The sequence below is a fragment of the Micromonospora sp. NPDC048170 genome, assembly GCF_040652795.1.
Classification (GTDB): Bacteria; Actinomycetota; Actinomycetes; order Mycobacteriales; family Micromonosporaceae; genus Micromonospora.
Genome location: NZ_JBEZMR010000019.1, coordinates 1 through 115,343 on the forward strand (window position 1 = coordinate 1; position 115,343 = coordinate 115,343).

General features: G+C 74.5%; 46 protein-coding genes (1 of these 46 running past the window's edge). 30 read left to right on the top strand and 16 right to left on the bottom strand.

Annotation, left to right across the window (positions count from 1 at the left end):
• The first annotated feature begins 9 nt into the window (after nt 1-9).
• The 10 genes from AB0D32_RS21910 (at nt 10) to AB0D32_RS21955 (ending at nt 70,508) form a co-directional block, all read left to right on the top strand.
• A complete protein-coding gene (locus AB0D32_RS21910) occupies nt 10-9,921 on the top strand; it encodes a type I polyketide synthase (protein ID WP_357093201.1) in 9,912 nt (3,303 codons plus the stop codon).
• A 42-nt stretch (nt 9,922-9,963) separates the two neighbouring features.
• On the top strand, nt 9,964-21,147 hold the full coding sequence (locus AB0D32_RS21915) for a type I polyketide synthase (protein WP_357093035.1): 11,184 nt from the start codon (nt 9,964-9,966) through the stop codon (nt 21,145-21,147).
• A 46-nt stretch (nt 21,148-21,193) separates the two neighbouring features.
• Entirely contained in the window at nt 21,194-35,317 is a 14,124-nt protein-coding gene (locus AB0D32_RS21920) for a type I polyketide synthase (protein WP_357093040.1), read from the top strand.
• Nucleotides 35,318-35,364: 47 nt separating this feature from the next.
• Nucleotides 35,365-46,320, top strand: coding sequence for a type I polyketide synthase (locus tag AB0D32_RS21925; protein ID WP_357093043.1), 10,956 nt, complete (start codon nt 35,365-35,367; stop codon nt 46,318-46,320).
• Between the two features lie 36 nt (nt 46,321-46,356).
• Nucleotides 46,357-51,348, top strand: coding sequence for a type I polyketide synthase (locus AB0D32_RS21930; RefSeq protein ID WP_357093046.1), 4,992 nt, complete (start codon nt 46,357-46,359; stop codon nt 51,346-51,348).
• Between the two features lie 50 nt (nt 51,349-51,398).
• Nucleotides 51,399-60,905 carry a type I polyketide synthase gene (locus AB0D32_RS21935; RefSeq protein ID WP_357093049.1) on the top strand — a complete coding sequence of 3,169 codons (9,507 nt, stop codon included), beginning with the start codon at nt 51,399-51,401 and terminating at the stop codon, nt 60,903-60,905.
• 25 nt (nt 60,906-60,930) lie between these two features.
• Nucleotides 60,931-66,420 (top strand): type I polyketide synthase, encoded by a 5,490-nt coding sequence (locus AB0D32_RS21940; RefSeq protein ID WP_357093051.1) that lies wholly within the window; start codon nt 60,931-60,933, stop codon nt 66,418-66,420.
• 87 nt (nt 66,421-66,507) lie between these two features.
• Nucleotides 66,508-67,560, top strand: a complete 1,053-nt coding sequence (locus AB0D32_RS21945) for an ABC transporter ATP-binding protein (RefSeq protein ID WP_357093054.1) — start codon at nt 66,508-66,510, stop codon at nt 67,558-67,560.
• On the top strand, nt 67,557-68,396 hold the full coding sequence (locus AB0D32_RS21950; RefSeq protein ID WP_357093057.1) for an ABC transporter permease: 840 nt from the start codon (nt 67,557-67,559) through the stop codon (nt 68,394-68,396). Before AB0D32_RS21945 ends, AB0D32_RS21950 begins: the two co-directional genes overlap by 4 nt.
• A gap of 705 nt (nt 68,397-69,101) precedes the next feature.
• The gene (locus tag AB0D32_RS21955; RefSeq protein ID WP_357093060.1) at nt 69,102-70,508 is read left to right on the top strand and encodes a glycosyltransferase; all 1,407 of its coding nucleotides are present in this window, start codon (nt 69,102-69,104) and stop codon (nt 70,506-70,508) included.
• A gap of 64 nt (nt 70,509-70,572) precedes the next feature.
• Here the strand turns inward: AB0D32_RS21955 and AB0D32_RS21960 are convergent, their stop codons facing one another.
• Nucleotides 70,573-73,458, bottom strand: a complete 2,886-nt coding sequence (locus tag AB0D32_RS21960) for an AAA family ATPase (protein ID WP_357093063.1) — start codon at nt 73,456-73,458, stop codon at nt 70,573-70,575.
• A gap of 639 nt (nt 73,459-74,097) precedes the next feature.
• The gene (locus tag AB0D32_RS21965; RefSeq protein WP_357093066.1) at nt 74,098-76,959 is read right to left on the bottom strand and encodes an AAA family ATPase; all 2,862 of its coding nucleotides are present in this window, start codon (nt 76,957-76,959) and stop codon (nt 74,098-74,100) included.
• 1,243 nt (nt 76,960-78,202) lie between these two features.
• Here AB0D32_RS21965 and AB0D32_RS21970 point away from each other — a divergent pair.
• The gene (locus AB0D32_RS21970; RefSeq protein ID WP_357093069.1) at nt 78,203-79,579 is read left to right on the top strand and encodes an AMP-binding protein; all 1,377 of its coding nucleotides are present in this window, start codon (nt 78,203-78,205) and stop codon (nt 79,577-79,579) included.
• Nucleotides 79,580-79,621: 42 nt separating this feature from the next.
• On the opposite strand, the gene AB0D32_RS21975 is transcribed toward AB0D32_RS21970, so the two are convergent.
• Nucleotides 79,622-80,098: a cold shock domain-containing protein gene (locus tag AB0D32_RS21975; protein ID WP_357093072.1), complete on the bottom strand. Its 477-nt coding sequence runs from the start codon at nt 80,096-80,098 to the stop codon at nt 79,622-79,624.
• Nucleotides 80,099-80,268: 170 nt separating this feature from the next.
• Between AB0D32_RS21975 and AB0D32_RS21980 the strand changes: the two genes are divergently transcribed.
• Nucleotides 80,269-80,931, top strand: coding sequence for a 4'-phosphopantetheinyl transferase superfamily protein (locus AB0D32_RS21980; protein ID WP_357093075.1), 663 nt, complete (start codon nt 80,269-80,271; stop codon nt 80,929-80,931).
• Between the two features lie 60 nt (nt 80,932-80,991).
• Here AB0D32_RS21980 and AB0D32_RS21985 read toward each other — a convergent pair whose 3' ends face one another.
• Nucleotides 80,992-82,401, bottom strand: coding sequence for an acyl-CoA synthetase (locus tag AB0D32_RS21985; protein ID WP_357093078.1), 1,410 nt, complete (start codon nt 82,399-82,401; stop codon nt 80,992-80,994).
• A gap of 231 nt (nt 82,402-82,632) precedes the next feature.
• On the opposite strand from AB0D32_RS21985, the gene AB0D32_RS21990 reads away from it, so the two are divergent.
• The 5 genes from AB0D32_RS21990 to AB0D32_RS22010 all read left to right on the top strand — a co-directional run bounded on the left by AB0D32_RS21990 (nt 82,633) and on the right by AB0D32_RS22010 (nt 86,170).
• A complete protein-coding gene (locus AB0D32_RS21990) occupies nt 82,633-83,307 on the top strand; it encodes an HAD-IA family hydrolase (RefSeq protein ID WP_357093081.1) in 675 nt (224 codons plus the stop codon).
• Between the two features lie 277 nt (nt 83,308-83,584).
• Nucleotides 83,585-84,526 carry an ABC transporter ATP-binding protein gene (locus tag AB0D32_RS21995; protein ID WP_357093084.1) on the top strand — a complete coding sequence of 314 codons (942 nt, stop codon included), beginning with the start codon at nt 83,585-83,587 and terminating at the stop codon, nt 84,524-84,526.
• A complete protein-coding gene (locus tag AB0D32_RS22000; protein ID WP_357093086.1) occupies nt 84,523-85,260 on the top strand; it encodes an ABC transporter permease in 738 nt (245 codons plus the stop codon). Before AB0D32_RS21995 ends, AB0D32_RS22000 begins: the two co-directional genes overlap by 4 nt.
• Nucleotides 85,261-85,519: 259 nt before the next feature.
• On the top strand, nt 85,520-85,765 hold the full coding sequence (locus AB0D32_RS22005) for a DUF5988 family protein (RefSeq protein ID WP_357093089.1): 246 nt from the start codon (nt 85,520-85,522) through the stop codon (nt 85,763-85,765).
• A 21-nt stretch (nt 85,766-85,786) separates the two neighbouring features.
• Nucleotides 85,787-86,170: a VOC family protein gene (locus AB0D32_RS22010; RefSeq protein ID WP_357093092.1), complete on the top strand. Its 384-nt coding sequence runs from the start codon at nt 85,787-85,789 to the stop codon at nt 86,168-86,170.
• A gap of 396 nt (nt 86,171-86,566) precedes the next feature.
• Here AB0D32_RS22010 and AB0D32_RS22015 read toward each other — a convergent pair whose 3' ends face one another.
• Nucleotides 86,567-87,805: a helix-turn-helix domain-containing protein gene (locus tag AB0D32_RS22015; protein WP_357093095.1), complete on the bottom strand. Its 1,239-nt coding sequence runs from the start codon at nt 87,803-87,805 to the stop codon at nt 86,567-86,569.
• A gap of 84 nt (nt 87,806-87,889) precedes the next feature.
• On the opposite strand from AB0D32_RS22015, the gene AB0D32_RS22020 reads away from it, so the two are divergent.
• From AB0D32_RS22020 to AB0D32_RS22030, 3 genes are all read left to right on the top strand, one after another.
• Nucleotides 87,890-88,981, top strand: coding sequence for a ferredoxin reductase (locus AB0D32_RS22020; RefSeq protein ID WP_357093098.1), 1,092 nt, complete (start codon nt 87,890-87,892; stop codon nt 88,979-88,981).
• Between the two features lie 14 nt (nt 88,982-88,995).
• Nucleotides 88,996-90,138: an acyl-CoA desaturase gene (locus AB0D32_RS22025; RefSeq protein WP_357093101.1), complete on the top strand. Its 1,143-nt coding sequence runs from the start codon at nt 88,996-88,998 to the stop codon at nt 90,136-90,138.
• A 256-nt stretch (nt 90,139-90,394) separates the two neighbouring features.
• Entirely contained in the window at nt 90,395-91,567 is a 1,173-nt protein-coding gene (locus AB0D32_RS22030) for an alanine--tRNA ligase-related protein (protein WP_357093104.1), read from the top strand.
• 123 nt (nt 91,568-91,690) lie between these two features.
• On the opposite strand, the gene AB0D32_RS22035 is transcribed toward AB0D32_RS22030, so the two are convergent.
• The 3 genes from AB0D32_RS22035 to AB0D32_RS22045 all read right to left on the bottom strand — a co-directional run bounded on the left by AB0D32_RS22035 (nt 91,691) and on the right by AB0D32_RS22045 (nt 96,276).
• A complete protein-coding gene (locus AB0D32_RS22035) occupies nt 91,691-93,241 on the bottom strand; it encodes a pectate lyase (RefSeq protein WP_357093107.1) in 1,551 nt (516 codons plus the stop codon).
• 391 nt (nt 93,242-93,632) lie between these two features.
• Nucleotides 93,633-95,324 carry a long-chain-fatty-acid--CoA ligase gene (locus tag AB0D32_RS22040; protein WP_357093110.1) on the bottom strand — a complete coding sequence of 564 codons (1,692 nt, stop codon included), beginning with the start codon at nt 95,322-95,324 and terminating at the stop codon, nt 93,633-93,635.
• Between the two features lie 238 nt (nt 95,325-95,562).
• The gene (locus tag AB0D32_RS22045) at nt 95,563-96,276 is read right to left on the bottom strand and encodes a spermidine synthase (protein ID WP_357093113.1); all 714 of its coding nucleotides are present in this window, start codon (nt 96,274-96,276) and stop codon (nt 95,563-95,565) included.
• Nucleotides 96,277-96,406: 130 nt separating this feature from the next.
• Between AB0D32_RS22045 and AB0D32_RS22050 the strand changes: the two genes are divergently transcribed.
• Complete coding sequence (locus AB0D32_RS22050; protein ID WP_357093204.1) at nt 96,407-97,411, top strand: zinc-binding dehydrogenase; 1,005 nt, start codon at nt 96,407-96,409, stop codon at nt 97,409-97,411.
• A gap of 34 nt (nt 97,412-97,445) precedes the next feature.
• Here the strand turns inward: AB0D32_RS22050 and AB0D32_RS22055 are convergent, their stop codons facing one another.
• Nucleotides 97,446-98,849, bottom strand: a complete 1,404-nt coding sequence (locus AB0D32_RS22055) for an MBL fold metallo-hydrolase (RefSeq protein WP_357093116.1) — start codon at nt 98,847-98,849, stop codon at nt 97,446-97,448.
• Nucleotides 98,850-99,094: 245 nt separating this feature from the next.
• Between AB0D32_RS22055 and eccB the strand changes: the two genes are divergently transcribed.
• The gene (gene eccB, locus AB0D32_RS22060) at nt 99,095-100,483 is read left to right on the top strand and encodes a type VII secretion protein EccB (protein WP_357093119.1); all 1,389 of its coding nucleotides are present in this window, start codon (nt 99,095-99,097) and stop codon (nt 100,481-100,483) included.
• Nucleotides 100,484-100,586: 103 nt separating this feature from the next.
• Here eccB and AB0D32_RS22065 read toward each other — a convergent pair whose 3' ends face one another.
• The 5 genes from AB0D32_RS22065 to AB0D32_RS22085 form a co-directional block, all read right to left on the bottom strand.
• Complete coding sequence (locus AB0D32_RS22065) at nt 100,587-101,192, bottom strand: class I SAM-dependent methyltransferase (RefSeq protein ID WP_357093122.1); 606 nt, start codon at nt 101,190-101,192, stop codon at nt 100,587-100,589.
• A 97-nt stretch (nt 101,193-101,289) separates the two neighbouring features.
• Nucleotides 101,290-101,883, bottom strand: coding sequence for a GNAT family N-acetyltransferase (locus AB0D32_RS22070; RefSeq protein ID WP_357093125.1), 594 nt, complete (start codon nt 101,881-101,883; stop codon nt 101,290-101,292).
• Between the two features lie 47 nt (nt 101,884-101,930).
• Nucleotides 101,931-102,797 carry a carbohydrate ABC transporter permease gene (locus AB0D32_RS22075; RefSeq protein ID WP_357093128.1) on the bottom strand — a complete coding sequence of 289 codons (867 nt, stop codon included), beginning with the start codon at nt 102,795-102,797 and terminating at the stop codon, nt 101,931-101,933.
• Nucleotides 102,797-103,759, bottom strand: coding sequence for a sugar ABC transporter permease (locus AB0D32_RS22080; RefSeq protein ID WP_357093131.1), 963 nt, complete (start codon nt 103,757-103,759; stop codon nt 102,797-102,799). Before AB0D32_RS22080 ends, AB0D32_RS22075 begins: the two co-directional genes overlap by 1 nt.
• Nucleotides 103,756-105,150, bottom strand: a complete 1,395-nt coding sequence (locus tag AB0D32_RS22085) for an extracellular solute-binding protein (protein WP_357093134.1) — start codon at nt 105,148-105,150, stop codon at nt 103,756-103,758. The genes AB0D32_RS22080 and AB0D32_RS22085 overlap by 4 nt, the downstream gene beginning before the upstream one ends.
• A gap of 116 nt (nt 105,151-105,266) precedes the next feature.
• On the opposite strand from AB0D32_RS22085, the gene AB0D32_RS22090 reads away from it, so the two are divergent.
• From AB0D32_RS22090 to AB0D32_RS22115, 6 genes are all read left to right on the top strand, one after another.
• On the top strand, nt 105,267-106,304 hold the full coding sequence (locus AB0D32_RS22090; RefSeq protein ID WP_357093137.1) for a zinc-binding dehydrogenase: 1,038 nt from the start codon (nt 105,267-105,269) through the stop codon (nt 106,302-106,304).
• Nucleotides 106,304-107,122 carry a sugar phosphate isomerase/epimerase family protein gene (locus AB0D32_RS22095; RefSeq protein ID WP_357093140.1) on the top strand — a complete coding sequence of 273 codons (819 nt, stop codon included), beginning with the start codon at nt 106,304-106,306 and terminating at the stop codon, nt 107,120-107,122. The genes AB0D32_RS22090 and AB0D32_RS22095 overlap by 1 nt, the downstream gene beginning before the upstream one ends.
• Nucleotides 107,119-108,489 carry a hypothetical protein gene (locus AB0D32_RS22100; protein WP_357093143.1) on the top strand — a complete coding sequence of 457 codons (1,371 nt, stop codon included), beginning with the start codon at nt 107,119-107,121 and terminating at the stop codon, nt 108,487-108,489. Before AB0D32_RS22095 ends, AB0D32_RS22100 begins: the two co-directional genes overlap by 4 nt.
• 63 nt (nt 108,490-108,552) lie before the next feature.
• Nucleotides 108,553-108,954 carry a DUF2267 domain-containing protein gene (locus tag AB0D32_RS22105; RefSeq protein ID WP_357093146.1) on the top strand — a complete coding sequence of 134 codons (402 nt, stop codon included), beginning with the start codon at nt 108,553-108,555 and terminating at the stop codon, nt 108,952-108,954.
• Nucleotides 108,955-109,214: 260 nt separating this feature from the next.
• Complete coding sequence (locus AB0D32_RS22110) at nt 109,215-109,973, top strand: alpha/beta fold hydrolase (protein WP_357093149.1); 759 nt, start codon at nt 109,215-109,217, stop codon at nt 109,971-109,973.
• 76 nt (nt 109,974-110,049) lie between these two features.
• Nucleotides 110,050-110,985, top strand: coding sequence for a TauD/TfdA family dioxygenase (locus AB0D32_RS22115; RefSeq protein WP_357093152.1), 936 nt, complete (start codon nt 110,050-110,052; stop codon nt 110,983-110,985).
• A gap of 19 nt (nt 110,986-111,004) precedes the next feature.
• On the opposite strand, the gene AB0D32_RS22120 is transcribed toward AB0D32_RS22115, so the two are convergent.
• Nucleotides 111,005-112,264 carry a hypothetical protein gene (locus AB0D32_RS22120; protein WP_357093155.1) on the bottom strand — a complete coding sequence of 420 codons (1,260 nt, stop codon included), beginning with the start codon at nt 112,262-112,264 and terminating at the stop codon, nt 111,005-111,007.
• 358 nt (nt 112,265-112,622) lie between these two features.
• Between AB0D32_RS22120 and AB0D32_RS22125 the strand changes: the two genes are divergently transcribed.
• Nucleotides 112,623-114,260: a BCCT family transporter gene (locus AB0D32_RS22125; RefSeq protein WP_357093158.1), complete on the top strand. Its 1,638-nt coding sequence runs from the start codon at nt 112,623-112,625 to the stop codon at nt 114,258-114,260.
• Between the two features lie 134 nt (nt 114,261-114,394).
• Nucleotides 114,395-114,973: an AAA family ATPase gene (locus AB0D32_RS22130; RefSeq protein ID WP_357093161.1), complete on the top strand. Its 579-nt coding sequence runs from the start codon at nt 114,395-114,397 to the stop codon at nt 114,971-114,973.
• Nucleotides 114,974-115,010: 37 nt separating this feature from the next.
• On the opposite strand, the gene AB0D32_RS22135 is transcribed toward AB0D32_RS22130, so the two are convergent.
• Nucleotides 115,011-115,343 carry the end of an alpha/beta hydrolase gene (locus AB0D32_RS22135; protein ID WP_357093164.1) on the bottom strand. The gene runs 543 nt beyond the window's last position, so 333 of the gene's 876 nt are visible here — the last part of the coding sequence; the start codon falls outside the window, past its right edge; it ends in the stop codon at nt 115,011-115,013.

Genomic DNA, 115,343 nt, shown 5'->3' on the forward strand with positions numbered 1-115,343 from the left:
GACCTGGACCTGTTCGTGGTGTTCTCGTCGGTGGCGGGGGTGTTGGGTTCGCCGGGTCAGTCGGCGTACGCGGCGGGCAACGCGTTCCTGGACGGTCTGGCGGTGTACCGGCGGCAGCGTGGTCTGCCGGCGGTGAGCCTGTCGTGGGGTATGTGGGACACCCCCGGGATGGCCGCGTCGATCGACGAGGCCGACCGGGCGCGGTCGACCCGGGGCGGCGTCACCGCGATGAGCGCCGAGACCGGGCTGCGGCTGTTCGACGCGGCGCTGACCGCCGACCGCGCGGTCCTGGTGCCGGCCGTGATCGACCTGGCCGCCCTGCGGGCCGCGGCCGGCGCCGGCCTGGTGCCGCCGATGCTCCGCGCCCTGCTCGGCACCACCACGACCCGCCGCCAGGCGGGACAGGGCGTCACCTGGGCGACCCGCATCAGCGGGCTGGACCCCGCCGAGGCGCGGACCCAGATCGACGTGCTGGTCAGGGGTCTCGTCTCGCAGGTGCTGGGGCACGGCGGCGCGGAGGCCGTGCCCGCCGACCGGGCGTTCCGCGAGTTGGGCTTCGACTCGCTGACCGCCGTGGACCTGCGCAACCGGATCAACGCGGCCACCGGCCTCCGGCTGCCCTCGACGCTGGTGTTCGACTACCCGACGCCCCAGGCCCTCGCCGCCCACGTGCACGCGGAACTGGCCGGCACGGCCGCCGGCACCGTCGCGTCCGGCGCGCGGACCACGACCGGGTTCGACGAGCCGATCGCCATCGTCGGCATGGCGTGCCGCTATCCCGGTGGAGTCGAGACGCCCGACCAGCTGTGGGAGTTGCTGGCCGCCGGTGGGGAGGGGATCGGGGAGTTCCCGGCCGACCGCGGCTGGGACCTGGAGAGCCTCTTCGACCCCGACCCGGACCACCCCGGTACGTCGTACACCCGGCACGGCGGATTCCTGTACGACGCCGGCGAGTTCGACCCGGCGTTCTTCGGCATCTCGCCACGCGAGGCCCTCGCCATGGATCCGCAGCAGCGGTTGCTGCTGGAGGCGTCGTGGGAGACGTTCGAGTCGGCCGGCGTCGACCCGCAGCGCCTTCGCGGCAGCCGCACCGGTGTGTTCGCCGGGGTGATGTACCACGACTACGCCTCGCGCCTGATGGAACTGGCCGACGAGGTCGAGGGCTACGTCGGCACCGGCAACTCGGGCAGCGTGCTGTCGGGTCGGGTCGCGTACACCTTCGGCCTGGAGGGGCCGGCGGTCACTGTCGACACCGCCTGCTCGTCGAGCCTGGTGGCGTTGCACCTGGCCGCGCAGGCGTTGCGGTCGGGCGAGTGCGACCTCGCCTTGGCCGGTGGTGTGACGGTGATGGCGACACCCGGCACGTTCATCGAGTTCTCGCGTCAGCGGGGTCTGTCGCAGGACGGTCGGTGCAAGTCGTTCGCCGCGTCGGCTGATGGCACCGGTTGGTCCGAGGGTGTCGGGGTGCTGCTCGTGCAGCGGCTCTCGGACGCACAGCGGGACGGCCGGCGGATCCACGCCGTGCTACGCGGCACGGCGGTGAACCAGGACGGTGCGTCCAACGGCCTGACCGCGCCGAACGGCCCCTCCCAGCAGCGGGTGATCCGTCAGGCCCTCGCCAGCGCCCGGCTGACCCCGGCGGACGTGGACGCCGTCGAGGCGCACGGCACCGGCACCACCCTCGGCGACCCGATCGAGGCGCAGGCGCTCATCGCCACGTACGGCCAGGACCGGCCGGCCGACCGGCCGCTCTGGCTCGGCTCGGTGAAGTCGAACATCGGCCACACCCAGGCCGCCGCCGGCGTCGCCGGTGTGATCAAGATGATCATGGCGATGCGGCATGGTCTTGTTCCGCCGACGTTGCATGTGGACGAGACGTCGCCGCACATCGACTGGACGGCCGGTGCGGTGGCGTTGGCTACCGAGGCGATGCCGTGGCCCGAGGTGGGTCGGCCGCGTCGGGCGGCGGTGTCGTCGTTCGGGATCTCCGGCACCAACGCGCACGTGATCATCGAGCAGCCGCCGACCCCGGTGGTCGACAGCCAGGCCATCGAACGGCCGCGTGCCGCAGTCGTACCCCTGGTGCTCTCCGCCGCGGACGCCCCGGCGCTGCGCGAGCAGGCCGCCCGGCTGGGCGCGCACCTCGCGGCGCACCCGGAACTCGAACCCGCCGACGTCGCGCACGCCCTGGTCACCACGCGGGCCGAGTTCCCGCACCGCGCCGTGATCCTCGGCCGCGACACCGTCGGCCTGACCCGGGCCCTGGAGTCGTTCCGCCTCGGCGAGGCCACCTCCGCCACGGTCACCGGCACCGCGTCGCGCGGCGGCGACCCGGTCCTCGTCTTCCCCGGCCACGGCGACCCGTGGCCGGCCACGGCGGTCGAACTGCTGGACCGTTCACCGGAATTCGCCGCCTCGATCGCCGAGTGCGACGCGGCCCTCGCGCCCTGGATGGACTGGTCGCTCACCGCCGTACTGCGCGGCACGGACGACGCCCCGCACCCGACGGATCCCAGGGTCGCGCACCCCGTCCGGTGGGCCGTGACGGTCTCGCTGGCCCGCTGGTGGCGTTCGCTCGGCGTACGGCCCGCCGCCGTCGTCGGACACTCCCACGGCGAGGTCGCGGCCGCCTGCGTGGCCGGGGCCCTGTCGCTGGCGGACGCGGCGAAGACGATCGCCGCCGGCAGCCGGGTCGAGGCCGACCCGGACGCGACGCACCGCCTGGCCACCGACCTGGCCGGGATCACCCTCCGGGCGGCCGAGGTGCCGCTGCACTCCGCGGCGACCGGCGGACAGGTCGACACCGACGGCCTCGACGCCGCCCGGTGGTACCGGGGACTGGCCGACGGCGCCGACGCCGACCCGGTCGTACGCGCCCTGCTCGACGACGGCCACCAGGTCTTCGTCGAGGCCGCCCCCGAACCCGTGCTCACCGCCGGACTGCGGGAGACCGCCGGCGACGACGCGATCGTGGTGGCCGCCGACGCCGACGCCGGCGGCTGGCCCCGGATGCTGACGCTTCTCGCCGGGCTGCACGTGCACGGCGTGCCCGTGAACTGGACGGGGATCCTCGGCGCCCGCACCGGCGCGCCGGTGGAACTGCCGACGTACGCCTTCCAGCGCCAGCGGTACTGGCCGCAGGCTCCCATCCCGACCGGCCCGGCCGTCGCCGGCCAGGACGAGGCGGACCGGCACTTCTGGGAGGCCGTGGAACGGGCCGACCCGCAGGCGTTGGCCGCCGCGATGCGGATCGACGAGACGGCGGCCCGGTCCCTCGACCCGGCGCTGCCGCTGCTCTCCTCGTGGCGCCGACGCCGCCGCGACGAGTCCACGGCGGACTCGTGGCGGTACCGGGTGACCTGGAAGCCGGTGGCCACCACGGCGGAGGAAACCCTGTCCGGCACCTGGCTGCTGCTGGCGCCGGCGCACGGCGCGGAACAGCCCCTGGTCGACGGCGTCGCCCAGGCCCTCACCGAGGGTGGCGCCGAGGTCGTCCGGGTCGACGCGACGGACCGGCAGGCGCTCACCGAGCGGCTCGGGCACACCGGCGTCGCCCCCGGAGCGGTCGCGGGCGTGTTCTCCCTGCTCGCCCTCGACGACACCCCGCACCCGGCGCAGCCGGTGGTACCTGCCGGCCTCGCCGGCACGTACGCCCTGGTCCAGGCCCTCGGCGACGCCGGCGTCACCGCCCCGCTGTGGTGCGCCACCACCGGCGCGGTCTCCACCGGCCGGGCCGACCCGCTCGACCGTCCCCGACAGGCGATGCTCTGGGGGCTCGGCCGGGTCGTCGCACTGGAACACCCGGACCGCTGGGGCGGCCTGGTCGACCTGCCCACCCAACTGGACCCGCGGGACCGGGCCCGGCTGGTGGCCGTGCTGGCCGGCATCGACGCGGAGGACCAGCTCGCGCTGCGACCCTCCGGGGTGTTCACCCGGCGACTGGTCCGGGCCCGCACCGACCGGACGACGCCCGGTGGCTGGCGTCCCGCAGACGGCGCCGTCCTGGTGACCGGCGGCCTCGGCTCGATCGGGGCCCAGGTGGCGCGCTGGCTGGCCCGGGAAGGCGTCGGTGAGCTGGTGCTGACCGGCCGCCAGGGCCCCACCACGCCCGGCGCCGACGAACTGGCGACCGAACTGCGCGCCGCCGGCGCCAAGGTCACCGTGGCCGCCTGCGACGTCGCCGACCGGGACGCCCTGGCGGCCCTCGTCGAGCGGCTGGCCGGGCAGGGCACCCGCATCGGTGCCGTGTTCCACACCGCCGGGGTGGCCCACGCCGGACCGGTCGCGGCCACCGGCCTGACCGAACTCGCGGACTCACTGCGGGCCAAGGTGGCCGGCGCGGTGAACCTCGACGAGGTGTGCGGCGACGACCTGTCGGCGTTCGTGCTCTTCTCCTCCGGCGCGGGTGTCTGGGGCGGCGGGCACCAGGGCGGCTACGCCGCGGCCAACGCCTTCCTCGACGCGTTCGCCGAGGACCGGCGACGGCGCGGCCGGGCGGCCACCGCTGTCGCCTGGGGCGCCTGGGACGGCGGAGGCATGGTCGACGCCGAGGGCGCCGCCGACCAGATGTTCCGGTCGGGCGTGCGGGCCATGCGCCCCGACCTGGCGGTGTCCGTGCTGGCCGAGGCGCTCGACCACGGCGACACCACGCTCACCGTGGCGGACATCGCCTGGGACCGGTTCCTGCAGACCTACACGCTGGCCCGCCCCCGGCCGCTGATCGCCGACATCCCGGAGGTGGCCCGGCTGCTCGCCGCCGGGCAGCGCGACGGCGACGCGCCCGACGCGGCCTCGCCGCTGCGCGGCCGGCTGGCCGGACTCGCGGCACCGGAACGGCGCCGGGTCCTGCTCGACCTCGTAAGGGTCCACGCGGCGGCGGTGCTGCGGCTGTCCTCGCCGCAGGCGTTGGCGGCCGACCGGTCGTTCCGGGAGATCGGCTTCGACTCGCTCAGCGCCGTCGAGATGCGTAACCGGCTCGCCGAGGCGGTCGGGCTGACCCTGCCCGCGACCCTGGTGTTCGACCGTCCGACGCCCGCCGCCCTCGCCGACCACCTGGCCACCCGGTTCACCGGCGACGACACCCCGGCGACCGCGCCCGTGCAGGCCGCCACCGCGCTGGACGAGCCCATCGCCGTCGTGTCGATGAGCTGCCGGTTCCCCGGCGGCGTCGCCGGCCCCGAGGACCTGTGGCGACTGGTCAGCGAGGGGCGCGACGGGATCGCGGAGTTCCCGGCCGACCGGGGCTGGGACCTGGCGGCGATCTACGACCCCGACCCCGACCGACCCGGCACCTCGTACGTGCGGGAGGGCGGCTTCCTCACCGACGCCGCCGGCTTCGACGCCGCCCTGTTCGGCATCTCCCCGCGCGAGGCGATGGTGATGGACCCGCAGCAGCGGGTGCTGCTGGAGAGCGCCTGGGAGCTGTTCGAGCGGGCCGGCACCGCGCCGGCCGACATGCGGGAGACCAACACCGGCGTCTTCGTCGGCACCAACGGCCAGGACTACGCGACGCTGCTGATGGCCGCGCGGGTCGAGACCGAGGGCTACCAGGCCACCGGCAACGTCGCCGCCGTCATCAGCGGGCGGCTGGCGTACCACTTCGGATTGCAGGGCCCCGCGGTCAGCGTCGACACCGCCTGCTCGTCGTCGCTGGTCGCGCTGCACCTGGCCTGCCAGTCCCTGCGGCAGGGCGAGTGCGACGTCGCGGTGGCCGGCGGCGTGACGGTCATGGCCACCCCCGGACCGTTCCTGGAGTTCGCCCGGCAGCGTGGGCTCGCCCTCGACGGCCGGTGCAAGTCGTTCGCCGGGGCCGCCGACGGCACCGGTTGGGGTGAGGGCGTCGGCCTGGTGCTGCTGCAACGGCTCTCCGACGCCCAGCGCGACGGCCGGCGCATCCTGGCCGTCGTACGCGGCTCGGCGATGAACCAGGACGGCGCCAGCAACGGCCTGACCGCGCCGAACGGGCCCGCCCAGGAGCGGGTGATCAGCCAGGCGCTGGCCAACGCGCGGCTCTCCGCCGCCGACGTGGACGCCGTCGACGGGCACGGCACCGGCACCCGGCTCGGCGACCCCATCGAGGCGCAGGCGCTGCTGGCCACGTACGGGCGGGACCGGCCCGTCGACCGGCCGCTGTGGCTCGGCTCGGTCAAGTCGAACATCGGCCACACCCAGGCCGCCGCGGGTGTCTCCGGCGTGATCAAGATGGTGATGGCGCTCCAGCACGACCTGCTGCCGCCCACCCTGCACGTGGACGAGCCCTCGCCGCACGTGGACTGGTCGGCGGGCGCGGTCGCGCTGCTGACCGAAGCGCAGCCGTGGCCCGAGGTGGACCGGCCGCGCCGGGCCGGCGTGTCGTCGTTCGGGGTCAGCGGCACCAACGTGCACGTCATCCTCGAGCAGGCACCCGCCGGCACGGGACCGTCCCGCCCGGCCGACGCACCGGCCGCCGGGCTGCCGGTGCTGCCCTGGATCGTCTCGGCCGACGGCGCGGACGGCCTGCGGGCCCAGGCGGCGCGGCTGGCCGACTGGCTGCCGCAGCACCCGGCCCCCGCCGCCGACGTCGCCCGAGGCCTGGCCACCGGACGGTCCCCGCTGCGGCACCGCGCGGTGCTGCTCGCCGGCGACGCCGACGCCGCCCTCGCCGGGCTGCGGGCACTCTCCGCCGGGCAGGACCACCCCGGACTCACCAGCGGCGTCGCCGAGCCCGGTGGCGCGCTGGCGGTGCTCTTCTCCGGCCAGGGCGCCCAGCACGCCGGCATGGGCCGCCGCCTGTACGAGACGTTCCCCGTCTTCGCCGAGACCCTCGACGAGGCGTGCCAGCACCTCGACGCGTACCTGCCCCGACCGCTGCGCCCGGTGCTGTTCGCCGAGCCCGGCACCGCCGACGCCGACCTGCTGGACCAGACGGTCTTCACCCAGGCGGGCCTCTTCGCGGTCGAGGTGGCGCTGTTCCGGTTGCTCGCGCACTGGGGGATCCGGCCCGACTTCGTGGCCGGCCACTCGGTGGGGGAGATCAGCGCCGCCCACGTGGCCGGGGTGCTCTCCCTGCCCGACGCCTGCACGCTCGTCGGCAACCGGGGCCGGCTGATGCAGGCCCTGCCGGCCGGCGGCGGGATGCTCGCCGTCGCCGCGCCCGAGGTCGACGTGGTCCGGGCGTTGACCGGCACCGGCGGGCAGGTCGCCGTCGCCGCGGTGAACGGGCCGGCGGCCGTCGTCGTCGCCGGGGCCCAGGACGCGCTGACCGACCTGGCCGCCCACTTCACCGGTCTCGGGGTGCGGACGAAGCGGCTGCGGGTCAGCCACGCCTTCCACAGCCCGCTGATGGAGCCGATGCTCGCCGACTTCGCCGCCGTGGCGGCGACCCTGGAGTACGCCCCGCCGACGGTGCCGCTGGTGTCCAACCTGACCGGTACGGTCGTCGACGCCGACCAGCTCTGCACCCCGGAGTACTGGGTCCGGCACGTGCGCGAGGCGGTCCGCTTCGCCGACACCGTCACCGAGCTGCACGCCAACGGGGTGACCCGGTTCCTGGAGATCGGGCCGGACACGGTGCTGACCGCGCTGACCGCCGACGCGCTGCCGGCGGACGCCCCGGTCCTCGTGACTGGCGTGCAGCGGCCCGGCCAGGACGAGGTGACCGCTCTGCTCGGCGCGGTGGCCCGACTGCACTGCCAGGGCGTGGCCGTCCGCTGGTCGCGGCTGCTGCCCGGCGCCGGGCAGGTGGACCTGCCCACGTACGCGTTCACCCACCAGCGCTTCTGGCCGACCCTCGACGCGGCGGCGGGCACCCCCGTCGCCACGCACGACGACGTCGACTCGGCGTTCTGGCGGGCCGTGGCGTCGGGCGACGGCGACGTGCTCGCCGGCCGGCTCGGCCTCGACCCGGACCGCCCGCTGCGGGACCTGCTGCCGGACCTGGCGCAGTGGCGACGCCAGCAGCAGGAGGACACCCTCGCCGGCGGCTGGCGGTACCGGATCACCTGGCGTCCGGGGGCGCCCGCCGCGGGCGTCACCGACGGCACGTGGACGCTGGTCCACACCGGCACGGACCAGCCCGTCGTCGACCGGCTCGCCGAACTCGTCACCGCGCGGGGCGGCACCGTGCGGCTGCTCACCGTCGACCCGGCCACCACAGACCGCACGGCGCTCGCCGAGCGGCTCGCCGGCGACCCGCCGACCCGGATCGTGTCGCTGCTCGCCCTCGACGAGCGACCGCACCCCGAGCAGCCCGCCGTGCCCGTGGGCCTGACCGCGAACCTCGCCCTGGTGCAGGCGGTCACCGACACCCTGCCCCCGGTGCCGCTGTGGCTGCTCACCCGGCAGGCCGTCAGCACCGGAGCAGACGACCCCGTCGTGCACCCCGCTCAGGCCACCACGTGGGGCCTCGGACTGGTGACCGCGCTGGAACACCCCCGGCACTGGGGCGGCCTGCTGGACCTGCCCGCCACCCTGGACACCGCCACCGCCGAGCACGTCCTGGCGGCGCTGACCGCCGCCGGGCACGAGGACCAGCTCGCGGTGCGCGACGCCGGGACGTACCTGCGGCGGCTGGCCCGCACGCCCCGGGTCGAGGCCCAGGGCGACTGGCAGCCGCCGGACACCGTCCTGGTCACCGGCGGCACCGGCGCCGTCGGCCGGTACGCCGCCGCCTGGCTCGCCCGGCACGGCGCGCGGCGGCTGCTGCTGGTCAGCCGGCGCGGCGCGGCGGCCCCCGGGGCCGACGAGGCGGTGGCGGAACTGGCCGCCCTCGGCGCCGAGGCCCGGGTCCTGGCCTGCGACCTGGCCGACCGGGACGCGGTCGCGGACCTCGTCCGCGGCCTGCGCGCCGACGGCGAGACCGTACGCGCGGTGGTGCACGCGGCCGGGGTGGGACGGCTCAACCCCGTCGCCGCGGTGACCGAGGCGGAACTCGCCGACGTCGTGTCCGGCAAGATCGCCGGAGCCCGGCACCTGGACGAGTTCCTCGACCCGGAACCGCTCGAACTGGTCGTGCACTTCTCCTCCATCGCCGCCGTCTGGGGCGTCGGCGACCACGGGGCGTACGCCGCCGGAAACGCCTTCCTGGACGCCTGGGCGCAGTCGCGGCCGGCGGGGCACACCCGGGTCCTCTCGGTCAACTGGGGGCCGTGGGCCGGCGGTGGCATGGTGACCGACGCGCACGCGGCGGCGATGAGCCGGCGCGGGGTGTCCCTGCTCGACCGGGAACCGGCGATGGCCGCCCTGCGCGCCGGCCTCGAGGGCGACGACACCGCGCTCACCGTCGCCGACATCGACTGGGATCGCTTCGCACCGGTGTTCGCCTCCGCCCGCCCCCGGCCGCTGATCAGCGAGATCGCCGAGGTGGCCGCCCAGGCCGCGGCGGCTCGGGCGGAGGCCGAGGACGGCGACCAGGTCGCCGTCGAGCTGCGCAAGCGGCTCGGCGAGCTGTCGCAGGCCGAACAGTCCCGGGTGCTGGTGGACCTGATCCGCACCGCGGCGGGCGAGGTGATCGGGCACGACAGCCCGTACGCCGTGGAGGCCGGCCGACCCTTCCGGGACCTGGGCTTCGACTCGCTGACCGCGGTGGAGCTGCGGGGCCGGCTGACCCGGTCGACCGGGCTGAGCCTGCCCAGCTCGGTGGTCTTCGACTACCCGACCCCCCTGGCCCTGGCCGAACACCTGCGGGCCGAACTGCTCAGCGAGGCGTCGGTGGAGGCGCTGCCGACCCTGGCGGAGCTGGACCAGTTGGAGAGCGCCCTCGCGCTGCGCGACCCGGACGACATCGGCCGGGTGCGGATCACGATGCGGTTGCACAGCCTGCTCGAACGACTCGGCGCCGTCGAGGAACGCCGGGAGGAGGCCGCCGAGGTGGCGGACCGGCTGCGGGTGGCCAGCAACCAGGAGCTGTTCGACCTCATCGACCAGGACCTCGGGCTCTCCTGAGCCGTCCGCGGGACCTGTGGTGTCACGAGAAAGCGAGATGTCATGGCGGACGAAGAGCGGCTGCGCGAATACCTGACGCGGGTCGTCGCCGAGCTGCACCAGACCCGCCAACGGCTGCGCGAGGTCACCGCCGAGGAGTCCGAGCCGGTGGCGATCGTGGCGATGAGCTGCCGCTACCCGGGCGGCATCAACTCGCCCGAGGAGCTCTGGCAGTTCGTCTCGTCCGGCGGGGACGCCATCGGCGACTTTCCCACCGACCGGGGCTGGGACCTGGAACGGCTCTACCACGCCGACCCGGACAACGCCGGCACCTCGTACACCACCTCGGGTGGGTTCCTGCACGACGCGGGGCGGTTCGACGCCGCGCTGTTCGGCATCTCGCCGCGCGAGGCGGTCGCCATGGACCCGCAGCAGCGGCTGCTGCTGGAGGTCACCTGGGAGCTGTTCGAGCGCGCCGGCATCGCCCCGCTGTCGCTGGCCGGCAGCCGCTCCGGTGTCTTCGTCGGCACCTCCGGCCAGGACTACGCCGCCGTGCTGCACCGGGCGCCCGGCGTCGAGGGGTACGTGCTGACGGGCACCGCCGCCAGCGTGGTCTCCGGCCGGTTGGCGTACACGTTCGGGCTGGAGGGACCCACGGTCACCGTGGACACGGCCTGCTCGTCGGCGTCGGTCGCCATCCACCTCGCCTGCCAGGCGCTGCGCCAGCGGGAGTGCGGCCTAGCCCTGGCCGGCGGTGCGACCGTGCTGGCCACCCCCGGCCCGTTCGTCGAGTTCTCCCGGCAGCGCGGCCTCGCCGCCGACGGCCGCTGCAAGTCGTTCGCCGCGTCCGCCGACGGCACCGGCTGGTCCGAGGGCGTCGGGATGCTGCTGCTGGAACGGCTCAGCGACGCCCGCCGCAACGGCCACCCCGTGCTCGGGATCATCCGCAGCTCTGCGGTCAACTCCGACGGCGCGTCCAACGGGCTCACCGCCCCGAACGGCCCGTCCCAGCAGCGGGTCATCCGGCAGGCCCTGGCCGGCGCGCGGCTCACCCCCGACCTGGTCGACGTGGTGGAGGCGCACGGCACCGGCACCACCCTCGGCGACCCGATCGAGGCCCAGGCCCTGCTCGCGACCTACGGCCAGGAGCGGGGCGACGCCGCGCCGCTGCTGCTCGGCTCGATCAAGTCGAACATCGGCCACACCCAGGCCGCCGCCGGCATCGCCGCGGTGATCAAGATGGTGCAGGCGATGCGGCACGGGATCGTGCCGGCGACCCTGCACGTCGACGAGCCCACCCCGCACGTGGACTGGGCGGCCGGAGCGGTCACCCTGGTGACCGAGGCCACGCCGTGGCCGGCCGTGGACCGGCCGCGCCGCGCCGCCGTGTCCTCGTTCGGGATGAGCGGCACCAACACGCACCTCATCCTCGAACAGCCCGAGCCGGCCGCCGCCGAGGCCGACCGGCCGGAACTCCCCGCGCCCGTGCCCGTGCTGCTCACCGGCCGCACCCGCGCCGCGCTGCGCGGCCAGGCCGAGCGCTGGTCGCGGTACGTCGCCGACGACGCCGACCTGCGACCGGCCGACGTCGGCTGGACCTCGGTGGTCTCCCGCTCGCCCCTGGAACACCGGGCGGTCGTCCTCGCCGACGACTCCGACGGCCTGCTCGCCGCCCTCAACGCCCTCGCCGACGACCGGCCCGCACCCGGCCTGGTCACCGGCGCCGCCGCCGAACGTGGCGGGGTGGCGTTCCTCTTCTCCGGGCAGGGCGCCCAGCGCGCCGGCGCGGGCCGGGAGCTGTACGAGACGTACCCGGCCTTCGCGGAGGCGCTCGACGAGGTCTGCGCCCACCTGGACCACCGGCTGCCCCGGCCGTTGAAGCCGCTGCTGTTCGCCGAGCCCGGCACCGACGAGGCGGCCCTGCTCGACCAGACCGTCTTCACCCAGGCCGGCCTGTTCGCCGTCGAGGTGGCGCTGCACCGGCTGCTCGGCTCCTGGGGGCTGACCCCCGACCTCGTCGCCGGGCACTCCATCGGCGAACTGACCGCCGCCCACGTGGCCGGCGTGTTCACCCTCGACGACGCCTGCGCCCTCGTCGCCGCGCGAGGCCGGCTCATGCAGGCCCTGCCCGCCGGCGGGGCGATGCTCGCCGTCGCCGCCGACGAGGCCCGGGTCGCCGAGTCGATCGCGGAACTGACCGACCGGGTCGCCGTCGCGGCCGTCAACGGCCCCGCCGCCGTCGTCGTCTCCGGCGACGGCGCGGCCATCGAGGAACTCGCCGAACTCTGGACCGCCCGGGGGGTGCGGGTGCGGCGGCTGCGGGTCAGCCACGCCTTCCACAGCCCGCTGATGGAGCCGATGCTCGCCGAGTTCGCCGCCGTCGCCGCCGGCCTCGACCTGCGGGCACCCACCCTGCCGGTGGTGTCCAACCTGACCGGCGAACTGGCCGACCCGGCGCAGCTCACCGACCCCGGATACTGGGTGCGGCACGTCCGGGAGGCGGTCCGCTTCGCCGACGGCGTACGCACCCTGCGCGCCCACGGCGTCGGCACCTTCGTCGAGGTCGGCCCCGACGCCGTCCTCACCGCCAGCGCCCAGGAGACCCTCGCCGGGATCGACGCCGCCGACGCCGCCCTCACCGTCGTCGTGCCGGTGCTGCGCCGGGACCGTCCGGACCGTCGCACCCTGCTCGCCGCCCTCGCCCAGCTCCACGTCGCCGGCACGCCGGTGCGCTGGGCGGACCTCTTCGCCGACCGGCCCGGCCGGCTCGTCGCCCTGCCCACCTACCCGTTCGAGCGGCAGCACTACTGGGTGCCGGCCGAGGCGCCCGCCGACGAGGCCACCGTCACCGGGGCCGGCACGCTCGACCGGCGGTTCTGGGAGGCGGTCGAACGGGCCGACCTCGACGCGCTGCGCGACACCCTCGCCGTCGCCGACGAGACCGCCGCCGAGTCGCTGCGTACCCTGCTGCCCGTCCTCGCCGACTGGCGGCGGCAGCGGCAGGAACACTCCGTGCTCGACGGCTGGCGGTACCGGGCCGACTGGCAGGTGGCCCCCGAACCCACCCCGGCCCGGCTGACCGGCACCTGGCTGCTGGCGCTGCCCGCCGGCGGAGCCGACGACCCGGCCGCGGAGACCGTCCGGGCCGCGCTGACCGGCGCCGGCGCCGACCTGCTGCCACTGAGCGTCGACCCCGACGCCGACCGGGCCGCCCTCGCGGAGTCCCTCGCCGGCACCGAACTCGCCGGCGTCGTCTCCCTGCTCGGCGGGGAACCGGCCGTCGCCGGCGGCACCGTCCTGCCCGGCCTGGCCGCCACCCTCGCGCTCGTGCAGGCGCTCGGCGACGCCGGCCTGGCCGCGCCGCTGTGGCTGGTCACCCGGGGCGCGGTCGCCGCCGCCTCGTACGACCGCCGCACCGACCCGGCGCAGGCCGCGATCTGGGGTCTCGGCCGGGTGGTCGGCGTCGAGGCCCCGCACCGCTGGGGCGGCCTGGTCGACCTGCCGTCCCGGGCCGACAACCGGACCGCCACCCGGCTCGCCGCGATCCTCACCGGATCGACCGGCGAGGACCAGCTCGCGGTACGCGGCCCCGGCGTCTTCGTCCGCCGCCTGGTCCGCGCCGCCGTCGGCGACCACCCCCCGGCGCGCCGGTTCACGCCCACCGGCACCGCGCTGATCACCGGCGGCACCGGTGGGCTCGGCGCCCGGGCCGCCCGCTGGCTCGCCGGCGCCGGAGCCGAACACGTCGTGCTGGTCAGCCGGCGCGGACCGGACGCGCCCGGCGCCGCCGAGCTGGAAGCCGAGCTGACCGGTCTCGGCGCCCGGGTCACCGTCGCCGCCTGCGACATCGCCGACCGGGCCGCCGTCGCCGCCCTGCTCGACCGGGTCGAGGCCGACGGCCCGCCGGTGCGTACCGTCGTGCACGCCGCCGGCATCGCGCAGGCCACCCCGCTGGCGGACGTCACCCCGGCCGAGCTGGCCGAGGTGACCGCCGGCAAGACCGTCGGCGCCACCCACCTCGCGGACCTCCTCGCCGACCGGGAACTCGACGCCTTCGTCGTCTACTCGTCCATCGCCGCCACCTGGGGCAGCGGCGGTCAGGTCGGCTACGCGGCCGGCAACGCCTACCTGGACGCGCTCGTGCAGCAGCGGCGGGCCGACGGCCGGGCCGGCACCGCCGTCGCCTGGGGTCCGTGGTCCGACGGCGGGATGCACGCGGCCGACGCCGAGCAGAACCTGCGCCGTCGGGGCCTGCCCGCCATGGACCCCACCGTGGCCATGGGCGCGTTGCAGCAGGCCCTCGACCACGACGACGTCACCGTGACCGTGGCCGACGTCGACTGGGCCCGGTTCGCCCCCGCGTACGCCTCCGCCCGGCGCCGGCCGCTGCTGGAGGGCGTACCGGAGGCTCGGGCGGCCCTCGACGGCGGCGCCCCGGTCGACGGCGGCGACGACGGTCCGGCGGCGGGCCTGCGCCGGCGTCTCGTCGGGCTGACCGCCGCCCGGCGGGAGGAGACCGTCGCCGACCTGGTGCGGGAACTCGCCGCCGACGTGCTCGGCCACGACGGCGGGGCCGCCGCCGTCGGAGCGACCACCGCGTTCCGTGACCTCGGCTTCGACTCGCTGACCGCGGTGGAGTTGCGTAACCGGCTCGTCACCGCCACCGGGCAGGCGCTGCCCACCACCCTGGTCTTCGACCACCCGACCCCGGTCGCGCTGGCCCGGTTCCTGCTCGCCGGGCTCTTCGGCGCCGACGCCGGGCCGGCTCCCGTCGCGGCCCCGGCCGCGGTGGACGACGACGAGCCGGTGGCCATCGTCGCCATGGCCTGCCGCTACCCCGGCGGCGTGGACGCCCCCGAGCAACTGTGGCGCCTCGTCGCCGACGGCGCCGACGCCATCGGCGGCTTCCCGACCGATCGGGGCTGGGACCTCGACCGGCTCTACGACCCCGACCCCGCGAACCCCGGCACCAGCTACACCGACCAGGGCGGATTCCTGTACGGAGCCGCGGAGTTCGACGCGGGCTTCTTCGGCATCTCGCCGCGTGAGGCGTCGGCGATGGACCCGCAGCAGCGGTTGCTGTTGGAGGTCTCGTGGGAGGCGGTGGAGCGGGCAGGGGTTGCGCGGGCGTTGCGGGGTTCACGAACAGGGGTGTTCGTGGGCACGAATGGTCAGGACTATGGGGCCCTGTTGGCGGTGGCTGGGGACGAGGCGGAGGGATTCGCGGCGACGGGGAACGCCGCGAGTGTGGTGTCGGGTCGGGTGGCGTACGCGTTGGGGTTGGAGGGGCCGGCGGTGTCGGTGGACACGGCGTGTTCGTCGTCGTTGGTGGCGTTGCACCTGGCGGTGCAGTCGCTGCGGCGCGGCGAGTGCGACCTCGCCCTCGCGGGCGGCGTCACGGTCATGGCCACCCCGGGCACCTTCTTCGAGTTCTCCCGGCAGCGGGGTCTGGCCGCCGACGGTCGGTGCAAGGCGTTCGCGGCGGGCGCGGACGGTACGGGTTGGGGTGAGGGTGTCGGGGTGCTGCTGGTGGAGCGGCTGTCGGACGCGCGGCGTAACGGTCATGAGGTTCTGGCGGTGGTGCGTGGGTCGGCGGTCAACCAGGATGGTGCGTCGAACGGTCTGACGGCGCCGAACGGTCCGTCGCAGCAGCGGGTGATCCGGCAGGCGTTGGCGTCGGCGCGGCTGTCGACGGCCGACGTGGACGTGGTGGAGGCGCACGGCACCGGCACGACGCTCGGCGACCCGATCGAGGCGCAGGCGCTGCTCGCCACCTACGGTCAGGAACGGGGCGACGCCGCACCGCTGCTGCTCGGCTCGATCAAGTCGAACATCGGCCACACCCAGGCGGCCTCGGGCGTGGCGGGTGTGATCAAGATGGTGCAGGCGATGCGACACGGGGTCGTGCCGGCGACGTTGCACGTGGACGAGCCGTCCCCGCACATCGACTGGACGTCCGGCGCGGTCGAGTTGGCGACGGAGTCGCGCCCGTGGCCGGCCGTGGAGCGGGCGCGCCGGGCGGCGGTGTCGTCGTTCGGCATGTCCGGCACGAACGCCCACGTGATCATCGAGCAGGCCGACGAGCCGGTGGAGGTCGCCGAGCCGGCCGTGCCGGCTTCTGGTCTGGTGGCGTCGGACGTCGTGGTGTGGCCGCTGTCGGGGCGGTCGAAGGGCGCCCTCGCCGGTCAGGCGGCCCGCCTGGCGGAGTTCGTGCGTGAGCGCGGCGAGGTGGATCCGGCGGCGGTGGGTTGGTCCCTCGCCACCACCCGGTCGGTGTTCGACCAGCGGGCCGCCGTGGTCGGTGCCGATGTCGGTGAGTTGCTGGCGGGGTTGGATGCTCTGGCGTCCGGTGCGCCGGCGGGCAACGTCGTGGTCGGCATGGCGTCGTCGCATGGTGCGGGTGCGGTGTTCGTGTTCCCGGGTCAGGGTGCGCAGTCGGCGGGGATGGCGGCCGGTCTGGTGGGTCGTACGCCGGTGTTCGACGCGAAGTTGGCGGAGTGTCAGCGGGCTCTCGCGCCGTATCTGGATGTGGATCTGGTGTCGGTGTTGACCGGCGAGGATGAGTCGTGGTTGGCGCGGGTGGAGGTCGTGCAGCCGGTGCTGTGGGCCGTGGGCATCGCCCTGGCGGCCGTGTGGCAGCACGCGGGGGTGATCCCGGCGGTGGTGATCGGTCATTCGCAGGGTGAGATCGGTGCCGCCTGTGTGGCGGGGATCCTTTCGCTGGAGGACGCGGCGAAGGCGGTGGCGTTGCGGTCGCGGGCGCTGACCGTGCTGCGGGGCACGGGGACGATGGCGTCGGTCGACCTGTCCGCCGAGGCGGTCACCGAGCGGCTGGGTGGTTTCCCGGGCGTGGGTGTCGCTGCCGTGAACGGGCCTTCCATCGTGGTGGTGTCGGGTCCGCCGCAGCCGGTGGCGGACCTGGTGGAGTCCTGCCAGGCCGAGGGGATCCGGGCGCGGTTGATTCCGGTGGACTACGCGTCGCACTCGGCGGCGGTGCAGGACGTCGCGGAACAACTCCGCGCGGATCTGGCCGACATCACCCCACAGCAGGGCCACATCCGTCTGGTGTCGACGCTGACCGGTGACTGGGTCGACCCGGCGTCGATGACCGCGGACTACTGGTTCGACAACCTGCGGCAGACGGTGCTGTTCGATCCGGCGGTGCGGGTGGCGGTCGCTGCCGGGCACCACACGTTCGTGGAGCTCAGTCCGCATCCGGTGTTGACGATGCCGGTCACGGCGGTCCTCGACGACACCGGCGTCACCGGCCACACGCTGGGTAGTCTGCGTCGGGGCGATGACGACCCGACGCGGTTGCTGACGAACCTGGCCACCGCGTACGCCATCGGCCTGCCCGTCGACCTGACGACTGTCCTTGCCGGGGCCGGCACCGTCGACCTGCCCACCTACGCCTTCGACCGGGGACGCTTCTGGCTGGAGGCGTCCGCCCACCGGGTGCGGGACGTCAGTTCCGCCGGCCTCCAGGACGCCGGACACCCGCTGCTCAGCGCGGCCGTACCGGTCGCCGACGACCGGACCGTGGTGCTGACCGGGCGGCTGTCGGTGCGTACCCACCCGTGGCTGGCCGACCACGCCGTCGGCGGGGCGGTGATCGTCCCGGGCACCGGCGTCGTCGACATGGTGGTCCGGGCCGGCGACGAGGTCGACGCCGGCCAGGTGGGCGACCTGACCCTGATCAGTCCGCTGGTGCTCCCGGCGGCCGGCGCGGTACAGGTGCAGGTGCGCGTCGGCCCGCCGAGCGACACCGGGGAGCGGACCGTCACCGTGCACTCCCGCCCCGAGTCCGACGGCGACGCCGAGTGGACCCGGCACGCCGAGGGCCTGCTGCTGCCGCACCTTCCCGCCCCGACGGTCGTACCGGGCCAGTGGCCGCCGGCCGACGCCGTGGAGGTCGACGCCGACCTGGACGCCTGGTACGCCCAGATGGCCGAGGGCGGCCTGGGGTACGGCCCCGCCTTCCGGGGCCTGCGTCAGGTGTGGCGCGGCGACGACGAGGTCTACGCCGAGGTGGCCCTCCCCGACGAGGCGACGACCGACGCGTCCCGCTTCGGGCTGCACCCGGCCCTGTTCGACGCGGCTCTTCAGGCCAGCGGCATCACCGCGCTGCTCGGCGACGCGGCGGACACCTCCGGTACGGGCTGGATGCCGTTCGCCTTCCGCACGGTCGCCCTGCACGCCCACGGCGCCACCCGGCTGCGGGTGCGGCTGCGGTCGCTCGGCCCGGACACCGTCGCGGTCACCCTCACCGACACCGCCGGCCAACCGGTCGCCACCGTCGAGTCGCTGACCTTCCGTCCGGTCTCCGCCGGCCGGCCCGACGAGGCCGCCGCGCTGCGCCGCACCTCGGTGTTCCACCTGGACTGGACGCCGCTGCCGGCCACCGACGCCGTGCCGGGGGACACCCGCTGGGCGCTGCTCGGCGACGACACCCTCGGCCTCGCCGGGACGCTGGCCACCGCCGGGCACCCGGTCCGGGGCCACGCGGACCTGACGACGCTGGTGGCCGCGATCGAGGAGTCCGGGGACGTACCCGATGTGGTGGTGGACCTGCGCTCCGGCGCGGACACGGACCCGGAGCGGGCCGACGAGGCCGCGCACGACGCGGCCCGGGAGGCGCTCGCGTTGGTGCAGGGCTGGCTCGGCGAGCCCCGGCTGGAGCAGGCCCGGCTGGTCCTGCACACCCGAGGCGCGGTCGGCGCCGCCCCCGGCGAGGCCCCCCGCGACCTGGCCCGGGCCACCCTGTGGGGGCTGGTCCGCTCGGCGCAGTCCGAGCACCCCGGCCGGTTCACGCTGATCGACACCGACGACGCCACCACCTCCCTCGCGGCGGTCCCGGCGGCCGTCGCCTCCGGCGAGCCGCAGCTCGCGGTCCGCGACGGCGTGCCGCTGGTGCCCCGGCTGGCCCGGGCGCGGGACGCCGGAGCGCTGCCGCTGCCCGCCGACGAGGTGCCCTGGCGGCTGGACGTCACCGAGAAGGGCACGCTGGCGAACCTGGCCGTGCTGCCCGCCCCCGAGGTGACCGGGGAACTGCCGGCGGGCCACGTCCTGGTCGGGATGCGCGCCTCCGGGCTGAACTTCCGGGACGTGGTGCTGGCCCTCGGCATGGTCCCCGACCAGGAGGTGCTGGGCAACGAGGGCGCCGGCGTGGTGCTCGGCGTGGGGTCGGGGGTCACCGACCTCGCGCCCGGCGACCGGGTGATGGGCATCTTCTCCGGCTCGTTCTCGTCGGCCGCGGTCACCGACCGCAGGCTGCTCACCCGCATCCCCGACGGCTGGTCGTACACGGACGCCGCCGTGGTGCCCGTGGTCTTCCTGACCGCCTGGTACGGCCTGGTGGAGCTGGCCCGGCTGCGCGCCGGGGAGTCCGTGCTCATCCACGCGGCGGCCGGCGGAGTCGGTATGGCCGCCGTGCAGATCGCCCGCCACCTCGGCGCGGAGGTCTACGGCACGGCCAGCCCCGGCAAGTGGCCGGCGCTGCGCGCCACCGGTTTCGACGAGACGCACCTCGCCTCCTCCCGCAGCCTCGACTTCGTCGACGAGTTCTCCGACCGCACCGGCGGGCGGGGTGTCGACGTGGTGCTCAACGCGCTCAGCGGCGAGTTCGTGGACGCGTCGCTGCGGCTGCTCGCCGAGGGCGGCCGGTTCGTCGAGATGGGCAAGACCGACAAGCGGGACCCGGGGCGCGTCGCTGCCGAGCACCCGGGCGTGACCTACCAGGTCTTCGACCTCATCGAGGCCGGCGAGGACCGGATCGCCGCGATGCTGGGCGAGCTGATGACGCTCTTCGCCCGCGGCGTGCTGCGACCGTTGCCCCGGCGCACCTGGGACGTCCGGCGCGCCCCCGAGGCGTTCCGCTTCCTCAGCCAGGCCCGGCACGTCGGCAAGCTCGCCCTGAGCATCCCGCAGGCACCCCGCCTCGACGGCACGGTCCTGGTCTCCGGGGCGACCGGCACCCTCGGCACGCTGCTCTGCCGGCACCTGGTCACCGCACACGGTGCCCGGCAGCTGCTCCTGGTCAGCCGACGCGGCCCGGACGCCGAGGGCGCCGACGAACTGCTCGCCGACCTCAAGTCGTTCGGCGCGGACGTGTCGATCGTCGCCGCCGACCTGGCCGACCCGGACGCCGTCGCGGACGTGCTGTCGATGGTGGACCGGCGGCATCCGCTGCGCGCGGTCGTGCACGCCGCCGGCGTGCTCGACGACGCCACCGTCGAGTCGCTCACCCCGGAGCGTCTCGACGCGGTGCTGCGGCCCAAGGTCGACGTGGCCTGGAACCTGCACCGGGCCACCCTCGCCCACGAGCTGACCGCGTTCGTGCTCTTCTCCGCCGCCGCCGGCGTGTTCGGCGGCCCGGGCCAGGGCAACTACGCCGCCGGCAACGCCTTCCTCGACGCCCTCGCCGAGCACCGGCGGGCCCTCGGACTGCCGGCGGTCGCGCTGGCCTGGGGCCGCTGGGCCCAGGCCAGCGGGATGACCGGGCACCTCGACGCGGCCGACATCCGCCGGCTCGACCGGGGCGGCATGGCCGCCCTGGCCAACGACGAGGCCCTGGCCCTGTTCGACACGGTCTGGCGCTCCGAGCGGGCGGCGCTGATGCCCGCGAAGATCATCACCGGGGTGTCGGCGCCCGGGGCTCCCGTCCACCCGCTGCTGGCGAACCTGGTGCGCCCCGCAGGCCGCCGGGCCGCGGCCGGCGAGGTCGCCGACGGGCAGGCGTACGCCGAGACGCTGCGCGCCCTGCCCGACGACAAGCGGGCGCGTGTCCTGCGCGACCTGGTGCTGTCGCACGTGGCGGTCGTCCTCGGCCACGGCGACCCGGCCGGCATCGAGCCGACCCGGGCGTTCCGGGAGCTCGGCTTCGACTCGCTCACCGCGGTCGAGCTGCGCAACCGCCTCGGCGCGGCCACCGGGCTGCGGCTGCCGGCGACGCTGGTCTTCGACAACCCGACACCGACGGCGCTCGCCGACCAGCTGGCCGGGCAGTTCGCCCCGACGGCCACGGCCGCGGACCGGTCGGTGGGCCGGCAACTCGACCGGCTGGAGGCGGCGCTCGTCGGGCTCGACCCCACGGACGACGAGTTCCGCCGGATCACCGACCGGCTGCACGGCCTGCTGGGCCGGCTGACCGAGCGGCAGGCGGACGCGGACGGCGACGAGGACGACCTGGAGTCGGCCACCGCAGAGAACATCTTCGACCTGATCGACCGCGAGCTGGAGACGTCGTGACCCCCAGCCGCAACGACATCGGCATGCCGAGTGAGGTAGGTCCACGGTGAGCAACGAGGACGAGAAGTACGTCGAGTACCTGAAGCGTACGACCTCGGAGCTGCGGCGTACCCGGCGGCGGCTGCGCGAGCTGGAGGCCCGGGACTCCGAGCCCATCGCCATCGTGGCGATGAGCTGCCGCTACCCGGGCGGGGTCGACAGCCCCGAGGCGCTGTGGCAGCTCGTCCGCGACGGCGGCGACGGGATCGGGCCGTTCCCCGCCGACCGGGGCTGGGACCTGGACCGCCTCTTCCACCCCGACCCCGACCACCCGGGCACCAGCTACGTGACCGAGGGCGGCTTCGTCTACGCCGCCGCCGACTTCGACGCCGACCTGTTCGGCATCTCGCCCCGCGAGGCCGTCGCCATGGACCCGCAGCAGCGGCTGCTGCTGGAGACCTCCTGGGAGGCGTTCGAGCGGGCCGGGCTGCCGCTGCCGGCGGTACGGGGCAGCCGTACCGGCGTCTTCGTCGGCGCGTCGTCGCACGGCTACGACGGCATGATGGCGCAGGCCGAGAACGGCGAGGGGCACCTGCTCACCGGCAACGCCACCAGCGTCATCTCCGGCCGTGTCGCGTACACCCTCGGGCTGGAGGGGCCGGCGGTCACCGTCGACACCGCCTGCTCGTCCTCGCTGGTCGCCATCCACCTGGCCGCGCAGGCACTGCGCAACGGCGACTGCGAACTGGCCCTCGCCGGCGGCGTGACGGTGATGCCCACCCCGGCGGTCTTCGTCGGGTTCAGCCGGCAGCGTGGCCTCGCTGCCGACGGCCGGTGCAAGGCGTTCGCCGCCGGCGCGGACGGCACCTCCTGGTCCGAGGGCATCGGCATGCTGCTGCTCACCCGCCTCTCCGACGCCGAGCGCCACGGCTACCCTGTGCTCGCCGTGGTGCGGGGCAGCGCGGTGAACCAGGACGGCGCGTCCAACGGCCTCAGCGCCCCGCACGGCCCCTCCCAGATCCGGGTCATCCGCCAGGCCCTGGACAATGCCCGGCTCACCCCCGAGCAGGTGGACGTGGTGGAGGCGCACGGCACCGGCACCCGGCTCGGTGACCCGATCGAGGCGCAGGCGTTGCTGGCGACGTACGGGCAGGACCGGGACGAGCCGCTGCTGTTGGGGTCGGTGAAGTCGAACATCGGTCACACGCAGGCTGCTGCCGGGGTGGCTGGTGTGATCAAGATGGTGATGGCGATGCGGCACGGTGTCGTGCCGCCGACCCTGCACGTCGACGCGCCGTCCCCGCACATCGACTGGGCCGCCGGGGCGGTCACCCTCGCCACCGCCCCCACCCCGTGGCCCACGGTGGACCGCCCGCGCCGGGCCGCGGTGTCGTCGTTCGGGGTGTCCGGCACCAACGCGCACACCATCATCGAGCAGGCCCCGGCGCCGGCCGAAGCCGAAGCCGAGCCGACCGTGCCGGCGGACCGCACGGTGACCCCGGTGCTGCTCTCCGCCCGGTCGGACGCCGCGCTCGCCGCGCAGGCCGGCCGCTGGGCGGCCTGGCTCGCCGCCGACGAGAGCCTGCGCCCGCTGGACGTGGCCTTCTCGTCGGTCACCTCCCGGTCCGCCCTGGAGCACCGGGCCGTGGTGTCGGCCACCGGCCGCGACGACCTGCTGGCCGGGCTGCGCGCCCTCGCCACCGGGGAACCGACCGGCAACGTGCTCGCCGGTGCCGGGTCGCCGCGCGGGCAGCTCGCGGTGCTCTTCTCGGGTCAGGGTGCGCAGCGCGCCGGCATGGGCCGGGAGTTGTACGCGGAGTTCCCCGTCTTCGCCGCCGCGCTCGACGCGGTGTGTGGGTACCTGGATCGGGCCCTGCCGCGTCCGCTGCGGGAGGTGTTGTTCGCCGTCGAGGGTTCGCCCGAGGCCGGGTTGCTGGATCAGACGGTGTTCACGCAGGCTGGTCTGTTCGCGGTCGAGGTGGCGTTGTTCCGTCTCGTAGAGTCGTTCGGGGTGATGCCGGAGTTCGTGGGTGGTCACTCGATCGGTGAGGTCACGGCTGCGCATGTGGCGGGGGTGTTGTCCCTGGAGCATGCCTGTGCGTTGGTGGCGGCGCGGGGCCGGTTGATGCAGGCGTTGCCGGCTGGTGGCGGGATGCTGGCCGTGGCGGCTGCCGAGGCGGACGTGCTGGCCACGCTGGACGGTCTGGCGGACCGGGTGGGGATCGCGGCGGTGAACGGCCCGACCTCGGTGGTCGTCTCTGGTGACGTGGCGGCGCTGGACGAGGTCGAGCGGATCTGGCGGGAGCGGGGTGCGCGGATCCGCCGGCTTACGGTCAGCCACGCGTTCCACAGCCCGCTGATGGAGCCCATGCTCGGCAGGTTCCGTGCGGTGCTCGACCGGCTCACGTTCGCCGCGCCGTCGCTGCCGGTGGTGTCGAACGTGACCGGGGCGTTCGCCGACGCCGACGAGATCCGTACCGCCGACTACTGGGTGCGGCACGTCCGCGAGGCGGTCCGTTTCGCGGATGGGGTCACCGCGCTGAAGGCCGCCGGGGCGGACACGTTCCTGGAGGTCGGGCCGCGCAGCGTACTGACCGCGATGACCGGGGACATCCTGCCCGACTCCGGGCGGGTCCTCGCCGTCGCCGCGCAGCGCGGGGACCGACCCGAGCCGCAGGCACTGCTGGGCGCGTTGGCCGAGCTGCACGTGCACGGGGTGCCGGTGACCTGGCAGTCGTGGTTCGCCGACACCGGCGCCGGGCGGGTCGACCTGCCCACGTACGCGTTCCAGCACCAGCGTTACTGGCCCGAGCTCGGCGGCACCGCCGTACCGGCCGCGCCGACCGACGTTGCCGAGGGGGACTTCTGGGCGGCGGTGGAGCGCGGCGACCTGACCGAGGTCGCCTCCCACCTGGCCGTGCAGGACGACCCGGCGGCGGTCGAGGCCCTCGCCCCGGCCGTGCCGGTGCTGTCGTCGTGGCGGCGGGCCCGGCAACGCGACGCCGTGGTGGACGGCTGGTCCTACCGGGTCGACTGGGAGCCCGTACGCCCCGCCGCCGCGTCGGCGCTGACCGGCCGCTGGCTGGTCGTCACCACCGACACCGACGCCGGGGTGGCCGGGACGCTGGCCGGCGCGGGCGCCCACGTCGACACCGTCACCGTCGCCCCCGGCGTCGGCCGCGCGGAGCTGACCGAGCTGCTGCGCCGACAGGGCGACCAGGGCTGGACCGGAGTGCTCTGCGTGCTGCCCGAGGGCGACCGGGCGTTGCCGGACGCCCCGGCCGTCTCCGTCGGCGCCGCGCTGCTGCTCACCCTCACCCAGGCGCTCGCCGACGCCGGCCTGCCCGGCCGGCTATGGTGCCTCACCCGCGGCGCCGTCTCCGTGGGCGGCGGCGAGACCGTCGCCGACCCGTGGCCCGCCCTGGCCTGGGGACTGGGCCGGGTCGTCGCCCTCGAACAGCCGGACCGCTGGGGCGGCCTGGTCGACCTGCCCGCCCGCGTCGACCGGAACACCGGGGACGCGCTGCTCGCCGTCCTCGCCGACACCGGTCACGACCAGGTGGCGATCCGCCCGCAGGGGATCCTCGGCCGGCGGCTCGTGCCGTCCTCGGCGCCCGCCGGTTCGGGTTGGCGGCCGTCCGGCACGGTGCTGGTGACCGGCGGTACGGGTGCGTTGGGTCGGCACGTGGCCCGGTGGTTGTTGGGCAACGGAGCCGAGCAGGTGGTGCTCGCCTCGCGGCGGGGCCCCGATGCGCCGGGTGCGGCGGAGCTGGTGGACGAGTTGGGTGCGGTGCGGGTGGTGGCCTGTGACGTCACCGACCGGGAGGCGGTCACCGGCCTCGTCGCCGAACTGCCCGGGCTGACCGCCGTCGTGCACACCGCCGGGGTGGTCGACGACGGTGTCCTCGACGGCCTCGACCTGACCCGGATGCAGACCGTCCTCGACGGCAAGGTCCGCGCCGCCCGGGTGCTGCACGACGCCACCGCCGGCCGCGACCTTGACGCGTTCGTGCTCTTCTCCTCCCTCGCCGGGGTCATCGGCAGCGCCGGGCAGGGCAACTACGCGGCGGCCAACGCGTACCTCGACGCCTTCGCGGCCTGGCGACGCGGCCAGGGCCTCCCCAGCACCGCCATCGCCTGGGGCGCGTGGGCCGAGGACGGCATGGCCGCGGCGACGGCCGCGCTGACCGCCCGGCTCGCCCGGGGCGGGATCAACCCGCTCCCCGTCGCCGAGGCGGTCACCGCCCTGGGCCGGCTGGTCAACGCCACCGAACCGGCGGTCACCGTCGCCGACGTCGACTGGGGACGCCTCGCCGCCTCCTGGGGTCGGCCGACCCCGCTGATCGCCGCCCTGCCCGGGGTGCCCGCCGTGCCGACCGGCCCCGTCCGCGCCGTGGTGGTCGGCCGGTCCCTGCCGCAGCTCGCCGACCTCGTCCGCACCCAGGCCGCAGTGGTGCTCGGCTACCCGGCCGGCCAGCCGCTGCCCGAGCGCACCTTCCGCGACCTCGGCTTCGACTCGCTCACCGCCGTCGAGCTGCGCAACCGGCTGACCGCCGAGACCGGCATGACCCTGCCCGCCACGCTGGCCTTCGACCACCCCACGGTCGCCGAGCTCGCCGCCCACCTGCACGGGCTCACCGCCGGCCACGCCACCAGCGAGGTGGTCGCCGACGGCACGGGCCGCGACCGGGAGCCGATCGCCATCGTCGCGATGAGCTGCCGGTTCCCCGGCGGGGTCGCCTCACCGGAGCAACTGTGGGACCTCGTCGCCACCGGCACCGACGCCATGAGCCTGATGCCCGGAGAGCGCGGCTGGAACCTCGCCGAGCTGTACCACCCCGACCCCGAGCACCTCGGCACCAGCTACGTACGCGAGGGCGGCTTCGTCGCCGGGGCCGGCGAGTTCGATCCCGCCTTCTTCGGCATCAGCCCCCGCGAAGCCCTCGCCATGGACCCCCAGCAGCGGCTGCTGCTGGAAACCACCTGGGAGGCGTTCGAGCGGGCCCGGATCGACCCGACCGCGCTGCGCGGCAGCCGCACCGGCGTGTACGTCGGCACCAACGGCCAGGACTACGGTTCGCTGCTGATGGCCGCCGGCGACGTCGACGAGAACTACCTCGCCACCGGCACCTCCGCCAGCGTCATCTCCGGTCGGCTGGCGTACACCTTCGGGCTGCACGGCCCGGCCGTCACCGTCGACACCGCCTGCTCCTCCTCGCTGGTCGCGATGCACCTTGCCGCGCAGGCCCTCCAGGCGGGGGAGTGCGACCTCGCCCTGGCCGGCGGCGCCACCGTGATGGCCACCCCCGGGATCTTCGTCGGCTTCTCCCGGCAGCGTGGCCTCGCCGCCGACGGCCGGTGCAAGCCGTTCGCCGGGGCCGCCGACGGCACCGGTTGGGGCGAGGGCGTCGGCCTGCTGGTGCTCCAGCGGCTCTCCGACGCGCGCCGCGACGGCAACCCCGTCCTCGCCGTTCTACGTGGCAGCGCCGTCAACCAGGACGGCGCCTCCAACGGCCTCACCGCACCCAACGGCCCCGCCCAGCAGCGGGTGATCCGGCAGGCCCTGGCCAACGCGGGGCTCACCGCCGAGCAGGTGGACGTGGTGGAGGCGCACGGCACGGGCACCACACTGGGCGATCCGATCGAGGCGCAGGCGCTGCTGGCGACGTACGGGAAGGACCGTCCGGCCGACCGGCCGCTGTGGCTGGGGTCGATCAAGTCGAACATCGGTCACACGCAGGCCGCCGCTGGTGTGGCCGGGGTGATGAAGATGGTTCTCGCGATGCGGCACGGGGTGCTGCCGCCGACCCTGCACGTGGACGAGCCCACCCCGCACGTCGACTGGGGCACCGGCAACGTCGAACTGCTCACCTCGGCACACCCCTGGGAACCGGCCGACGGCATCCGCCGCGCCGCGGTGTCCTCGTTCGGGATCAGCGGCACCAACGTGCACACCATCCTCGAACAGGCCCCCGCCGACGAGCCCGAGCCGGCAGCCACCACCGGGCCCACCGGGGAACTGCCCTGGGTGCTGTCCGGGCGTACCGTCGACGCCCTCACCGCCCGCACCCACGACCTGCGCGCCCACCTCGACACCGCCGCCGACGAGGAACTCGCCGACGTCAGCTGGTCGCTGGCCGCCACCCGCGCCTCCCACGACCACCGGGCCGTCGTCTTCGCCACCGGCCGGGACGACCTGGCCGCCGCTCTCGACGCGCTCGCCGCCGGCCGGCCCACCCCGCAGACCGTCACCCGGGTTCCCGGCACACCGGGCGAGGTGGCCTTCGTCTTCCCCGGCCAGGGATCGCAGTGGATCGGCATGGCCGCCGAACTCCTCGACACCGCACCGGTCTTCGCCGCGAAGTTCGCCACCTGCCACGAGGCGCTGCGCCCGTACGTCGACTGGTCGCTGACCGACGTCGTACGCGGCGCCCCCGACGCCCCGTCACTGGAACGGGTCGACGTCGTCCAGCCCACCCTGTTCGCGGTCAGCGTCTCGCTCGCCGCCCTCTGGGAGTCGTACGGGGTCCGCCCGTCCGCCGTCGTCGGCCACTCCCAGGGCGAGATCGCCGCCGCACACGTCGCCGGGGGCCTCACCCTGGACGACGCGGCGGCCGTGGTCGCGCTGCGCAGCCGGATCATCGCCGGCATCGCCGGGGACGGCGGCATGGTCTCGGTCGCCACCACCGCCGACGAGGTCACCGGGACGATCACCCGCTGGGCCGGCCGGATCGCCCTGGCCGCCGTCAACGGACCCACCTCGGTCGTGGTCTCCGGCGACGGCGCGGCCCTCGACGAGCTGGTCGCCCACTACGAGTCCCGCGAGGTGCGGGTGCGCCGCATCCCGGTGGACTACGCCTCCCACTCCGCCCACGTCGAGCAGCTGCGCGAGCAACTCCTGGAGCTGCTCGCCGGGCTGCGGCCCCGCACCGGCGAGGTCCGGTTCCGCTCCACGGTGGAGGGGGACTGGCTCGACACCGCCGCCCTCGACGCCGACTACTGGTACCGCAACCTGCGGCAGACCGTCCGCTTCGACGACGCGGTGCGTAGCCTCGTCGCCGCCGGCTACCGGACATTCGTCGAGGTCAGCGCCCACCCGGTGCTGACCATGGCCGTGCAGGAGAGCGTCGAACTGGCCGCCGCCGACCCGGACGGGGTCACCGTCACCGGCAGCCTCCGCCGCGGCGAGGGCGGCCTCGGCCGCTTCCTGCGCGCCCTGGCCGAGGTCTACGCCGGGGGTACGCCGGTGGACTGGCGGCCCGCGTTCGCCGGCCTCGCCGGGCGTCGCCGGGACCTGCCCACCTACCCGTTCCAGCGGCAGCTCTACTGGCCGCAGCCGTCCGCCACGCCCGCCCCGGCCGCCGGCACCGCCCAACCGGTGGAGGACGACGAGGTCGACGCCCGCTTCTGGGCGGCCGTGGAGGCGGAGGACCTGGCCGCGCTGACCGCCGAACTTGCCGGCACGACCGAGTCGGAGCCCGTGCCGGACACGGCCTTCGCCGACGTGCTGCCGGTGCTCGCCGCCTGGCGTCGCCGGCACCGCGACCAGGCCACCGTGGACTCCTGGCGTTACCGGGACAGCTGGACGCCGATCGCCGTCGACGGCCCCGCCGTCACCGGCACCTGGTGGCTGGTCACCGGCCCCGACGGCACCGCCGCGGCCGAGGTCGCCTTCTGCCGGGAGACGCTGGAACGGCACGGCGCCGCCGTCGTACCGCTGGTGCTGGACGCCGAGCGCACGGACCGCGAGGCGCTCGGCGCCCGGCTGCGCGAGCTGGCCGGCGGCACCCCGGTCGCCGGGATCGTGTCGCTGCTGCCGCTCGACGAGACGCCGGCCCCGGCGTACCCGTCGGTGCCGGTCGGCTTCGCCGGCACCGTGACCCTGGTGCAGGCGCTCGGCGACACCGGCGTCCGCGCCCCGCTGTGGTGCCTCACCCGGGGCGCCGTCGCCACCGGCCCGGCCGACCCGCTGCCGCACCCGTTGCAGCAGCTCACCTGGGGCTTCGGCCGGGTCGCCGCACTGGAGCACCCGGACCGCTGGGGCGGCCTGGTCGACCTCCCCGACGAGCTGGACGACGCGGCCGGCCGCCGGCTGGTCGGCGTCCTCACCGGCGTCGACGGGGAGGACCAGGTCGCGCTGCGGTGGGCGGGCGCGTTCGGCCGACGCCTGCTGCACGCCCCGCTCGGTGCCGTGCCCGCCGCCCGTTCCTGGCGGCCCTCCGGCACCGCCCTGGTCACCGGTGGTACCGGCGCGCTCGGCGGGCACATGGCCCGCTGGCTCGCCGCCAACGGCGCCGCGCACCTGGTGCTGATCAGCCGGCGCGGCCGGCAGGCCGAGGGCATCGCCGACCTCGAGGCCGAGCTGGTCGGGCTGGGCGCCCGGGTGACCGTCGCCGCCTGCGACGCCGCCGACCGGTCGGCGCTCGCCGCCGTCCTCGCCGACCTGCCGTCCGAGCATCCGTTGACCACCGTGGTGCACACCGCCGCCGTGCTCGACGACTCGGTGATCAACTCGTTGAGCCTGGAGCAGGTCGACTACGCGCTCGGCGCGAAGGTCACGGCCGCGCTGAACCTGCACGAGCTGACCCGCGAGGCGGACCTCGACGCGTTCATCCTGTTCTCGTCGATGGCCGGCACCGTCGGCAGCTCGGGCGTGGGCAACTACGCCCCCGGCAACGCGTTCCTCAACGCCCTCGCCGAGCACCGGCGGGCCCTCGGCCTGCCCGCCACCTCGATCGGCTGGGGCGCCTGGGGCGGCGGCGGCATGGCCGACGGCGAGTTCGGCCAGATGCTGCACCGCCACGGCGCGCCCGAGATGCCCCCGCGGCTGGCCGTCGCGGCCCTGCACCAGGCCGTCGAGCACGACGAGACGTTCCTGACCATCTCGAACATCGCCTGGGACCGGTTCTTCGTCGCGTTCACCGCCACCCGGCCCGGGCCGCTGATCTCCGAGATCCCGCAGGCACAGCGGTTGCAGGCCACCAAGGGCCTCGTCGAGGCGAAGGAGGCCGACGAGGCCGGCCCGGCGGCGGCGTTCACCCGGATGAGCGCCGTCGAGCGCCAGCAGTCGCTGCTCGACCTGGTCCGCGACCAGGCGGCCACGGTCCTCAAGTACGCCGACGGCCAGGCGGTGGACCCGAACCACGCGTTCCGGGACCTCGGCTTCGACTCGGTGACCGCGGTGGAGCTGCGTAACCGGCTCGCCACCGCCACCGGGCTGCGGCTGCCCGTGACCCTGGTCTTCGACTACCCGTCGTCGACCGCGCTCGCCCGGCACCTGCACGAGGAGTTGGGCGGCGGGGCCACCGCGGCGGTGGAGACCGCCCCGGTGACGCTCAGTGACGACGAGCCGGTGGCCATCGTCGCCATGTCCTGCCGCTTCCCCGGCGGGGCGAACGACCCCGAGCGGTTCTGGCAGATGCTGCACGCCGGCCGCGACGCGGTGTCCGACCTACCCGGCGATCGGGGTTGGGACGTCGAGCGGCTCTACGACCCCGACCCCTATTCCACCGGCACCTCCTACGTCCGCAGCGGCGCCTTCCTCTACGAGGCGGCGGAGTTTGATGCCGGTTTCTTCGGTATTTCGCCGCGTGAGGCTCTGGCGATGGATCCCCAGCAGCGGTTGTTGCTGGAGGTTTCGTGGGAGGCGTTGGAGCGGGCAGGGGTTGATCCGGGGGTCTTGCGGGGTTCGCGAACAGGGGTGTTCGTGGGCACGAATGGTCAGGACTATGGGGCCCTGTTGATGGTGGCTGGGGACGAGGTGGAGGGGTTCGCGGGGACGGGGAACGCCGCGAGTGTGGTGTCGGGTCGGGTGGCGTACGCGTTGGGGTTGGAGGGGCCGGCGGTGTCGGTGGACACGGCGTGTTCGTCGTCGTTGGTGGCGTTGCACCTGGCGGTGCAGTCGCTGCGGCGCGGCGAGTGCGACCTGGCCTTCGCCGGTGGTGTGACGGTGATGGCGACGCCGGGCTTGTTCGTGGAGTTCTCCCGGCAGCGTGGTCTGGCCGCCGACGGTCGGTGCAAGGCGTTCGCGGCGGGGGCGGACGGTACGGGTTGGGGTGAGGGTGTCGGGGTGCTGCTGGTGGAGCGGCTGTCGGACGCGCGGCGTAATGGTCATGAGGTTCTGGCGGTGGTGCGGGGTAGTGCGGTCAACCAGGATGGTGCGTCGAACGGTCTGACGGCGCCGAACGGTCCGTCGCAGCAGCGGGTGATCCGGCAGGCGTTGGCGTCGGCGCGGCTGTCCACGGCCGACGTGGACGTGGTGGAGGCGCACGGCACCGGCACGACGCTCGGCGACCCGATCGAGGCGCAGGCGCTGCTCGCGACGTACGGGCAGGACCGGGACGAGCCGCTGCTGCTGGGGTCGGTGAAGTCGAACATCGGGCACACCCAGGCCGCCGCCGGTGTCGCCGGTGTGATCAAGATGGTGCTGGCGATGCGCGAGGGCGTGGTCCCCGCGACGCTGCACGTGGACGAGCCGTCCCCGCACATCGACTGGACGTCCGGCGCGGTGGAGTTGGCGACGGAGTCGCGCCCGTGGCCGGCCGTCGATCGGCCCCGCCGGGCCGCCGTGTCGTCGTTCGGCATCAGCGGGACCAACGCCCACGTCATCATCGAGCTGGCCGGGGACCCGTCCGCCGAGAGCGCGGAGCCCGACGCCGAGGCCGGTGCCGACCGTGGTCCGGGGCTCGTGGGCGCGGATGCCGTGCTCTGGCCCCTGTCCGCGCGGTCCCGGGCGGCCCTCGCCGGTCAGGCCGCCCGACTGGCCCGTCACGTCCGTCAGCAGCAGGAGGATCTGGACCCGGCCGCCGTGGCCTGGTCCCTCGCCACCACCCGGTCGGTGTTCGACCAGCGGGCCGCCGTGGTCGGTGCCGATGTCGGTGAGTTGCTGGCGGGGTTGGATGCTCTGGTGGCCGGTTCGCCGGCGGGCAACGTTGTCACGGGCGTGGTGTCCGGTCATGGTGCGGGTCCGGTGTTCGTGTTCCCGGGTCAGGGTGCGCAGTCGGCGGGGATGGCGGCTGGTCTGGTGGGTCGTACGCCGGTGTTTGACGCGAAGCTGGCCGAGTGCCAGCGGGCTCTCGCGCCGTACCTGGATGTGGATCTGGTGTCGGTGTTGACCGGCGATGACGAGTCGTGGTTGGCGCGGGTGGAGGTCGTGCAGCCGGTGCTGTGGGCCGTGGGCATTGCCCTGGCGGCCGTGTGGCAGCACGCCGGAGTGAACCCGGCGGCGGTGATCGGTCACTCGCAGGGTGAGATCGGTGCCGCCTGTGTCGCCGGGATCCTGTCCCTGGAGGACGCGGCGAAGGCGGTGGCATTGCGGTCGCGGGCGCTGACCGTGCTACGGGGCACGGGGACGATGGCGTCGGTCGACCTGTCCGCTGACGCGGTGACGCAGCGGCTCGCCGCGTTCCCGGGTGTCGGGGTGGCGGCGGTGAACGGTCCGTCGACGGTGGTGGTGTCGGGTCCGCCGCAGCCAGTGACTGATTTGGTGGAGTCCTGCCAGGCCGACGGAATTCGGGCGCGGTTGATTCCGGTGGACTACGCCTCCCATTCGGCGGCCGTCGAGCAGGTGGCCGAGCAGTTGCGTTCGGACCTGGCCGACGTGACCCCGCGGGCCGGTCACACCCGCCTCGTCTCCACCCTGACCGGGGACTGGGTCGACCCGGCCTCGATGACCGCGGACTACTGGTACGACAACCTGCGCCGGACCGTGCGGTTCGACGCCGCCGTCCGGGTGGCGGTCGCCGCCGGGCACACCACGTTCGTGGAGATCTCTCCGCATCCGGTGTTGACGATGCCGGTGACGGCGATCCTCGACGACACCGGGGTCACCGGCCACACGTTGAACAGCCTGCGTCGGGGTGACGACGACCCGACCCGGTTGCTGACGAACCTGGCCACCGCGCACACCATCGGGCTGCCCGTCGACCTGACCACGGTTTTCGCCGGGACCGACACCGTCGGCCTGCCCACCTACGCCTTCGACCGGGACCGGTTCTGGCCGACCGCGGCGGCCGGGCAGGGCGGTGCCGAGGAGACCCCGAGCGGCGTCGACTCCGCGTTCTGGGCGGCCGTCGAACGGGAGGACCTGGCCGCGCTCGCGGAACTCACCGAACAGGACGCGACGGAGTCGCTGGAACGGCTGGGCGCGGCCCTACCGGTGCTCGCCTCCTGGCGGCGACAGCAGCGGCAGCGGTCCACCCAGGACGACCTGGCCTACCGCAGCGTGTGGCAGCCGTACACCGGGACACCGGTCAGCTTCCTGCCCGGCGCCTGGTGGGTCGTCGCCGATGAGCGGCACCCGGAGGAGGGCGAGGCCGCGGTCGTCGAGCTGACCCGCCGGGGCGCCGACGTCCGACTGGTGCTGCTGCCCGAGAACCTGACCGACCGGGCCACCCTCGCCGAGCACCTGACCGGCGCCACCCACACCGCCGACGGCGGGCGGGCCCCGGTGAACGGGGTGCTGTCACTGCTCGCCCTCGCCGACGGCGCGGTCGACGACACCCAGCCGGTGCCGCCCTTCCTCGCCCGGTCGCTCGCGCTGATCCAGGCGCTCGGCGACCTCGACGTCGCCGCGCCGCTGTGGTGCGTCACCCGGGGGGCCGCCGGCACCACCCGGGACGCGACGCCCGGTCGACCGGAGCAGTCGCTGCTCTGGGGACTCGGCCGGGTCGTGGCCCTGGAACACCCCGAGCGGTGGGGCGGCCTGGTCGACGTTCCGGCCACCCTGGACGACCACGGCTGGGATCTGCTCTGCGCCGCGCTCGCCGGCCTCGACGGCGAGGACCAGCTCGCGGTCGACGGCGCCACCATCCTGGTACGCCGACTGGTGCGCGCACCCGGCGGTGACGCGGCCACCGACGAGGCCGGCTACCCGGGCACGACGCTGGTGACCGGCGGCACCGGCGCGCTCGGCGCGGAGGTGGCCCGCTGGCTGGCCGCCCGGGGCGCCGAGCACCTGATGCTGGTCAGCCGGCGCGGCGCGGACGCCCCCGGCGCCACCGAGCTGGTCCGGGAGCTGACCGGGGCGGGCAGCCGGGTGACCGTCGCGGCCTGCGACGTGGCCGACCGGGCGGCGCTGGCCAAGCTGCTCGACGAGGTACCCGCCGACGCGCCGCTGACCAGCGTGGTGCACGCGGCCGGCGTGCTGGAGGACGGCGTGCTCGACGGGCTCACCGCCGACCGGCTCGCCACCGTCCTGCGACCCAAGGTGCTCGGTGCCCTGCACCTGCACGAGCTGACCATCGGGCGGGAACTGCGCGCGTTCGTGCTGTTCTCCGCGATGGCCGGCCAGCTCGGTGCCGCCGGGCAGGGCAGCTACGCCGCCGCCAACGCCTACCTCGACGCGCTTGCCGAGCAGCGGCACCGGCAGGGCCAGCCGGCCACCTCGATCGCCTGGGGCCCCTGGGCGGCCGGCGGGATGGCCGCCACCGACCAGGCCGTGGAGGAGCGCCGCCGCCGCACCGGCGTGGCCCGCCTCGACACGGAGCCCGCGCTCACGGCGCTCGCCCGGTGCGTGGCGGGCGGCGAGCCGGCGACGATGGTGGCCGGCATCGACTGGTCCCGGTACGTGCCCGGGTTCGTCGCCGTCCGGCCCAGCCCGCTCATCGCGGGCGTGGCCGAGGCGCGGCGGGCCGCCGCCGAGCGGGCCGAGGACGCCGGCGTGTCCGCGGAGTCGCTGGCCGCCCTGCTCGCCGGGCAGACCGACGCCGAACGGCGACGGACCCTGCTGGAGCTGGTACGCGCACAGGCCGCCGCCGTGCTCGGACACGCCTCGATGGACGCCGTGGAGCCGGACCGGGCGTTCCGGGAACTCGGCTTCGACTCGCTGACCGCCGTGGAACTGCGCAACCGGCTCACCGCGGCGACCGGCGTCCGGCTGCCCGCCACGGTGGTCTTCGACTACCCGACCGCCGCCGGGCTGGCCGAGTACGTACGGGCCGCGATCGTCGACGGCGGGGTGGTCGGGGTCGCACCGGTCTTCGGCGAGCTGGACAGGTTGGAAGCGGCGCTCTCCGGCTCGGCACCGGACCGGAGCGCCCGAATTCGGATCACCGAGCGGCTGCGGACGCTGCTGGCCTCCCTCAACGAGGCCGACGCGCCGGCGGACGGCGACACCGTCGCCGAGAAGCTCCAGGACGCGACGCCGGATGAGGTCTTCGACTTCATCGACCGCGAGCTGGGGATGTCCTGACGTGATCGCTGCTGCGACGACGGGTCAACACAAGGAGTGCGCGGTCCATGGCTGACGAGGCGAAGCTTCTCGACTACCTCAAGCGGGTCACCGCTGACCTGCACCAGGTGCGGCAGCGCCTGCGCGAGGTGGAGGCCGGTGAACAGGAACCGGTCGCCATCGTCTCCATGAGCTGCCGCTTCCCCGGCGGCGTGCGGTCGCCGGAGGACCTGTGGGAGGTGGTCGCGTCCGGTCGGGACGTGGTCTCCGACTTCCCCGAGGACCGCGGCTGGGACCTCGGGTCGCTCTACGACAGCGACCCGGAGCAGTCCGGCACGTCGTACACGCGGCAGGGTGGCTTCGTCCACGAGCTGGCCGACTTCGACCCGGGCTTCTTCGCGATATCCCCCCGCGAGGCGCTGGCGATGGACCCGCAGCAGCGCTGGCTGCTGGAGACCTCGTGGGAGGCCATCGAGCGGGCCGGCATCGACCCGCACTCGCTGCGCGGCAGCCGCACCGGCGTCTTCGCCGGCAGCACCGGGCAGGACTACGGCACCGTGCTGATGGGTGCCGCGCAGGGCCTGGAAGGGCACCTGATGACCGGCAACGCCGGCAGCGTCGTCTCCGGCCGGATCGCCTACACCTTCGGGCTGGAGGGGCCGGCGGTCACCATCGACACCGCCTGCTCGTCGTCCCTGGTCGCCCTGCACCTCGCGGGGCAGGCGCTGCGGCAGCGGGAGTGCACGCTGGCCATCGTCGCCGGGGTCACCGCCATGTGCACCCCGGCCGCCTTCGTCGAGTTCTCCCGGCAGCGCGGCCTGGCCGCCGACGGCCGGTGCAAGGCGTTCGCCGCCGCCGCCGACGGGACCGGCTGGTCCGAGGGCGTCGGCGTTCTGCTGCTGGAACGGCTGTCGGACGCGCAGCGCAACGGCCACCCGATCCTCGCCGTGGTGCGGGGCAGCGCGGTGAACCAGGACGGCGCGTCCAACGGCCTGAGCGCCCCGAACGGGCCGTCGCAGCAGCGGGTGATCCAGCAGGCCCTGGCCAACGCCGGCCTCGCCGCCGGTGGCGTGGACGTGGTGGAGGCGCACGGCACCGGCACCCGGCTCGGTGACCCGATCGAGGCGCAGGCGCTGCTGGCGACGTACGGGCAGGATCGGGGCGGGTCGGCGCCGTTGCTGTTGGGGTCGGTGAAGTCGAACATCGGTCACGCCCAGGCTGCCGCCGGGGTGGCTGGTGTGATCAAGATGGTGATGGCGATGCGGCACGGTGTCGTGCCGCCGACCCTGCACGTCGACGAACCGACCCCCGAGGTCGACTGGTCGGCCGGCGACGTCTCGCTGGTGACGGAGGCGACGCCGTGGCCGGCGGCGGGCAGGCCGCGCCGCTCGGCGGTCTCCTCGTTCGGAGTGTCCGGCACCAACGCGCACACCATCCTGGAGCAGGCCCCGGCGCCGCAGCAGTCCCCGTCGGCCGCCGCGCCGGTGGTCGAGCGGCCGGTCGTGCCGGTGCCGGTGTCGGCCCGCGACGCCGCCGGTCTCGCCGCGCAGGCGGGTCGCTGGGCGGCCCGGCTGGTCGCCGACGAGAGCCTGCGCCCGCTGGACGTGGCCTTCTCGTCGGTCACCTCCCGGTCCGCTCTCGACCACCGGGCCGTGGTGTCGGCCACCGGCCGCGACGACCTGCTGGCCGGGCTGCGGGCACTGGCCGCCGGGGAACCGTCGGGCGCGGTCGTCGCCGGCCAGGCCGGCGGCCGGGGATCGCTGGCGGTGCTCTTCTCCGGTCAGGGCGCGCAGCGCGCCGGCATGGGCCGGGAGTTGTACGGGGAATTCCCCGTCTTCGCCGCCGCCCTCGACGACGTGTGCGCGCAGCTCGATCCGCTGCTGCCGCGCCCGCTGCGGGAGGTGCTGTTCGCCGAGCCGGGCACGGTCGAGGCCGGGTTGCTGGATCAGACGGTGTTCACGCAGGCGGGGCTGTTCGCGGTCGAGGTGGCGTTGTTCCGTCTCGTCGAGTCGTTCGGGGTGATGCCGGAGTTCGTGGGTGGTCACTCGATCGGTGAGGTCACGGCTGCGCACGTGGCGGGGGTGTTGTCCCTGGGCGACGCGGCGGCGTTGGTGGCGGCGCGGGGCCGGTTGATGCAGGCGTTGCCGGCTGGTGGTGGGATGCTGGCTGTGGCGGCTGCCGAGGCGGACGTGCTGGCCACGCTGGAGCCTCTGGCGGGCCGGGTGGGGATCGCGGCGGTGAACGGGCCGACCTCGGTGGTCGTCTCCGGTACCGCTGACGCCCTGGACGAGGTCGAGCGGATCTGGCGGGAGCGGGGTGCGCGGACCCGCCGGCTCACGGTCAGCCACGCGTTCCACAGCCCGCTGATGGAGCCCATGCTCGACGAGTTCCGGGCCGTCCTGGACGGGTTGGCGTACTCCGCGCCGTCGCTGCCGATCGTGTCGAACGTGACCGGGACGCTGGCCGACGGCGACGAGATCCGTACCGCCGACTACTGGGTGCGGCATGTCCGCGAGGCGGTCCGCTTCGCGGATGGGATCGCCGCGCTGAAGGCCGCCGGGGCGGACACGTTCCTGGAGGTCGGGCCGCGAAGCGTACTGACCGCGATGACCGGGGACATCCTGCCCGACTCCGGGCGGGTCCTCGCCGTCGCCGCGCAGCGCGGGGACCGACCCGAGCCGCAGGCACTGCTGGGCGCGTTGGCCGAGCTGCACGTGCACGGGGTGCCGGTGACCTGGCAGTTGTGGTTCGCCGACACCGGCGCCGGGCGGGTCGACCTGCCCACGTACGCGTTCCAGCACCAGCGCTACTGGCCCGAGGCGGGGGCCGGGTGGACCGGCGACGTCACCGCGGTCGGCCTGCGGCCCGCGCGACACCCCCTGCTCGGGGCCGCCGTCGGCGTCGCGCACGCCGAGGGCTTCCTGTTCACCGGCCGGCTGGCCCGGCGTACCCATCCGTGGATCTCCGACCACGTCGTCTTCGACACCGTGCTGCTGCCCGGCACGGGCTTCGTCGAACTCGCCCTCCAGGCCGGCGCGCACGTCGGCGCGGACCACGTCCGCGAACTCACCCTCGAATCGCCGCTGATCCTGCCGGAGACCGGGGGAGTGGACATCCAGCTCTGGATCGGCCCGGCGGACGAAACCGGCTGCCGGTCCGTGTCGCTGCACTCCGCCGAGGACGGCGAGCCGGCCGAGGGCGCCGGCGAGCGGGCCTGGACCCGCAACGCCAGCGGTGTGCTGGCCAGCGGCCCCGCCGAGCCGGGCAGCCCCACCGGCTGGTCCGAGCTGACCGCCTGGCCGCCGCCGGGCGCGACCGAGGTCGGCACCGACGACCTGTACCTGAACCTCGCCGCGCAGGGCTACGACTACGGGCCGTCGTTCATCGCGCTGCGCTCCGCCTGGCGGCGCGGCGACGACCTTTTCGCCGAGCTGGCGCTGCCGGAGGCCCCCGCCGCCGAGGCAAGCGGGTACGGCCTGCACCCGGCCCTGCTCGACGCGGCGCTGCACACCCTCGGCCTGGCCACGCCCGCCGGGGAGCCGTCCGGGGCGGACATGCCCCCCGGGTACGGTCGGCTGCCGTTCTCCTGGAACGACGTCACCCTGCACGGCGCCGGGGCTGCGGCAGCCCGGGTCAGGGTCTCGCACACCGGCACCGACAGCATCTCGCTGCTGCTCGCCGACGTCACCGGCGCGCCGATCATCTCCGTCGGCTCCCTCGTCCTGCGGCCGGTCTCGGCCGACCAGCTCAGGACCGCCGGGGGCGGCGGCACCGAGTCGCTGTTCCGGGTCGAGTGGGCCCCGCTCGCCCTGCCCGCCGGCCCGTCGACCGTCGACTGGGCCGTGCTCGGCGACGCGGCGGCACTCACCGACGCGGTCGCCGCCACCGGTACGGCCGTGGCCGCGTACGCCGACCTGACCGCCCTGGCCGCCGCGACGGACGAGGGAACGGACGCGCCCGGCGTGCTGGTCGTGCCGTTGCTCGACCCGCCCGGGTCGGCGGACGTGCCGCGTGCCGTCGCCGAGGCGACCCACCGGGCGCTCGCCGTGCTCCAGCAGTTCCTCGCCGACGACCGGTACGCGGCCTCCCGGCTGGTCGTGCTGACCCGGGGTGCGGTCGTCACCGACCGGGACACCGACCTGACCGACCTGGCCGGTGCCGCCGTGATCGGCCTGCTCCGCTCCGCCCAGTCGGAGAACCCCGACCGGTTCGTGCTGGTCGACGTCGACGACGTGGCCGGCTGCGCCGCCGCGCTCGTCCCGGCCCTGGCGACCGACGAGCCACAGGTGGTGATCCGCGCGGGCGTCGCCGCCGGCGCCCGGCTCACCCGGGTCCCCGCCGTGGCCGATCCGCCGGCCGCCCCGTTCGACGGGGAAGGGACCGTCCTGATCACCGGCGCCACCGGCACCCTCGGCCAGCTGATGAGCCGGCACCTCGTGACCACGTACGGCGTGCGGCACCTCATCCTCACCAGCCGGCGCGGCCGGGCGGCCGGGGGCGTCGCCGAACTCTGCACCGACCTGGAGGCGCTCGGCGCGACCGTCACCGTCGCCGCCTGCGACGTCGCCGACCGGGCCGCCGTGGCCGAACTGCTGGCAGCCATCCCGGCGGAGCACCCGCTCACCGCCGTCATCCACGCCGCCGGCGTCCGCGACGACGGGGTCATCTCCTCGCTCACCCCCGAGCGGATGGACGGCGTGCTCCGGCCCAAGGTCGACGCCGCCTGGAACCTGCACGAGCTGACCGCCGACCTGGACCTGAAGGCGTTCGTCTCGTACTCCTCGCTCGCCGCCACCGCGGGCGGCCCGGGCCAGGGCAACTACGCCGCCGCCAACGCGTTCCTCGACGGCCTGGCCCAGCACCGCAGGGCGCGTGGCCTCGCCGCGCTCACCCTCGCCTGGGGCCTCTGGGCCGACCGCAGCGGCATGACCACCGAGCTGGACGACGTCCACCTCAACCGGATCTCCCGCTCCGGCGTCGCCGCCATGGAGGCCGAGGAGGGGCTCGCCCTCTTCGACGCGGCCTGCCGCACCACCGACGCCGCGCTCGTCCCGGCCCGGCTGGACCTCGCCGCGATGAAGGTGCAGTTCGCCGGCGGCACCATCCCGCCGCTGTACCGGGCGCTGATCCGCATGCCCGCCCGCGCCGCCGCAGCCACCACCGGCGCGTCCCTGGTCCAGCAGCTCGCCGCGCTCGGCGATACCGACCGGGTCGCCGCGCTGGTCGAGATCGTCCGGGGCCAGGCAGCCGCCGTGCTCGGCTACCCCGACCCGACAGCCATCGAACCGCGCCGGGCGTTCAGCGAGTTCGGCTTCGACTCGCTCACCGCCGTCGAGATGCGCAACCGGCTCAACAACGCCTTCGGGATGCGGCTGCCGGCCACCCTCGTCTTCGACTACCCGACCCCGCACGACCTGGCCGCCTTCCTGGGTACGGAGATCGCCGGCACCCCGGTTCCCGTGCGGCCCACGACCACCACCGTGCCGGTCGGCGACGACGAGCCCCTCGCCATCATCGGCATGGCCTGCCGGCTGCCCGGCGGCGTGTGGTCGCCCGACGACCTGTGGCGGCTGGTGGTCGACGGCGTCGACGCCATCACCGACCTGCCCACCGACCGGGGCTGGGACCTCGACTCCCTCTACAGCCCCGACCCCGACGCCCCCGGCACCTTCTACGCCCGGGGCGGCGGCTTCCTCACCGGCGTCGACCGGTTCGACCCCGGCTTCTTCGGCATCTCGCCCCGCGAGGCCCTGGCCATGGACCCGCAGCAGCGGCTCCTGCTGGAGACCACCTGGGAGTCCTTCGAGTCTGCCGGCATCGACCCGACCGCCGTACGGGGCAGCAGCACCGGCGTGTTCGTCGGCACCAGCGGCCAGGACTACGGCTCGCTGCTCGCGTACTCGCCGGAGGCCGCCGAGGGCTACATGCTGACCGGGATGACCAGCAGCGTCATCTCCGGGCGGGTGGCGTACACGTTCGGGCTGGAGGGGCCGGCGGTGTCGCTCGACACGGCCTGCTCGTCGTCCCTCGTGGCGCTGCACTGGGCCGGCCAGGCGCTGCGGCGCGGCGAGTGCGACATGGCTCTCGCGGGCGGCGTGATGGTGATGGCCACCCCGACGGCGTTCGTCGAGTTCTCCCGGCAGCGCGGCCTCGCCGCCGACGGCCGGTGCAAGTCGTTCGCCGCGTCCGCCGACGGCACCGGCTGGTCCGAGGGCGTCGGCATGCTGCTCGTGCAGCGGCTCTCCGACGCCCGACGGCAGGGCCGCACCGTCTACGCGGTGGTGCGCGGCTCGGCGATCAACCAGGACGGGGCCTCGAACGGGCTGACCGCCCCGAACGGCCCGTCGCAGCAGCGGGTGATCCGGCAGGCCCTCGCCTCGGCGCGACTCTCCACCGCCGACGTGGACGTGGTCGAGGCGCACGGCACGGGCACCACCCTCGGCGACCCGATCGAGGCGCAGGCCCTGCTCGCCACGTACGGGCGGGAGCGGCCGGCCGACCGGCCCCTGCTGCTCGGCTCGATCAAGTCGAACATCGGCCACGCGCAGGCCGCCGCCGGCGTCGCCGGTGTGATCAAGATGGTGCAGGCCATCCGGCACGGCGTGGTCCCGGCGACGCTGCACGTGGACGAGCCGTCCCCGCACATCGACTGGACCGCCGGTGCGGTCGAACTGGCGACGCGGTCGCGGCCCTGGCCGGCCGTGGACCGGCCCCGCCGGGCCGCCGTGTCGTCGTTCGGCATCTCCGGCACCAACGCCCACGTGATCATCGAGCAGGCCGACGAGCCGGTGGAGGTCGTCGCGCCGGCCGTGCCGGCCCCTGGTGTGGTGGTCTCGGACGTCGCGGTCTGGTCGCTGTCGGGGCGGTCGAAGGGCGCCCTCGCCGGTCAGGCGGCCCGCCTGGCGGAGTACGTGCGCGAGCGCGGCGAGGTCGACGCGGCGGCGGTGGGCTGGTCCCTCGCCGCCACCCGGTCGACGTTCGACCAGCGGGCAGCGGTGGTCGGGTCGAGCGCGGAAGAGTTGGTTGCGGGGTTGGATGCCCTGGCGGCGGGGGCGCCTGCCGGCAACGTCGTCGCCGGCACGGCCACGCCCCACGGCGCGGGCCCGTTGTTCGTGTTCCCGGGCCAGGGTGCGCAGTCGGCGCGGATGGCCGCCGGTCTGGTGGGTCGTACGCCGGTGTTCGACGCGAAGCTGGCGGAGTGCCAGCGGGCTCTCGCGCCGTACCTGGACGTGGACCTGGTGTCGGTGCTCACCGGTGACGACGAGTCGTGGCTGGAGCGGGTCGAGGTCGTGCAGCCGGTGCTGTGGGCCGTCGGCATGGCGCTGGCGGCCGTGTGGCAGCACACCGGCGTCACCCCGGCCGCCGTGGTCGGTCACTCGCAGGGCGAGATCGGCGCCGCGTGCGTGGCCGGGATCCTCAGTATCGAGGACGCGGCGAAGACTGTCGCGTTGCGGTCGCGGGCGCTGACGGTGCTGCGGGGCACCGGCACGATGGCGTCGATCGACCTGTCGGCCGAGGCGGTCGCCGAGCGTCTGCCGGCGTTCCCGGGTGTCGGGGTGGCTGCGGTCAACGGCCCGTCCACGGTGGTGGTGTCGGGTCCGCCGCAGCCGGTCGCCGACCTGGTCGAGGCGTGTCAGGTCGACGGGGTACGGGCCCGGTTGATCCCGGTGGACTACGCGTCGCACTCAGCGGCCGTTCAGGACGTCGCCGAGCAGCTCCGTGCGGACCTGGCCGATGTGAAGCCGCAGCCTGGTCACACCCGGCTGGTTTCCACGCTGACCGGTGACTGGGTCGACCCGACGTCGATGGACGCCGGCTACTGGTACGACAACCTGCGGCAGACGGTGCGGTTCGACCCGGCCGTGCGGGTGGCGGTGGCGGCCGGTCACACGACGTTCGTGGAGATCAGTCCGCACCCGGTGTTGACGATGCCGGTGACGGCGATCCTCGACGACGCCGGGGCCACGGGCCACACCCTGGGTAGCCTGCGTCGTGGCGACGACGACGCGACGCGGCTGCTGGCGAACCTCGCCACCGCCCACGCGATCGGCCTGCCCGTCGACCTGACGGCCGTACTGACCCACACCGACGCCGTCGCGCTGCCCACCTACGCCTTCGACCACCAGCGGTACTGGGTCGAGCCCCCGCTGCACCGGGCGCAGGACGTCAGTTCCGCCGGCCTCCAGGACGCCGGGCACCCGCTGCTCAGCGCCACGCTGACCTTCCCCGACAGCGAGCGGATGGTCTTCACCGGGCGGCTGTCGGTGCGTACGCACCCGTGGCTCGGCGAGCACCGGGTGATGGACAACATCCTGCTGCCCGGCACCGCCTTCGTGGAACTTGCCACGTACGCCGGTGAGCAGGCCGGCTGCCCGACGGTGGAGGAGCTGACCCTGCTCGCCCCGCTCGTCCTGCCCGAGCTCGGCGCCCTCCAGGTGCAGCTGCTGGTCGGCGACCGGGACGACGACGGCCGGCGCACCGTGCAGCTGTACTCCCGGCCCTACCGGGACGGCTCGGACGAGATCCTGGCCGACGTGGCCTGGACCTGCCACGCCACGGGCCTGCTCGGCCCGGAACCGGCCGGCCGCCCCGCGCCCGCCTTCGACCTGGGAGTGTGGCCGCCGCCCGGCGCGACGCGCGTCGAGGCCGACGACTTCTACTCGGGCATCGAGGCGACCGTCTTCGGGTACGGCCCGGCGTTCCGTGGCCTGCGCGCCGCGTGGACCCGCGACGACGAGGTCTTCGCCGAGGTCGAACTGCCCGCCGACCACCACGCCGAGGCCGGCCGCTTCGGGGTGCACCCGGCGCTGCTGGACGGCGCGTTGCAGGCCATGTCGATCGGCGGCTTCCTCGGCCGGATGGGTGACGGCGCCGACGCCACCGTGCCCCGTCTGCCGTTCGCCTGGACCGGGGTCTCGCTGCTCGCCGCCGGGGCCACCGCCCTGCGCGTGCGCGTCGCCGCGGCCGGCGAGGTCGGCGTCTCCTTCCAGGTCGCCGACGCCACCGGCGCCCCGGTGCTGCACGTCGACTCGCTGATCATGCGCCGGGTCGCCGGCGACTCGCTCGGCGCGGCCCGCTCCGGCCGGCACGAGTCGCTGTTCCAGGTGGACTGGCCGGTGCTGCCGGTGCCCACCGGCCCCGTGCCGGCGGCCACCCGCTGGGTGACGCTCGGCGACGACCTGGCCCTCAGCGCCGCCTGCGAGGCGGCCGGCGCCCGGGTGCGTACCGACGTCGACCTCGACTCGCTGGGCGACCTGCTCGCCGGGGGCGAGTCGACGCCCGAGGCGGTGATCGTCCCGGTCGGCGGTGTCGAGGACCCCACGGACCCGGCACTGGCCGGGCAGGCGCGGGCCACCGCGCACCGTACCCTCGCCGCGTTGCGGACCTGGCTCGCCGACGACCGGTTCGCCGACTCCCGGCTCGTGCTGGTGACCCGCGACGCGGTCGCGGCGGGGGAGCAGCAGGTGGTCGACCTGCGGCAGGCCCCGGTCTGGGGCCTGCTGCGCACGGCGCAGCTCGAACACCCTGGCCGGTGCCAGCTCGTCGACCTCGACGACGACCCGGACAGCGCCGCCACGCTGGCCGCCGCGATCGCCTCCGGCGAACCGCAGCTCGCCGTGCGGGCCGGACAGGTCCGCACCCCACGGCTCGGCCGGGTCCCGGCCGGGGTGGAGCCGCTGCCCGGCGGGATCGACCCCGACGGCACCGTGCTGATCACCGGCGGGACCGGCGTGCTGGGCCGCATCCTGGCCCGCCACCTCGCCACCACCCACGGCGTGCGGCACCTGCTGCTGGCCGGGCGGCGCGGCGCGGCGGCCGAGGGGATCGAGGACCTGGTCACCGAACTCGCCGGCACCGGTACGGAGGTGACCGTCGCGGCCTGCGACGCCGCCGACCCCGACGCGTTGTCGGCACTGCTGGCCGGGGTGCCCGCCGAGCACCCACTCACCGCCGTGGTGCACGCCGCCGGCGTCCTCGACGACGGTGTGCTGGAGTCGATGACCCCCGAACGGGTGGACGCGGTCGCCGTGCCGAAGATCGACGCCGCGTGGCACCTGCACCGCCTCACGGCCGACGCGGACCTCGCGGCCTTCGTCCTCTTCTCCTCGGCGGCGGCCACCCTCGGCAGCGCCGGCCAGTCCAACTACGCGGCGTCGAACGCCTTCCTCGACGCCCTCGCCGCGCACCGGCGGGCACGCGGACTCGCCGGCATCTCGCTCGCGTGGGGCCTGTGGGAACAGGCCAGCGGCATGACGGGCCACCTCGGCGACGACGACGTGCGGCGGATGGCCGAGCAGGGCGCTGCCGGGCTGGCCACCGAGCAGGCGTTGAACCTCTTCGACGCCGCGTGGCGGCTCGACGCGGCGGCCGTGGTGCCGATGCGCCTGGACGTCTCGACGCTGCGGGCGCAGGCGGAGGCCGGCACCCTCGCGCCGATGCTCCGGGCCCTGGTCCGGGCACCGCGGCGCTCGGTCGACGCCGCCGGCGCCCGCGCCGGTGGGGTGCAGCTCAGCCAGCGGCTCGCCGGCCTGGCCGGTCCGGAGCGGCTCAAGGTGGTGCTCGACGTGGTGCGGGCGAACATCGCCGCCGTCCTCGGCCACGCCGGCGGCGAGGCCGTCGACCCGAACCGGCTCTTCACCGACCTGGGCTTCGACTCGCTCACCGCGGTCGACCTGCGTAACCGGCTCAACGGCCTGTCCGGGCTGCGGCTGCCGGCGACGCTGGTCTTCGACTACCCGACGCCGACCGCGCTCGCCGAGAAGCTGACCAGCGAGATCGCCGCCGACGCGGCACCCTCCACGCAACCCATCTTCCAGGGCATCGACACGGTGGAGAGCCTGCTCACCGCCATCCCGCTCGACCCGGCGGCCCGGGCCCGGTTCACGGCCCGGGTGCAGGAGCTGCTCGCCAAGGCGTCCGACCTGGCGGCCGGGCCCGCCGCCGAGCCGGACCGGCCCGATCTCGACTCGGCCAGCGACGACGAGATCTTCGACTTCATCAGCAAAGAGTTTGGAATCTCCTGAGATGACCGACTTCCGAATCGAGGCAGGTGCCACCCGATGAGCGATGACAAGCTGCGCTACTTCCTCAAGCGGGTGACCGCCGACCTGCACGACACCAAGCGCAAGCTGCAGACCGTCGAGGCGCGCGACCAGGAGCCCCTGGCCATCGTCTCGATGAGCTGCCGCTTCCCCGGTGGCGTCCGGTCGCCGGAAGCCCTGTGGGAGTTGGTCGCCGACGGCCGGGACGCCCTCACCGAGTTCCCCGACGACCGGGGCTGGGACCTGGAGGCGCTCTACGACCCCGACCCGAACAAGCCGGGCAAGAGCTACACCCGGGTCGGCGGCTTCCTCGACGGCGCCGGTGACTTCGACCCGACCCTGTTCGGCATCTCGCCGCGGGAGGCCCTCGCCATGGACCCGCAGCAGCGGCTGCTGCTGGAGACGTCCTGGGAGGCCGTCGAGCGGGCCGGGATCGACCCGCTGTCGCTGCGCGGCAGCTCCACCGGCGTCTTCGTCGGGCTGAGCACCTCCAACTACGGCATCGGCCTGCCGTACGTGCCCGAGGGCGTCGACATGTACCTCGGCACCGGCAACACCACCAGTGTCGCGTCCGGCCGGATCTCGTTCACCCTCGGCCTCAACGGCCCGGCCGTCACCGTGGACACCGCCTGCTCCTCCTCGCTGGTGGCCCTGCACCTCGCCGTGAACGCGCTGCGCCGCGGTGAGTGCGACCTCGCCATCGCCGGCGGCGTCACCGTGATGGCCACCCCGGGCGTCTTCGTCGTCTTCTCCCGGCAGCGCGGCATGTCCGTCGACGGCCGGTGCAAGGCGTTCGCGAACGGCGCGGACGGCACCGGCTGGGGCGAGGGCGGCGGCGTACTCGTCGTGGAGCGGCTCGCCGACGCCGAGCGCAACGGCCACCCGGTCCTCGCCGTGATCCGGGGCAGCGCCCTCAACCAGGACGGCGCGTCCAACGGGCTGACCGCCCCGAACGGACCCTCCCAGCAGCGGGTCATCCGGCAGGCCCTCGCGAACGCCCGGCTCGGCACCGCCGACGTCGACATGGTCGAGGCGCACGGCACCGGCACCACCCTCGGCGACCCGATCGAGGCGCAGGCGCTCATCGCCACGTACGGGCAGGACCGGCCGGCCGACCGGCCGCTGTGGCTCGGCTCGGTGAAGTCGAACATCGGCCACACCCAGAGCGCCGCCGGCGTCGCCGGGCTGGTCAAGATGGTGATGGCGCTGCGCAACGGCGTCATGCCGGAGACCCTGCACGTCGACGAGCCGTCCGGGCACGTGGACTGGACGGCCGGCGCGGTGTCCCTGCTCACCGAGTCCAAGCCGTGGCCGGAGCTGGGTCGGCCCCGCCGCGGCGGCGTCTCCTCGTTCGGCGTGAGCGGCACCAACGCCCACGTGATCCTGGAGGAGTACCGGCCGCGCGTCGCCGACCCGGAGGCCGTCGACGGTGAGCAGACCGTCGAGGCCGCCGCCGTCGAGCCCGCGCGGTCCGGCCTGACCGCCTCGGACGTGACGCTCTGGCCGGTGTCGGCCCGGTCGAAGGCCGCTCTCGCCGGCCAGGCCGCCCGGCTCGCGCAGCGCGTGCGCGCGCACGGCGACCTCGCCCCGGCGGCCGTCGGCTGGTCCCTCGCCACCACCCGGTCGACGTTCGACCACCGCGCCGCCGTGGTCGGCGTCAGCGCCGAGGAACTGCTCGCCGGGCTGGACGCCCTGGCCGCCGGCGACCCGGCCGGCAACCTCGTCACCGGCACGGTCACCGGCTCCGGTGGCGGCCCCGTCTTCGTGTTCCCCGGCCAGGGCGCCCAGTCGGCGCGGATGGCCGCCGGCCTGGTGGGTCGTACGCCGGTGTTCGACGCGAAGCTGGCCGAGTGCCAGCGGGCCCTGGCCCCGTACCTGGACGTGGACCTGGTGTCGGTGCTGACCGGCGACGACGAGTCGTGGCTGGACCGGGTGGAGGTCGTGCAGCCGGTCCTGTGGGCCGTCGGCATCGCCCTCGCGGCCGTGTGGCGGGCGGCGGGCGTCGTACCGGACGCGGTCGTCGGCCACTCGCAGGGCGAGATCGGCGCGGCGTGCGTGGCGGGCATCCTGAGCCTGGACGACGCCGCGAAGACCGTGGCCCTGCGGTCGCGCGCCCTGGCCGTGCTGCGCGGCACCGGCACGATGGCGTCGGTGGACCTCTCCGCCGACGCGGTCGCCGAACGCCTGCCGGGCTTCCCCGGCGTCGGGGTGGCGGCCGTCAACGGCCCGTCCACCGTCGTGGTGTCCGGCCCGCCGCAGCCTGTCGCCGACCTGGTGGAGGCGTGTCAGGCCGACGGGATCCGGGCCCGGCTCATCCCGGTGGACTACGCCTCCCACTCGGCGGCCGTCGAGCAGGTGGCCGAGCAGCTCCGCTCGGACCTGGCCGACGTCACCCCGCAGGCCGGTCACACCCGCCTCGTCTCCACCCTCACCGGCGACTGGGTCGACCCGGCCTCGATGACCGCGGACTACTGGTACGACAACCTGCGCCGGACCGTGCGGTTCGACGCCGCCGTCCGGGTGGCGGTCGCCGCCGGGCACACCACGTTCGTGGAGATCAGCCCCCACCCCGTGCTGACGATGCCGGTGGCGGCGATCCTCGACGAGGCCGGCGTCACCGGCCACACCCTCGGCAGCCTGCGCCGCGGCGACGACGACCCGACCCGGCTGCTGACGAACCTGGCCACCGCGCACGCCATCGGCCTGCCGGTCGACCTGGCGAACGTCCTCGCCGAGACCGAGCTGGCGTCGCTGCCCACGTACGCGTTCGACCACCAGCGGTTCTGGCTGGACGGCAGCGGCGGCCCCGACCTGGAGAGCCTGCTCCAGGGGGCGGCCGACCCGAGCGACGCGAGCTTCTGGGCCGCCGTGGAACGCGGGGACGTCACCGCCCTCGCCGAGACCATCGCCACCGAGGACACCCCGGCGGACCAGGTCCTCGACGCGCTGCTCCCGGCCCTGCCGGTGCTCACCTCCTGGCGCCGGCAGCGGCGCCGGCAGTCCGACATCGACAGCTGGCGCTACCAGGACACCTGGAAGCCCCTGACCGGCGTCGCCAACCGGGGCATGACCGGCACCTGGGTCGTCGTCATGCCGACCGGGGACATCATCGAACCGTGGCAGGACGCCTGCGTCTCGGCGATCGCCGCGGCCGGCGCGACGATCGTCGCCGTTCCCGTCTCGACCCCCGACGTCGACCGTGACCTGCTCGGCAAGCTGCTGCGGGAGGCGCTCGTCGCCGCGCCGGGCGGGGACGACCGGGCCGTCGAGGTGACCGGCGTGGTCTCGCTGCTCGCCTTCGACGAGCTGGTCCACCCGCTGCACCCGTCCGTGCCCGGCGGCTTCGCCGCCACCGTCGCGCTCTTCCAGGCCCTCGGCGACATCGGCCTGCGCGCCCCGATGTGGAGCGTCACCTCGGGCGCCGCGTCCGTCGGCCGGGCCGACCTGCTGCGCTCCCCGGTGCAGTCGCTGGTCTGGGGCTTCGGCCGGGTCGCCGCGCTGGAGCACCCGCAGCGCTGGGGCGGTCTCGTGGACCTGCCCGAGGCCGTCGACGAGCGCTGCGCCGACCTGCTGGTCGCGGCCCTCACCACCGCCGGGGAGGAGGACCAGATCGCGGTACGCCCCGGCGGCCTGCTCGCCCGCCGGCTCACCCGGGTCCCGCTCGGCGAGAGCCAGCCCGCGAACCCGTGGCAGCCGTACGGCACGGCCCTGGTCACCGGCGGCACCGGCGCGCTCGGTGGGCACGCCGCCCGCTGGCTGGCCCGCAGCGGGGTGGAGAACATCGTCGTCGTCAGCCGGCGGGGCATGGCCGCGCCGGGCGCGCGGCAGCTCGTCGACGACCTCACCGAGCTGGGCGCCCAGGCCACCGTCGTCCAGTGCGACGCCGCCGACCGGGACGCGCTGGCCGGCCTGATCGACGCGATCCCCGCCGAGTACCCGCTCACCACGGTCGTGCACGCCTCCGCCGTGCTGGACGACGCCATGATCAACGACATCCGGCTGGAACAGATCGAGCGGGTGCTCCAGGCCAAGGTCGACGTCGCGTACAACCTGCACGAGCTGACCCTCGACCTCGACCTGTCCGCGTTCGTCATGTTCTCGTCCTTCGCCGGCAGCGTGGCCAGCTCCGGCGTCGGCAACTACGCCCCGAGCAACGCGTTCCTCGACGCGCTCGCCCAGCACCGGCGCGGGCTCGGCCTGACCGCCACCTCCATCGCCTGGGGCGCGTGGGCCGGCGGCGGCATGGCCGACGGGCCGCTCGGCGAGCTGCTGCACCGGCACGGCGTACCCGAGATGACCCCCGACGCGGCCATCGCCGCGCTGCACCAGGCCGTGGACCACGGCGAGGCGTTCCTCACCATCGCCGACATCGCCTGGGAACGCTTCTCCGTCGCCTTCACGGCCACCCGACCGGGCCCGCTGATCAGCGACCTGCCGGACGTGCGCCGGCTCTCCACCGCCGAGAAGGTGGCCAGCGTGGAGGCCGGCGACGGTCCGGACTCGGTGCAGGAGCGGCTCGCCGGGCTGCCCGCCGCCGAACGGCAGGCCGTGCTGCTCGGCCTGGTCCGCAGCCAGGTCGCCGCCGTGCTCAACTACCCGTCCGCCGAGTCGGTGGACGAGCACCGGGCGTTCCGGGAGCTGGGCTTCGACTCCGTCACCGCCGTCGAGCTGCGCAACCGGCTCGGCTCGGCCACCGGCGTGGCCCTCCCGGTCACCCTGGTCTTCGACTACCCGACCCCGACGACCCTGGCGGAGTACCTCTTCGCCGAGGTCGCCCACGACGACGTGGTCACCCCGACCGCTCTCCTCGACGATCTCGACCGGATCGCCGACAGCCTCGACGTGGTGGCGCGGGACGAGGCGGCCCGGGTGCGGGCCACCGTACGTCTCCAGGCGATGCTCTCCCGGCTCGGCCAGGACGGCGGTGGCGCCGCCATCGGCCGGCATCTCGACGACGCCACCGACGACGAGCTGTTCGCGATGGTGGACAAGGACCTCGGCATCTCCTGACCCCCCGGCTCCAGTTCTCTCCCCGTCCCTTGCGAGGAAGCGGCACTCCGATGGCCAATGAAGACAAGCTCCGCGATTACCTCAAGCGGGTCATGGCTGATCTCCACGACACCCGCCGCCGGCTCTGTGAGGCACAGTCCCAGGAACTGGAGCCGGTGGCGATCGTGTCGATGAGCTGCCGGTTGCCCGGCGGGGTGCGCAACCCCGACGACCTGTGGGAGCTGTTGCGGGACGGCCGGGACGCCGTCGCCCCCTTCCCCGACGACCGGGGCTGGGACCTGGAGCGGCTCTACCACCCCGACCCCGACCACCCGGGCACCTCGTACGCCCGGGAGGGCGGGTTCGTCGACGGGGCCGGGGAGTTCGACTCCGCCTTCTTCGGCATCTCGCCCCGCGAGGCGCTGACCATGGACCCCCAGCAGCGGTTGCTGCTGGAGACGTCCTGGGAGGCGATCGAGGCCGCCGGGATCGACCCGGCCTCGCTGCGCGGCAGCCGCACCGGGGTGTTCGTCGGCACCAACGGGCAGGACTACGGCACCCTGCTGATGATGTCGCCGGACGGCGACGAGGGGCACTCGATGACCGGGGGCGCGGCGGCCGTCGCGTCGGGCCGGGTGTCGTACACCCTCGGGCTGGAGGGGCCCGCCGTCTCCATCGACACGGCCTGCTCCTCGTCGCTGGTGGCGCTGCACCTCGCGGTGCAGGCGCTGCGGGCGGGGGAGTGCGACCTGGCCCTGGCCGGCGGGGTGACCGTGATGGCCACCCCGGGTCTCTACATCGGATCCAGCCGGCAGCGCGCCCTCTCCACGGACGGGCGGTGCAGGTCGTTCGCCGCCGCCGCCGACGGCGCGGGGTTCTCCGAGGGCGTCGGCTGGCTGCTGGTCGAGCGGTTGTCGGACGCCCGCCGCAACGGTCACCGCGTCCTCGCGGTGGTCCGCGGCTCCGCCGTCAACCAGGACGGCGCGTCGAACGGACTGACCGCGCCGAACGGGCCGGCACAGCAGCGGGTGATCAGCCAGGCGCTCGCCTCGGCCCGGCTGTCCACGGCCGACGTCGACGTGCTGGAGGCACACGGCACCGGCACCAAACTGGGCGACCCGATCGAGGCGCAGGCGCTCATCGCCACGTACGGGCAGGACCGTGGAGAGGCCCCGCCGCTGCTGCTCGGCTCGGTGAAGTCGAACATCGGCCACGCCCAGGCCGCCGCAGGGGTGGCCGGGGTGATCAAGGTCGTGCTCGCCATGCGGCACGGGGTCGTGCCCGCGACGCTGCACGTGGACGCGCCGTCCCCGCACATCGACTGGACGGCCGGCGCGGTGGAACTGGCCGTCGAGGCGCGGCCGTGGCCCGAGACGGGCCGGGTCCGGCGGGCCGCCGTCTCCTCCTTCGGCATCTCCGGCACCAACGCCCACGTGATCATCGAGCAGCCGGACGAGGTGGCCGAGGACCGCCCGTCCGGCTCCGCCCCCGGCCTGGTCGCCGCCGACGCGCTCGTCTGGCCGGTGTCGGCCCGGTCGAAGGCCGCCCTCGCCGGGCAGGCCGCCCGGCTCGCGTCGTACGTGCGGGAACGGGAGGGCCTGGACCCGGCCGCGGTGGGCTGGTCCCTGGCGGCCACCCGGTCGACGTTCGACCACCGGGCCGCCGTGGCCGGGTCGACCGTCGGCGAGCTGCTGGCCGGGCTGGACGCGGTCGCGGCGGGTCTGCCGGCCGGGAACGTGTTCACCGGTGTGGCGTCGGGCCCCGGCGCGGGTCCGGTGTTCGTGTTCCCGGGGCAGGGCGCCCAGTCGGCGCGGATGGCGGCCGGTCTGGTGGGGCGTACGCCGGTGTTCGACGCGAAGTTGGCGGAGTGTCAGCGGGCTCTCGCGCCGTACCTGGATGTGGATCTGGTGTCGGTGTTGACCGGCGAGGATGAGTCGTGGTTGGCGCGGGTGGAGGTCGTGCAGCCGGTGCTGTGGGCTGTGGGCATCGCCCTGGCGGCGGTGTGGCAGCACGCGGGGGTGAACCCGGCGGTGGTGATCGGTCATTCGCAGGGTGAGATCGGTGCCGCGTGTGTGGCGGGGATCCTTTCGTTGGAGGATGCGGCGAGGGCGGTGGCGTTGCGGTCGCGGGCGCTGACCGTGCTGCGGGGCACGGGGACGATGGCGTCGGTCGACCTGTCCGCCGACGCCGTCGCCGAGCGGCTGCCGGCGTTCCCGGGCGTCGGGGTGGCGGCGGTCAACGGCCCGGCCACCGTCGTGGTGTCCGGCCCGCCGCAGCACGTCGCCGACCTCGTCGAGGCGTGCCAGGCCGAGGGCATCCGGGCCCGGTTGATTCCCGTCGACTACGCGTCGCACTCACCGGCGGTGCAGGAGGTCGCCGAGCAACTCCGCGCCGACCTGGCCGACATCACCCCGCAGCCCGGTCACACCCGCCTCGTCTCCACCCTCACCGGCGACTGGGCCGACCCGCTCGCCATGGGCGCGGACCACTGGTACGACAACCTGCGCCAGACGGTGCTCTTCGACCCGGCCGTGCGGGTGGCGGTCGCCGCCGGCCACACCACGTTCGTCGAGATCAGCCCCCACCCCGTGCTGACGATGCCGGTGACGGCCATCCTCGACGACACCGGGGTCACCGGCCACACGCTGGGCAGCCTGCGGCGCGACGACGACGACCCGACCCGGCTGCTGACCAACCTCGCCACCGCGCACGCCATCGGCCTGCCCGTCGACCTGACCAACGTCATCCCCACCGCGGCCATCGTCGACCTGCCCACCTACGCCTTCGACCACCACCGGTACTGGCCCGCGCCGCCGGTCTTCCCGGCCGCGCCCGACGGTGAGCCGGACATCGACCGGTGGCGCTACCGGGTCACCTGGCAGGCCGTACCCGACCTGCCGCTGACCTGGCTCGCCGGCACCTGGCTCGTCCCGGTACCCGCGGCGCTGGGCGAAGACCCCCTGGTCACCGACGTGCTGGCGGCCCTCGGCAACTTCGGCGCCGACGTCGTGCCCGTGCGGCTGGACGCCACCGACGACCCGGCGGCGCTGGCCGACCGGCTGCGCGCCGCGCTCACCGGCCCGGAGGGGCCCGTCGCCGTGCTCTCGCTGCTGGGCCTGGACGAGCGGGCACACCCGGAGCATCCGGCGACCTCGCTGGCCGTGTCGGGCACCGCCCTGCTGGTGCAGGCGCTCGGGTCGCTCGGCGTCGAGGCACCACTGTGGTGCGTGACCCGGAGGGCCGTCGCGGTCTCCGCCGACGACCAGCCGCCGCACCCGGTCGCCGCCTCCGTGTGGGGGCTCGGCCGCGCCGTCGCCCTCGAACACCCCGGCCGCTGGGGCGGCCTGCTCGACCTGCCGGACACCCTCGACGCGCAGACCGGCGCCCTGCTCTGCGCGGCGCTCGGCGACAGCGGCGACGCCGACCAGTTCGGCGACGGCGACGGTACGGACCAGCTCGGCGACGGCGGCCGCGAGGACCAGCTCGCCGTCCGCGACTCCGGGGTCTTCGTCCGCCGCCTCGCCCGGATCACCGAGCCCGAGCCGGCCACGAACTCCGAGAGCGCGGACGACACCTGGCGGATGCGCGGCACCGTGCTGATCACGGGCGGCACGGGCGGGCTGGGCGGGCACCTGGCCCGGTGGGCGGCCCGCTCCGGCGCCGCGCACGTCCTGCTCGCCAGCCGCCGCGGCCCGGACGCCCCGGGTGCCGCCGAGCTGGAGGCGGAACTGACCGACCTGGGCGTACGGGTCACCGTGGCCCGCTGCGACGTCAGCGACCGGGCACAGGTGGCCGACCTGCTGACCACCGTCCCCGGGGACGCCCCGGTGACCGCCGTGCTGCACACCGCCGCCGTCCTCGACGACGGGATCGTCGACACCGCCACCGCGCAGCGCCTGCACACCGTCGCCGCGCCCAAGTGCGCCGCCGCCGCCCATCTCGACGAGCTGACCCGGGACCTCGACCTCGACGCCTTCGTGCTGTTCTCCTCCGTCGCCGGCACCACCGGCAACGCCGGGCAGGGCGCGTACGGGGCGGCAAACGCGTTCCTCGACGCCCTCGCCGAGCGGCGCCGGGCCGAGGGCCGGCCCGCCCTGTCGGTGGCCTGGGGCGCGTGGAGCGGGGCCGGCCTGCCCGCCGACAACGAACGCGCCCAGCAGCGGCTGCGCCGGGGCGGCATGGTCGGCATGGACCCCGACCTGGCCGTCGAGGCCCTCGCCCGGGCGCTGCGGCGCGGCGAGACCACGACCCTGATCGCCGACATCGACTGGGCCCGGTTCGCCCCCGCGTTCACCCTGGTCCGGCCCAGCCCGCTGATCGGCGACCTCGCCGAGGTGGGCGAGGCGACCCGGCAGGTCACGCAGGAGACCGCCGAGGCGGAGACGGACGTACCGTCGGCGCTGGCCCGGCGGCTCGCCGGGCTCGCCCCGGCGGAGCGTGCCGCGACGCTGCTGGAGCTGGTGCGCCAGTGCGCGGCGACCGCGCTCGGCTACGGCGGAGCCGATGACATCCCGGCCACCCTGCCCTTCCGCGACCTCGGCCTGGACTCGCTGACCGCCGTGGACATGCGCAACTTCCTCGCCGCCGCCACCGACCTGCGGTTGCCCGCGACGCTCGCCTTCGACTACCCGAACCCGACGGTGCTCGCCGCGCACCTCGACGAACTGCTCACCGGTGCCGCGCCGGACGTGGCCACCCCCGCGCCGGCCACCACGGCCGAGGACGACGAGCCGATCGCCATCGTGGCGATGAGCTGCCGCCTCCCCGGCGGGGCGGACACCCCGGAGCAGCTGTGGCAGCTCCTGGCCGGCGGCGGCGACGCGATCGGCGAGTTCCCCACCGACCGGGGCTGGGACCTCGACCGGCTCTTCGACTCCGACCCGGAGAAGGAGGGCACCAGCTACGCCCGCGAGGGCGGCTTCGTCACCGGTGCCGCCGAGTTCGACGCCGGGTTCTTCGGCATCAGCCCCCGCGAGGCCCTGGCCATGGACCCGCAGCAGCGGCTCCTGCTGGAGGCCTCCTGGGAGGCGATCGAGCGGGCCGGGATCGACCCGCAGGCGCTGCGCGGCAGCCCCACCGGGGTCTTCGTCGGCACCAACTACCAGGACTACCGGAACCTGATGTTCAGCGCCGAGGGCGCCGAGGGGCACCTGATGACCGGCAACGCCGGCAGCGTGCTCTCCGGTCGGGTGTCGTACACCCTCGGACTCGAGGGGCCCGCCGTGTCGGTGGACACCGCCTGCTCGTCGTCGCTGGTCGCGCTGCACTGGGCCTGCCAGGCGCTGCGCCGGGCGGAGTGCTCCCTCGCCCTCGTCGGCGGCGTCACCGTCATGTCCACCCCCGGGGTGTTCGTCGGCTTCAGCCGGCAGCGGGGGCTCGCCCCGGACAGCCGGGTCAAGGCGTTCGCCTCCGCCGCCGACGGCACCAGCTGGGGCGAGGGCCTCGGCCTGCTCCTGGTCGAGCGGCTGTCCGACGCCCGCCGCAACGGCCACCCCGTGCTCGCGGTGATCCGGGGCAGCGCCGTCAACCAGGACGGCGCGTCCAACGGCCTCACCGCGCCGAACGGGCCGTCGCAGCAGCGGGTGATCCGGCAGGCGCTCGCCAACGCCGGCCTCACCCCGGCGGACGTCGACGCCGTCGAGGCGCACGGCACCGGCACCAGGCTCGGCGACCCGATCGAGGCGCAGGCCCTGCTCGCCACGTACGGCCGGGAGCGGCCGGCCGACCAGCCGCTCTGGCTCGGCTCGATCAAGTCCAACATCGGGCACACCCAGGCCGCCGCCGGGGTGGCCGGGATCATCAAGATGGTGCTGGCCCTGCGGCACGGCTACCTGCCGCAGACCCTGCACGTCGACGAGCCGACCGACCAGGTGGACTGGAGCGTCGGCGCGGTCGAACTGCTGGGCGAGGGCCGACCGTGGCCGGTCACCGGGCACCCGCGCCGGGCTGCCGTCTCCTCGTTCGGAATCAGCGGCACCAACGCGCACACCATCCTGGAGCAGGCCCCGGAGCCGCCCGTCGGGGAGCAGCCCCCGGGGGACCCCGCCCGGCTGCCGATGGTGCCGGTCCTGCTGTCGGGGCGCACCGAGATCGCCCTGGCCGCCCAGGCGGGCCGTTGGGCCGACCAGCTCACCGGGCTGGAGGCTCCGCGGACGGTCGACGTCGGCTGGTCGTCGGCGGTCTCCCGGGCCACCCTGGAGCACCGGGCCGTCGTTCTCGCCACCGACCGGGTCGCCCTGGGCGCCGGGCTGCGCGCCCTCGGCTCCGGCGAGGACTCGCCGCTGGTGGTCACCGGCGTGGCCGCGCCCAGGCCGAAGGTGGCGTACCTGTTCTCCGGGCAGGGGGCCCAGCGGGCCGGCATGGGGCGCGAGCTGGCCGAGGCGTTCCCGGTCTTCGCCGCCGCGCTGGACGAGGTCTGCGCCGCCCTCGACCCGCACCTGCCCCGCCCGCTGAAGCCGCTGCTCTTCGCCGAGTCCGACACCCCGGACGCCGAGTCGCTGGACCGCACCGAGTTCACCCAGCCGGCGCTCTTCGCCGTCGAGGTGGCGTTGTTCCGGCTGCTCGAGGCATGGGGTGTCCGCCCCGACGCGGTCGCCGGGCACTCCATCGGCGAGTTCGCCGCCGCCCACGCCGCCGGGGTGTTGTCCCTGGCCGACGCCGCCGAGCTGGTCGCCGCCCGCGGCCGGCTGATGCAGGCGCTGCCGGCCGGCGGGGCGATGCTCGCCATCGCCGCCACCGAGGCCGACGTGACCGCCTCGCTCGGCGACCGCGCCGACCGGGTCTCGATCGCCGCCGTCAACGGTCCCACCGCCGTCGTGGTGTCCGGGGCCGGCGACGCCGTCGAGGAACTGGCCGCCGAGTGGACCGCCCGGGGCGTCCGGATCCGGCGGCTGACCGTCAGCCACGCCTTCCACAGCCCGCTGATGGATCCGGTGCTCGACGACCTCGCCGCCGTCGCCGGGCGGCTGCGGTACCAGGCCCCGACCGTCCCGATGGTCTCCACCGTCACCGGTGGTCCGGTCGACGCGACGGAGATCGGCACGCCGGAGTACTGGGTGCGGCACGCCCGCGACGCCGTGCGCTTCGCCGACGCCGTCGCGGCGCTGCGGGAACGCAACGTCACCGGCTACGTCGAGATCGGCCCGGACGGGGTGCTCACCGCCCTCGCCCAGGCCGTCCTGGCCGAGGGCGCCCCGGCCGGCGGCCGGGCCCCCCTGTTCGTGCCCGCCCTGCGCCGGGATCGTTCCGAGCCGAACACCCTGCTGCGGGCGGTCGCCGCGCTGCACTCCCACGGAGTGTCCCCGGACTGGTCCACCCTCTACGAGGGCACCGGCGCCCAGCGGGTCGAGCTGCCCACCTACACGTTCGACCGGCGGCGCTACTGGCCGGAGCCGCCGCCCTGGGCCGCCCTGGCGGCCGAGGACGACCGCACCGAGGTCGAGCGCCGCTTCTGGGCGGCGGTCGAGGCCGAGGACCTCGAGTCGTTGGCCCGCGACCTGGACGTGCACCGGGACCAGCCGTTCGGGACCGTGCTGCCGGCCCTGTCCGCGTGGCGGCGGCGTGGCCGGGAACGGTCCCTCGTGGACGGCAGCCGGTACCGGGCCGTCTGGGAGCCCATCGCGGAGATCCCGGAGGGGCAGGACCCCGGCCGCTGGCTGGTGCTGCTGCCCGCCGACCGGGCGGACGACCCGGACCTGAACTCCTGCACCTGGGCCCTCGGCACCGACGTGACCACCGTGCCCGTCGACACCGCCGCCGACCCCGACGAGCTGTGCGGACAGCTCGCCGACGTCCTCACCGAGGCACTCGGTGCGGCCGACGGGCCACTGTCGATCCTCTCCTTCCTCGGCCTGGACGACGCCCCGCACGCCGAGCACCCGGCGCTGCCCCGCGGCCTCGCCGCGACCGTGCACCTGCTCCAGCAGCTGACCGACCTCGACGCCTCTGCCCGGCTCTGGTGCGTCACCCAGGGCGCCGTCGGGATCGGCGAGGACGACGTCCCGGCCAACCCCCGGCAGGCGATGCTGTGGGGGCTGGGCCGGGTGGCCGCCCTGGAGCAGCCCGCCCGCTGGGCCGGACTGGTCGACCTCCCCACCGACCTCGAGCCCTGGACGGCGATGCGGCTGGGCGGCATCCTCACCGGCGGCGGCGCCGAGGACCAGCTCGCCGTCCGCGAGTCCGGCGTGCTGGTCCGGCGGCTCGCCCCGGCCGTCACCGCCGGGGAGCCCGAGCCGTGGCAGCCCCGGGGCACCGTGCTGATCACCGGCGGCACCGGCGCGCTCGGCGGGCACGTAGCCCGCTGGGTGGCCGGCGCCGGCGCGGAGCGGGTGGTGCTGACCAGCCGACGTGGCACCGACACCCCGGGCGCGACCGAGCTCCTCGCCGAGCTGACCGGCCTCGGGGTGGACTGCCGGGTCGCCCGGTGCGACGCCGCCGACCGGACGGCGGTGGCCGAGCTCCTGGCCGACCTGCGGCGGGAGGGGCCGCCGCTGCGCGCGGTGGTGCACGCCGCGGGGGTCAGCGAGGTGGTGCCGCTGGCCGACACCACCCTGGAGGACCTGGCGTACGTCATCGCCCCGAAGCTGTCCGGCGCCGAACACCTCGACGAGCTGCTCGACGGTGTCGAGCTGGACGCGTTCGTGCTCTTCTCGTCCATCTCGGCGGTGTGGGGCAGCGGCGGGCAGGGCGCGTACGCGGCCGGCAACGCCTACCTGGACGCGCTCGCCGAGCGGCGGCGCGGCCGGGGCCTGACGGCCACCTCCGTCGCCTGGGGGCCGTGGACCGAGTCGGGCATGTACACCGAGGGCGCGCCGGAGCAGTTGCGCCGCCGCGGCCTGCGGGTGATGCCCCCGGGCGTGGCGATGGCCGGGCTGCGGCACGCCCTGGCGGCCGGCGACACCTGCGTCACCGTCGCCGACGTCGACTGGGCCGTCTTCCAGCCGCTGTTCACCGTGCTGCGGCCCAGCCCGCTCCTGGCCGACCTGCCGGCCGTACGCGCGTTGGCCGTCGCGCCCGCCGAGACGCCGGACGCGGTCGCGCCCGTCGCCCGGGACCTACTCGCCGGGTTGCGGGCGCTGCCCGGCGACGAGCGGCGGGCCGCGCTGCTGGAGATGGTGCGGGTCGACGCGGCGAAGGTGCTCGGCCACTCCTCGGGCGACGTGATCGAGACCGACCGGGGCTTCCTGGACCTCGGCTTCGACTCGCTCACCGCGGTGGAGCTGCGCAACCTGCTCACCGCGGCGACCGGGCACGACCTGCCCACCACGGTCGTCTTCGACTACCCGACCCCGGCCGGCCTGGCCGACCACCTGTACGAGGAGCTCTTCGCAGACGGGGGCGGGGACGCCGGTGACGGCGGCGACGAGGAGTCGGTCCGCCGGGCCCTCGCCGCGATCCCACTGGACGAGCTGCGTCGGGCGGGCCTGCTCGACCAGCTGCTCCAGCTGGCCCGCACGAGCGCCGGCCCGGTGGCCGTGGCGCCCGCCGCCTCGGCCGCGTCTCCCGCGCCCGAGGCGCAGATCCGCGAACTCGACGTCGCCGGCCTGGTCCGGATGGCCCTGGAAGGCTCCGACTCGTGACCCGGCCGGCCCTGAGGAGCCCCCGATGAGTGTTTCACTGGACGAGGTCGTTGGCGCGCTGCGCGCGTCCCTGCTCGACAACCAGAAGCTCAAGCAGCAGAACCAGCAGCTCACCGCCGCGCTCAGCGAACCGGTGGCGATCATCGGGATGAGCTGCCGGTTCCCCGGCGGCGTCGGGTCGCCGGAGCAGTTGTGGGACCTGGTCGCCGGCGGCACCGACGCGATGTCGGCGTTCCCCGACGACCGGGGCTGGAACCTGGGCGCGCTCTACGACCCGGACCCGGACCCCGACAGCCGGGGCACGTCGTACGTGCGGGAGGGCGGGTTCCTCTACTCCGCCGGCGACTTCGATCCCGCCTTCTTCGGCATCAGCCCGCGCGAGGCCCTGGCCATGGACCCGCAGCAGCGGTTGCTGCTGGAGACCGCCTGGGAGGCGTTCGAGCGGGCCGGCATCGACCCGACCACGCTGCGCGGCGCGTCCACCGGCGTGTACGCGGCGACCAGCAGCCAGGGCGACTACGCCGCGCTGCTCACCGGCGTCACCGGCGGCGTCGAGGGCTACCTCGGCACCGGCAGCGCCGCCGCCGTGGCCAGCGGCCGGATCTCGTACGCCCTGGGGCTGGAGGGGCCGGCGGTCACCGTGGACACCGCCTGTAGTTCGTCACTGGTCGCGCTGCACCTCGCCTGCCAGGCGCTGCGGCTGGGGGAGTGCACGATGGCGCTGGTCGGCGGGGTGTCGGTCATGGCCACCCCTACCGTCTTCGTCGAGTTCTCCCGGCAGCGCGGCCTGTCCACCGACGGCCGGTGCAAGTCGTTCGCCGCCGCCGCCGACGGCACCGGCTGGTCCGAGGGGGCCGGCATGTTGCTGGTCGAGCGGCTGTCCGACGCCCGCCGCAACGGCCACCCGGTTCTCGCCGTGGTACGCGGCAGCGCCGTCAACCAGGACGGGGCCAGCAGCGGGCTGACCGCCCCGAACGGACCCTCCCAGCGCCGGGTGATCCGGCAGGCCCTGGCCAGCGCGGGGTTGACCGCCGAGCAGGTGGACGTGGTGGAGGCGCACGGCACGGGCACCACACTGGGTGATCCGATCGAGGCGCAGGCGCTGCTGGCGACGTACGGGAAGGACCGTCCGGCGGATCGGCCGCTGTGGCTGGGGTCGATCAAGTCGAACATCGGTCACACGCAGGCTGCCGCCGGTGTGGCCGGGGTGATGAAGATGGTTCTCGCGATGCGGCACGGGGTGCTGCCGCCGACCCTGCACGTGGACGAGCCCACCCCGCACGTCGACTGGTCGGCCGGGGCGGTGTCCCTGCTGACCGGGGCGGAGCCCTGGCCGGAGACCGGGCAGCCGCGCCGGGCCGGGGTCTCCGCGTTCGGGATCAGCGGCACCAACGCGCACGTCATCATCGAGCAGGCCGTCGCGGCGGAGACCGACTCCGTACGGCCGGTGGGTACGCCCGCCCCGCCGACCCCGTGGATCGTCTCCGCCCGCTCCGCGCCGGCCCTGGCCGGGCAGGCCCGGCGGCTGCTGGACCACCTCGCCGCCCAGCCGGACCTGGCCCCGGCCGACGTGGCGTACTCGCTGGTCACCACCCGGGCGGCGCTGCCGCACCGGGCGGCCGTGATCGGCGACGACCGGGACGCGCTGCTGGCCGGCCTGCGCGCGGTCGCGGAGGAGCGCAACGCCCCCGGCGTGGTGCGTGGCGTGGCCCGCGCGGCCGGCCGGGTCGCCTTCCTCTTCACCGGCCAGGGCGCCCAGCGTGCCGGCATGGGCGCCGAGCTGCACCGCCGGTTCCCGGTGTTCGCCGCCGCCTTCGACGAGGTGGCCGGGGAACTGGACCGGCACCTGAGCCGCCCGCTGCGGGAGGTGGTCTTCGCCCACCCCGACTCGCCCGAGGCGGCGCTGCTGGACCGCACCGAGTTCACCCAGCCCGCGCTGTTCGCCTACGAGGTGGCCGCCTTCCGGCTCGTCACGGCGTGGGGGCTGCGTCCGCAGCACCTGCTCGGCCACTCGGTCGGCGAACTGGCCGCGGCGCACGTCGCCGGTGTGCTGTCGCTGGCCGACGCGGCGACCCTGGTGGCCGCCCGGGGCCGGCTCATGCAGGAACTGCCGGCCGGCGGGGCGATGCTGGCGGTCCGGGCGTCCGAGGCCGAGGTGGCCGCGCTGCTCGACGACCGGGTGGCGTTGGCCGCCGTGAACGGTCCCAGGTCGGTGGTGCTCTCCGGCGACGAGGAAGCCGTGCTCGCGGCGGGCAGACAGCTCGCCGCCCAGGGCCGACGGTCCCGCCGACTGCGCGTCAGCCACGCCTTCCACTCCGCCCGGATGGACGGCATGCTGGCCGACTTCCGGGTGATCGCGGAGAAGGTCACCTGGCACCCGCCGACCCTGCCGCTCGTCTCGGACCGCACCGGTGAGCTGCTCACCGCCGCCCAGGCCACCGATCCCGGCTACTGGGTCGACCACGTCCGGGACACCGTCCGCTTCCACGACGGCGTCGCCACCCTGGCCGCCGCGGGCGTGGCGACCTTCCTGGAGCTCGGCCCCGACGGGGCCCTGACCGCGTTGGCCCGGGAGTGCCTGGCCGACGCCGAGCCGGCGGCCTTCGTGCCGCTCGGCCGCCGGGACCAGCCGGAGCCGACCAGCCTGCTCGCCGCGCTCGCCGCCGTCGACCTGCGTGGGGCCGGTGTCGACTGGCCGGCTCTCCTCGCCGGTACCGACGCGGCACGGATCGAGCTGCCCACGTACGCCTTCCACCATGAGCGGTACTGGCCGGATCCGCTCGTCGTCGACCTCGGTCAGCCCTCCGTGCCCAGCGAGGACGAGGAGTTCTGGGCCGCCGTGGAGGCGGACCGGCCGGAGTCGCTGGCCGCCGCGCTCGGCCTCGACGCCGACCGGCAGGACGCGCTCACCGAACTGTTGCCCGCCCTCGCGGCGTACCGGCATCGTCGGCGTCACCGCTCCGAACTGGACGGCCTGCGGTACCGCACCGACTGGGTCCGCGTCGACCCGCCGCCCGCCGGCTCCGCACCGACCGGCCCCTGCCTGGTGGTGGCCGGGGCACGGACCGACGCCGCGGACGTGCTGACGGCACTGCGCGCCGAGGGCCTCGACCCGGAGCTCGTGACCGTGGGCGACGACCCGGGTGAGGTCGCCCGGGCGCTGCCCGCCGGGGCCACCCCGGCGGTCGTGGTCTCGCTGCTGTCGGCGGGGGAGCCGGCCGGGGCCACCGGGACGGCCGCGCTCGCCGGCACCGCCGCGCTCGTCCGGGCCCTCGGCGAGGCCGGGAGCGGCGCGCCGGTGTGGACCGTGACCCGGGGCGCGGTGACCGTCGACGCGGACGATCCCGTACCCGCCCCCGCCGGGGCGTACCTCTGGGGTCTCGGTCGGGTGTTGGCGTTGGAACAGCCGCGCCTCTGGGGTGGGCTGGTCGACCTGCCGGCGGAACCGGACGAGGCCTCCCTCGCGGCGCTCGCCCGGCTCGTCGCGGGCGACGGCGACGAGGACCAGCTGGCGGTGCGCTCCGGCGGGGTGTACGCGCGGCGGCTGTCCCGCGCCCCTGCCGGCGCCGCCGTGGACGCGGACTGGCGGCCCCGGGGCGCGGTCCTGGTGCACGGGGCCGCCGCCGTGCGTGCCCCGCACCTGCTGCGGTGGCTCGTCGACCGCGGCGCGACCCGCCTTGTCCTCGTCGGCCCCGAGGTGCCCGCGTGGCTGGCCGATGAGGGCGTCGCCGTGACCGCCGTCGACGACCTCGACGGGCTGCCCGAGGTGCTGGACCGGCTGGCCGCCGCCGACACCGGAGTCCGCACCGTCCTGCACGTCGCCGACTCCGACGGGGCCGGCGACCCGGTCGCGGCGTTGGCCCCGGCCGACCTGGCCGACGCCGTCGCCGCCCGCACCACCGCGGTGGAACTGCTCGACCGGGTCTGCGCCGACCGGCCGATCGACGAGTTCGTCGTCTTCTCCTCCACCGCCGCCGTCTGGGGCAGCGGTGGCGCGGCGGTCGCCGCCGCCGCCGGCGCCGGGCTGGAGGCGCTGGCCGCCCGCCGTCGTGCCGCCGGCCGGCCGGCCACCGTCGTCGCGTGGGTGCCGTGGGCGGACGAGGTCGCCGACCCGGAACAGCTGCGCCGCCGCGGGGTCCGCCCGCTCACCGTCGAACTGGCCCTGTCCGCGCTGCAACAGGCCGTGGGACGCGGCGAGGACCAGCTCGCGGTCGCCGACCTCGACTGGCCGGCGTTCGTGCCGGCGTTCACCGCCGTACGGCCCAGTGCGCTGCTGCGTGGCGTGCCCGAGGCGGCGGCTGCCCTGGACCGCGACGGCAGGACCGGTGACGAAGCCACCGATCCGGCCCGGGTGCTGCGCGACCGGCTGGCCGGGGCCTCGGCCGGCGATCGGCACCGGATCCTGCTGGATCTGGTCCGGGCGCGCGTGGCCACGGTGCTCGGACACGCCTCGCCCGGGGCCGTCGAGGCCGACCGGGACTTCCTGGAGCTCGGCTTCGACTCGCTGACCGCGTTGGAGCTGCGGGACGCGTTACGCCAGGAGACCGGGGCGGAGCTGTCCGCCACGCTGCTCTTCGACCACCCCACCCCTACGGCGCTGGCCCGCCATCTGCTCGGCCAGCTCGTCGGCGCGGACGCGGCCGAGGCCACCCCGGACGCCGCCGGATCGCCCGCCCCGGAGAGTGCCGGCGGCGGACTGCTCGGCGGGCTGTTCAACCAGCCGAAGGCGCGCGAGGATCCCGCCGGGTACGCCGAACTCCTGGTCAAGCTCGCCCAGTTCCGGCCCAGCTTCAGCGAACCGGCGCAGCTCACCCGCCCGGCCGGCATCCTCCGGCTGGCACAGGGGGGTGCCGGGGCGCAGCTGGTGTGCTGCTGCACCATGTCCCTGCTCTCCGGGGCCCACGAGTACGCCCGGCTCGCCGCCGGCTTCCGGGGGGTACGGGACGTCTGGGCCCTGCCCAACCCGGGCTTCGGCGTGGGGGAGGAACTTCCCGCCGACCTCGACGCCCTGCTGCGGGTGCACGCCGACACGGTGCTGCGCGCCGTCGGCGCCGGCCCGTTCGTGCTGGCCGGCCACTCCGGTGGCGCGATGGTGGCCAACCTGCTCGCCGGTGAGCTGGAACGGCAGGGCCGGTCGCCGGCCGCGGTCGTGCTGATGGACACCTATCCGGCGAACAGCGAGGTGCTCGGCGGGTGGGTGCCGCAGCTGCTCGACGGGATGATCGACCGGGAAACCGCGTACACGCCGATGGACGACTGGCGGACGACCGCCTGGGCCGGCTACCTGCCGCTGTTCCTGGACTGGGAGCCGACCCCGATGGCGGCGTCCACGCTGCTGGTCCGGGCCAGCGAGCCGTTGGGGGAGTGGGACGGCGAGGAGGGCGGCTGGCGGTCCCGCTGGCCGTTCCCGCACGAGGCGGTGGACGCGGCCGGCGACCACTTCAGCATGGTCGCCGACCGGGGGCCGGAACTCGCCGGCACGCTCCAGCGGTGGCTGACGGGACAGGGCCTGTGACGCCCGCGCCCCTGGCGTGCCCCTATTGCCCCCTATCGGCGTACGCACATCTATCGGACCGATGATCCAGGACGGGAGCATGACGACGTGGACGAGGCAGTGGTGGTCACGGAGCTGGTCAAGCAGTACCAGCCCAACATGCCACCGGCGGTGGGCGGGCTGAGTTTCTCCGTCGCTGCCGGTGAGGTCTTCGGACTGCTCGGGCCGAACGGCGCGGGCAAGACGACGACGATCGGAGTGCTGACCACACGGGTGCGGGCCACGTCCGGCCGTGCTCAGGTGTGCGGCGCGGACGTGATCGGCGCGCCGGCTGTCGCCCGGCAGCTGCTGGCGGTCGTCCCGCAGCGGGTGAACCTGGACCGGGCGCTGACCGTCCGGCAGAACCTGTTGTTCCACGCGGCGTACCACCGGGTGCCCCGGGCGCAGCGCATCCGCCGGGCGGACGAGTTGCTGGAGCAGATGGGTCTCAAGGAGCACGCCAACTCCCGTACCGACTTCCTTTCCGGCGGCCTCGCCCAGCGCACGATGATCGCCCGGGCGCTGATGCACTCGCCCCGGGTGCTCTTCCTCGACGAGCCGTCCGGCGGCCTCGACCCCCAGTCCCGGCTCTTCGTGCACGACCGGATCGCCGAGCTGAAGCGGGCCGGGGTGACCGTGGTGGTCACCACACACGACATGGACGAGGCGGAGAAGCTCTGCGACCGGGTCGGCATCGTCGACCACGGCAAGCTGCTCACGTTGGACACCCCCGCCGCGCTGAGGCGTACCCTGCCGGGCAGCAGCACGCTGACCCTCGTGGTGACCCCCGGCGCCTCCGCCGAGGAGGTGCGTGCCGCGCTCGACGGGATTCCGGACGTGGAGCGGGTGGAGCACTTCCGGGCGAGCGGCCCGGCACCCGCCGCGGCGCCGACGTTCCCCGGCATGCCGCCGATGCCGATGCCCGCGCCGGCACCCGAGGCACCCGTCGACCCGGACGCCCCGCTCTCCTTCCGGGTCTACACCAGCACCCAGCCGGCCAACGCCATCCCGATGGCGATGAAGATCCTCGCTGACCTGGGCTGCGAGGTCCGTGACCTCAACATCGGCCAGCCCAGCCTGGAAGATGTCTTCATCCACCTGACCGGAAGGGAACTACGGTGAGCGTCGCCGCCCCCGCCACCCCGTCCGCGCCGTCGTCGGCCGCGGCGCCGCCGCCGGTGCGTGCGCTGGACCAGTTCGCCACGTTCCGCGCGGTGCTCTCGCGGGACCTGTTCGTCACCGGCCGGGAGTTGGTCGGCTTCCTGCTCCAGGTCTTCATCCAGCCGCTGTTCATGCTGCTGATCTTCGGCAAGGTGCTCGGCAACCTGGGATACGCCAGCGAGAGCTTCACCAACGTGCTGCTGCCCGGTGTCATCGCGCTGAACGCCTTCCTGATCGGGCTGGAGAACACCGCGCTGCCGATGATGATGGACTTCTCCTTCACCCGGGAGATCGAGGACCGCCTGCTGTCGCCCATGGCGATTCCGCTGGTGGCGTTGGAGAAGATCGTCTTCGGTGGCATCCGTGGGTGGATCGCCGGCATGGTGCTGATCCCGGTCGGCATGCTGATGCTCGGTGTCACCTGGCCCTGGGCGGTGGTGCTCAAGGTGATCGGGGTGCTGGCGATCGGCGCGCTGGTCGGTGCCGCGGTGGGCCTGGCCTTCGGCACCCTGGTGCCGACGCAGCACATCCAGATCATGTTCACCGTGGTGATGACCCCGCTCATGTTCACCGGCGCGACCCAGTTCCCGCTGCTCGGCCTGGACTCGCTGCGCTGGTACCAGGTGGTCTGCTCGCTCAACCCGCTCACCTACGTCAGCGAGGCGACCCGGTCGCTGGTCGCCCCGCCGGGGGTCGAGTCGCTGCCGCTCTGGCTGTGCATGGTCGTGCTCACCGGGGTCTTCGTGGTGTTCTCGGCAATCGGCATGCGTGGCTTCATGCGCCGTTCCATGGACTAGGCGAAACGCGCCGAAAACTGTCGATGCTGTGGCGTTGTTTCCCCTGACGAAGGAGCCTTCCTTTCCGGCGAGATAGGTGTTGACCCGGCGGGGCCCCGCGTAATTCCGGCCCAGCCGTTCACCAGTCGTCGTCACCTGTCCGTCGCACTGTTCCGGTACGCCCGATGGCCCGAGTCGCTTCCGCGGCTCGGGCCATCGGCGTCGAACGGGTCGGCGCCACCAGCACCGGCGGCTGCCACAGCCTGGGACGTCGGCGTCGAGCAGGCCACCCCACATGCCGATGGAGGCGGGCCAGCCCCACGGCCGGTGGGCGGCGGGCAACCGCGCGCCACCGGCGGACGGGCCATGTACCGCGAGTGGGGAAAGGAATGCACGCGCCTTGCCGCACCCGTAAGCCATTGACCAGCGCATATGGACTGCGGAGTCGCTTCGTCCAAGAAAATCGGTAAAAACCAGCCTCTAAAGCAAGCATCTTCGTGCGGGCCGTGGCAATGTGTATAGACAGCGGTGGCTGATGGTTGAGGCCGTCCCGGAGGGGCGGCCTGCTCATCATGGCCTCGCTGACCCTTTTTCACCGACATATCTCGATGGCCGGCCCCACCGCCCGACTGAACGGCTTCACGAACAGCCCGCCGGCGGGGCGTACTCCAGGTGGGACGGCGCGGGTCGCCGAACAGGCGGGAAGGAGTGGCGGGGACGGTGGTCATGACCGGAGATGACTGCGACCGGGCGGTGCTGGTGGTCGCGTACAACAGTGCGGGGATGTTCAACCCGCTGCTCAGCATCGTGGGCGAGTTGAAGGCTCGGGGCGTCGGAAACGTCTGGTTCGCGTCGACAGAGGATCGCCGGGGGGACGTCGAGGGCCTGCGCGGCCCGGGCGAGGTCTCGTTCGTCTCGCTCGGCCCGGCCCGCCCGCAGTCGTCACCGGACGCCTGGGACGATGCGACGCACCGGATGCTGACCACCGGCGACCGGGCGAACGCCTTCGCCCGGTACCTCGACGTCAGCACCGACTACGACCACATGCAACAGCTCTACCGGCGCTGTCTGGAGATCATCGACGAGGTCGGGCCGGCGCTGGCCGTGGTGGACAGCCTCACCACCTGGGCGATGGACGCGGCGCAGACCCGGCAACTGCCCTTCGTGGTCAGCATCTCGCTGCCGCCGTCCAACTTCCTCCAGGAGCAGTTGCCGCCCCGCTACCCCGTCCCGTTCTCCGGGCTGCCGGAGCGGATGACCCCCCGACAGCAGGCGGCCAACGCCGCCTTCCGGAACCGGCTGGTGCGGGCGTTGATGGAGCCGGAGCGGCTGCGGCGAAGCCTCGCCGCCGTGGACACCCGCAAGGCCGCGGGCATCCGCAACCCGGAGATGCGCCCGGCGGGCTACGTCGAGGCCGCCGCGGCGCTCATGGCGTACACGGTCTTCGGCTTCGAGTATCCGTTCGCGACCGCCCCGGCGAAGTTGCGGATGCTCGGGCCGGTGGTGCCCCGGGAACTGCCGCCGGCCGACGGCGACGACGCGCTGACCCGGTGGCTCGACGAGCACCCCTCGGTGGTCTACGTCGGGTTCGGCACCATCATGCGACCGTCGCGGAGGCAGGTGGAGGCGATCGTCGAGGTCGCCGAACGGCTCGGGCCCGAGCATGCCGTGCTGTGGAAACTGCCCGCGCGCCAGCAGCACCTTCTCCCACCGGCGGACCGGCTGCCGGGCAATCTGCGCGTGGAGGCGTGGGTGCCCTCGCAACTGCGGGTGCTGGCCCACCCGCACGTGCGGGCCGTCTTCAACCACGGCGCCGCCAACGCCATCCACGAGGCCGTCCACTTCGCCGTACCGCAGCTGGTGATGCCGTTCTGGCTGGACTGCCCCGACGGCGCGGCACGCGCGGTCGACAGCGGGGTGGCGCTGAGCGTCGAGCGTGCCGACTCGCTGAACGTCGCGGACATCCTCGCCAAGCTCAGGCGGCTGTTGGGCGACGACTCGTTCCGGTCGCGGGCGGAGCTGTGGAGCCGGCGGATGCGGCAGGCCGGCGGGGTCGCCGCCGCCGCCGATCTCGTGCTGCGGCACCGCGACGGGACGGCGGCCCGCCAGAGCGTCGGGCTGGCCGTCGGTTGAGCATCCGGCTGTCGTACGCGCCGCAGGGGCGCGGCGGGTGAACACCGCGCCCCTGCGACACACCTCAGGTCGTGGCGCCCTGGGTCTCGTCGGCCAGCGCCTCGGCGTACGCGACGAGCCGGGACGGCAGGTCCGTGCGCCGCTTCACGTCGAGCTTGCGGTACACCCGGGTCAGGTGCTGCTCGACGGTGCTCACGGTGATGAAGAGCTTGCTGGAGATCTGCCGGTTGGTGTGTCCCTGGGCGGCCAACGCGGCCACCCGACGTTCGGCGTCGCTCAGCCCGTCGTCCGGCTCCTGCATCTCGACGGTGGCCGGGTACGCGGGCAGCCCGCCGCCCGGCTCCCGTCGGATCAGCCGCTGGGCCAGCACCGACGCCCCGCAGTCCTGGGCGAGCTGGTAGGCCCGGCGGACGAGCAGCCGGGCCCGGGCGGAATCCCCGGCCCGTTGCAGCGTCTGACCGGTGTCGCCGAGAGCCCGGACGAGTTCCAGCCGGTCACCGCTGGACTGGAGCAGGTTGACCGCTTCGGAGAGCAGCTTGCGCCGGTGGTCCTGGGCGGCGGTGGTGGCGAGCAGCCGAAGCGTCCGGCCCCGGGTCCGGTCGTCGACCCCGTGCGGCACCCGCAACTGTTCCTGGAGCAGCTGCGTGGCCTGCGCCTTGTTGCCGACGCTGAGCTGCACCCGGGCCAGCTCCAGCCGCCACGGCACCAGCCCGGCCGCGTCGATGCCCCAGGTGCGCATCAGCTCACCGCACCGCCGCAGGTCGGTGGTGGCGGCGTGTGGCCGCCGCACGGCCAGGTGGTGCCGGGCCCGGGCGGCCAGGTAGTGCAGGCCCAGCGGGGTGCGGAACATGCCGGGCGGGACCGGGTGGGCGAGCCACCGGTCGGCCTCGGCGAACCGGCCCGCCTCGGTCGCGCAGGCGATCAACGTGGCCAGCGGGCCCGCGACCGCCACCCCCCAGGCCGGGGCGGGCATGTCTTCCAGGGCCGCCCGGGCGTGGTGCTCGGCGCCGGGCAGGTCGCCGATGCGCAACGCCGCCTCCGCCCGGACCGCCCGGATGACGGCCCGCCACACCGGGGCGTGCTGGGCGGCCGGCCGGCCGAGCAGCACCTCGCCCCAGACCGCGACCCGGTCGGACCGGCCCGCCCAGAGCAGCGCCAGCAGGGGAGCGGTCAGCAGGCCCAGCGTGCCGTCGTCCGTGTGGTGGCGCTGGAGGAGTTGCTCGGCGGTCGCCACGGTGTCGTTGTCCGCGGCCGGCGTCAGCGCGGTGCCGAGCACGGTCACCGCCTGGAGCAACGGGCTGATGGTGGCCGGCGCGCTCGCCGTCCGGCTCCAGGCGCTCGGGGTCTCCCGCACGTCGGGCAGTTGGTCCGGGTGGGAGAGGGAGACCAGCAGCTGCATCATCCGCAGGCGACCGGCCTGGCCGGCCGAGCCGTGCTCCTCGTCGCAGGGGGAGGCGCTGACCGCCTCGGTGGCCTCGTCCACCCGTCCCTGCCAGAGCAGGTAGGGCACGGCGGACAGGCCCGCGTCGGTGGACCATCCGGCGGCCCGCGCCGTCTCCACCAGCTCGGTCAGCTTCCCGTTCACGGTCAGCGGGTTGACCTGCCAGCGGGCACTCACCAGCATCTCGGTGGTGGCGGCCCGCTGCCGCTCGTCCGCCGGCGCGCGGGAGACCAGGCGCAGGCAGGCACCGGCCACGTCGGGCCGGCCCGACGCCAACGCGTGCCCGGCGGCGTCCTGGAGCACCGGTACCACCCAGGACGCGTCCGCCCAGCCGGCGGCCACGAGATGCTCGGCCACGACGCTCGGTTCGGCGCCGTGGTCGTGCAGCACCTCGGCGGCGCGCTGGTGCAGGCTCCGCCGTTCGTCGGGCGACATGTCGCCGAGGATCGAGCGCAGGATGCGCGGGTGACGCAGCTGGTCGGACTCCATCAGACCCGAGGTGCGCAGCACCCGTACCGCGGGGACCGTGGACTCGGGCACCACGTCGAGGAGGTGGCCGAGCAGTTCGGTCGGCGCGGGCCGGTTGAGCACCGCCAGCGCCTGGGCCACCCGGCGTACCCCCGGCTCGTGCCGGTAGAGACAACCGAGCACGGCCTGGTCGAACCCGTCACCGACGGCCGTACCGCAGTCGTCGCCCAGCTCGCCGCTGGCCTGCTCCTCGATCAGTGCCCGGGTGAGCAACGGGTTGCCCCCGGTCATGTGCAGGCAGCGTTCCGCCGTCCTCCGGGCGTCGGCGGCGTCGGCCTCGCCGCCGACCAGCCGGGCGATGGCGTCGACGGTCAGCGGTGGCAGGCTGATCCGGGAGAAGTGCGGCTGGCTGAGCAGTTCGGCCCGGAACAGCGGGTGCGGCGGGCGCAGCGTCGACGCCTCGGCGAGCACGACCATGATCCGGGCGTGACGCAACCTGCGGGCCACGTAGAGAAGGCAGTGCAGCGAGGCCGGGTCGGCGTGGTGCACGTCGTCGACGACGAGGACCAGGGGGCCGGTGCCGGTCAGGTCGAGCAGGGTGGCGAAGAGACCGTGGAGCAGGGGGGCCCAGGCCCGGTCGCCCTCGGCCGCCTCACCGCCGGGCTCGGGCAGGGGTACGGCGGAGGCGGCGTCCCGCATCAGCGTCTCGACCCGCGCCGCCGCCTCCGGCGAGAGTCGGGCACTGTGGAACAGTTGCCCGACCACTCCCAGGTGGAGACCGCGTTCCGCCCTGGAACCGGCGGCGCTCATCACCTGTCCGCCGGCGGCTGCCGCCCACTCGCCGAACGATTCCAGCAGGCTCGTCTTGCCGCTCCCCACGGCGCCGGTGACCAGCCCGACGTGTCCGCGCTGCTGCTCCTCACACGCTCGAAACGCGCGCCGGAGGCGGGTTGTCTGTTCCTCTTGCTGCACCAGCACCAGCACCAGCGTGTGCCCTTCTCGTACGCGGCGCGCAACCGGGTACTCCGGTGTTGCCGACACCGCCCCCCCCTGCCGGACGGCCGCCCCTGAACCCGCGTCTGTCGGGTAGGGGTGGAAACGCATCGGGCCGCCGTGCCGGGTGGAGCCTGGAAATTCTTCGCCGGACCGGGCTTCTCGCCGTACGGTCCGCGTGTTCAGGCGAGTCTGGCACCGGCACGGTGGTGCGACAACGGGCACGAGACCCCATCGTTTCGCGCACAAACCTGCGGATCTGATCCGCTGTTAGGGGTTGCGCGAATCGTCTTGAGGGGTGTCGGAGTCGGCCTGGCGGGGGAGGCGGCGACCCGATGAGCGGGAGGTGTCGGGTGTGCAAACCGATGGTGTCATACCGCGCGTCCCCGCGCATGCCCGTCGGCACGGACCGTGGCCGGAAGCGAACGCCCGGCAACCGCGGGCGGGCGAAAGGCGCCGACTGGTGACGGGCCGGCATCGCGCTGCCGGTGCGGCGGCAACGACCGAGGCACACGCGGAGTCCGAGGCCGAACGGTCGGCGGACACGGGAGTCGACGCCGGGCTCGGCCGGCCGGGACGGGCGCGGGCCGGCGACGGTCGGGCGAGGCGCGGGCCAGGTGGCCGGTCAGCCGGGACGAAGCCCGGGTGGACGGTCAGCGGAGACCGGGCCCGGCCGGCCGGCGCCCGTCAGCGCGGTCGCGGTCCAGGGGGCCGACGCCCCGGGGCGTCCGGGCCGCGCGGCGGGTCCAGGACAGTCGCGCCGGCTCGGTGCAGCCGCAGTCGGACGGCCAGCTCGCTGCGCGAGTTGACGTCCAGCTTCCGGTAGATCCGGGTCAACCGCTGCTCGATGGCGCTGACCGTGAGGAAGAGCTTCTCGGCGATCTCACGGTTGGTGTGTCCCTGGGCGGCCAGGGCGGCCACCCTGGACTCGGCGTCGTTGAGCCCGTGCACCACGACCGTCGTGTCGGGACGGCCGTCGTCGGTACCGCCTCTGCCGGTGGAGACGCTGGGCCGCAGCATCGGGATGCCGCACTCCTCGGCGAGCGCCCGGGCCGCCCGGGTCGCGATGCGGGCCTGCCTCCGGTCGCCGACCTGCTGGTAGGCGTGACCGAGGTCGGTCAGGTTGTGCGCCAGCTCCATCCGGTCGCCGCACTGCCGCAGCAGCCGGACGGCGCTGCGCAGGTGCGGGATCCGGTCCGGTCCGTCCTCGGTGGCGGCCAGGACCCGCAGGGCGGCGGCCCGGTAGCGGACGTGGACGGGCCGCAGCCGGGCCAGTTCGTCGCGGACCAGCTTGCCGGCCTGCTGGCGGCGGCCCATCCGGAGCAGCGACCGGGCCGACTCCGTCCGCCACGGGACGAGGCCCGAGAAGTCCAGCCGCCAGCGGTTCATCAGCTGCCCGCAGAGCTGGAAGTCGGCAAGCGCGGCCTCCGGGTTTCCCGCGGCGAGGGCGTGTGTCCCACGGGCGTGCAGGTAGTGCAGCCCGATCGGGGTCTCGAACATCGCCGGTGGCACCGGCACCTGGAGGCAGGCCGCCGCCGCGTCGAGTTCGTCCATGAAGGTGAGGGCCCGCATCCGGACGGTGAGCGGTATCCCGATGACCACTCCCCAGCTCTTCGGCGAGAGCTGGTTCAGCGCCTCCTCGGCCAGCTTCTCGGCTCGGGGCAGGTCACCGCGCCGTCCGGTGACGGCCGCCCGGAGGGCCGCGAGCGTCGCCGACGGGGTGGGGTGGCGCGGGGTGGCCGTGTTGCGGCCCAGCCGGTCGCACCAGTCGTCGGCCAGGTCCAGCCGGTCGGCGTAGATCATGGCGATGAGGGCGCAGATGGCGTTCCACATGTTCGGTTCGTCGTCCAGCCCGGTGGTCGACAGCGCCCGTTCGGCCTGCTCGACCGCGGCGGCGTCACCGCGTACGAGCACGGCGGAGAGCAGGGTGGCTCCCGCGAGCCCGCGCTTGACCCTGGCCAGGGTGAGCGGGTCCCGGGCGGCCGCGGTGGGCGCGGGGCGGTCGACCATCACCCCGGGGTAGAAGGTCGACATCCAGCCCGTGGTGACGAGCCGGTCGGCTGCGGACCGCGGATCGGTGGCGTCGGCCCGTTCGCTCAGGTGGTCGACGAGTTCGACGGCCCTGTCGACCTCGCCGTGCCAGAGCAGGTACTGGATGGGGCCGGCGGCCTGCTGGCTGCCCAGGTGCCCCGCGCGGATGGCGGAGACGACGCCCACCAGGTGCGGGATCGCGGCCTGCGGGTCGAGCCGCCACTCGGCACGCGCCAACGCGGAACGGATCCGCGCCCGCAGGCACTCGCCGACGCGGCCCCGGTTCGCGCGGCGCAGGTACCGCAGGGCGGTCTCCACCTCCCCGTCGAGCAGCGCCTGCTCGCCGGCGTCCAGCAGGGTCTGCGCCATCCAGGGCTCGGCCAGCTCGTCGACCCCGACCAGGTGTGGCGCGATCCGGGCCGGGGTCGCGCCGTCCTCGTGCAGCAGGCCAGCCGCCTCCAGGTGCAGCCGTGCGCGTTCCTCGGCGGTCATCCCGTCGATCACGGCCTGGCCCACCGCCGGATGGCACAGCCCCTGTTCGCTGATCAGTCCGGCGCTGGTCGAGCCGTCGATCGCGCCCAGCGCGGCCCGTGACCCGACGTCGACGAGGTGCGGCAGCAGGTTGCCGTGCAGCGGCTCGCCGGTCACGGCGAGCACCCGGGCGGCGTTGAGCACCAGGTGGTCGCAGCGGTACAGGCAGCTCAGCACGGCCTCGCGGAACGACTCCCCGGCCACCGGGTGGTCGGTGGGCCGGGGCGCGGCGGCCTGGTCCTCGGCGAGCGCCTGCACCAGCAGCGGATTGCCGCCGCTGATCCGGTGACTCTCCTCGGCGATGGTCCGGGCGACCGGGATGCCGAGTCGTCGGGCGAGTAGCTGGAAGGTCCCCTCGGCGGTGAGCAGCGGGATCCGGATGCGGTGCAGCCTCGCGGGTTGCAGCAGTTCGGCGTGGACCTCCGGACGCCAGGGCCTGGTCCGCGGCGCCTCGGTGAGGATGACCAGCACGGGTAGGCCGGAGATGCGTCGGGCCAGGTAGTCGAGACAACGCAGCGACGGCACGTCGGCGTGGTGGACGTCGTCGACCGCGATGACCAGCGGCCCCTGCGCGGTCATCTCGAGCAGGGCCCCGCCGATCGCGGCGGTGGCCCGGGCCGTTTCCTCGTGGTCCGTGTCGCCGGCGTCGGCCCAGGTCAGGGTGCCCGCGTCCAGCAGTCGGCCGAGGCGGGTCCAGGTGTCCGGGCTGCCGGCCCCGCTCAGCGGCGCCATCCGGAGGAGTTGGCGGATGACCTCCAGCGGGACGGCGCGTTCGGCGCGCGAGGCGCTCGCGCTGAGGACGCGCGCCCCGGACTCGCAGGCCCGCCGGGCGATGGTCTGCAACAGCGTGGTCTTGCCGGAGCCGACCGGACCGGTCAGCACGGTCATCGTCCGGCCGGTGGGGGTGGGGGTGGTGCCGGTCCGGAACAGGTCCGCGAGCCGGCGTTCCAGCAGGCTGAGCTGGCACGACCGCTCGGTCAGCTCCATCGACGCGGCCCCCGACGGAGCGTGCGGCCCGTGGTCGCCGGACGCGCCACCCGTCCTGCGCGGCCCTGGAGTTCGACGAAATCGGAGACCGGCAACTCTCGACCCATTCCAGTTTTGGCAAATATTGACGACCGTCGAGCGCGACTGGGGAACCATCGACCAACTTGACCGGCTGGTGACTCCGGGTTGCGGTCCCACCAGCGTCGGCGACAATTCTCCGGCCTCTTCCGGGTTGGTTTCCCCCTATCGACCGCCGTGATGGTGGGAGTATGGCAGTTCGGCAATTGGGCGGCAAGCCGGGGTTTGTAAAGGATAGGCAAACATCGGTTTTCGGTGCCGGCGCGGGTCGGGCCGGCCCTTCGGTGCGCGGTTGACAGCAGAAAGTCGCCGGGTGGATCCGTAACGTGACAGGATTGCCCTCGCGGTCCGTAGATCCCGCTTTTCCGGCCCTCTCGGCGATTGGCGGGCGCGGTTCTGCGTGCTAGGCGCCCGGTCTGCGTTCCGCCGTCGTCGCGGCAGGCTCTGGTCCGGTCGGCTCGGCTGAGGGTTGTGGCTGTCCCCGGAGGGTGGGCCAGCCTGGCGGCTCGACTCCGGGGGCCGCCCCGGCCCTGGCGGGCGGGTCGACGGTTGCGAAATATTCTCTGTTTTTGCCGGGTAATGCGTCGTGGGTGCCCGAAGTGCGACTGCGGGCTGTCCGGGTCGGGCTGGCGGGCGAAACCCTCATTGGATGTCACCCGCTCCTCGATTCGGACCTTTGGGAAATTAAGCGATTATGTTGTTAAAAATGAACTATGCGCCCAGAGGTCTGTCGGTGGTTGTCGACATTCCGGGCCGGTTGGCGGAAGCCGCGAAAACAACGGGCGGTCCGATACCGATGTCCTGTCGATTCCTTCCGCGCTGGTCTGCAATTCGGCCGCAGCATCGGCTCCATTGTCTGCCATTCGGGCGGAATCGTATCCTGCTGCTGTCGTCCGCCAGTGGAAAGGGTGGCCGGACCGCCCGCCACCGAGAGTGGAGCGAAATTGCGTCCTACCTGGCCTGCCGGCTGTCGGCAGGGGACCCTGGCCGGGCGGCTAGGGGTTGTGCCGGGCGATAGCGCGGCCTAATTTCGGGGCATCCGCTTCCACGTCGGGACAGCCGGATATTGGGGCCGTGCGGCCCCATGACCTGAAGGGCTCTGTGGCGCCGTGATGTCCCAGTTGCTGCCGCGACTCGTCGACGCACTCCGCCGGGGATAGCGGAGATGACGCTGCTGCCGGCGCTGCGGGGATCGGGTGCGGACCGGGCCGATGCGGTCAGGGTGGCCGGCGGCACACTCTCCAGTGAGGCCCTGGTCGGCTGCGTCACCGCGGTCGCCGACCGGATCAGGGGCGCTGTCGCTGTCGCGGTCGACGGCACACCGACGCTGGAGACGGTGGTCGGAATGCTCGGCGCCCTCCACGCGGGCGTCCCGCTCGTACCACTGCCTCCCGACGCCGACGAAAGCGAACGGGTCCGCATCCTGCGGCAGTCCGGGGCGACGGTCCTCCTCGGCCGGAACACGTCTGGCACGCACCAGTTGCCCACGATCCCGGTCGACCTGCGCCAGCGTTCCTCGACGCACCATCCCGAGCCGGCACCGGGCACCGACGCGGTCATCCTCTACACCGGGGGCGCGGGCGGGCCATCTCGCGGCGTACGCATCTCGCGTCGCGCCATTGCCGCCGACCTCGACCTGCTGGCCGACGCGTGGCGGTGGAGCCGCGAGGACGTCGTGGTCCAGGGCGCACCGCTCTTCCGGGCGTACGGCCTGGTCGTCGGCCTGCTCGGTGCGTTGCGGGTCGGCAGCCGCTTCGTCCACCTCGACCGCAACGCCGCCGCCGGGCCGATCGGCACCATGTACCTGGCGTTACCCGCGCAGTGGGCGAAAATCGCGTTGAACACCCCCTGGGCCCGGTCGCTGTCCGCGGCGCGGATCCTGATCTCCGCGGACGCCCCACTGGCCGCCGCCGTGGCGGAACGGCTCCGGCTGCTCACCTCGCACTCGCCGGTCCAGGCGTACGGCACGACCGAGACCCTCGTCGCGCTGACCCGGCGGGCCGACGACCCCGCGGTCGCCGGTGCCGTCGGCACCCCCCTGCCCGGCGTGGAGACCCGGCTCCTCGACCACGAGGACCGGCCGGTGCCGGCCGACGGCGAGTCGGTCGGCGAGTTGAGCGTCTGCGGGCCGACGCTGTTCAGCGGCTACGTCGAGGGCGGGCGGAGCGCCGACGGTCGCTGGCACGCCACCGGCGACCTGGCCACCGTCGCCGCGGACGGATCCCACCGGATCATCGGGCGGCGAGGTCTCGACGTGGTGCACAGCCAGGGCCGGCGGGTGCACGCCGGGCAGGTCGAGGAGGCACTGCTGAGCCACCCCGGGGTCCGGGACGCCGCGGTCGTCGGCACGCCACACCACGCGCTCGGCGAGCAGGTCACCGCCTACGTCGTCGCCGAGGGGCTGACCGCGCAGACGCTCATCGACCACGTCGGGCGGTACCTCTCGGCGTGTCACCGTCCCCGTCGGGTGCACTTCGTCGACGAGTTGCCCCGCAGCGCGCTGGGCCGGATCAGGAAGTCGGTGCTGATCGCGGCCGGCTGAGCGCCTGCCGGGGCCGAGGCTGCGCCACCGGGGCGACCCCGGTCAGCCCTCCACCCAGCCGTGCCGTCGGGCCAGGTCCAACATCCGAGCGCGGACGGCCACGATCTGCGCCCCGGTCAGGTCCGACACGGAGGTCACCAGCGCCTCGGTGGTCTCCGCGTAGAAGGCCCGCTCGGAGAGCACGTCGCACAGGCCCTCCTCGTCGTCCGCCCCGCCGCTGGTCTGTCCGCTGTCCCGACTCCGCCCGCCGGCGACAGCCACACCGGCCCGAGCCGGTGCGGCCCCGGCCGTCCCGGGCCGCTCCGCTCCCGCGGGAACGCCGATCACCCGTACCAGCACAGCCTTGGGACCGCGGTCGGTCTCCACCGCGTCGTACTCCACCGGGACACCGGGTGCCAGCACCCACTTGTCACCGTCCAACATGTTCGCGTGCACGAACACGTCGTCGCTGCCGTCGTCAGGGGCGATGAACCCGTAGCCCCGCACGTCGTCGAACCGCACCACCTTGCCAGTGAGCATCGCTTTCCCGCATCCATCCGACCAATCCGCGTGCCCCGCCCGTGGGATCGGGGGCACCCCCAGACTGGCAGCCGCCCGCGCGGCCCGGCACCCGTACCTGACCCCTATGGTGCACCGTACCGCCGGCGTGGTGACGGCGAGGGTCGACGCAGCGCCTAGCATCGGCGAACGTGATCGAGCAGATCCTGCCCTCCGCCGTGGCGGTGGCCGAGTCCTTCACCGACCCCGCCGGCCTGACCCTGTTCCCCGAGGAAGAGGCACTCGTGGCCCGGTCGGTGGAGAAGCGCCGCCGGGAGTTCACCACCGTGCGGCACTGCGCCCGCCTGGCCCTCGACGAGCTGGGCCTCGCCCCGGTGCCGATCGTCTCCGGCGCCCGGGGCGCCCCGGTCTGGCCGGGCGGAGTGGTCGGCAGCATGACGCACTGCGAGGGTTACCGGGCCGCGGTCCTCGGCCGTACGGCGGCGTTCGCCACCCTCGGGGTGGACGCCGAGCCGCACGCGCCGCTGCCCGACGGGGTACTGGACGCGATCGCCCTGCCGGCTGAGCGGGTGCGCACCGCCACGCTGGGCGCCGCCCACCCGTCGACCTGCTGGGACCGCCTGCTGTTCAGCGCGAAGGAGTCGGTGTACAAGGCGTGGTTTCCGCTCACCGGCCGGTGGCTGGACTTCTCCGAGGCGGACATCGTGATCGACCCGGCCGGGACGTTCGAGGCCCGACTGCTGGTGCCCGGGCCGGTGCTCGGCGGGGAGCCGGTGACGGGCTTCGCCGGCAGGTTCCTGGTCGAGCGGGGACTGGTGGTCACCGCGATCAGCATCCCGGCGGTCACCGGCTGAACGACAGCAGCGGCCGGCCCGACGGCCCGGCCGCTGCTGTCGTCGGCCCGCCGTCGGGCCTCAGTCCGTCGTCAGCCTGGTCTTCTGCACCTTGCCGAGGGCGTTGCGGGGCAGGGCGTCGACCAGGCGTACCTCCCGTGGCCGCTTGTGCGCCGAGAGGTGCCGGGCCACGAAGTCGATCAGCTCCGGCCCGTCCACCCCGTCGCCCACCACGTACGCGGTGACCTGCTGGCCGAGGTCGGGATGCGGGGTCCCCACCACGGCGGCCTCCCGGACCCCCGGGTGCGCCAGCAGGGCATCCTCCACCTCGCCCGCGCCGATCCGGTAGCCACCGCTCTTGATCAGGTCGGTGGACGCCCGGCCGACGATCCGGTGCCAGCCGTCCGGGTCGATCGTGGCGACGTCCCCGGTGCGGAACCAGCCGTCGGGGGTACGGCTCGCCGCGTCGGCGTCCGGACGGTTCAGATACCCGTCGAAGACCGTGGGACCGCTGACCTGGAGTTCGCCCATCGCCGCCCCGTCGGCCGGGAGCGGGGCACCGTTCTCGTCGACCAGCCGCGTCCGCACCCCGGGCAGCGGCAGCCCGACGGTGCCCGGCCGCCGCGGGCCGTCCGCCCGGGCACTCACCGTGATCAGGGTCTCGGTCATCCCGTACCGCTCGACGGCCTGGTGGCCGGTGAGCGTGGCGAGGTCCGCGAAGACCGCCGCCGGGAGCGCCGCGCTGCCCGAGACGAGCAGCCGGGCCGGGCGCAACGCCCGAGCCGCGTCCGGGTCGGCGGCGATCCGGGACCACACCGTCGGTACGCCGAAGTACACCGAGCCGTTGGCGGCCGCGTACCGGTCGGGACGCGGCCGGCCCACGTGGTGCAGCCGGCTGCCCAGCCGTAGCGGCCCGAGCACGCCGAGCACCAGCCCGTGCACGTGGAACAGCGGCAGGCCGTGCACCAGCAGGTCGTCCGGCGTCCAGGCCCAGGCGTCGGCGAGCCCGTCCAGGCAGGCGGCGACCGCCCGGCGGGAGATCACCGCGCCCTTCGGGGCGCCGGTGGTGCCGCTCGTGTAGAGGATCAACGCGGTGCGGGCCGGGTCCGGCTCGGGGTGGGTGGTGTCCGACCGTCGGGTCAGGTCGATCGGCACGACCGCCCGGCCCGTGCTCCCGGCGGAGCGCCGCGCGCCGGTCGGGACCAGCAGCGCCGTGGCCCCCGAGTCGCGCAGGATGTGGTCGCGCTCCATCGGCCCGGCGTCCGGCGGCACCGGCACCACCGCCGCTCCGGCGGTCAGCGCGCCGACCACCCCGACCACGGTCTCCAGGGTCGACGTGGCCTCGATCGCCACATGGTCGACGCCGCGCAGCTCGTCGGCGACCGCCGCGGCCATGCGGCGCAGCTCCACCCAGGACACCGCCCGGTCGTCGACCCGGATCGCGTCCGGACGCTCGTCGGTGCCTGTCGAGAGCCAGCTCAGCAGCGGCATGGTGCGACCCTTTCCAGCGGCTCGGACCCGGGCCGACCCGACCGGCGTGCCGCGGCACCGGACGCCGGGCACCCGGGACGACGGTAGGGTCGGTGCGGCGCCGGTGGGTCCAGGTGGGCGCGGTGTGTCGCGGCGGCGGGTCCGGGACGACGGTCCTGACCGTAGTCGGGCGTCCCCCGCCCTGCCACCCCTACCGGCCGGCGCGGGACGGGCGTACGAGAGGTGGCGTCGGTGATCGGGGAGGCGACGGGTCGGGCGCAGGTGTCCGGCGGTGTCCGGGCCGTGGTGCTCGACCTCGACGGGGTGCTGGTCGACAGCCTCGCCGTGGCCAGGGAGGCGTTCGCCCTCGCGTACGCCGAGGTGGTGGGCGACGGCGTCGCCCCGGTCGACGAGTACTGCCGCCATCCGGGCCGGTACCTGCCCGAGGTGTTGGAGCTGATGGGCCTGCCGGCGGCGCTGGCCGAGCCGTTCGTCAGGGAGAGCAACCGCCTCGCGCACCGGGTGACCCCGGTCGACGGGGTGCCGGAGCTGCTCGGCACCCTGCGCCGGCGGGGAATCGGGCTGGCCGTGGCCACCGGCCGCAGCGGGGTGCGCGCCCGGGACCTGCTCGGCCGGCTCGGCCTGCTGCCGCTCGTCGACCACGTGGTGGGCTCGGACGAGGTGCCCCGGCCGAAGCCCGCCCCGGACATCGTGCGACGGGCGGTGCGCCTGCTCGGGGCCCGGCCGGCGCAGGCGTTGATGGTCGGCGACGCGCCCAGCGACCTGGCCAGCGCGCGGGCGGCCGGGGTGGTGGCGGTGGCCGCGTTGTGGGGCGAGTCCGACGAGGACACCCTGCGCGCCGCCGGCCCGGACGTCGTCCTGACCCGGCTGGACGAGCTGCTGGCGTTCTGCCCGGCCCGTCGGTGACCGGCCCGTATCGACGGACACCTGCGGTAACCGGCCAACACCCCTGTCTGCGCGGCACGCCGCCGCTCGACACCCCTGTCCCGTGTCGTTTCCCGGTTCGATACCCCCGATTCGTCAGCTGATCAGTTGATTCGCGCATCGGTTGGCCGGATGATGTCGGGCGTCGGTCGGCCGGTGCCGGTCGGCACCGGCCCGTTCCCGCAAGCCGACGCCGCGATCCGCCGAGGGGTCCCGCCCTTCCCGACGGCAACCCGCACGTGAAGGAGGACCACGCCCAATGCCGGTCATCGAAGTCGATCATCTGCAGAAACGGTACGGCGAGAAGATCGCGGTCGAGGACGTCTCCTTCACCGTCGAACAGGGCGAGATCTTCGGCGTGCTCGGTCCGAACGGGGCCGGGAAGACGACCACCGTCGAGTGCGTGCAGGGGCTTCGCCGCCCCGACGGCGGCACCATCCGGGTGCTCGGGCTCGACCCGATCCGCGACCGCACCGAGGTGCGACAGCGCGTCGGCGCCCAGCTCCAGGAGAGCCAACTGCCGGACAAGGTGCGGGTGTGGGAGGCGTTGGACCTCTACCGGTCCTTCTACCGCAAGCGCGCCGACATCGACGAGCTGCTGACCGACCTGGGGCTGGCCGAGCAGCGCAACACCTACTTCCAGAAGCTCTCCGGCGGGCAGAAGCAGCGGTTGTCGGTGGCCCTGGCGCTGGTCGGGATGCCGGAGGTCGCCATCCTCGACGAGCTGACCACCGGGCTGGACCCGCAGGGCCGCCGGGACACCTGGGACCTGGTCGAGCGGATCCGCGACCGGGGCGTCACCGTCGTGCTGGTCACCCACTTCATGGAGGAGGCGGAGCGCCTCTGCGACCGGCTCGCGATCATCGACCAGGGACGGGTGGTGGCCATCGACAGCCCGGCCGGCCTGCTCACCCGGGTCGGTACGGAGCACCGGGTGCACTTCCGGCCCGCCGCGCCGGTCGAGGACGCGCTGCTGCTCGCGTCGCCCGACGTGACGGGAGTGTCCCGCGACGGCGAGGAGGTGACGGTCACCGGCACGAAGGACGTGCTCCAGTCGGTCATGTCCGCGCTCAACGGGAGCGGGATCAGCTACTCCGCGCTCCGGGTCGAGCAGCCCAGCCTCGACGACGCGTTCGTCTCCCTCACCGGCCGTTCGAGCCGGACCGCCCCGCAGTCCCCGACCGCCGGGAGGCCGTCGTGAACGCCCTGTCCAAGCTGATCACCGTCGAGATGAAGCTGTTCCTGCGGGAGCCGGTGTCGCTGTTCTTCGTCTTCGCCCTGCCGATCGGCCTCATGCTCGTCTTCGGGCTGCCGCAGCGCGCCGGTACGGCCGCCGACACCGGGCAGCACGCCGAGCAGACCTTCCTGCCGTCCCTCGCCCTGGCCCTGACGATCGGGATGCTCGCGCTCTTCACCCTGCCGATGGCACTCGGCATCTACCGGGAACGCCGGGTGCTGCGCCGCCTGGCGACCACCCCGGTGCAGCCCGCCCTCCTGCTGGTGGCCCAGGTCGTGGTGAACCTCGTGATGGGCGTCCTCGGCGCGGTGGTCACCGCATTCGCCGTACGGTTCCTGCTGGACCAGCCGGCACCGGCCAACGTGCCCGGGTTCGTGCTGGCGTTCCTGCTCGCGGTGGCCTGCCTCTTCGCCGTCGGGCTGCTGATCGCGGCGCTGGCGCCGTCCGCCCGGGCTGCCCAGTCGATCGGCCCCGCACTGTTCTTCCCGCTGCTCTTCCTGGCCGGTGCCTGGTTGCCCCGCGACCGCATGCCGGCCGCCGTGGCCCTCATCGCCGACTACTCGCCGCTGGGTGCCACGGTGGACACGCTCGGTGCGGCGTGGGCGGGCGCCAACCCGGAGTTGCCGCAGCTGATCGCCCTGGCCGTGACGGCCGTGGTCGGTTGCGTGGCGGCCACCCGCTTCTTCCGCTGGGAGTGAGCGCTCCCCGCGTCGACGCCTGTCGGCGCGGGGACATCGTCGCTGCCCACGGCCGGTTCCTAGGGGTGTGCTAAGGGTGTTGGTCCAGTGTGACCTGGATTACGTTCGAGAGCAGAACGGGCGGCCGGTCACCGGACAGCGACGTCCGACCGAAGCGTTCGTTCCCCCCGGCAACGGGTGTCGTCAGGCCTGTGCGGACGCGTCCGCCGCCACGCGGCGGGCTCGTCCGAGGTGTGCGGAATGCGACGGAGGTCGTGCCATGAATGACGTTTCGCAAGCTGGTTCGGTCACCCGGGACGCCGTCGGCATCATCGACGTCGTCCTGGAGGGAGGCCCGGTCGATCTGCCGGCCGACCTGCGCAGTCGCCGGGTGGCGCGCGCCGAGGAAAAGATCAAGGTCCTGCACTACGGCGGGTACGAGCACTTCGAACGGGGCGCCTTCCCGGAGGCGGTCGGCCTCCCCGTGGTCTTCCGCTGGACCGGTCGGACCCGGATCGCCGAGTAGCGGAAGGGCGGTACCACTGCCATGAGGGCACAGCGCCACCTGCCGGAGCAGCCACATCTCAACGTCAGCGACACGGCCGAAGCCATCGCCTTCTACACGGACGTCTTCGACGCCGTCGCGATCGAACGGGAGTGCCTGCTCGACGGCCGCGTGCTGCACGCGGAGCTGGCCGTCGGCGGCCACCGCCTCACGGTGAGCGAGTGGCACGAGGCGGGGGCGTCGGCCGCCGCCGAGAGCCGGGACGACGTGTTGACCATCGAGCGGGCCGACCCGGAGTCGGTGCTGCGGCGGGCGGTGGCCGCCGGCGCCCGCGTCGAGACGCCGGCGGACCCGTCGCACCAGGTGGCGCTGCGCGATCCCGCCGGCCTGCGCTGGAGCGTCGTCGGCCCGCAGCGGGCGGCGTAGGCGAATCTTCCGCGCGCGGTCCAGGCCTCGGCGGGCGCGTCCCGTCGCATTGTCGGGCTCGGTGACGAGAATGGGCCCGCGCTCGCCGAGCGCGGGCCCTTGGCACGGTTCGGAAAATCCGTTCGGACAGCGGTCCCGTGCCCATTCCGGGATGTCCCGGTGCCGGTCACCAAGTTGGCCCACGAGACGGAGCAGTCGCAGGAAAGGCATCGGGGGCGGGCCGCAATGTCGACGCCATCTCCCCAATCCCCGTTGTCGGCTGCGGAATTGGCCCTCACCTGACCCCTGGGCGGTCGCAGCGTCGGTGTTTCCGGCCCTGCGACAACTGCCGTGCGCGGGAGGTACGCCTATGCCCGGCATTCGGCCCCCGCATCACCGCGGAACGAGGAAATCCGGTCAGGACGGTGACTCGTCGGCCTCGGTCCGGGGCGGATAGGCCAGGGCCAGCGTGAGGTCGAGGACGGTCGCCGGATCGGTGAGGCGCTCGCCGTACAGCTCGCGGAGCTTGCCCATCCGGTAGCGGACGGTCTGCGGGTGCACGAAGAGGTCGGCGGCGACGTCGTCGCGCCGGCCCTGGTGCAGCAGCCAGGAGCGCAGCGTCTCGGTGAGCCGGTCGGCGGTGCCGGGCGGTAGCGGCGCCAGCGGTGCCAGGACCCGGGCGCGCAGGTCGGCGAGCCCCTCCGGGTCGGTGCTCAGGACCAGCTCGGCGAGGTGCTCCTCGGTGTCCAGCGCCGGTCCGTCGTCGGCCGGGCGGAGGCCGAGCGACAGGGCCCGGACCACGCGCTGGTAGGAGGAGGCCACCTGGGCCCAGGGCCGGGCGGGGCCGAGCACCGCGCGGCGTCCGTGCAGCACCCGGGCGAGCTGTCGCCGCCGGTCGCCGTGCGTGTCGGGCACCAGGAGCACCGCCAGGTCCTCGCCCGCCCCGCCCGCCGGCGGGTCGTCGCCGCTCTCCAGGGTGTGCGGGTGCAGCCGCGCGAGCGCCGCCCGGAGGTTGGCCCGGGGCAGCAGGACGACGGTGAGGGTCTGCGGCGGGGGCCAGTCGGCCGACTCGGCGCTGCGCAGCAGCACCTCCTCGGCTTCCCCGGCGAGCAGGCGCTGGGTGAGCCGTTCCAGGTTGCGGCGGCGGGCCCGCCCGACGCTGGCCAGCTCGTCGGCGTGGCCGGCCACGCTGGCGGCGGAGAGCTCGTCGATGTACGCGAACAGCAGCTCGGCGAACTCGGCGACGGTGGCGGCGGACAGCCCGCCCTGCACGGTGGTGGTGGACATCTCCCGCCAGGAGACCCGGGCGCCGACGCGGTAAGCGGCGAGCAGGGCGTCCATGCTCCGGCCGGAGCGCGCCTCGCCGCTGCCGAGGGCGTACGCGGCCTCCAGCGCGCCGACGAGCGGGGTGCTCGGGTCGCCGCCCTGGCAGCGCCCGATGAGTTGGAGGAAGGTGCCGAGCGCGATCTGCACCGCCGTCTCGATCTTCTCGCGCATCTGGCCGGTCAGGGTGCCGGAGTAGCTCGGCACCTCGGCGGTGATGGCGGTCACGGTGTGCTCGGCGAGCAGGGGCAGCCGGTCGTGCAGGGCGCCGGCCACCTCGGGGTCCAACTCGAGCCGGGCCGCGCGCCGGGTGGCCTTCGAGCGTTCCGACACGCTTGTTCCCTCCGCACAAAAAGCCTCGTTCGGTTCACCTTCGCAGGTCAAGATTTTATGCCATTCTGCCGCGACTATCGAATCATGACCACCACCGTCCCGAACCCCTCCGGGAAGGCGGCCCTCCGGGGCCGGATCCTTCGGCTGGCGGCGTCGATCACCACCCCGCTGCTGCCCGACGACTACCTCGACCTGGTCGCCCCGCTGCGCTCCGGTGCCGACCTGCGCGGCCGGATCCTCGCCGTACGCCCCGAGACCGCCGACGCGGCGACGCTGGTGATCCGGCCCGGCCGCGACTGGCGCGGACACGCCCCCGGCCAGTACGTCCGCCTCGGTGTCGACGTCGACGGCGTACGCCAGTGGCGGGCCTACTCGGTCACCTCGGCCCCGGCACGCCGGGGCGGGCCGATCTCCGTCACCGTCAAGGCGATCCCCGACGGGGTCGTCAGCAATCACCTCGTCCGCCGGGCGCGGCCCGGGACGGTGGTCCAGCTCGACCAGGCCCAGGGCGACTTCGTGCTGCCGGGCCGGCCGCCGGCCCGGGTGCTCTTCGTGACCGCGGGCAGCGGCGTCACCCCCGTGATGGGGATGCTGCGCGCCGACGTGCTGGGCGGCGCCGACGTCGTCGTGGTGCACTCGGCACCCACCTCCGCCGACGTGATCTTCGGTGTCGAGCTGCGGGGCCTGGCCGAGCGGGGCGCGATCCGGCTGGTGGAACGGCACACCGACAGCGACGGGCTGCTCACCGTGGACGACCTCGACCGTCTCGTGCCCGACCACCTCGACCGGGAGACCTGGGCCTGCGGCCCCGTCGGCCTGCTCGACGCCCTGGAGGAGCACTGGACGGCCCGGGGCCACGGCGACCGGCTGCACACCGAGCGGTTCCGGCCCACCGTCATCTCGCCCGGTGAGGGCGGCACCGTCACCTTCGCCCGCTCGGGCGTCACCGTCGACGCCGACGGCGCCACCCCGCTGCTCGACGCCGGCGAGAGCGCCGGGGTGCTGATGCCCTCGGGCTGCCGGATGGGCATCTGCTTCGGCTGCGTCCTGCCGCTGCGCCAGGGCGCGGTCCGGGACCTGCGCAACGGGGACCTGACCACGGCGGTGCCCGGCGACGGCGTCCTCATCCAGACCTGTGTGTCGGCCGCGGCCGGCGCCTGCGACATCGACCACTGACCGGAGTACCTGACGTGACCGTGATCCAGAACAAGCCCGTCAACCCGATCGCCCACCTGAGCGCCGAGGACATCGAGACCATCGGCAAGGAGCTCGACGCGATCCGCGACCGGGTGATCGCCGACCGGGGCGAGCGGGACGCCGCGTACATCCGCAGGGTCATCTCGACGCAGCGCAAGCTGGAGGTGGGCAGCCGGGTGGTGCTGCTGTTCTCCCTCTTCCCGCCCGCCTGGATCGTCGGCACGGCCGGCCTGACCGTGGCCAAGATCCTGGAGAACATGGAGGTCGGCCACAACGTCCTGCACGGCCAGTGGGACTGGATGCGCGACCCGAAGATCCACTCCACCACCTGGGAGTGGGACCACGTCTCGCCGGCCGACCAGTGGAAGCACTCGCACAACGAGCTGCACCACACCTACACGAACGTTCTCGGCAAGGACAACGACCTCGGCTACGGCATCATGCGGGTCGACGAGGACCAGCGGTGGCACCCGTTCCACCTGGGCCAGCCGCTGTGGAACTTCATCAACGCCTGCTTCTTCGAGTACGGCATCGCCGCGTACGACCTGGAGCTGGGACGCAACCTGCGCAAGGGCCGGCACAAGAAGCCGGAGTTCCGGGCCCGGGCCCGGGCGGTGGGCCGCAAGATCCGCCGGCAGGTGCTCAAGGACTACGTGCTGCACCCGCTGCTGTCCGGGCCGTCGTTCCTGCACACGCTCGCCGCCACCTTCACCGCCAACCTCCTGCGCAACCTGTGGAGCCACTCGGTGATCATGTGCGGGCACTTCCCGGAGGGCGTGGAGACCTTCTCCAGGCGCTCGATCGAGGGCGAGACGCGCGGCGAGTGGTACCTGCGGCAGATGCTCGGCTCGGCCAACATCAGCGGCAGCCGGCTGCTGCACATCATGACCGGCAACCTGTCGTACCAGATCGAGCACCACCTCTTCCCGGACCTGCCCAGCAACCGCTACCAGGAGATCGCCCCCGAGGTGCGGGCGCTGTTCGACCGCTACGGGCTGAGGTACACCACCGGCTCGCTGCCCCGGCAGGTCTTCTCCGCGTGGCGCAAGGTCTTCCGGCTCTCGCTGCCCAACCGGAAGGCGCCCCGCCGCGCCGACGACCGACCGACCCCGGCCCTCGCCACGTCGGGCGTCTGATCCCGTCCCGGCGCCGCCGCCCGCCGCGAAAACGCGCTGGGCGGCGGCGCCGGCGTCCGCGTACAGTCGGGGGCATGGAGACCAGGCGCTTCTTCGCCGCCGCGGCCGCGCGAGCTTCGCGCTCGTCGGTCGCCGCCGCCTGACCTCCCCACCACCCGCCGGCGACCGGAAACGGTCCGCCGGCTTTTTCGTCGCGTCAGCCCGCCGGTCCCCGGCGGCGGACCTTCCGGTCGTCCCACCCGGAAAGGCCACCACCATGGCGTACGACCCGATCAGCCGCACCTTCCTCGACTTCTACCGCGAACGCGGCCACGAACTCGTGCCCGACAGTTCCCTGATCCCGCCGCCGGGCGACCCGGTGCTCTTCACCACCTCCGGTATGCACCCGCTGACCCCCTACCTGGAGGGCCGGCCCCACCCGCTGGGCCGGCGACTGGTGAACGTGCAGCGCTGCCTGCGCACCACCGACCTGGACGAGGTCGGCGACCCCACCCACCTGACCCTGTTCCGGATGCTGGGCTCCTGGTCGCTGGGTGACTACGACCTGCCGCGCAGCCTGCGTTGGGGCTACGAGCTGCTGCGCGACGGCTTCGGCGTCCCGCACGACCGGATGCACGTGACGGTCTTCGGCGGCGACGACCAGGTCGGCCCGGACGAGCCGTCGCTGCGCGCCTGGGGCGAGCTGGGCCTGCCCGTGGAGGTGACCGGGGAAGAGAACTGGTGGTCCAACGGCCCGACGGGGCCGTGCGGGCCCGACACGGAGATCTTCGTCTGGACCGGCGACGGCCCGCCCAGGGGAACCCCCGGCACCGACGAGGGATGGATGGAGGTCTGGAACCACGTCGGGATGCGCTACCGCCGGCACCCCGACGGCCGGTTGTCGCCGCTGCGGCAGCCCAACGTGGACACCGGGATGGGCCTCGAACGGCTCGAGATGGCGCTGGGCGGGCACCGCTCGGTCTTCGAGGGCGAGGGCCTGGTGCCGTGGATGCGCGGTGTCGGCGAGCGGTGGGGCCTGCGGGACGGGTCCTTGCGCCTGGTCGGCGACCACCTGCGGACGAGCGTGGTGGTCGTCGGCGACGGCGTACGCCCCTCGAACACCGGCCGCGGTTACGTGCTGCGTCGGCTGCTGCGTCGGGCGCTCACGATGCTGTGGCGCGACGACGCGTCCCGGACCCTGTCCGACCTGCCGGTCGGCGCGGTGCGGCACACCCTCGACGGCTTCGGGCAGCCCGTCACCGTCGACGAGGTGCGTGCCGTGTTCTCCGGAGAGGAGCGGCGGTTCCGGGAGCTGCTGCGGCGCGGGCGGCCGGTGGTCTCCCGACGCCGGTCCCGTGGGCCGCTGACCGACGAGGACTACCGGGACCTGCACGACACCCACGGGCTGCCGCGCGACCTCGTCGACGGCCTGCTCGCCGAGGTGGGCTGACCATCCACCCCGCCCCCGGGGGAGGTAAGGAAGGGACCCTTCCTCTACCGCAGGCGTCGACAAGGTGCCCTTCCTTACCCTCGGCGGGGGCCGTCGGGTCTGACGGCCCCCGCCCCCGCGCCCCTACCCGGCGTAGGTCTCGAACTCGGCGACCTTCGGCGTGCCGGTCGAGCTGGTGACCCTGAAGGTGATCTTGGCCAGCGAGGTCGCGGCGAAGGTGATGACGCCCGCCCCGCTGCCGGAGGCCAGGACGGCGCCGTTGGCGTGGTTGACGACCTGCCAGGTCCCGATGCTGCCCTGGGTGCCCGACGGCTCGCGGATGACGACCCTGGACACCGTGGTGGCGGAACCCCACTTGATCGAGATGTCGCCGGTCGCGCCGGCCGGCGACCAGTAGGTGCCCAGGCTGCCGTCCCGTACGTTGCCGTAGCTCGTCCCGCTGGCCTTGCTGGAGCCGTCGGAGCCGGCCCCGATGCTGAGGTTGGTCCCGCCGGGCTGGGTCGGCCCCGGGGTGGGGGTGGTCGGCCCGGGCGCGGGGGTGGTCGGTGTCGGCGCCGGCGTCTGCGGCGAGCAGTTGCCGTCCGACTCCCGCAGACCCGTGTTCGCACCCGCCGTCTGGCGGACGACGTCCGGCACGCAGCTGGCCCCGTCCAGGCGGTAGGCGTACGGGATGCTGACGGTGGTGTTGGACTGCGGGTCGGGGCCGGCGGGGTTGTTGTCGCTGCCGGGGCTGGACCAGGTCACGTTGTCGAAGACGTTGCCGGCGACCTGCCAGTAGCCGGCCTCGCTGGTGTAGAAGGTGCCCAGGACGTCCTTGGAGTTCCGGAAGTAGTTGTTCTCCACCTTGGCCCTGGCCCCGGCCCGGGAGTTGATGCCGGACTCGTGGAGGCTCACGTAGTGGTTGTTGTAGATGTGCGCGATGCCGCCGCGCAGCAGGGGAGTGCGGGAGTCGATGTTCTCGTAGCGGTTGTGGTGGAACGTGACGAAGCCGTTAGAGCGGTCGCTCTCACTGGACCCGATGAGGCCGCCGCGACCGGAGTTGCGCAGGATGCTGTACGACAGGGTGACGTACTGGGTGTTGTCCTTCATGTCGAAGAGTCCGTCGAACCCCTCCGACTCCCCGCCCGAGGCCTCCAGGGTGACGTGATCGACCCAGACGTTGCGGACGTTGCTCTCCATGCCGATGGCGTCGCCACCGTTGGACGTGGGTGAGCCCGACTTCTTGACGTTCCGGACGGTCACGTTCCGGATGATGATGTTGCGGGACTCGCGGATGTGGATGCCCAACTGGTCGAAGACGGCTCCGCTGCCGACCCCGATGATCGTGACGTTGCTGATCTGTTTGAGTTCGATCACGCCGTCGGCGGTGCTACAGCTTCCGCCCGACACCTTGCTGGTGTTGCCGTGGTTGATGGTCCCCGTGACCTCGATGACGATCGGGGTGCTGCTGCTGGCCCGACCGCACAGGGCCGCGTGGATCGCGGTCCCCGTGGTGGCCCGTACGGTCTGCCCGCCCGCGCCGCCGGTGGTGCCGCCGTTCTGGGTCGCGTAGCCGGTGGCGCTGCCGGCCGCCGCCGACGCCTGGGGTGTCGGCAGAGCCGCCACTCCGATCGCGGCCCCGACGGCCGTCGTGGCCAGGGCCACCTGGAGTCGCAGTGCGACTGGTCGTCTCATCCTCGCCTCACCTTCGTCTTCGCACGCTGGGTGTGTGTCACCGCCGAACGTCGTGGACAGCCCCGGCGGGCCGCCGGAGCTGCCGACCTTTCGCCTGCCGGCGTGCGGATCGCTTGGTCGGTCCTGGGCTGGAAAGCGCTTTCCCGCCGAGAATAGGGAGGCGTCTATGCCTCTGGCAAGAACCTGTCCGGATTGCGGAGCAATGCCCTTTCGCATCCACTGTGGCAGTCCGCTGTCCGAGCGTTCGTCGGTCCCGAAGGGCGGAAGCCATGCCGACGGGACGTCGCGCAGATCGCCCGCCGGGCCGCCGTCCGCACCGGCCGCGGCCGCCGGGCCCGGCGCATCCTCCGGGCCGGCCCGCCCGTCGGATGACGGGAGCCGCCGGGCGGCGTCAGCCGTCGGCGAGCAGCCGGTCGCGGACCTCGCGGCGCAGGATCTTGCCGATCTGGGAGCGGGGCAGGTCGTCGACGACGACCACGCGGCGGGGCACCTTGTACCCGGTCAGGTGCCGCCGGCACGCCGCCCGGATGCCCGCCTCGTCGAGGTCGGAGCCCTCGTCCAGGACGACCGCCGCCACCACCTCCTCGCCGCCGTGCTCGCCGGGCAGGCCGACCGCCGCGGCGTCGTGGACGCCGGGCACGTGGCGCAGCGCGTCCTCCACCTCCGACGGGTAGACGTTGAACCCGCCGGTGATGATCAGCTCCTTGATCCGGTCGATCACGCTGACGAAGCCGTCGGCGTCGGTCACCACGATGTCCCCGGTGCGCAGCCAGCCGTCGGGCAGCAGCACCGCCGCCGTCTCTGCCGGGCGGTTCCAGTAGCCGGTGAAGACCTGCGGCCCCCGGATCAGCAGTTCACCCGCCTCGCCCGGCTCGCGGTCGCGCGACACGTCCTCGGGGTCGACGATGCGGATGTCGGTGGACGGGAACGGCACGCCGACCGTGCCCGGCCGCCGGGCGGGGGAGACCGGGTTGCCGAGCGCGACGGGCGAGGTCTCGGTCATGCCGTAGCCCTCGACGAGCAGCCCGCCGGTGACCGACTCCCACAGCTCGACCGTCGCCGGGGGCAGCGCCATGGCGCCGGAGATGGCGTACCGGGCCGAGGAGAGGTCCACCCCGCGTTCCCGGGCCGCCGTGGCCAGCTTCTCGTAGATCGGTGGGACGGCGGGCAGGAAGGTCGGCGGGCGGCGGCGTACCGCGTCCAGCGTCTGGTCCAGGTCGAAGCGGGGGAACAGCACCAGCGTGGCGCCGATGCCCACCGAGAAGGTGAGGCAGAGCGTCAGCCCGTACGCGTGGAACAGGGGGAGCACGGCGTACACCGTCTCCTCGCCGTCGCGCAGGCCCGGCACCCAGGCGCGGCCCTGCGCCGCGTTGGTCCGCAGGTTGCGGTGGGTCAGGATCGCGCCCTTCGGCGTGCCGGTGGTGCCGCCCGTGTACTGCAACAGCGCCGTGTCGTCCGGCCCGGGGGCGGGATGGTCGGCGGCGAGGGGCCCGGCGGCGGCGACCAGCCGCTCCCAGGACAGCGCCCCCGGCGCGGGCCCGGTCATCGCCGCGCGGGTGGCCCGTGCCCGGGCCAGCGGCAGCCGCAGCGCCCAGCGCTTGCGCCGGGGCAGCGCCCGGGTGAGGTCCACCGCCACCACCGTCTCGACCGCCGTCGCGCCGGCCGTCGAGCGTACGACCGGGGCGACCTTGTCCCAGACCACCGCGACGCGGGCGCCGTGGTCGGCGAGCTGCCGGGTGAGCTCCCCGGCGGTGTAGAGCGGGTTGTGCTCCACCACCACCGCGCCGAGTCGCAGCACGGCGTAGAAGGCGACGACGTGCTGCGGGCAGTTGGGCAGCACCAGCGCCACCCGGTCGCCCCGGCCCACGCCGAGCCGGCGCAGTGCCTCGGCCGCCCGGCCCACCTGGTCGTCCAGGTCGGTGTACGTGGTGGTGGCGCCGAAGAAGTCCAGCGCGACCCGGGGGCCGAACCGGCGGGCGGCCTCGCGCAGCAGGTCGACCAGCGACTCGTCGGACGGGGTGACGGTCGCCGGGACTCCCGGGGCGTAGCTGCGCAGCCAGGGCCGCTCCGCACTCAGGTCCATGTCTCTCCTCCGCCCGTGGCACGCCGTCTCCTACTTCACGGTAACCTACGGCTGCGTAGGTAGTGGCGGGCCCCTTCCCTCCGACCGGCTCCGGGCCCCTGGGATCCGACCGGTGCGGGATGGGACACCAGCGGGGCACACCTTCCCGGTCCGCCCCGCAGCATGCCGCCGCCGAAGCTCCCGGTCGTGGCGTGCGCCGACGCGCTGCGGCGCCCCCCGGGGCGGGCGTACGGCCGGGTCAGCGCCGGGCGACGTAGACGGTGTTGGCCGACTCCCCGCCGGTCAGCGGGTTGGCGAACGGGACGACGTGCGCCCGCGCGGTGCGGAACACCGCGGTGAGGGCCGCCTCGAAGTCGGGATCGGGCGGGTCGTCCGACCAGAGGGCGAACACCCCGTCCGGGTGCAGGTGGTCGGCCAGCCGGCGCAGGCCGTCGGGGGTGTAGAAGGCGGCGTGGCCGGGGTGCAGCACGTTGCGCGGCGAGTGGTCCACGTCGAGCAGCACGGCGTGGAACCGGCGCCCCGGCTCCCGCGGGTCGAAGCCGGTGCCGTCGGCGACGGCGGCGAAAAAGTCGGCCCGCACGAACCGGGTACGGGGATCGGCGGCCAGCCCGGCGGCGAAGGGCAGCAACTCCCGGCGGTGCCAGTCGATGACGTCCTCGATCGCCTCCACGACCAGCAGCGAGGCGACCCGGTCGTCCTCGAGCGCGGTGCGGGCGGTGTAGCCGAGGCCGAGGCCGCCGACGACCACGTCGAGGCCCTGCCCGGCCAGCGGGGCCAGGCCCAGCCGGGCCAGTTCGATCTCCGCGACGGGGAAGAGGCTGGACATCAGGAACTCGTCGTCGAGCTTGACCTCGTACACCTCGACGTCGAGCGCCGGGTCGCGGCGCCGGCGCAGGCTGATGAGGCCGATCGGGGTCTCCCGCCAGGCCAGTTCCTCGAATCGCACGCCCACGGGCCCGGATGCTACCCGCCGGCGCCCCCGGCCCCGGCCGCCGGCACGCGCATTCCTGCCGTCCGGCCGGGTATGCGTGCCCGTCGAGGACCCCGACCGGGGTCGGGCAGGGAGGCGCACAGTGGCGGACATGCTGGCCGGACGGCTGCACCTGACGGATCGGGCGCTGCGGATGGAGTCGGTGCCGGTGCCCGAGCCGGCGAGCGGGCAGGTGCGCGTCAGGGTCGAGGCGGCCGGGGTCTGCCTCTCCGACGTGCACCTGATCGACGGCACCCTCACGCCGCTGTACCTGCCGGGCGACGTGGTGACGCTGGGGCACGAGGTCGCCGGCGTGGTCGACGCGTTCGGCGACGACGTCGAGGGCTGGGCGCCCGGCCAGCGCGTGCTGCTCCAGGCGGGGGAGCGGGACCGGCGCGGCACCGTGCTGACCCGGGGCGTGGACTACGACGGCGGTTGGGCCGAGTACGCCGTGGCCAGCCAGGACACGGTGGTGCCGATCCCGGACGACCTCTCCTTCGAACAGGCCTGCATCATCCCCGACGCGGTCTCCACCCCGTGGGCGGCGGTGACGGACACGGGGCGGACCCGCCCCGGCGAGGCGGTCGGGGTGTGGGGCGTGGGCGGTCTGGGCGTGCACGCCGTGCAGTTGCTGCGCCTGGTCGGAGCGGCCCCGGTGATCGCGGTGGAGCCGCTGGCGGCGGCACGGGACCGGGCGGCGGCCGTGGGGGCCGACGCGGTGCTCGACCCGGCCGACCCCGCGTTCCGCGACGCCGTGCTGGAGCTGACGGCCGGGCGGGGGCTGGACGTGGCGTTCGACTTCGCCGGGGTGACCGCCGTGCGCGAGCAGGCGTTGACCGTGCTCGGCCGCCGGGGTCGGCTGGTGCTCGCGGGCATCGCCAACAAGCCGGTCACCATCGCCTCGGACAGCCCGTTCAACTACTTCCAGCAGGCGGTGCTCGGCCACTACGGCTCCGAGGCCGAGCACGTCGAGCAGTTGGTCTCCCTGGCCCGGCAGGGGCGGCTCGACCTGTCGGCGTCGATCAGCGACGTGCTGCCGCTGGCCGACGCGGAGGAGGCGGTGCGGCGGGTGCACACCAAGCAGGGCAACCCGATCCGGCTGATCCTGCGTCCCTGAGCGGCCCGGCCCGCCGGTGCCCCACGGCAGTCGGTCAGGCGTCGCCCGGGCTCATCGGGACCCCGGCTGCCCCGGCCCGGCCGAATTTGTCGTCGATCACGACGACCTCGCGGCCGGCGTTCGCCAGCAGCGACGCCGCGGCGGTGGCCCGGTAACCGGAGCCGCAGTGCACCCAGACGACCCCGGCGGGCACCTCGGCGAGGCGTACGGGCAGGTCGGGCAGGGGAATGTGCACCGCGCCCCCGATGTGGCCGCCGGTCCACTCGTTGGTCATCCGGACGTCGAGTACGACGTCCGGGGCGGGTAGCCCCGCCGGGGTGTTCCCGGCGCGGGCGGCGGCCAGCGCGGGGAAGTCGGCCATCCGCAGCTCCCGCACCTGCTCCGGCTCGGTGGCCCACCGTCCGGTGTCCCCGGTGGCCTGGGCGGCCGGCCGGTCGATGCCGATGCGGACCAGTTCGCGCTGGGCTTCGGCGACCTGCTCCGCCGTCTCCGCGAGCAGGGTGAGCGGTGCTCCCCAGTCGATGAGCCAGCCGAGCCAGGTCGACATCGGGCCGTCGAGCCCGAGGCTGACCGTGCCCGCCAGGTGCGACGTGGCGTACGCCTTGCGGTGGCGCAGGTCGACGACCCACTGGCCGTCGGCGATCCGCTCCCGCAAGTCGGCGGCCTCGGCCCGGGCGACCGGGGCGAGGTCCACCGGTGCGGGACCGGCGAGGTTCGCCACGCCCATGTGGGCGTAGTACGCCGGGTAGGCGTCGAGCCCGGCGAGGGTCTCGGTGACGAACTCGTCGGCGGCCAGCCGCAGCACGGGGTTGGCCTGCTTCTCCCGGCCGATGGTCGACTCCGGCGCGTCGGACTGGCCGGCGGAGCAGAAGCTGCCGAACCCGTGGGTGGGCCACACCTCGGCGCCGTCGGGCAGCAGGTCGGCCAGGTGCCTGGCCGACGCGTGCTGGCGGCGGGCGAGTTCGTGGGCGTGCTGCTCGCCGAGCAGGTCGGTGCGGCCCGTGGTGCCGAAGAGCAGCGAGCCGCCGGTGAACACGCCGACGGGGCGCCAGCCGTCGTCGCCGGCCTCGTCGAGCACGTACGACAGGTGGTGGAAGGTGTGCCCCGGCGTGGCGACCGCCCGCAGCCGCAGCGCTCCCGAGACGGGCACCGTGTCGCCGTCGGCGGCCGGCGTCCGGTCGAACCCGACCTCGTCGTCGGCGCCGACCAGGTAGTGGGCGCCGGTCAGCCGGGCGAGTTCCAGGCCGCCGGAGACGTAGTCGTTGTGGATGTGGGTCTCCACCACGTGGGTGATGCGTACGCCCTTCCCGCCCGCGAGATACATGATCCGGTCGATGTCGCGCTGCGGGTCGACCACGATCGCCACCGTGCCGTCCGAGGCCAGGTAGCTGCGATCGCCGAGCGAGGACGTCGCGATGACGGAGACGTCGACTGCCATTGCCGTACTCCTTCGGGATCGAAGACCCTGGGGGCATGAGGCGGGCGCACGCCAGGAAGTGCGGGCGTGTGCACACTGTCTACCCGCCCACGCCGCTGTCACGCAACGTGGGCGGTGCGCTTCGTACGGTGCGCCCGGTGGTCGCGAGGAAGGAATCCTCCCGCCACCCCGGCGCGACGCAGGGTCCTCGGGCCATCGACGGAACGCTTATCCTGTGCCCCGACCGCCCCACCGGAAGGGATCCCATGCCGTCGCGGCAGGACCAGCTGCACTCGTACCAGTTCACCGTCCAGCGGGCGGTCGCCGCCCTGGTGATGCGCGAGACCGACCCGGCGCAGTCGCCGTTCCGGCGGTTGGCCGGCGCCGGCCTGGCCAGCGTGCTGGTCGCGGCCATCGGCCTGGGCGGCTTCGCCCTCTACGGCCTCTTCACCGGGGGCGGCGGCAAGGCATGGCGCGACCCGGGCGCGGTGATCGTGGAGAAGGAGTCCGGCGCCCGGTTCGTCTATCGGGAGCAGAAGCTGCATCCGGTGCTCAACTACGCGTCGGCCCTGCTGATCATCGGCGCGGAGCGGCCGAAGACGGTGCTCGTCTCCCGTCGGGCCATCGACGGGGTGCCGCGCGGGCTGCCGCTGGGCATCGCCGACGCCCCCGACTCGCTGCCCGCCCGGGGCCGGCTGTCCACCGCGCCGTGGACGGTCTGCTCCGTGGCCGCCGCCGAGGGCGACCGGTCGGTGCCCCGCTCGGCGCTGCTGATCGGCGTGACCCCCGGTGGGGGCCGGGCGCTGGGCGAGGACGCGCTGCTGCTGCGCCATCCCGACGGCGGGCTGCACCTGGTCTGGCACCAGCGTCGCTACCTCGTGCGCGACCCCAACCGGGTGCTGGCCGCCCTGGCGACCACCCGGGCCCGGGCGGTCCCGGTGGCGCCGGCCCTGCTCAACAGCCTGCCCGCCGGCGCCGATCTCGCCCCGCTGGCGCTGCCCGCCGAGGGGGAGCGCTCCACGCGGGTGTCCGGGGCGCGGGTCGGCGACGTGTACCTGGTGCGCAACTCCGGTGGCGGCCGGCAGTACGCCGTCGTGCTGCGGGACGGCCTGGCCGGCATCACCGAGTTGCAGGCCGGCCTGCTGCTCGCCCGCACCGGCCAGGGCGAACCGGAACCGATCACGCTCGGGCGGTTCGCGGCGCTGCCGAAGCTGCCCGACCTCGCCCCGACCGGGCCGACCGCCCCGCCGACCGCGCCGCCCCGCCTGGCCGCCGCCGACGGGGCGGGCCTGTGTGCGGGGGTGGGCGACGACGGGGGCGTCGCGGAGGTCCGGCTCGGTGTCCGGCTGCCCGACCTCGCCGCCGCGGCGCGTACCGCCGCGGTGACCGGCGGGGTGCGCGCCGACCACGTCGTGGTGGAGCCGGGCCGGGGGGCCGTGGTCGAGGCGGTCGCGGCGCCCGGCGCGTCCGGCGGCTCGGTCTCCGTGGTCACCGACCTGGGCCGGCGCTACGTCCTCGCCGGCGGCGAGGTCCTCGGCATGCTCGGCTACCGCGACGTGCGACCGGTGCGGCTGCCGGCCGGCCTGGTCGCCCTGGTGCCCGCCGGCGCCACGCTCGACCCGGCCGCCGCGCGGGTCGTCGCCGCCCCCGCCTGAGCGCGCCACCGGCCGGGCCGGTGCCCGCGCCCCCGCCGGAGCCGCGCCGCGCCCTCGGGTGACCTCGGCGAAGGCGAACCGGTCTGGCTCGGCCGGTTCGGGCTCAGTCGGCCGGGCGGCGCAGCACGGTGACGGCGAAGTCGGCGTCGTCGCGCCACGGGCGCAGGTCCCAGGTGGCGAAGCGGTGCTCCAGCCGGAGGCCGGCGGCGGCCGAGTCGGCGTCGAACCCGGTCAGCGGGTAGCCCCGGTCGGTGCCGAAGCCGACCGCCAGCACGCCGTCGGGGCGCAGGTGGGCGGCGATCCGCCGGATCACCTCGCGCTCGGTGCCGGGGGCGACGAAGGCCAGCACGTTGCCGGCGACGACCGCCGCGTCGAAGGGCTCCGGCTCGCCGGCCGCCGCCAGGTCCAGCTCGGCCAGGTCGGCGACCAGCCAGCGCGGGCCCGGGTGGTCGGCGCGGGCGGCGTCCACCAGCGCCGGGTCGGCGTCCACCCCGACCACCGTGTGACCCCTGGCGGCCAGCACCGCGCCCACCCGGCCGGTGCCGCAGCCGGCGTCGAGGATCCGGGACCCGGGCGGGACGATCGCGTCCACCAGCCGGGCCTCGCCGGCCAGGTCGGCCCCCTCGGCGGCCAGCTGGCGGAACCGGGCGATGTACCACTGCGAGTGCTCCGGACCGGTCTCGGTCTGCCATCGGGTCGGGTTTCCCATGCCGCCACCGTAGCCGGGTTCCCAACGGTCCCGCGGCGGTGGGGCGGACGGCGGGAACGCCCCTGTCGGCGACGCGGGCCGGCGAAGCCGTGCCTGGTCAGACCGGCACGACGTCGTCACCCGCACGTCCTGCCGACGAGCTGTCAGGCTGGGCCGACAGGTCGATGACCCAGTGGTTGGTGCGGAAGAGGCGTCCGCCGAAGGCCGTCTGCTCCTCACCGACGAAGGCGAAGCCGCCCGATCGGCAGATCGCATTCGACGCGGCATTGGTCGTGGCCGGGAAGGCGTGGATGGGACCCCATCGCCCATCCGCCCGGGCCAGGTCGAGCACCGCACGGACGGCTCTTCCCGCCAGGCCTCTGCCCTGGAACTCCGGGGCGACCATCCAGCCGATCTCGGAGATGCCCGCGTGGGAGTACAACGTCACCGTTCCGGCCACCTGCGCGGCGTCGCGGGGGATGATCATCTTGATCCAGGCGCTGCCGTCCCGGACGGTTTCGAGGTCCCGCCGAAGCTGGGCGGCTACGCGCTCACGGGGTTGCGGGCCGCCCAGCTCTGCCATCACGGCCGGATCGCAGCGCATGCGCACGTACGCGTCGAGGTCGCCCGGCTCCACGTCGCGTAGCACGTCGACAACGGGCGGGGCTGCGGTGGGTGGGTCGCCGGCGACCGCGTAAGGGGAGACATCCACCCGGCACATCCTCGGTCAGCGCCCACCGCGCGGCAACCCGCCCCGGATCAGCCCTTCTCCGCGCCGCCGGTGAGCCCCTCGGTGAGCAGGCGCTCGCTGGCGAAGAAGAGGATCACGATGGGCAGGGTGAGGATCACCGAGCCGGCCATCAGCACCGTCTTCGGCACCTCCACCCCGTCCGACAGCTGCGCGAGCCCCAACGACACCGTCCACCGGTGCGGCTTGTCGACCAGGAAGAGCAGGGCGAAGAGGAACTCGTTCCAGGCGATCATGAAGGTGTAGAGGGCGACGGCCATGATCGACGGTGCCGCGAGGGGGAGGCTGATCCGGCGGATGACGCCGAGCCGCCCGGCGCCGTCGATCGCAGCCGACTCCTCCAGGCTGACCGGGATCGTCTCGAAGTAGTTGCGCAGCATGTAGACCGAGACCGGCAGCGTCTGCGAGATGTAGACCAGCACCAGGCCGAGCAGCGAGCCGCGCAGCCCGGCCCGGGTGAAGACCACGAACAGCGGGATGGCGACGACGATCGACGGGAACAGGTAGACCGCCAGGAAGAGGAAGTCGACCTGCCGCCGGCCGAAGAACCGCAGCCGGGCGACCGCGTACGCGCCGGGGATCGCCACGGCCAGCGTCAGCAGCGTCGCCGCGACGGAGACCAGGCCGCTGTTGCGCAGGAAGGTGAGGAAGCCCTGGCCGCCGTCGTCGACGGCCCGGACCACCTCGGCGTACGTGTCGAAGGTCAGCTCGCCGAGGCCCACGACCAGCGACCCGGGGTCGAGCAGTAGCCGCTCGACGGGGCGCACCGAGAGCACCAGCATGTAGTAGAAGGGAAAGGCGGTGACGAGCAGGAACGCGGCGATCACCAACCGGCGCAGCCAGCGCAGGCCCACCGTCTCGATCCGGTCGCGGTCCATCAGCCGTCCCTCCGTCCGCCGAAGAAGCGCAGGTACACCAGCACGAACACGATGAGCACCACGGCGAGTACGACCGCCTGCGCCGCCGCCGCGCCGATGTCCGTACGCGCGGTCAGGAACTCGTAGACCCGGACGCTGACCACCTCGGTGCCGGCCGCCCCGCCGGTGAGCAGGTAGACGTCGTCGAACTTGTTGAACGTCATGATGAACCGCAGCACGCCCAGCAGGCCGATCACCGGCAGCAGTTGCGGCAGCAGGATGTGCCGGAACCGCTGGGTGGGGGTGGCCCCGTCGACCCGGGCCGCCTCCTCCAGCTCGCCGGGGACCGCCTGGAGCCGGGCGAGCAGGAACAGGAAGGCGAACGGGAAGTAGCGCCACGCCTCGAAGGCGACGACCGTGGCCAGGGCGGTCGACTCCTGGGACAGGAACGGCACCGGGGTGTCCCAGCCGAGGAAGCGCCGGCCCCAGTCGTTGACGATGCCGAGTTGCGGGTCGAGCATCACCTGCCAGACGAAGGTGACCGCGACCACCGGCGCCACGTATGGCAGCAGCATCGACGCGCGCACCAGGGTGCGGCCCCGAAACGGCCGGCGTACGACGAGCGCCGCCACCAGGCCGAGCACGATCGAGCCGGCGGTGCTGGAGATGCTGTAGACCAGGGTGGTCCACAACGTGTCGGCGAAGCCCGGGGTGTTCAGCACCCGCTCGACGTTGTCCAGCGTGAGCTCGCCGAACAGCCCGGTGCGGCGCAGCGTGGCCAGGCGTACCCGCTGGAAGGCCAGCACGACGGTCCAGACGACGGGTATGCCGATCACGGCGATCACGACGAGCAGGGTCGGGGCGACCAGCGCGAGTCCGGCGCGCGACTCGCGCCGGCGCAGGGTCAGCGGCCTGCGGCGACGGGTCGGGGCCGGGCGCTCCCGGGCGGGGGAGCGGTCGGTGCCCGGCGGGGCGGCGGTCAATTGACGCCCGCCTTGATCGCCTCCACGTCCTTCTTCGCCCGTCCGGCCGCCGCGGCGGCGTCGGTCCTCCCGGTGACCACGTCGTTCAGGGCCTTGGGCACCGGCAGCTCGCCGAGGATCGCGCCGACGAGCGTGCCCTGGCCCTGGGTGACGCCCCAGCGCTGGAAGGTGTCGGGGCTGCCCCGCAGGCCGGCGAGCACCTCGTAGCCGTAGACGTCGGCGAGCGGCTTCCTGGTGTCGACCCCGGCCTGGCTGGCGTTCCAGGCGGTGAGGAACTTCTCCGGTTCCTGCACGGTGCCCCTGCGGACGGGGAAGCGCCCCTCGGGGGACATGCCGAACCAGCGTGGGTAGCCGTCGCCGAGTATGTGCTCCACGAAGGACGTGGCCGGCGCGGTGGCGGCGCCGTCGAGCACCGCCCAGGAGTTGATCTCGCCGTACTGGGCCGGTGCGGTGCCGTTCGGGCCCTTGATCGCGGTGACGAAGCCGCTGTTCTTCGCGAGGAACGCCGGGTCGGCCTGGCACTGCGGGCAGGTCGGCTTGGCGTCGTCGCGCAGGCCGGCCAGTTCGTCGAGGACGAACGGCGACCAGACGAGCATGGCCGCCCTGCCGGCGAAGTAGGTGGCCCGGGTGGTGTCCACGTCCTGCGCGCCCCGGACCGAGCTGGTGCGCATCAGGTCTCCGTAGAACCGGAACGCCTCGACGCACTCGGGGGAGTCCAGTCTCACGGCCCCGGAGTCGTCGGTGAGCTGGCAGTTGTTGGCCAGGGCGAGGTGTTCGAAGGTCTGCTGGGTGAACACGTCGCCGGGGGCGGTGGCGGCGGTGATGCCGGCGACACCGCCGGTGTGGAGCCTCGTCGCGGCGGCGGCGATCCTCTCGTACGTGTCGGGGGCGGGCAGCCCGGCGGCGGCGAACAGGTCCTTGCGGTAGACGAGCAGTTGGCCCCAGCCGTCACTGGGTACGGCGAGCTGCCGGCCGTCGTCGGCGGTCAGCTCCAGGGCCCGGGGCGAGAAGGTCTGCCGGCCGAGTCTCCCGACGATGTCCCCGTTCGCCGAGGGGTGCTCCAGCTCGTTGCCGGCGAGGGTGCGGATGCCGGCGAGCGACACCGAGCCGACCACGTCGGGCAGCTCGCCGGCGGCGGCGCTGGAGGCGATCAGGGCGGGGAACTGGTCCTCGTTGACGGTGACCAGGTCGACGGCGATGCCGGTGCTGGCGGTGAAGTCCGCGATGATCGCCTTGGTGGCGGTGACCCGGTCGGCCACGTCCTCCAGACTCCACACGGTGATCTTCCTGCTGTTGCTGTCGGGTCCTTCGTCGCCGCAGCCCAGCAGGCCGGCCCCGGTGACCGCCAGGATCAGGGTGGCGGCGAGTGTCCGCATCGGAGGTGCTGACATCGGTGGCGCTCCTCTCGAAGGGTATAGAAGGGATTCAACGCCTTCGATTGATCAATTACAAGACATATACCGATTTTCTGCCTAGACTGGAGCCCAGTGCTACCGGGATGTGACTCATGGTCAACTGGGTTGTCTCTCTCGCCGGGCCCCGCCGGATCAGCCTCGAGCCCTGCCCCCCGGATCCGCTCGGCCCCGGCCAGATCCGGGTCCGCACCCGCTACTCCGGCATCTCGGCCGGCACGGAACTCACCCTCTACCGGGGCAGCAATCCCCGGCTGAGCAAGGACTGGGACGACGTCACCCGGATGTTCGTGCCCCGGCAGGCCTCGGTGCCGTATCCGCTGGTGGGCTTCGGCTACGAGGAGGTCGGCGAGATCGTCGAGGTCGCGCCCGACGTGGCCGACCGGCGGGCCGGGCAGGTCGTCTGGGGAATCTGGGGGCACCGTGCCGAGGCGGTCGTGCCCGCCGACACGGTGCATCCGCTGTCCACCGGGCTGGACCCCCTCGCGGCGGTCTTCGCCCGCCCCGGGGCGATCGCCCTCACCGCGGTGCTCGCCGGCGACCTGCACCTGGGCGACTGGGTCGCGGTCTTCGGGCAGGGCGTCATCGGGCTGCTCGCCACCCGGCTCGCCGTCCTCTCCGGCGCGCGGGTGGTCGCCGTCGACCGGGTGCCCGCCCGCCTCGCGCACGCCGGCCGGTTCGGCGCCCGGATCGTCGTCGACGCGGGCGCCGAGTCGGCCTCGGCCGTGCTGCGCCAGGCCACCGGGGGCCGGGGCGCGGACGTCTGCCTGGAGCTGTCCGGGGCGTACCCGGCGCTGCACGAGGCGATCCGTGCCACCACCCACGCCGGCCGCGTCGTGGCCGCCGGCTTCTACCAGGGGCACGCCGACGGGCTCGGCCTCGGTGAGGAGTTCCACCACAACCGGATCCAGCTGGTGGCGGCCCAGGTGTCCGGGCCGACCCCGGCGCCCGGCATGGCCGGCCGGTGGACCGGTGCCCGCGTCGCACACACCTTCATGGACCTGGTGGCCGAGGGCAGCGTCGACCCGCTGCCGCTGGTGAGCCACGTCGTCGACGCGAGCGCGGTGGCCGACGCGCTCGCGCTGCTCGACCGCGGTGACGCTGACGTCCTCCAAGTGGTGCTGAGGTTCTGATGACGATTCCACTGGCCTGCCAGGAACAGCTCCTGCCGGGCGCCGACCTGATCCAGAAGTACGCGCTCGCCACCGCGCTCGGCTACGACGCGATCGAGCTGCGCGGCCGAGGGGATCTCGGCCTCGCCCGCCGGCTGCCCGAGCTGCGCCGGGCCCGTGCCGCCGGGGTGGTCATGCCCACCGTCTGCGTGGAGATGGACCACTTCATCGGCGACTTCGACCCCGAGCGCTCCCGCGACGCGGTGCGCAACCTGCGTTCCCAGCTCTCGGTGATCGCCGAACTCGGCGGCCTCGGCGCGATGACCCCGGCGGCGTGGGGGATGTTCTCCCGGCGACTGCCGCCGTTCGAGCCGCCCCGCTCACCCGCCGGCGACCGCCAGGTGCTCGTCGACGCCCTGGGCGAGCTGGGGGAGCACGCCCGCGCCGAGGGGGTCACCCTCTTCCTGGAACCGCTCAACCGGTACGAGGACCACATGGTCAACCGGCTCGACGACGCGGTCGCCCTCTGCGCGAGCGTCGGGCTGCCCTCCGTGCGGGTGGTGGCGGACACGTTCCACATGAACATCGAGGAGGACGACGTGCACCGGGCGCTGCGCGCCGCCGCGCCGTACCTCGCTCACGTGCAGGTCAGCGACTCCAACCGGCTCCAGCCGGGCGCGGGTCACCTCGACTGGCCAGCGCTGGTCCGCACCCTGCTGGAGATCGACTACCGGGGCTGGCTGGCGCTGGAGTGCCGGCTGCGCGGCGACCCCGTACGCGCCCTGCACCAGGCGGCCACCGTGCTGCGCCACGCGCTGCCCCGACAGGCGGCGGCATGAGCACCGACACCGCCGGCGGCCCACCCACCGGCACCGCCCGCGACGTCGCCACCCTGCGTCGGCTCGCCGTCGCCACCCTCAACGCCAACTGGGAACACGACCACACCGTGCCCTCCCGCACCCTCTACCCCCACCAGTGGAGCTGGGACTCGGCGTTCATCGCGATCGGCTGGTCCCACGTCCGCCCCGACCGCGCCTGGCGGGAGCTGGCGAGCCTGTTCCGGGCCCAGTGGGCCGACGGGCGGGTGCCGCACATCGTGTTCAACCCGGCGCTGCGGGTCGGCTCGTACTTCCCCGGCCCGCAGTTCTGGGCCTCGGCGCTCGCCGAGGGCGCCCCGGCCGCCGCCACCTCCGGGCTGATCCAGCCGCCGGTGCACGCGCCCGCCGCCTGGCTGGCGTACCGGCGGTGCCCCTCCGAGGCCGGGCGGGCGGCGCTGCGCCGGCTCTATCCCCGGCTGGTGGCCCAGCAGCACTACCTCGCCACCCGTCGGGACGTCGGCGGGGGCGGGCTGGCCTGCGTCGTGCACCCGTGGGAGTCCGGGCTGGACAACAGTCCCGCCTGGGACGCGCCGATGGCGGCGGTGCCGGCCGACGCGGCCGTCATGCGCGCGTACCGCCGGCACGACACCGCGCACGCCGACGCCGCGCACCGCCCCACGGACCTCGACTACGCGCGCTACGTCGCGATCGTGGCGTCCTACCGCGAGCAGCGCTACCGCGACGACGGCCTGGCGGACCGGCATCCGTTCCTGGTGGAGTGCCCGCTGGTCAACGCGGCGATGGGCGCCGCGGAGCACGCCCTCGCCCGGATCGCGCCGCTGGCGGGCGCCGACCCCGGCGCGCACCGGGAACGCGCCGCACGGATCACCGAGGCCCTGGTGCGCCGGCTGTACGACCCGACGACCGGCACCTTCCACCCCCGGGACCTGCGCACCGACCGCCTCGTGCCGGCCCGGACGGTGCTCGGCCTGGCCCCGCTGATCCTGCCCGACCTGCCCGCCCGGCAGGTGTCGGCGCTGGTCGCCGAGGCCTGCTCGCCGCGCTTCGGGCTGGCGGCCCGGATGGACCGGCCGCTGCCCAGCCACGACCGCACCGCGCCGGACTTCGAGCCGCTGCGCTACTGGCGCGGGCCGAGCTGGATGAACATCAACTGGCTGGTACGCCGGGGGCTGCTTCGCCACGGCCGCCCCGACCTGGCCGCCGGCCTGCGGGCCTCGATGATCGAGCTGGTGGCCCGCTCGGGCTGCCACGAGTACTTCCACCCCGACACCGGCGCCGGGCTCGGCTCACCCGCGTTCGGCTGGACCGCCGCGCTGCTGCTCGACGTCCTCGCCGACGATCCGGCCGGCACACGTTCTCCCTGGTAGGGGAGACCGTTTGCCGGCGCCGGGCGCGGGTAAGCGCGGGGCCGGTGACGACAGGAGGCTGCCGTGCGGTTTCCCCTATTCGTCGACGCGGTGTCCCGCCGCGCCGGACTGCCCACCACGCAGGCCGCCACGATCGCCCGCGCCGTGTTGCAGACCATGGTGGAACGGATGGGTGCCAGTGCCGACGGCGACCCGGCCGGCCGTCTCCCGGACCAACTGGACGGCTACCTCACGGGGGCCGGCCCCGCCGGCGGCCCGGCGGACGCGCTCGGCCCGGCCGACTTCGTGCGCCGGGTGGGGGAGCGGGCCGGGGTGGACGAGACCACCGCCCGAGCCGGCACGGGCGCGGTCTTCGCCACCCTGCGGGAGGCCGTCACCGTCGACGAGTTCCACGACATGGTCGCCCGGCTGCCCCGGGACTTCGACGGCATGACCCAGCCGATCCCCCGGCCGTACGACGGCTGACCGGCCAGCCCGTCACCGCCTGATCACGCGCCGCGGCGGCAGCTCACGTGGATCTCCACGGTCAGGCATCGAGCCTTATGCTGCCATCGTGAATCTATAGGGACTTCATGAGGCCCGTCGTGGACCATCGCGAGCGGGCCGATCGTGGCCGGCCCGTCACGGGCCGGAGCGCGCCGCACCCCACGGCGCGCCCCGGCCCGACCACCCACCTTCGTTCCAGCGCCAGCGGTACTGGAACGAACCACTCTGAAAGGCGCGCGGTGACCTGGTTCCTCTCCGCCGGCGGCTGGCACACGGCGCCGGTACAACTGTTCTGCCTGCCGTACGCGGGCGGGGGCGCGAGTGTCTTCCGGCGCTGGCAGGAGGGGCTCAGCCCGGACGTCGAGGTGCTCCCGGTGCAACTGCCCGGCCGCGAGAACCGGATCAGCGAGGACCCGGCGTTCCGGATCGCCGACGTCGCGAACGCCATCGCCGACCGGGTCCGTGGCCCGTACGCGATCTACGGCCACTCGATGGGCGGCCGGGTCGGCTTCGAGGTGGTCCGCGAGCTGCGCCGAGCCGGGCGTCCGCTGCCACTGCGGCTCTACGTCGGCGGCGCCCGCGCCCCGCACGTCACCGCGGCCAGCCACTTCGACGGGCTGTCCCGGGTGGACGACGACGAGCTGCTGCGCCGCGTCGAGGCGGGCGGCGGACCGGCGGCCGGGCTGCGGGACTACCCTGAGCTGGTCGAGCTGCTGCTGCCCATGCTGCGCGCCGATTTCGGTCGGGTGGACGCCTACCGCTACACCCCGGACGAGCCGCTACCGATGCCGATCGTGGCGTTCAGCGGTCGCCACGACCACACCGTCACCCGGGACCACCGCGACGGCTGGCGGGAACACAGCGCCGCTGGCTACACCCCGTACGAGATCGACGGTGGGCACTTCTTCCTCAACGAACGACTGCCCGAGCTGCTCGCCCTGATCCGGGCGGACCTCGCCGCGGCCCACACCGACGCGACCTCCCGTTACCACGGCTGAGCTGCCTGCCATCGCCATCCCGCCGCCGGCGCGGCCACCCTCGCCCGCACCCGGCGGCGACGACAGGAGTGAGAACATGAGTGATCGGAGCGCCACACTGCCGGTGGTCGTCGAGAACGACGGCCGCGAGCTGACCGACCTGATCGCCGCCCGCCGCGCCGAACTGCGCGCGAGCCTCGTGGAACACGGTGCGCTGCTGTTCCGCGGGTTCGAAGTGGGCGGGGTCGAGGGCTTCGACCGGGCGGTGCGGGCGCTGTCCGGTGAGCCGCTGGCCTACACCGAGCGGTCGTCGCCCCGGCACGCCATCGCCGGCCGGGTCTACACCTCGACGGACTACCCGCCGAACGAGGAGATCTTCCTGCACAACGAGAACTCGTACCAGGCCCGCTGGCCGCTGACGCTGTTCTTCTACTGCATCGCCCCACCGCAGACGCAGGGCGCGACCCCGCTCGCCGACGTCCGCCGGGTGTACGCCGAGATCGACCCGGCGGTACGCGAGGAGTTCGTCAACCGTCGCTGGATGGTGGTACGCAACTTCCACGGCGACTTCGGCACCCCGTGGCAGCACGTGTTCGGCACCGACGACCGTGCCGAGGTCGAGGCGTACGCGGCGGCGAACCGAATCGAGCTGGAGTGGCGGGGTGCCGACGGGCTGCGTACCCGCGCGATGCGCGACGTCGTGCACCACCGGCCCGGCTCGGACATCCCGCGCTGGTTCAACCACGCCACCTTCTTCCACGTGAGCACGCTGGCCAAGGACCTCCAGGAGGGGTTGCTGGCCATGTTCGGCACCGAGGGGCTGCCGGCCAACACCTACTACGGCGACGGCGGCGAGATTCCCGCCGACGTCGTGGACCACCTGCGGGCCGCGTACCGGGCGGCCAGCGTCCGCTTCGACTACCAGCGCGACGACGTGCTGGTCGTGGACAACATGACCGCCGCGCACGGGCGGGAGCCGTTCACCGGCCCCCGCAAGATCGCCGTCGCGATGGCCGAACCGCACACCCCCTGATCCGGGGCAGCGTCCCGGGTCACCGGCCTTCGTAGCGGTCCGCGACGTCGGCCTCCGGCAGCTCCTCCGGGTCGGCGACCCAGGCGGAGAAGACCGGCACGCCGTGCCACGGGCCGGTCGCGCCGCCGGCCGGGCGGTCGGTGGCGACCGCCACCACGGCGTACGGGTGGCCGAAGCGCAACTCGGCGATCCGAGCCACCCCCTCCGGCGGCACGCTGACCGCCGAGCCGAGAGCGGTGACGGCGGCCGCCTCGAAGCCGTACCGGCCGTAGCGGGCCATCGCCGTCTGGGCCGCGTCGAAGTCGAGCCCCGGCGACTCCAGCAGCTCGCCGAACACCCCTGCGACGTCGGGGAAGCCCAGTCCGGGCGCGGTCAGGTCGTGCTGGCTGCGGGCCGACCAGCAGGGCAGCACGGCGCTGGTCCGCTCCTCCCGGCCGTCCGGCGCGTACGTGTAGGTGTCTTCCTCGCGCAGCGTCCACAGCGGGCCCTCGCCCAGCGGGAGGTCGAACAGCGACCGCCGCTGTGCCGGCAGGTCGCGCTCCGGCGTGCCGGCGGCGGCCGACGCCATCTCGTGGGCCGCCGCGAGGACGTACCCGGCCGGCACGTCGGGCGCCGCGGCGACGGAGACCACCAGCAGTCCGGCCGCGCGGTGGGCGGTCCGCGCCGGGGCGGCGTGCACGGCGACGGTGCCGGCCCACGCGGTGTCGGCGATCCAGCAGCGGTGGCCGTGTCCCGGGCTGCGCAACACCCGGCTCAGCCTGCCGGCCCAGGCGCTGTGGGACCCGAGCGCCCCGGCCGGCGCCACCTCGAACGGGTCCGCCCACGAGACCCGGGTGGCCAGGGCGCTCGCCAGGACCAGCAGCACCTGCGGGGTGACCGCCAGGGGGAACGCCTCGATGAGGCCGAGCGTGTGCTCGCGGGCCCACGCGTCGAGCCCGGCCTGGTCCGGCAGCGGCCCGGTGGCGGTCGGCCCGGGCAGGGTCGCCCGCCACCCGTCCAGCCCGGCGGTCCCGGCTTCGGGCCGGTGCCAGAACGCGGTCGCCGAGGGCACCAGCGGGTGCGGCTCCGCGAGCAGGGCACGGGCGGCCTCGGCGGCGGTCACCGCGTCGGTGCCGATCACCTCCTCCAGAGCCGCGCGGGTCGGGCCGGTGGCGGCCGGCGCGGCGAGCGCCAGCAACAGCCATGCGCCCAGCGGGGAGGCGACGTGGTGCCTGTCGCCGATCACGGCGTGCAGGCGGTCGGCGTAGTGGGCCACGGGGGTGCTGATGTCGGTCGTCACCGCTTCACTGTGCCCGCTCGGCGGGCCGTCGTCACCACCGCCCGTGGCTCCGCTGCGTCAGCGGTGCCCAGCCCTGTCTGATCAGCGCCGGAGTGCATTGTCACAGGACTGTCATGCGACCGCATGGTCACCTCCAACATCGACACCGAGAGTGGTCGCCGACCGTCACCGGCACCAGTGGCAGTCGGCTCCGGCGGCCTGCCCGTTCGCCCGACGACGTCAGCCCTGCCGGCGACAACTTTCCGAGTTCCCGGGCGCCCAGACGGGGCGCGGGACAACCCGAGATGCGGGCCGACCGGCGCGCGCGGCGCCGGGAACGCGGCCTGCGTGCCCGGAAGCCCACGGAGGTCCACAGACCATGACCGTGTCTGCCGCAGGTCCGGCAACCGACGACAACCCCACACCCGGCGACGCGCCACCCCCGCCGGACCGCCGTCCGCAGGGTATCGACCGGACGGTGCTGGGCGTCGCCGCCGCGGTGTCCGTGCTCTTCGTCGGGTGGGGCATCGTGGCCACCGACAACCTCGCCTCGGTCACCGGCACCGCGCTCGACTGGGTGGTCCGTTCCTTCGGCTGGGTCTTCGTGCTGGCCAGCGCCGGGTTCGTGGTGCTGTCGATCTGGCTGGCGCTCAGCCGGTACGGCCGGATCAAGCTCGGCCGCGACGACGACAAGCCCGAGTTCTCCACCGTCTCCTGGGTGGCGATGATGTTCAGCGCAGGCATGGGCATCGGCCTGATGTTCTGGGGTGCCGCCGAGCCGCTGTCCCACCTGGGAACCCCGCCGCGCGGCCTCAACGAACCGAACTCCCAGCAGGCCGCGCGGGAGGCGATGGAGTACACCTTCTTCCACTGGGCGCTGCACCCGTGGGCGATCTATGCCGTGGTGGGTCTGACGCTGGCCTACTTCACCTTCCGCAAGGGCCGGCGCAGCCTCATCAGCAGCGCCTTCTTCCCGCTCATCGGGGAGCGCGCCGACCGGGGACCCGGCAGGGCCATCGACATCTTCGCGATCTTCGCGACGCTGTTCGGATCGGCCGTCTCCCTCGGCCTGGGTGCCCTCCAGATCAACAGCGGCCTGACGAACCTCTGGGACGTGCCGAAGTCCACGCCGCTGGCGATCGGCATCATCGCGGTGCTCACCGTGGCGTTCGTGGTATCCGCCGTCACGGGTGTCAAGCGGGGCATCCAGTTCCTCTCGAACACCAACATGGTGCTCGCGGTGGCGCTGATGTTCTTCCTGCTCGTGGTGGGCCCGACGGTCTTCGTCCTCAACACGCTCACCGCGTCGACCGGTGCGTACCTCTACGACCTCATCCCGATGAGCTTCCGCACCGGCGCCTTCGGCGGCGAGCAGTGGATGGCGGGCTGGACCCTCTTCTACTGGGCCTGGTGGATCTCCTGGACCCCGTTCGTCGGCGCGTTCATCGCCCGTATCTCCAAGGGCCGCACCATCCGCCAGTTCGTCCTCGGGGTGGTGGCCATTCCGAGCCTCGTCAGCCTCGTCTGGTTCTCGGTGTTCGGCGGTACCGCCATCGACCTGCAACTCGGCGGTACCGACCTGTCTGCCGCGGTGAAGGAGAGCCCGGAGGCGGCGCTCTTCGCGGTCCTGCGGGAGTTCCCGTTCTTCACCGTCACCGCGATCCTGGTGATGGTGCTGGTGGGACTCTTCTTCGTCAGTGGCGCCGACGCCGCCTCGGTGGTGATGGGCACGCTCTCCTCCCGCGGCAGCCTGGAGCCGAAGGCCTGGTTGGTCTCGATGTGGGGCGTGCTGACCGGCCTGGTGGCGGTGGTGCTGCTGCTCGCCGGCGGGCTGTCCGCCCTGCAGTCGCTGACCATTCTCGCCGCGTTGCCGTTCCTGTTCGTGATGGTCGGCATGGTCGTCGGGCTGCTACGCGAACTGCGTCGCGAACCTCCCGAAGCCACGATGGCTCCCGAGTTGCGGGCCCTCACGACCGCCGTCGCGCGACCGGCAACCACGGAACCTGACGCCTCCTGACCTGCCGGTTACGACGCGGGCCGCCCCGGTTCGGGGCCGGCCCGCGTCGCACGGGGGCTCGGCTGGCGGCCTGTGGACGTACCATCATGGGCGTCCGAACGGGCGTCGTGCCGGGCCGACCGAGGAGGTGTGTCGTGACGTACGTCCCACCGGCTGCCCCGCCGGTGCCCCGCCTGATCGTGCTCAACGGGCCGCCCGGGTGCGGCAAGTCGACGCTGGCCCGCCGGTACGTCGAGGACCACCCCCTCGCGCTCGACCTCGACATCGACCTGATTCGTGACCTCATCGGGCGGTGGCGCGATCAAGCCGGTCCCGCCGGGCTCCTCGCCCGAGCCGTCGCCCTGGCGGCGGCCCGGGCGCACCTGGCCAGTCGCCACGACGTGATCATCCCGCAGTTCCTCGGCCGCCCCGAGTTCATCGAGCAGGCCGGGTTCGTGGCGCAGGAGACCGGCGCCGAGTTCCACGAGATCGTCCTGCTGGACGGCAGGGAGAACGCGCTGTGGCGGTTCGCCGAACGCAGCCGTACCTCCACGGACCCGGCGCACCTCGACGCCCAGCGCCAGCTCGACCGGCAGGGCGGTGCCGCCGAGCTGGCGGCGATGTACGACCGGCTGCTCGCCGTGGTCGCCAGCCGGCCCGGGACCAGGGTGGTGCGCACCGAGCACGGCAGGGTGGACGAGGCATACCAGGAACTCCTCGCCTGTCTCACGTAGAGCGCCCGCGGTCCGCCCATCCGCCGCGACAGGGCGGTCAGGTGTGGACCCGTCCGAGGAAGTCCCGCACGAGCCGCACCACCTCGTCGAGGTGCGTCTCCAGCAGCCAGTGCCCGCCGTCGAGCAGGTGAAGTTCGGCGTCGGGCAGGTCCCGCAGGTACGCGCGTGCCGCGCCCTCGGGCATGTAGCCGTCGTGCGGCCCCCAGACGATGAGGGTGGGCGGTCGGTGCTGGCGCAGGTATTCCTGCTGGCGGGGAAACCACGCGAGGGTGCTGCCCTGGTCGGCGAGGAGGCGGACCAGGGCGGCGCGTCGGGGCGGATTCAGCAGGGCGGCGGAGAGCCGCCACAGGTCCGGGCTCACCCGGTCGGT

Coding starts and splice junctions, on each gene's coding strand:
- AB0D32_RS21965 (WP_357093066.1), bottom strand. CDS start 76,959: ATGGAGCTGACCGAGCGGTCGTGCCAGCTCAGCCTGCTGGAACGCCGG.
- AB0D32_RS22100 (WP_357093143.1), top strand. CDS start 107,119: ATGAGCACCGACACCGCCGGCGGCCCACCCACCGGCACCGCCCGCGAC.
- AB0D32_RS22085 (WP_357093134.1), bottom strand. CDS start 105,150: ATGTCAGCACCTCCGATGCGGACACTCGCCGCCACCCTGATCCTGGCG.
- AB0D32_RS22075 (WP_357093128.1), bottom strand. CDS start 102,797: ATGGACCGCGACCGGATCGAGACGGTGGGCCTGCGCTGGCTGCGCCGG.
- AB0D32_RS22005 (WP_357093089.1), top strand. CDS start 85,520: ATGAATGACGTTTCGCAAGCTGGTTCGGTCACCCGGGACGCCGTCGGC.
- AB0D32_RS22065 (WP_357093122.1), bottom strand. CDS start 101,192: ATGGGAAACCCGACCCGATGGCAGACCGAGACCGGTCCGGAGCACTCG.
- AB0D32_RS21930 (WP_357093046.1), top strand. CDS start 46,357: ATGAGCGATGACAAGCTGCGCTACTTCCTCAAGCGGGTGACCGCCGAC.
- AB0D32_RS22090 (WP_357093137.1), top strand. CDS start 105,267: ATGGTCAACTGGGTTGTCTCTCTCGCCGGGCCCCGCCGGATCAGCCTC.
- AB0D32_RS22125 (WP_357093158.1), top strand. CDS start 112,623: ATGACCGTGTCTGCCGCAGGTCCGGCAACCGACGACAACCCCACACCC.
- AB0D32_RS22055 (WP_357093116.1), bottom strand. CDS start 98,849: ATGGCAGTCGACGTCTCCGTCATCGCGACGTCCTCGCTCGGCGATCGC.
- AB0D32_RS22050 (WP_357093204.1), top strand. CDS start 96,407: ATGCTGGCCGGACGGCTGCACCTGACGGATCGGGCGCTGCGGATGGAG.
- AB0D32_RS21975 (WP_357093072.1), bottom strand. CDS start 80,098: ATGCTCACTGGCAAGGTGGTGCGGTTCGACGACGTGCGGGGCTACGGG.
- eccB (WP_357093119.1), top strand. CDS start 99,095: ATGCCGTCGCGGCAGGACCAGCTGCACTCGTACCAGTTCACCGTCCAG.
- AB0D32_RS22010 (WP_357093092.1), top strand. CDS start 85,787: ATGAGGGCACAGCGCCACCTGCCGGAGCAGCCACATCTCAACGTCAGC.
- AB0D32_RS21915 (WP_357093035.1), top strand. CDS start 9,964: ATGGCGGACGAAGAGCGGCTGCGCGAATACCTGACGCGGGTCGTCGCC.
- AB0D32_RS21935 (WP_357093049.1), top strand. CDS start 51,399: ATGGCCAATGAAGACAAGCTCCGCGATTACCTCAAGCGGGTCATGGCT.
- AB0D32_RS21955 (WP_357093060.1), top strand. CDS start 69,102: ATGACCGGAGATGACTGCGACCGGGCGGTGCTGGTGGTCGCGTACAAC.
- AB0D32_RS22020 (WP_357093098.1), top strand. CDS start 87,890: ATGACCACCACCGTCCCGAACCCCTCCGGGAAGGCGGCCCTCCGGGGC.
- AB0D32_RS22115 (WP_357093152.1), top strand. CDS start 110,050: ATGAGTGATCGGAGCGCCACACTGCCGGTGGTCGTCGAGAACGACGGC.
- AB0D32_RS21925 (WP_357093043.1), top strand. CDS start 35,365: ATGGCTGACGAGGCGAAGCTTCTCGACTACCTCAAGCGGGTCACCGCT.
- AB0D32_RS21985 (WP_357093078.1), bottom strand. CDS start 82,401: ATGCCGCTGCTGAGCTGGCTCTCGACAGGCACCGACGAGCGTCCGGAC.
- AB0D32_RS22030 (WP_357093104.1), top strand. CDS start 90,395: ATGGCGTACGACCCGATCAGCCGCACCTTCCTCGACTTCTACCGCGAA.
- AB0D32_RS21995 (WP_357093084.1), top strand. CDS start 83,585: ATGCCGGTCATCGAAGTCGATCATCTGCAGAAACGGTACGGCGAGAAG.
- AB0D32_RS21940 (WP_357093051.1), top strand. CDS start 60,931: ATGAGTGTTTCACTGGACGAGGTCGTTGGCGCGCTGCGCGCGTCCCTG.
- AB0D32_RS21970 (WP_357093069.1), top strand. CDS start 78,203: ATGACGCTGCTGCCGGCGCTGCGGGGATCGGGTGCGGACCGGGCCGAT.
- AB0D32_RS22035 (WP_357093107.1), bottom strand. CDS start 93,241: ATGAGACGACCAGTCGCACTGCGACTCCAGGTGGCCCTGGCCACGACG.
- AB0D32_RS22040 (WP_357093110.1), bottom strand. CDS start 95,324: ATGGACCTGAGTGCGGAGCGGCCCTGGCTGCGCAGCTACGCCCCGGGA.
- AB0D32_RS22095 (WP_357093140.1), top strand. CDS start 106,304: ATGACGATTCCACTGGCCTGCCAGGAACAGCTCCTGCCGGGCGCCGAC.